At 59.8% G+C, this 99,402-nt stretch carries 78 protein-coding genes and 8 pseudogenes; 46 read left to right on the top strand and 40 right to left on the bottom strand.

Annotated elements, in window-relative coordinates; genetic code table 11:
* Window positions 1-865: ISNCY family transposase (locus B4968_RS16400; protein WP_139792871.1), on the top strand; the 865-nt coding region annotated here is incomplete at its 5' end.
* A 308-nt stretch (window positions 866-1,173) separates the two neighbouring features.
* Here the strand turns inward: B4968_RS16400 and B4968_RS16395 are convergent.
* Window positions 1,174-1,959, bottom strand: a complete 786-nt coding sequence (locus B4968_RS16395; RefSeq protein ID WP_241525800.1) for an IclR family transcriptional regulator — start codon at window positions 1,957-1,959, stop codon at window positions 1,174-1,176.
* Between the two features lie 129 nt (window positions 1,960-2,088).
* Here B4968_RS16395 and B4968_RS25330 point away from each other — a divergent pair, with 129 nt between their 5' ends.
* From B4968_RS25330 to B4968_RS16355, 10 genes and pseudogenes are all read left to right on the top strand, one after another.
* Entirely contained in the window at window positions 2,089-2,457 is a 369-nt protein-coding gene (locus B4968_RS25330; RefSeq protein ID WP_277620958.1) for an ABC transporter substrate-binding protein, read from the top strand.
* The gene (locus B4968_RS16390; RefSeq protein ID WP_277620957.1) at window positions 2,454-3,332 is read left to right on the top strand and encodes an ABC transporter substrate-binding protein; all 879 of its coding nucleotides are present in this window, start codon (window positions 2,454-2,456) and stop codon (window positions 3,330-3,332) included. Before B4968_RS25330 ends, B4968_RS16390 begins: the two co-directional genes overlap by 4 nt.
* Entirely contained in the window at window positions 3,295-3,606 is a 312-nt protein-coding gene (locus B4968_RS24700) for a hypothetical protein (protein ID WP_241525799.1), read from the top strand. Before B4968_RS16390 ends, B4968_RS24700 begins: the two co-directional genes overlap by 38 nt.
* A 103-nt stretch (window positions 3,607-3,709) precedes the next feature.
* Window positions 3,710-4,627: an ABC transporter permease gene (locus tag B4968_RS16385; protein WP_083100513.1), complete on the top strand. Its 918-nt coding sequence runs from the start codon at window positions 3,710-3,712 to the stop codon at window positions 4,625-4,627.
* Window position 4,628: 1 nt separating this feature from the next.
* Window positions 4,629-5,540: an ABC transporter permease gene (locus tag B4968_RS16380; RefSeq protein WP_083100512.1), complete on the top strand. Its 912-nt coding sequence runs from the start codon at window positions 4,629-4,631 to the stop codon at window positions 5,538-5,540.
* A 3-nt stretch (window positions 5,541-5,543) separates the two neighbouring features.
* A pseudogene (locus B4968_RS16375) lies at window positions 5,544-6,585 on the top strand (ABC transporter ATP-binding protein).
* Entirely contained in the window at window positions 6,582-7,574 is a 993-nt protein-coding gene (locus B4968_RS16370) for an ABC transporter ATP-binding protein (RefSeq protein WP_083100511.1), read from the top strand. The pseudogene B4968_RS16375 and the gene B4968_RS16370 overlap by 4 nt, the downstream one beginning before the upstream one ends.
* Window positions 7,571-9,154, top strand: coding sequence for a gamma-glutamyltransferase (locus B4968_RS16365; protein WP_083100510.1), 1,584 nt, complete (start codon window positions 7,571-7,573; stop codon window positions 9,152-9,154). Before B4968_RS16370 ends, B4968_RS16365 begins: the two co-directional genes overlap by 4 nt.
* Window positions 9,151-10,563, top strand: coding sequence for a M20 family metallopeptidase (locus B4968_RS16360; protein ID WP_083100509.1), 1,413 nt, complete (start codon window positions 9,151-9,153; stop codon window positions 10,561-10,563). The genes B4968_RS16365 and B4968_RS16360 overlap by 4 nt, the downstream gene beginning before the upstream one ends.
* A gap of 344 nt (window positions 10,564-10,907) precedes the next feature.
* Entirely contained in the window at window positions 10,908-12,626 is a 1,719-nt protein-coding gene (locus tag B4968_RS16355; RefSeq protein WP_083100508.1) for an alkaline phosphatase family protein, read from the top strand.
* Window positions 12,627-12,676: 50 nt separating this feature from the next.
* Here the strand turns inward: B4968_RS16355 and B4968_RS16350 are convergent, their stop codons facing one another.
* The 12 genes and pseudogenes from B4968_RS16350 to B4968_RS25305 all read right to left on the bottom strand — a co-directional run bounded on the left by B4968_RS16350 (window position 12,677) and on the right by B4968_RS25305 (window position 33,697).
* Window positions 12,677-16,573 (bottom strand): non-ribosomal peptide synthetase, encoded by a 3,897-nt coding sequence (locus B4968_RS16350; protein WP_241525806.1) that lies wholly within the window; start codon window positions 16,571-16,573, stop codon window positions 12,677-12,679.
* The gene (locus B4968_RS16345; RefSeq protein ID WP_083100506.1) at window positions 16,573-16,818 is read right to left on the bottom strand and encodes a hypothetical protein; all 246 of its coding nucleotides are present in this window, start codon (window positions 16,816-16,818) and stop codon (window positions 16,573-16,575) included. The genes B4968_RS16350 and B4968_RS16345 overlap by 1 nt, the downstream gene beginning before the upstream one ends.
* The gene (locus B4968_RS25325; RefSeq protein ID WP_083100505.1) at window positions 16,815-19,574 is read right to left on the bottom strand and encodes an SDR family NAD(P)-dependent oxidoreductase; all 2,760 of its coding nucleotides are present in this window, start codon (window positions 19,572-19,574) and stop codon (window positions 16,815-16,817) included. Before B4968_RS25325 ends, B4968_RS16345 begins: the two co-directional genes overlap by 4 nt.
* Window positions 19,571-21,268 carry a beta-ketoacyl synthase N-terminal-like domain-containing protein gene (locus B4968_RS25320; protein ID WP_083100504.1) on the bottom strand — a complete coding sequence of 566 codons (1,698 nt, stop codon included), beginning with the start codon at window positions 21,266-21,268 and terminating at the stop codon, window positions 19,571-19,573. Before B4968_RS25320 ends, B4968_RS25325 begins: the two co-directional genes overlap by 4 nt.
* Complete coding sequence (locus B4968_RS25315; RefSeq protein WP_083100525.1) at window positions 21,151-21,681, bottom strand: beta-ketoacyl synthase N-terminal-like domain-containing protein; 531 nt, start codon at window positions 21,679-21,681, stop codon at window positions 21,151-21,153. The genes B4968_RS25320 and B4968_RS25315 overlap by 118 nt, the downstream gene beginning before the upstream one ends.
* Before the next feature lie 115 nt (window positions 21,682-21,796).
* Window positions 21,797-25,618: a non-ribosomal peptide synthetase gene (locus tag B4968_RS16325; RefSeq protein ID WP_083100503.1), complete on the bottom strand. Its 3,822-nt coding sequence runs from the start codon at window positions 25,616-25,618 to the stop codon at window positions 21,797-21,799.
* The gene (locus B4968_RS16320) at window positions 25,587-26,060 is read right to left on the bottom strand and encodes a condensation domain-containing protein (protein WP_083100502.1); all 474 of its coding nucleotides are present in this window, start codon (window positions 26,058-26,060) and stop codon (window positions 25,587-25,589) included. The genes B4968_RS16325 and B4968_RS16320 overlap by 32 nt, the downstream gene beginning before the upstream one ends.
* A 17-nt stretch (window positions 26,061-26,077) precedes the next feature.
* Window positions 26,078-26,761 carry a phosphopantetheine-binding protein gene (locus tag B4968_RS24680; protein ID WP_277620959.1) on the bottom strand — a complete coding sequence of 228 codons (684 nt, stop codon included), beginning with the start codon at window positions 26,759-26,761 and terminating at the stop codon, window positions 26,078-26,080.
* Between the two features lie 201 nt (window positions 26,762-26,962).
* Window positions 26,963-29,487 (bottom strand): annotated as a pseudogene (locus B4968_RS16310) (non-ribosomal peptide synthetase); the annotation flags it as partial.
* A gap of 73 nt (window positions 29,488-29,560) precedes the next feature.
* Window positions 29,561-30,232, bottom strand: coding sequence for an acyl carrier protein (locus tag B4968_RS16305; protein ID WP_083100499.1), 672 nt, complete (start codon window positions 30,230-30,232; stop codon window positions 29,561-29,563).
* The gene (locus tag B4968_RS25310; protein WP_083100498.1) at window positions 30,201-33,386 is read right to left on the bottom strand and encodes an AMP-binding protein; all 3,186 of its coding nucleotides are present in this window, start codon (window positions 33,384-33,386) and stop codon (window positions 30,201-30,203) included. Before B4968_RS25310 ends, B4968_RS16305 begins: the two co-directional genes overlap by 32 nt.
* Window positions 33,338-33,697 (bottom strand): AMP-binding protein, encoded by a 360-nt coding sequence (locus B4968_RS25305; RefSeq protein WP_083100497.1) that lies wholly within the window; start codon window positions 33,695-33,697, stop codon window positions 33,338-33,340. Before B4968_RS25305 ends, B4968_RS25310 begins: the two co-directional genes overlap by 49 nt.
* A gap of 1,059 nt (window positions 33,698-34,756) precedes the next feature.
* Here B4968_RS25305 and B4968_RS16290 point away from each other — a divergent pair.
* From B4968_RS16290 to B4968_RS16260, 7 genes are read left to right on the top strand one after another with little or no spacing between them, the layout of a single operon-like run.
* Complete coding sequence (locus B4968_RS16290; protein ID WP_161492601.1) at window positions 34,757-35,833, top strand: pyridoxal-phosphate dependent enzyme; 1,077 nt, start codon at window positions 34,757-34,759, stop codon at window positions 35,831-35,833.
* 3 nt (window positions 35,834-35,836) lie between these two features.
* Window positions 35,837-37,762, top strand: a complete 1,926-nt coding sequence (asnB, locus tag B4968_RS16285; RefSeq protein ID WP_083100495.1) for an asparagine synthase (glutamine-hydrolyzing) — start codon at window positions 35,837-35,839, stop codon at window positions 37,760-37,762.
* The gene (locus tag B4968_RS16280; RefSeq protein WP_083100494.1) at window positions 37,756-38,415 is read left to right on the top strand and encodes a nucleoside/nucleotide kinase family protein; all 660 of its coding nucleotides are present in this window, start codon (window positions 37,756-37,758) and stop codon (window positions 38,413-38,415) included. Before asnB ends, B4968_RS16280 begins: the two co-directional genes overlap by 7 nt.
* Entirely contained in the window at window positions 38,412-39,266 is an 855-nt protein-coding gene (locus B4968_RS16275; RefSeq protein WP_083100493.1) for a 3-hydroxyacyl-CoA dehydrogenase family protein, read from the top strand. Before B4968_RS16280 ends, B4968_RS16275 begins: the two co-directional genes overlap by 4 nt.
* Before the next feature lie 13 nt (window positions 39,267-39,279).
* The gene (locus B4968_RS16270; protein ID WP_083100524.1) at window positions 39,280-39,528 is read left to right on the top strand and encodes an acyl carrier protein; all 249 of its coding nucleotides are present in this window, start codon (window positions 39,280-39,282) and stop codon (window positions 39,526-39,528) included.
* Complete coding sequence (locus B4968_RS16265) at window positions 39,525-40,718, top strand: acyl-CoA dehydrogenase family protein (protein ID WP_083100492.1); 1,194 nt, start codon at window positions 39,525-39,527, stop codon at window positions 40,716-40,718. Before B4968_RS16270 ends, B4968_RS16265 begins: the two co-directional genes overlap by 4 nt.
* A complete protein-coding gene (locus B4968_RS16260; RefSeq protein ID WP_083100491.1) occupies window positions 40,715-41,890 on the top strand; it encodes a class-II aminoacyl-tRNA synthetase family protein in 1,176 nt (391 codons plus the stop codon). Before B4968_RS16265 ends, B4968_RS16260 begins: the two co-directional genes overlap by 4 nt.
* Here B4968_RS16260 and B4968_RS16255 read toward each other — a convergent pair.
* A complete protein-coding gene (locus B4968_RS16255; protein ID WP_139792870.1) occupies window positions 41,862-42,476 on the bottom strand; it encodes a 4'-phosphopantetheinyl transferase family protein in 615 nt (204 codons plus the stop codon). The two genes, B4968_RS16260 and B4968_RS16255, sit on opposite strands and share 29 nt — an antisense overlap.
* Before the next feature lie 244 nt (window positions 42,477-42,720).
* Here B4968_RS16255 and sbnA point away from each other — a divergent pair, with 244 nt between their 5' ends.
* The 6 genes from sbnA (at window position 42,721) to B4968_RS16225 (ending at window position 49,099) form a co-directional block, all read left to right on the top strand.
* Window positions 42,721-43,719 carry a 2,3-diaminopropionate biosynthesis protein SbnA gene (gene sbnA / locus B4968_RS16250; protein ID WP_083100489.1) on the top strand — a complete coding sequence of 333 codons (999 nt, stop codon included), beginning with the start codon at window positions 42,721-42,723 and terminating at the stop codon, window positions 43,717-43,719.
* 48 nt (window positions 43,720-43,767) lie between these two features.
* Window positions 43,768-44,757, top strand: coding sequence for a 2,3-diaminopropionate biosynthesis protein SbnB (gene sbnB, locus B4968_RS16245; protein ID WP_083100488.1), 990 nt, complete (start codon window positions 43,768-43,770; stop codon window positions 44,755-44,757).
* Window positions 44,758-45,052: 295 nt separating this feature from the next.
* Entirely contained in the window at window positions 45,053-46,219 is a 1,167-nt protein-coding gene (locus B4968_RS16240; RefSeq protein WP_083100487.1) for an amidohydrolase, read from the top strand.
* Window positions 46,219-47,412 carry a diaminopropionate ammonia-lyase gene (locus B4968_RS16235; RefSeq protein WP_083100486.1) on the top strand — a complete coding sequence of 398 codons (1,194 nt, stop codon included), beginning with the start codon at window positions 46,219-46,221 and terminating at the stop codon, window positions 47,410-47,412. The genes B4968_RS16240 and B4968_RS16235 overlap by 1 nt, the downstream gene beginning before the upstream one ends.
* Entirely contained in the window at window positions 47,402-48,580 is a 1,179-nt protein-coding gene (locus B4968_RS16230) for a M24 family metallopeptidase (RefSeq protein ID WP_083100485.1), read from the top strand. The genes B4968_RS16235 and B4968_RS16230 overlap by 11 nt, the downstream gene beginning before the upstream one ends.
* 69 nt (window positions 48,581-48,649) lie before the next feature.
* Window positions 48,650-49,099, top strand: a complete 450-nt coding sequence (locus B4968_RS16225) for an Lrp/AsnC family transcriptional regulator (protein ID WP_083100484.1) — start codon at window positions 48,650-48,652, stop codon at window positions 49,097-49,099.
* Window positions 49,100-49,169: 70 nt separating this feature from the next.
* On the opposite strand, the gene B4968_RS25845 is transcribed toward B4968_RS16225, so the two are convergent.
* Together B4968_RS25845 and B4968_RS25840 are read right to left on the bottom strand one after the other, a co-directional pair.
* Window positions 49,170-49,619, bottom strand: a complete 450-nt coding sequence (locus tag B4968_RS25845) for a S1C family serine protease (RefSeq protein WP_338153294.1) — start codon at window positions 49,617-49,619, stop codon at window positions 49,170-49,172.
* Complete coding sequence (locus tag B4968_RS25840) at window positions 49,606-50,313, bottom strand: trypsin-like peptidase domain-containing protein (RefSeq protein WP_338153293.1); 708 nt, start codon at window positions 50,311-50,313, stop codon at window positions 49,606-49,608. Before B4968_RS25840 ends, B4968_RS25845 begins: the two co-directional genes overlap by 14 nt.
* Window positions 50,314-50,464: 151 nt before the next feature.
* On the opposite strand from B4968_RS25840, the gene B4968_RS16215 reads away from it, so the two are divergent.
* The 3 genes from B4968_RS16215 to B4968_RS25835 are packed head-to-tail and all read left to right on the top strand — an operon-like array spanning window position 50,465 to window position 52,501.
* Entirely contained in the window at window positions 50,465-51,136 is a 672-nt protein-coding gene (locus tag B4968_RS16215) for a winged helix-turn-helix domain-containing protein (protein ID WP_083100483.1), read from the top strand.
* A complete protein-coding gene (locus B4968_RS16210; protein WP_338153292.1) occupies window positions 51,126-52,388 on the top strand; it encodes a sensor histidine kinase in 1,263 nt (420 codons plus the stop codon). The genes B4968_RS16215 and B4968_RS16210 overlap by 11 nt, the downstream gene beginning before the upstream one ends.
* Window positions 52,328-52,501 carry an ATP-binding protein gene (locus tag B4968_RS25835; protein ID WP_338153295.1) on the top strand — a complete coding sequence of 58 codons (174 nt, stop codon included), beginning with the start codon at window positions 52,328-52,330 and terminating at the stop codon, window positions 52,499-52,501. The genes B4968_RS16210 and B4968_RS25835 overlap by 61 nt, the downstream gene beginning before the upstream one ends.
* Before the next feature lie 3 nt (window positions 52,502-52,504).
* Here the strand turns inward: B4968_RS25835 and B4968_RS16205 are convergent, their stop codons facing one another.
* Both B4968_RS16205 and B4968_RS24665 read right to left on the bottom strand, forming a co-directional pair.
* Window positions 52,505-54,301 (bottom strand): hybrid sensor histidine kinase/response regulator, encoded by a 1,797-nt coding sequence (locus B4968_RS16205; protein ID WP_241525797.1) that lies wholly within the window; start codon window positions 54,299-54,301, stop codon window positions 52,505-52,507.
* A gap of 1 nt (window position 54,302) precedes the next feature.
* A complete protein-coding gene (locus tag B4968_RS24665) occupies window positions 54,303-54,830 on the bottom strand; it encodes a hypothetical protein (RefSeq protein ID WP_241525796.1) in 528 nt (175 codons plus the stop codon).
* 175 nt (window positions 54,831-55,005) lie between these two features.
* On the opposite strand from B4968_RS24665, the gene hutC reads away from it, so the two are divergent.
* Window positions 55,006-55,695, top strand: a complete 690-nt coding sequence (gene hutC / locus B4968_RS16200) for a histidine utilization transcriptional repressor HutC (protein ID WP_083100482.1) — start codon at window positions 55,006-55,008, stop codon at window positions 55,693-55,695.
* A 96-nt stretch (window positions 55,696-55,791) separates the two neighbouring features.
* Here the strand turns inward: hutC and hutU are convergent, their stop codons facing one another.
* The 4 genes and pseudogenes from hutU to hutI all read right to left on the bottom strand — a co-directional run bounded on the left by hutU (window position 55,792) and on the right by hutI (window position 61,008).
* Entirely contained in the window at window positions 55,792-57,465 is a 1,674-nt protein-coding gene (gene hutU / locus B4968_RS16195; RefSeq protein WP_083100481.1) for a urocanate hydratase, read from the bottom strand.
* Window positions 57,462-58,265: an N-formylglutamate deformylase gene (gene hutG / locus B4968_RS16190; protein ID WP_083100480.1), complete on the bottom strand. Its 804-nt coding sequence runs from the start codon at window positions 58,263-58,265 to the stop codon at window positions 57,462-57,464. Before hutG ends, hutU begins: the two co-directional genes overlap by 4 nt.
* A pseudogene (gene hutH / locus B4968_RS16185) lies at window positions 58,262-59,799 on the bottom strand (histidine ammonia-lyase). The gene hutG and the pseudogene hutH overlap by 4 nt, the downstream one beginning before the upstream one ends.
* Window positions 59,796-61,008, bottom strand: a pseudogene (gene hutI, locus B4968_RS16180) (imidazolonepropionase). Before hutI ends, hutH begins: the two co-directional pseudogenes overlap by 4 nt.
* An 81-nt stretch (window positions 61,009-61,089) precedes the next feature.
* On the opposite strand from hutI, the gene B4968_RS16175 reads away from it, so the two are divergent.
* The 6 genes and pseudogenes from B4968_RS16175 to B4968_RS16150 all read left to right on the top strand — a co-directional run bounded on the left by B4968_RS16175 (window position 61,090) and on the right by B4968_RS16150 (window position 67,046).
* Complete coding sequence (locus B4968_RS16175; RefSeq protein WP_083100523.1) at window positions 61,090-62,457, top strand: formimidoylglutamate deiminase; 1,368 nt, start codon at window positions 61,090-61,092, stop codon at window positions 62,455-62,457.
* A gap of 184 nt (window positions 62,458-62,641) precedes the next feature.
* Window positions 62,642-63,052 carry a sugar 3,4-ketoisomerase gene (locus B4968_RS16170; RefSeq protein ID WP_083100479.1) on the top strand — a complete coding sequence of 137 codons (411 nt, stop codon included), beginning with the start codon at window positions 62,642-62,644 and terminating at the stop codon, window positions 63,050-63,052.
* The gene (locus B4968_RS16165; RefSeq protein WP_083100478.1) at window positions 63,049-64,143 is read left to right on the top strand and encodes a DegT/DnrJ/EryC1/StrS family aminotransferase; all 1,095 of its coding nucleotides are present in this window, start codon (window positions 63,049-63,051) and stop codon (window positions 64,141-64,143) included. The genes B4968_RS16170 and B4968_RS16165 overlap by 4 nt, the downstream gene beginning before the upstream one ends.
* Window positions 64,144-64,176: 33 nt before the next feature.
* Window positions 64,177-64,749, top strand: coding sequence for a hypothetical protein (locus B4968_RS16160; RefSeq protein ID WP_083100477.1), 573 nt, complete (start codon window positions 64,177-64,179; stop codon window positions 64,747-64,749).
* 159 nt (window positions 64,750-64,908) lie between these two features.
* A pseudogene (locus tag B4968_RS16155) lies at window positions 64,909-66,003 on the top strand (LysM peptidoglycan-binding domain-containing protein).
* A 9-nt stretch (window positions 66,004-66,012) separates the two neighbouring features.
* Window positions 66,013-67,046: pseudogene (locus B4968_RS16150) on the top strand (ABC transporter substrate-binding protein).
* Between the two features lie 76 nt (window positions 67,047-67,122).
* Here B4968_RS16150 and modC read toward each other — a convergent pair.
* The 6 genes and pseudogenes from modC to B4968_RS16120 all read right to left on the bottom strand — a co-directional run bounded on the left by modC (window position 67,123) and on the right by B4968_RS16120 (window position 73,968).
* Window positions 67,123-68,226, bottom strand: a complete 1,104-nt coding sequence (modC, locus tag B4968_RS16145; protein WP_083100522.1) for a molybdenum ABC transporter ATP-binding protein — start codon at window positions 68,224-68,226, stop codon at window positions 67,123-67,125.
* The gene (modB, locus tag B4968_RS16140; protein WP_083100476.1) at window positions 68,226-68,918 is read right to left on the bottom strand and encodes a molybdate ABC transporter permease subunit; all 693 of its coding nucleotides are present in this window, start codon (window positions 68,916-68,918) and stop codon (window positions 68,226-68,228) included. The genes modC and modB overlap by 1 nt, the downstream gene beginning before the upstream one ends.
* A 6-nt stretch (window positions 68,919-68,924) precedes the next feature.
* Entirely contained in the window at window positions 68,925-69,716 is a 792-nt protein-coding gene (modA, locus tag B4968_RS16135; protein WP_083100475.1) for a molybdate ABC transporter substrate-binding protein, read from the bottom strand.
* A 200-nt stretch (window positions 69,717-69,916) separates the two neighbouring features.
* Window positions 69,917-70,480 (bottom strand): chemotaxis protein CheD, encoded by a 564-nt coding sequence (locus B4968_RS16130; protein ID WP_083100474.1) that lies wholly within the window; start codon window positions 70,478-70,480, stop codon window positions 69,917-69,919.
* Between the two features lie 23 nt (window positions 70,481-70,503).
* Window positions 70,504-71,445 (bottom strand): CheB methylesterase domain-containing protein, encoded by a 942-nt coding sequence (locus tag B4968_RS16125; protein ID WP_083100521.1) that lies wholly within the window; start codon window positions 71,443-71,445, stop codon window positions 70,504-70,506.
* Window positions 71,446-71,596: 151 nt separating this feature from the next.
* Window positions 71,597-73,968: pseudogene (locus tag B4968_RS16120) on the bottom strand (methyl-accepting chemotaxis protein).
* 447 nt (window positions 73,969-74,415) lie between these two features.
* Here B4968_RS16120 and B4968_RS16115 point away from each other — a divergent pair.
* From B4968_RS16115 to B4968_RS24660, 9 genes are all read left to right on the top strand, one after another.
* Complete coding sequence (locus tag B4968_RS16115; RefSeq protein ID WP_083100473.1) at window positions 74,416-74,703, top strand: STAS domain-containing protein; 288 nt, start codon at window positions 74,416-74,418, stop codon at window positions 74,701-74,703.
* Window positions 74,700-75,107, top strand: a complete 408-nt coding sequence (locus B4968_RS16110) for a response regulator (protein WP_083100472.1) — start codon at window positions 74,700-74,702, stop codon at window positions 75,105-75,107. Before B4968_RS16115 ends, B4968_RS16110 begins: the two co-directional genes overlap by 4 nt.
* On the top strand, window positions 75,076-77,241 hold the full coding sequence (locus B4968_RS16105) for a chemotaxis protein CheA (protein WP_083100471.1): 2,166 nt from the start codon (window positions 75,076-75,078) through the stop codon (window positions 77,239-77,241). The genes B4968_RS16110 and B4968_RS16105 overlap by 32 nt, the downstream gene beginning before the upstream one ends.
* Window positions 77,231-77,710 (top strand): chemotaxis protein CheW, encoded by a 480-nt coding sequence (locus B4968_RS16100; RefSeq protein WP_083100470.1) that lies wholly within the window; start codon window positions 77,231-77,233, stop codon window positions 77,708-77,710. The genes B4968_RS16105 and B4968_RS16100 overlap by 11 nt, the downstream gene beginning before the upstream one ends.
* A complete protein-coding gene (locus tag B4968_RS16095; protein WP_083100468.1) occupies window positions 77,710-78,561 on the top strand; it encodes a CheR family methyltransferase in 852 nt (283 codons plus the stop codon). The genes B4968_RS16100 and B4968_RS16095 overlap by 1 nt, the downstream gene beginning before the upstream one ends.
* 49 nt (window positions 78,562-78,610) lie before the next feature.
* The gene (locus B4968_RS16090) at window positions 78,611-78,997 is read left to right on the top strand and encodes a response regulator (RefSeq protein ID WP_083100466.1); all 387 of its coding nucleotides are present in this window, start codon (window positions 78,611-78,613) and stop codon (window positions 78,995-78,997) included.
* A gap of 2 nt (window positions 78,998-78,999) precedes the next feature.
* Complete coding sequence (locus tag B4968_RS16085) at window positions 79,000-79,326, top strand: DUF8776 family protein (RefSeq protein ID WP_083100464.1); 327 nt, start codon at window positions 79,000-79,002, stop codon at window positions 79,324-79,326.
* 142 nt (window positions 79,327-79,468) lie between these two features.
* Window positions 79,469-80,719, top strand: a complete 1,251-nt coding sequence (locus B4968_RS16080) for a caspase family protein (RefSeq protein ID WP_241525795.1) — start codon at window positions 79,469-79,471, stop codon at window positions 80,717-80,719.
* Between the two features lie 14 nt (window positions 80,720-80,733).
* The gene (locus B4968_RS24660; protein WP_241525794.1) at window positions 80,734-80,967 is read left to right on the top strand and encodes a peptidoglycan-binding domain-containing protein; all 234 of its coding nucleotides are present in this window, start codon (window positions 80,734-80,736) and stop codon (window positions 80,965-80,967) included.
* A gap of 59 nt (window positions 80,968-81,026) precedes the next feature.
* On the opposite strand, the gene B4968_RS16075 is transcribed toward B4968_RS24660, so the two are convergent.
* Window positions 81,027-81,866 carry a M15 family metallopeptidase gene (locus B4968_RS16075; RefSeq protein WP_083100463.1) on the bottom strand — a complete coding sequence of 280 codons (840 nt, stop codon included), beginning with the start codon at window positions 81,864-81,866 and terminating at the stop codon, window positions 81,027-81,029.
* A 417-nt stretch (window positions 81,867-82,283) separates the two neighbouring features.
* On the opposite strand from B4968_RS16075, the gene B4968_RS24655 reads away from it, so the two are divergent.
* From B4968_RS24655 to B4968_RS24650, 3 genes are all read left to right on the top strand, one after another.
* A complete protein-coding gene (locus B4968_RS24655; RefSeq protein ID WP_241525793.1) occupies window positions 82,284-82,628 on the top strand; it encodes an OmpA family protein in 345 nt (114 codons plus the stop codon).
* 171 nt (window positions 82,629-82,799) lie between these two features.
* Entirely contained in the window at window positions 82,800-84,353 is a 1,554-nt protein-coding gene (locus B4968_RS16065; RefSeq protein ID WP_241525792.1) for a serine/threonine-protein kinase, read from the top strand.
* A complete protein-coding gene (locus B4968_RS24650; protein WP_241525791.1) occupies window positions 84,350-84,982 on the top strand; it encodes a DUF4384 domain-containing protein in 633 nt (210 codons plus the stop codon). The genes B4968_RS16065 and B4968_RS24650 overlap by 4 nt, the downstream gene beginning before the upstream one ends.
* Window positions 84,983-85,071: 89 nt before the next feature.
* Here the strand turns inward: B4968_RS24650 and B4968_RS16060 are convergent, their stop codons facing one another.
* From B4968_RS16060 to B4968_RS23185, 11 genes and pseudogenes are all read right to left on the bottom strand, one after another.
* Entirely contained in the window at window positions 85,072-85,794 is a 723-nt protein-coding gene (locus B4968_RS16060) for a PP2C family protein-serine/threonine phosphatase (protein WP_083100462.1), read from the bottom strand.
* Window positions 85,791-86,477, bottom strand: coding sequence for a type VI secretion system-associated protein TagF (gene tagF, locus B4968_RS16055; protein WP_083100461.1), 687 nt, complete (start codon window positions 86,475-86,477; stop codon window positions 85,791-85,793). The genes B4968_RS16060 and tagF overlap by 4 nt, the downstream gene beginning before the upstream one ends.
* Window positions 86,477-90,050, bottom strand: a pseudogene (gene tssM, locus B4968_RS16050) (type VI secretion system membrane subunit TssM). Before tssM ends, tagF begins: the two are co-directional and overlap by 1 nt.
* Window positions 90,047-91,483 (bottom strand): type VI secretion system protein TssL, long form, encoded by a 1,437-nt coding sequence (tssL, locus tag B4968_RS16045; RefSeq protein ID WP_083100460.1) that lies wholly within the window; start codon window positions 91,481-91,483, stop codon window positions 90,047-90,049. Before tssL ends, tssM begins: the two are co-directional and overlap by 4 nt.
* Window positions 91,484-91,549: 66 nt before the next feature.
* Complete coding sequence (gene tssK, locus B4968_RS16040; RefSeq protein WP_083100520.1) at window positions 91,550-92,890, bottom strand: type VI secretion system baseplate subunit TssK; 1,341 nt, start codon at window positions 92,888-92,890, stop codon at window positions 91,550-91,552.
* Between the two features lie 39 nt (window positions 92,891-92,929).
* Window positions 92,930-93,424: a type VI secretion system-associated FHA domain protein TagH gene (gene tagH / locus B4968_RS25830; RefSeq protein ID WP_338153291.1), complete on the bottom strand. Its 495-nt coding sequence runs from the start codon at window positions 93,422-93,424 to the stop codon at window positions 92,930-92,932.
* Window positions 93,397-94,503, bottom strand: a complete 1,107-nt coding sequence (locus B4968_RS16035) for a type VI secretion system-associated FHA domain protein (RefSeq protein ID WP_338153290.1) — start codon at window positions 94,501-94,503, stop codon at window positions 93,397-93,399. The genes tagH and B4968_RS16035 overlap by 28 nt, the downstream gene beginning before the upstream one ends.
* Window positions 94,504-94,510: 7 nt before the next feature.
* A complete protein-coding gene (locus tag B4968_RS16030; RefSeq protein ID WP_083100459.1) occupies window positions 94,511-94,768 on the bottom strand; it encodes a PAAR domain-containing protein in 258 nt (85 codons plus the stop codon).
* 45 nt (window positions 94,769-94,813) lie between these two features.
* Window positions 94,814-95,437 (bottom strand): DUF6931 family protein, encoded by a 624-nt coding sequence (locus B4968_RS16025; RefSeq protein ID WP_083100458.1) that lies wholly within the window; start codon window positions 95,435-95,437, stop codon window positions 94,814-94,816.
* Between the two features lie 9 nt (window positions 95,438-95,446).
* Window positions 95,447-97,558, bottom strand: coding sequence for a type VI secretion system Vgr family protein (locus tag B4968_RS16020; protein ID WP_083100457.1), 2,112 nt, complete (start codon window positions 97,556-97,558; stop codon window positions 95,447-95,449).
* A gap of 75 nt (window positions 97,559-97,633) precedes the next feature.
* Complete coding sequence (locus tag B4968_RS23185) at window positions 97,634-99,391, bottom strand: type VI secretion system contractile sheath domain-containing protein (protein WP_139792869.1); 1,758 nt, start codon at window positions 99,389-99,391, stop codon at window positions 97,634-97,636.
* Window positions 99,392-99,402: the final 11 nt, after the last annotated feature.

Below are 99,402 nucleotides of genomic sequence, written 5' to 3'. Positions count from 1 at the left end.
AAGAGTCGCAGTTCAGATATCGCTCACACATCGCTGGTTTGAAGACCGCGGCCAGCCATGCACCCTGCTCGTCTTTGTCGACGACGCCACGAGCATGTTGATGGAACTGCGGTTTGTGATCTCAGAGAGTACGTTTAGCTACTTTGATGCTTTGGAAAGCTATCTGCTTAAACACGGTCGCCCCGTTGCGTTTTACAGTGACAAACACACAGTTTTCCGCGTCCCAAAGCCCAACAAACACATGACAGGAATGACCCAGTTTGGGCGGGCTCTGGCCGAGCTAAACATCGAGATTCTGTGCGCAAACAGTTCTCAAGCCAAAGGCCGCGTCGAGCGTGCGAACCGGACGCTACAAGATCGGCTTGTCAAAGAACTGCGCCTTGCAGGCGTGTCTTCTATGGAGGATGGGAATGCATTTCTGGAAAGTTTCGTCGACCGCTACAATGCCAGGTTTGCCAAGGCCCCTGCCAAGTCAAACGACCTGCATCGCGAGCTGAACATCGCACCGGATCGACTGCGCGAGGTCTTCTGTTTGCGCGACAAGCGTCACGTCACCAAAGATCTGATGCTCAAGTGCGATCGCAAACGGATCAAGCTGGAGATCAACGATTTGACGCGCAGCCTCGTTGGCAAATACATCGATATCTATGAGTACGGCTGTGGGCGCATTCAGGTCCGCGCCAATGGCGTTGTCTTACCACATACGATCCTGAACCCTGAGTGCCGGATCACACACGCAGCAATCACCGAGAACAAACGTCTCAGCGCAGTCCAGGAGCATATCAAAGCCGAACAGGGCAAGGCTTCGCCAAAGCCGAGGGTAAAGCCAGTCAGCGCTAAAAATGGTTACGTGAAGACGGGGTGACGCCCACCTGGGGGTCCGTCTAAGATGGAACCCTACTACGCCCGCAAACGCGCAGAACGAGAGGCCCGCGCATCCAGCCAGGGCTCCGATATCTGAGGTCTACACCCTGTCAGGCTGCGCTACCCTTAGCGCCGGTGGTGACATTCCTGCTTTGCGCAACCGATGACATTTCTGAATGGCGTTTACATGATGTGCAGGCGCAAATCCATGATCTACTGGGACCGCACCGATCTGAGCCTGGCCTGACACTGGCTTGAAGCTGGTCTGAATCCGGCCTGAGCCTGACCAGGAAAGCAGGTTGCGCTGGATCAGCCCCGTACATGCGGCGCGATACCGTTGGCGGCTTCTGTAATATAGGGCAGGATTTCTTGCTGCACCCTCTCAAGCTTCCAAAGATGTGTCGAAACAGAACACTGGATGGCGGCAAAGGCCTGCCCGTTTGGACCTCTGATGGGCGCCGCAATGCCAGTCTGCTGCAAAATTGACTGGTCATGTGTCATCGAATACCCGGAAATTTGGGCCTCGTCGATGCTTTGTGAAATAAGGCTCCGATCCATCGTGGTCCGCGGTGTCATCTGTTTCAGCGGCCATGTTTCGACAAAAATATCGCGCTGGTCTTTGGGCATAGTTGACAGAATGGCGCGCCCTGCCGCCGTGCTGAGAGCGGGCAGCCGTCGCCCTACAAGCATGGAGGCAAACTGACCTTTGCGCCCGGGGACACGGCTGACATACAGAATGTGGTCGCCGGACAGCTCTGCAAGGTTCACGGTGGCATTAAATTGATGCGACAGTTCGATCAGCTTTGGCATGGCCAGTCTGACCAGGGGGTTTGACCAGAAGTAGGCATAGGCCATTTCCAGCCAGGCGTGCGACGGGCGATACCGTTTGGTGGCGGGATCCTTATCCAACATCCCCTCAAGGTGCAGAGTATTGGCCAGTCTTTGCACAGCGCTTTTTTCCAAACCGGTGAGTTTGACCAAATCGCTCAGAGAGAGCTCGGTAGCTGATTCGTCAAACGCGCGCAGAATTTTGAGCCCCTTTGCCAGTGAGCCAACAAAGAGTGTGTTCTGTTTTTCAGGCACTTGGGATTTCATAGCGCGCTACCTTTGTTGTGTCCGAACAATTTCTCTTGACGGCTCGGAGCAAATAATGAGTAAATTTAGCTAAAAATAATATCAACTATTAAATTATAATACAATCAGCATCCTATCAGGGAGCCACCCATGAAACTCGCCCTTTTAAGAACCACAGCAGCACTGCTCGCACTCAGCGTCTCGACGGCTGCATTTGCAGACAAGGCAAGTGACACGCTGCACCTGGCCTTCACCAAAGAGCTGGAGTCAGTTGACAGCTATATGAACTCTGCCCGCGAAGGCATCGTTATGCAGCGCGCGATCTGGGATGGCCTGCTGTACCGCGATCCAATCACCAGTGAATACAAAGGCAATCTTGCCACCTCCTGGGAATGGATTGACGACCTCACAATCGAATTCAGGCTGCGTGAAGGCGTAACCTTTCACAACGGTGAAGCCTTTAACGCAGACGACGTTGTTTATACCGTGATTTTGTCACCAACCCCGACAGTGGCGTGAAAACAGTGCGCAATGTCAGCTGGATGAAATCCGCCGAAAAGATTGACGATTTCACCGTGCGCCTGAAGCTGAAAGCGCCCTTCCCAGCTGCGATCGAATTCCTGTCGGGGCCAGTGTCGATCTATCCGAATGAATACTACGCAGAGGTCGGCCCAGGCGGCATGGCTTTGAACCCCGTTGGGACTGGCCCCTACAAGGCCGTCAAAATCGAGCCCGGCAAACACTTCGTTCTGGAGAAGAACGAAAACTATTTTGACGGACCAAAGGGACAGGCGCAGGTCGGCCGCATTGATGTGCGCACCATGCCAGACATCAACACCCAAATGGCCGAGATGTTCAACGGAACGCTTGACCTGATCTGGCAGGTTCCTGCGGACCAGGCTGGCAAGCTGGGCGAAATGGCGCAATTCCAGGCCGTCAACGAAAGCACCATGCGCGTGGGCTTTTTGTTGATGGATGCCATGGGCAGAACGGATGAAAACTCACCGTTCAAAGATGTGCGGGTGCGCCGCGCTGTGGCACATGCAATCGACAGACAGGCGATTGTCGATGCATTGGTCAAGGGCAGCAGCAAGGTCGTCAACTCGGCCTGTTTTCCCAGCCAGTTTGGCTGTGACGCGGATGTCGCGACCTATGAGTACGACCCCGAAAAGGCCAAAGCACTGTTGGCTGAGGCGGGCTATACTGATGGGTTCACCACTGATTTCTATGCCTATCGCAACCGGGATTACGCCGAAGCCATCAGCAGCTATATGAATGCGGTTGGCATCAAAACCAACTTTAACATGCTGAAATACGCAGCCCTGCGCGATTTGAACAATACCAAAAGGCGTGCCGGTGAATTTCCAGACCTGGGGATCATACTCGATCAATGACGTGTCCGCAGGCTTTGCTGGCGAGTTCCTCAAGGGCGGCGCTGGCGATTCCGTCAAAGATGCTGACGTGATGGACGCTTTGGAAATCGCAGATACATCCACTGATCCCGCAGTGCGGATCGCGAGCTATTCCAAAGCGTTGAACCGGATCGCTGACCAGGCGTTTGCCGTGCCGCTGTTCTCGTATAACACAAACTACGTGTTTACGCAGGAAGTGGCCTATACGCCGACGCCAGACGAAGTGTTGCGCTTTGCAACGATGCGCTGGAAATAGGCCGTCACCCTCTCTGGCTGGGCGCATCCGCGTGCCCAGCTGTTAACCCCGCCAGTCCTCTCCAAATGACCCGCCCCGGTTTACCCAAAGAAGGTGATATGTTGTGCTTTCATTCATTCTGAAACGGCTGGGGCTTGCGTTCCTTGTGGCCGTGACGGTTTCTCTAATCAGTTTTGTTTTGCTGTATCTGTCCGGCGATCCCGCCATAGCCCTGGCTGGTGAAGGCGCCTCTTCAGAAGATATCGCGGCCATAAACGTACGCTACGGTTTTGATCGCCCAATGGTCGTGCAATACGGCGCGTGGTTGCTGAGCGCGCTGACCGGCGATTTTGGCGAAAGCTATTATTTCAAGATGCCGGTGTCTTCGCTGCTGGCAGAACGCCTGTCGGTCACGATGTTGCTGGGCCTGTGCGGCATCAGTTTTGCTTTGGTGACGGCGGTGCCTCTGGGCGTTTTGGCCGCGATGCGCCCCAATTCGATCATCGACCGCTTTGCCCTGTTGTTATCGGTGGCAGGCCAGGCGATGCCCTCCTTTTGGTTTGGTCTGATCCTGGTGGTTATCTTCTCGATCAAGCTGCGCTGGCTGCCCGCCTCCGGGTCCTCAACCTGGGCGCATTTCATACTGCCAACTGTGGTGTTGGGATATTACGCCATGCCGGCGATCATGCGCCTGACACGCGCCGGTATGCTTGAGGTGTTGTCCTCTGACTATATCCGCACCGCCCGCGCCAAGGGAGCATCTGAGGGCCGTGTTTTGTTCAAACACGCTCTGCGCAACGCGATTATTCCGGTGGTCAGCCTGGCTGCGGTTCAGATGGGCTTTATGCTGGGCGGCTCCATCGTGGTAGAGTCGATCTTTGCGCTGCACGGCGCGGGTTTTCTCGCCTACGAGAGCATTTCGCGCAATGATTTGCCCACGGTGCAGGCGTTGGTTCTCATCTTTTCAATGTTCTACATCATTTTTACCTTCACGGCAGATGTGCTGAATGCCTGGCTTGATCCCCGCATGAGGAGCGCATGATATGACACACTCTTCCTCTGCTCTGCCGCCTGATCCGCTGTTGCAGGAAACCCTTGCGCCTACCCCGGCAGAGCGCCTTCGCCGTCGTGTTGCTGGCCATAAGGGGCTGCTGTTTGGCGGCGTCGTGCTGGGGCTTTTGACCATCGTGGCGCTTTTTGCACCGCTGATTGCGCCGCATGATCCCTATGCCCAGAACCTGATGGGCCGGATGCAGCCGCCTGTGTTTCTGGATGGGACATGGGAGCACATCCTTGGCACTGACCACCTGGGCCGGGACTATCTGTCGCGTCTGATCTATGGCGCCCGCATATCGCTGTTGATTGGCACAGTTGCGGCCCTGATTTCGGGCACTATTGGCACCATCCTTGGCGTCAGCGCCGGGTATTTTGGCGGCCGTGTCGATGCGGTTGTCACCTTTTTGATCAACGTCCGTCTCGCCCTGCCTGTTGTTCTTGTGGCCCTTGCGGTCGTCGCCCTGCTTGGGGGCTCGCTCACCGTGGTGATCTGCGTCCTTGGCTTTTTGCTCTGGGACCGCTTTGCCGTGGTGATGCGCACCTCGACCCTGCAGGTGCGCAACCGGGACTATGTGACGGCGGCGCAGGCCATCGGGGGCTCAACCCCGCGGGTGATCCTGTCCGAGATCATGCCAAACATCCTGAACAACCTGATCGTGGTCATCACTCTGGAAATGGCCCATGCCATTTTGCTTGAGGCGGTTTTGTCCTTCCTTGGCCTGGGTGTTCAACCCCCGACCCCCTCCTGGGGCCTCATGGTCGCTGAAGGCAAAAATATGATGTTGTTTGAGCCCTGGCTCGTGCTGATCCCTGGTGCAGTCCTGTTTGTACTGGTGCTGGCGATCAATCTGCTTGGCGACGGTCTGCGTGACGTCACAGCCCCGGAAGGGCGGAACTAACTTATGACAGATAATACACAAAACCCGATCCTGAGGGTCAAGAACCTGACCATCGACATCCCCACCGCCACGGGGACGCTTCATGCGGTGCGCGGCATTGATTTTGATCTTATGCGCGGCGAAACCCTCTGCATCGTGGGCGAAAGCGGCTCTGGTAAATCGCTGACCTCGCTGGCACTGATGGGGCTTTTGGGCCGGGCGATCAGACCACAGGCCGATGTGATGGATTTTGAGCGCACCGCCCTGCTGGAGGCCAGCCCAAAGACCCTGCGTTCGCTGCGCGGTGCGCGCATGTCGATGATTTTTCAGGAACCGATGACCTCGCTCAACCCGTCCTACACCATTGGCGATCAGCTGATGGAAGCCCTGTTGATCCATGGCGGCACCAGTCGTAAAACCGCGCGGGGCCGTGCCATCGAGCTGTTGCAAAAGGTTGGGATCACCGCAGCGGAAAGCCGTCTGTCGCAGTTTCCCCATCAACTGTCCGGCGGGCTGCGCCAACGTGTGATGATTGCGATGGCGTTGATGTGTGAGCCGGAACTGATCATCGCGGACGAACCCACCACGGCCCTTGATGTGACCATTCAGGCGCAAATTCTGCGGCTGTTGGTCGATCTTCAGGCCGAGATGGGCATGGCTCTGATCCTGATCACCCATGATCTGGGGGTTGTGGCGCGCATCGCGGACAAGGTTGCGGTGATGTATGCGGGAGCGCTGGTCGAGACCGGCCCCACCGCCGATCTGTTTGCCGCCCCCTCACATCCCTATCCCCGCGGGCTGCTCAACTGCATTCCCCTCCCCGGCAAACCCGATCGGTGCGAAACTGGGCACTATTGCGGGCATCGTGCCCTCCCTCGTGGGGGAGGTCTCGGGCTGCACCTTCCGCACCAGATGTGAACATGCGCGCGCCTCTTGCCGCAGCGCAATTCCGCGTCATTTAACGGACGAGGGCAGGCACGCCTTTCGTTGTGTCGACCCGCAGGGATTCGCCCCCTCACAGCCGGATCGGCCGCTGACGGCGCAGTCACAGGGAAACCGGTCATGAACAGCCCAGATACACCCATTCTAGAACTGCGTGACGTCACCAAAACCTACACAGTCAAGCAAGGCCTGTTTGGTAAGTCCAAACCGCTGACGGCCCTGAACGGCATTTCCCTGCAACTCAACCGGAGTGACGTGCTGGGTCTGGTCGGCGAAAGCGGATGTGGTAAATCCACAATGGCCAAAATCCTGCTTGGCCTTGAGGCCCCTACATCGGGTCAGGTTCTGGTGGACGGCAAACCCATAGGCGGCGAAAATCGCCTCGAGTTGGCCCGCCGCATTCAGCCAATTTTTCAGGATCCCTACTCGTCCCTGAATCCGCGCAAAAGCATTGAAGATATCATCGCCCTGCCCCTGCGCGTTCACCACATTGGCGATGAGGCATCGCGGCTGAAAAAGGTGCGTGACATTCTGGATGTCGTGGGGCTGCCGTCCCGGGTGCTGACCAATTACCCCAGCCAGATGTCTGGGGGACAACGCCAACGTGTCGCCATCGCGCGCGCTCTGGTGATGCGCCCTGAAATCGTGATCTGTGACGAGCCGACGTCAGCGCTAGATGTCTCGGTGCAAAGCCAAATTCTGAACCTTCTTGGGGAGTTGCGCCGCGAATTCAACCTGACCTATCTGTTCATCAGCCATGATCTGGCGGTGGTCGAACACCTCGCGACCAGGGTTGCGGTGATGTATCTGGGCCAGGTGGTGGAGGAAAACAGCGTCGAAGGCATGTTTGTGCAAACCCGCCATCCCTATTCCAAAGCACTGCTGGAGTCTGTCCTGACGCCCGAGCCCGGTCTGGGCGTGCCCGACACCCATCTGGGCATGGCATACCCGAACCCGATTGAGCCGCCATCGGGGTGTCATTTCCACCCACGCTGCGCCGCCGTGAGTGAGATTTGCAAGCAACAGGCACCGCGCACTCAGCTGACAACCTATGGTCGTATTAAATGCCATCTGCATGATGAAACCGTTCAAGCGAAACTGGTGCAGGCATGAACCCCAGTCTTTCACATACGCAGTCCACCACAAAAGCGGGCGTTGAGACCAACCATGGGGTTGTTGCGGCGCAACACCGTAGCGCTGCCGAAGCCGGCGCCGCTGTGCTGGCGGCAGGTGGGACTGCGGTCGATGCGGCCATTGCCACATCTTTTGTTCTGGGTGTGGTTGAGCCCTGGATGAGCGGCCCGGCCGGTGGCGGTGGTCTGATGCTGTGGCAAGAGGATGAGGGCAAGGCCTATGCGCTCAACTACGGCATGCGCTCACCGGCTGGTCTGAAGGTGTCTGACTACCCCTTGAGCGGAGGCGGCAAGGCCAATGATCTCTTTCCCTGGGACAGTGTTGTGGAGGATCGCAATATTCAGGGCGCCACAGCCATCGCCGTCCCCGGTCTGGTGGACGGGATGGGCAAACTGCATGCGCGGTTTGGCACCCTGCCCTGGAGCGAGCTTTTGGCCCCCGCTATATCCCATGCCAAAGAGGGCATGTTGGTTGACTGGTATGCCGCCCTGATCATCGCCTCAACCACGCGGGCGCTGGCATCTGATGCGGACGCCGCCAGGCTGTTTTTGGAGGATGGACAATGGCCCATGGTTTCTGGCTGGACGGCCCTGGCCGAAAAACGACTGGATCAATCCGGTATGGCTGCAAGCCTGCAACAGATCGCCGAGGCAGGACACCGGGCTCTGTATGACGGGGATCTGGCGCAGTTGATGGTGCGGGATGTGCAAGACAAAGGCGGCAGCCTTTCCATGCAGGATCTGCGCAGCTACAACGCCTATTTCTCTGATCCCCTGAGCGTGAAATATCGCGAGGCGATGCTCTATATGCTGCCGGGGCTTACGGCGGGTCCCACCCTGCAACAGGCCCTGCAGGTGATGGAGCGCTGTCAGATGCAGGGTGACACCCCCCGTGCCGATGCCTATTGCGCCTACGCAGACGGGTTGAAGGCGGGGTATGAACAACGGCTTTCCTCGATGGGGCATGATGGTGAAAATCCAGCCGCGCAGGGCTGCACCTCGCATTTCTCGGTGGTGGACCAGCACGGCAATATGGTGTCGCAGACGCAAACGCTGCTGGGGATCTTTGGCAGCCGTGTTGTGTCGCCCTCTACAGGGTTTTTGATGAACAACGGCATTATGTGGTTTGATCCGGTGCAGGGCCGTCCCAATTCATTGGCCGCAGGCAAGCCCTGCCTGATGAACATCTGCCCGGTGATCGGGCATAGGGGAGACTTTCGCTTTGGGATTGGGGCATCAGGGGGGCGCAAGATCGTTTCAGCCGTCGCCCAGCTGGCCAGTTTTATGACCGATTTCGACATGGATCTTGGGGCGGCGCTGCACCAGCCCCGCATTGATGTCTCAGGCGCGGACACGGTGGTCGTGGACGAAACCCTGCCGACGGAGGTGATTGAGCCCCTGCGCGCATCACACCCGGTGATCCCTGCGCGCCGCACGGTCTTTCCCTACGCCTTTGCCTGTCCCGCCGGTGTCATGCGGCGCGGTGAGACCAACACTGGCTGCACCGAAATAATGTCGCCCTGGGGTGATGCAATAAACGAAAGTGAGACCCGCGGATGAGCCGTAAAGACGCCATAGAGGCAGCAACCAGCTATTTTGACTCCGGCAGCCTTCAGTCCGAGCTTACCGCGTTGGTTGCCTATCGCAGCGAAAGCCAGAATCCAAAGCAGGCAGCGGTGCTTAGCCAATATCTGGTCGAGGCGATTCAGCCGCGGCTTGTGAAGATGGGATTTGACTGCACGATATATGACAATCCTGTCGCAGATAGCGGTGGTGGTCCCTTTTTGCTGGGCACGCGCATCGAAGACCCGGCCCTGCCAACCGTGCTCACCTATGGTCATGGTGATGTGATCTGGGGCCAGGACAGCGAATGGCAAGAGGGCCTGGCACCGTTTACACTGACGGAAGCGGACGATCATCTCTATGGGCGCGGCACGGCGGACAACAAGGTTCAGCATCTGATCAATATCGCAGCCCTGGAATCTGTGCTGGCCTGCCGTGGCAAGCTGGGCTTCAACGTCAAGATCGTACTTGAGATGAGCGAGGAAGTCGGCTCCCCCGGTCTGGCCGAGATGATGCAGATGCATCGGGACACAATGATGGCGGATGTGTTGATCGCCTCAGATGGGCCACGGCTCAGCGCGGACCGGCCAACCATGTTCATGGGCGCACGTGGCGGCTTGATGTTCGATCTGGTGGTGGATCTGCGCACAGGGGCGCATCATTCCGGAAACTGGGGCGGGCTATTGGCCGACCCGGCAATGATCCTGGCACATGCCTTGGCGAGCATCACAGATAAGCGGGGGCAATTGCAGATCCCCGGGTGGCGCCCGACCAGCCTCACCCCAAAAATCAGCGCGGCCCTGCGTGAGCTGCCCGTGGGCACCAATTCCGAGCCGACTGTGGATATGGATTGGGGCGAAGAAGGCCTGACACCGGCGGAACGCGCCTATGGCTGGAACAGCTTTGCCGTTTTGGCGATGAAATCCGGCATGCCCGAGGCTCCGGTCAATGCGATTGCCCCTACCGCATGGGCGTGTTGCCAGCTGCGCTACGTGGTGGGTCCCGATATTGATAACGCCCTGCCAGCGCTGCGGCACCATCTGGATGCAGGAGGATTTGAAAAGGTCCAGATCCGGACAGCCGAAAAAGGCATTTTTAGCGCAACCCGTCTGGACCCGGATCATCCCTGGGTCACCTATGTACAGGCCTCGCTCACAGAAACGACGGGAAAAACGCCGCATGTTCTGCCCAATCTGGCCGGCTCTCTGCCCAATGAGTGTTTTGCCGATATTCTGGGCCTACCCACCATCTGGATCCCGCACAGCTACCTTGGATGCAATCAACATGCTCCGAATGCACATGTTTTGAAACCTATCTGTCGTGAAGCGATGCAGGTCATGGCCGGGTTGTTCTGGGACATTGGCACCAGCACCCCGGACACGCCACAGGACACAGGCAAGACTTGACACAACTCTTGTTGAAAGTCCTTACTGCTTTAGCGAGATGTTTTTATGCAAAAGCACGCTTGGGTAGTGTTCGGATTCGGCTATGGGGCGAATATACAGGAAATCTGACCCAGCAGAACGCCGCGCGAGAGGGCGCGAATGCCAGGGCTTCGCTCTTAGGGAAACGGGCGGCTGCGCTAAGCGTCTTCGGGCTGTGCCAGGCGTCTGGTCGCTGTGCCAAGATTTTTGCTCTGGAGCAAAGACCACACTTGTCGGTGTTGAGGTGAATGGCCTCTTAAACCTGGGTGGCAGCTATTTTTACGCCGCTCAGAATATTTAGTGTCCTTTTGTTGATTGGAAAAACCATGCGCGTTCTTCTCCTTCTTTTTGGCCTGCTGTTGATGCCATCGCTGCTGTCGGCCCAGGGACGTGATTTCCCGCCCAAATTGATCGTGCAGATCACTGTGGACCAACTCAGGGCGGACTTGCTGGACCGGTTTTCAACCGATTTCACCGAGGGCGGCTTTCAATTGCTGATGTCACAGGGCGTCTGGTACCGGGATGCGGAACATCGCCATTCCAATACGGAAACGGTTGTGGGTCATACGACGCTTTCCACCGGGGCTGATCCAGCGGTGCATGGGCTGGTCGCTAATAATTACCGCGACTCCCAGCTGCCCCAGGCTCCGGTGGTGCAGAACACAAGTGGAAATCAGGAGGTGGTGCTGGATGTGTCCGACGCCCTTCATTTTGCGACGCAGGATCCGGCAGCGCCTGTGTTGTTCCCCGATGGTAGCTTTTCCGCGCCAAAAGATGGCCGATCCCCAAAGGATTTGCTGGTCACCACGATCGGGGATGAGCTCCGGCTGTCGCGCGGCGCGGCCGCCAAAATCTTTGGCGTCTCAATGAAGGACCGGGCCGCAATTGGCGCCACGGGCCATGCGGGCACTGCCTTTTGGTACAGCACCAGCCAATCCACCTTTGTCAGTTCGCTCTTTTATCTCGACGCCTATCCGCAATGGGTACAGGACTGGACCGCACAGCAACTGCCAGCCACCTATTCCGGGGGCGCTTGGACCCGCCTTCGCCCTGAACAAAGCTACAGTTTTGCCGCCTATGATGACCAGCCATGGGAAAAGAACTATACCGGCTGGGGCATTATTTTTGCCGACCACCTCTATCCTGCGACTGCTGACCCCCTTTACCAGGCCTTTCTGCAGACCTCACCGGCGGCGGATGAGCTGACGCTCAGTTTTGCCAAGGCACTGATCGCCGGAGCGAGCCTTGGAACGGATGCGGTGACAGACTATCTGGCGATCAGTCTGAACTCTGTCGACTATGTCGGCCACACCTTTGGGCCATCGTCTCTTGAGGCGGAGGACAATCTCAAACGGCTGGATGCCCAGCTGGCAGAGCTGTTCGACTATCTGGATGCTGTTGTGGGTCTGGACAGAACGCTGGTGGTGCTGTCCGCAGATCATGGCGCCACCGAGGTGCCGGGCTATCTGAATGCGCGGCTGCGCACCAATGTGCAGTTGTTTGATTACAGCAAGGTAGAACAAATGCCTGCGATCCGCCGGTTCAAGCGCAAGCATGGCATAACCGAGGCGATCAGCAGTTACACCTCTCCCTGGATTTATATGCAACAGGAGCCTCTGCGCGCGGCCGGTGCGGATGTGGCGCAGGCGCGCCATCTGATCGCCAAGACACTGCGCGCGATGCCCGGGGTGGCGGTTGTTTTTCACAAGGGCAAGATTGCCAGTGGTGCCGTGCCGGACACGCATTTTGGTCGCGCCGTGACGGCAAATTTCCTCGCCTCCCGCGCCGGTGATTTGTATCCGCTGCTGTCGCCGGGCTGGTTTATGCTGGATCCTGACCCTCTGGCGGGCGCCTCTCAGCACGGATCCCCCTATGCCTATGCCCGGCATGTCCCGCTGTTTTTCATGGGGCCCGGCATTGCGGCCCAGACGGTGTATCGCAAGGTGCAGACCGTGGATGTTGCCCCAACCATCGCCAGCTATGCCCGCACCCGCATGCCCTCTGGCACAACAGGCCAGCTGTTGCCCGAGGTTCTGGGCAGGTAGCGCCGCCAGCCAGGCCAGACCCGCCCGCGCTCAGCGTTGGCCGAGGCGGCTCAGCTTTGGGCGAGGCATCTGTGCAGCGCTTTGGCGAGGCCCTGCACATGCGGGGCGGCCATCATGGTGACATGATCGCCCTCGACCACATGTGCTTCAAACGGGCCGGCCGCAGCCCGGGCCCAAAATTGCCGCGCCACTGTATCCGGATCCTGGGTGTCCGGGTCTTGGGCCTGAAACAGCACCACCGGTGCGCTGTGCTGGCCCGGAGTATAGGCCAGCCGGGCGGCGCGGTGGTGCTGTGAAACCCGCAAAAGTCCCGCAATCAGATGGTGGGCCGCCTCGCGTGAGCCGATACTGTCGGCCATCACCTGCGCGGCCTGATCCAGCTGCTCTGACAGTGACAGTTTGGCAAGGCTCTCTTCGCATAGCGCAAACCCAGCATCGGTAAAGCGGGAAAAAATATCCACGGCAGCTGCCAGATCCCGCGCGGCAATGCGCGCTGCTGTCTGATGCGCCTGCCAGGTGTCATCCGGACGGTTCAGGCTGCTGTCAAACAAGATCAGCTGCGAGACATCCGCGCCCTCGGACTGCAACTGGCAGGCCATTTCCCAGGCCAAAACACCACCAAAAGAATGGCCCCCCAGCCGGTATGGTCCAGAAGGTTGCCGCCGCCGCAGCGCGACAATGAACTCCGTGGCCATGTCAGAGATGCGATTATGCGGCTTTGCGCCGTCAAACAGGCCCCTGGCCTCAAAGCCGTAGATCGGAAATTCAGAGGTCGGCTCATGAACCAGCGCCTGCACCAGTGGCTGATAGTTCCACAGCATGCCGCCGCCCGTATGCACCAGCCAGAGCGGCGGACCGCTGCCGCGTTGCCACAGGGGAACGACGCCTGTCTCGCTGATTTCTGCTCCGTCTTGCGCACCCTGGGCCACCTTTGCCAAATGCGCGACCGTGGCAGATTTGAACAGTTCGGCCAGTGGAACCTTGACCCCCATACGTTGTTCGATCAACAGCACCAAACGCAGGGCCAGCAGCGAATGGCCACCAATGTCAAAGAAGTCATCGGTGACGCCAAATCCCGCCTTTCCCAGGACTTCGGCCCAGATTTGCAGCAATTGCAGTTCAAGAGAGGATGCGGGCGCCTGTGTCTCCGTCAGGTCTGGTTCGGCTTCAATTGGCGGCAGGTGTCGGCGGTCCAGCTTGTGATTGGCCGTGAGTGGCAGGTTTTGCAGCAGCGCAGGCCCATTTGGCACCAGAGCCGCAGGCAGACGGGCGCGCAGAAAACTGCGCAACTCAGCGCGTGTTGGCGCAGGAGATGCGCTGGGGCGCGGCACAAAATAGGCGTCCAGCTCGGTGGTGCCGTGTGTCGTGCGCCGCGCGACCACAGCGCTGGCCGCGACATCTGAATGCTGGTCAAGCAACGCGGCAATTTCGCCGGGCTCCACCCGAATGCCGCTGATTTTGACCTGATCATCCATCCGGCCGGCAATATGCAGCAGCCCGGCGGGATCCAGCCAGCCCAGATCACAGGTCAGATACATAAGGTCATCATTGGTGCGCGCTGCAGGGGCCGGGACGAAGTGCTGCGCTGTCTTTTCCGGATCATTGCGATAGCCCAGCGACCGAAACCCCGTACGGATGGCGATTTCTCCCATCTCGCCGGTTGCGGCAGGTTTCCCGGTTGAGGTCAGGATCAGCGCTTCGCTCTGCGGCAGCGGCTGGCCAACAGGCTGTGGTCCTTCAAAAAGGGCCGCAGGCACCTCATAGGCGAATTTGGCAAGTGTGGTCTCGGTCGGGCCATAGAGGTTGATGAGTCTTGTCGCGTGGCCAATATGTTTTTGCCAGCTCTGCACCAGATCGCGGTCCAGAGGTTCTCCCGCGCTGAAGACAAGCCGCAGCGCAGGCAGCTGTGGTAGATCGGCGCCCGCCAGCAGCCAGCTTTGAAGCACAGAGGGGACGCTGTGCAGCACAGTGATAGCCTGTTTTGCCAGCCACTGCGGCGCGCCAGGCTGGGCCGGTCCGATGTTTGCAGGCGGTATCACCAGGGTTGCCCCCGAGACCAGCGGCGCAAAGATATCGCGTAGGACAACATCAAAGGACAGTCCGGTGAATTGCGCCGCCCGATCATCAGGTTTGATGTCAAAGGTATCGCGCTGCCAGCTGAGGAAATGCGCCAATCCTCCCGCAGTGCCCAAAACCGCCTTTGGCGTTCCGGTTGAGCCTGAGGTGAAGAACACATAGGCCGGATCAGCTGCTCCAGCAGGCGGGCTGAAGCGGTTGGGGTCAAAACAGGCGTCGCCGGGCATGTGAGAGCTGTCGCTGACCGGGATCAGCAGCAGTTTGCGCGCCCGCAGCCAGTCCAAAGTTTCGGGCGTGATGCGGGTGCAATATATCACGCATCTGACCTGCGCCTGCGCAAGCATCACCGCGCGGCGTTCAGGCGGCAGCTCGGGGTCTAGCGTCATGAGGACGCCGCCAAATTCAAGAACAGCCGCCATCGCTTGGACCAATTCTGGCCCCGCAGGGGCGCAGATGGCAATTGTGTCGCCCGCAACTGCGCCGCTTCGGGCCAGATCTGCCGCCAGCGCCTGCATAGAGGCCGCAAGGTGCCGGTAACTGAGCGTCTCTTGCTGCCACTGCAGCGCAATCGCATCCGGAGTGAGTCGGGCCCTGTCAGCAATCTGGCGGGTAAGCGGCACCTGATCGGGCAGCGCACCCGACGTCGCGCCGGTGTTTTCTTTGGCGCAGGCCTCGTGCAGGTCGAGATCAGCCAGATTTTGGTCAATGTTGTCAACCATCTGGCGCAGAACGGCTGCGTATTGATCCAGCAATAAATGCATGCGCTGCTGTGAAAACCGTGCGGTCTGATAGGCCAGACGCAGCTCAAGCCCTCTGTCCCATTGGGTCACATAGAGCGCGGCCGAAAACGCGCAACGCTGGTTGGGAGGGGGGACAAAATCCGCCTGCAGCTGCGCCATCTCAAAGGAGCGCGGAGGGCTGGGGGTGAAGTTGAACATCAAATCAAACAAGGCCTGTGTGCGCGTGCTGCGGCTCGGCATCACCTCTTGCACAACCCGGTCAAAGGGCACCTCGTGGTGTTCCAACCCGTCCAACACCACCCGGTTTACGGCCTGCAATGCGGCCCTGATAGGGGTCGCGGGTTCCAGCTGCAGCCGCAGGGCCAGGGTATTGAGGAAAAGACCTATCAGCGGCTCATTCTCTTCGCGCAGCCGTCCGCTGACGGGGGTGCCCAGGATCAGGTCATCTTGGCCGGTAAGGCGCGCCAGCAGCAGAAAATACCCCGTCAAAAGTGTGGTGAAAAGCGAGCAGCCTTCCGATTGTGCAAGTGCTGTCAGCCTGTCCACCAGAGCGCGTGGCAGGCGTAATTCCACCGTGGCCCCGGACAAATCCCGCGCCTGATCCTGGGGCCGGGCGCTGGCGGACGCGGGCATGGGGCGGTCTGCCGCCAAATCGGTCCGCCAGGGAGCGCCCTTGAGCTGGTCACGCCAATAGGACAGGCTTTTTTCCAGTGCGGGGCCTGACAGCCGCCGTTTCTGCCATGCAACGTAGTCGCTGTAGTGCGCTGTCAATTCCGGCAGGTCCGGTTGCTTGGCGTTTGCAAAGGCGGCATAGGCCCCGGCCAGCTCGCGCAGGAAGATGTCCAGAGACCAGCCGTCGCTGACGATGTGGTGCAGGGCAAATGTCAGCAGGTGATCATTGATCCCCAGCTGCCCAAGATCGACCCGGATCAACTGATCCCGTTGCAGATCAAAGCCGGTCTGCACGCTGGCGCAATAGGCCGTGTGGATGCGCCTGTCGCAGGTACTGTCGGCGGGTTCGGTCAGGTCAGAATGGGGCAGGTGTACCTGCGGATTTTGTCTTTCACTGGCGCGGGCACCGCCTGCCCCGGTCGAAAAATTCAACCGCAGGGGCTGATGGCGGCTATAAATCAGCTGCAGGGCTTGTTGCAGGGCGTCCCTGTCCAGCCTCCCCCGCAGCCGGAGCGCGCCAACAATGGTATGCGCGGGATCAGCTGGCTCCGCTGGTCCTGAAACAGCCAGCGCTCTTGGGCAAAAGACAGCGCGGCGGGATCTGCGGCAGGCGCGGGCTCAGCGGCTCCACGCTGGGCAAGGCGTTTGAGCAAGAGCGCCCGCTGCCCCGTTGTCAGATCTTCCAGTCGCTTGAGATCGCTCATGCAGAGCCCTCCTGCTCAAGCAGCGCGTTCAGCTCTGCGTCGCTTAACCCATCCAGCTCTGCCAACAGCCCGTCCAGAATTTGCGGATCGGCCATATCCAGCGCTGTCAGGTCGATTTTTTCTGCCAGCTCGGCGATGCTGGGGCTGTTGAGCACCGCAGCCAGGGACAGAGCAACATCCAGCCGACTGGCGATGCGGGCGTTGAGCTGGGTGGCCAGCAGGGAATGGCCGCCAAGGGCAAAAAAGTTCTCATCAATGCCGATCGGTTCAAGGGCAAACAGATCTTGCCAGATCTCTACCAGTATCGCTTGCGTCGGGGTTTGGGCCACGGCCAGATTGCGCGGCGCATCTGGACGGTTTTGCCGCAGCATAGCAGGCTGCGCCGCATGGTGCAGCCATTGCGCCATGCGCTGCTCTAGGTCTCCTGTCGAGACGATGACCCGGGGCAAGTCATGCTGCGCTAGTGTTCGCAGCAGCACTGAACAGGCGGCCTCTGGCTCCATAAAGTAGCTGCTGACCGTGGTGCCGAACCCTTTGACCGCCGATTTGATCTCTCCCAACTGCCAGGCATCCCAGTTGATTGCGACCCAACGGGTTTTGCCGACAGCGGACTGGGGCTCGCCCGCAGCAGACTGGCCCCCACAAGACTCGCCCCCACAAGACTGGGCTTCAGCAAAGGCATCCAGATAAAGGTTCGCGGCGGCATAGGCTGAAAAGCCCAAGCCGCCAAGCTGCGCTGCGAGTGAGGACATCAGAACGCAAAAATCTGCCTCGCGCGTTTTCAGCAACCGGGCCAGAACCTGCGTGCCCTGCACCTTGGCGTGAAATTGCCTGTCGGCATTCTGCCGCGTTTCCGAGGCGATTTCGCAAAAGGTATTTGCGTCAATCGCGCCTGCGCAGTGAAACACGCCGTGGATTGGCCCAAAATGTGTTTCGATGCGCGCAAAGGCGGCCTCCATAGCTGTGACATCGGCAACATCGGCTGCCAAGGTCAACACCTGGGCCCCCGCTTGGCGCAGGGCGCGCAGAGCTTCGATGCGGCGGCGGGTGGGATCAGTCGGATCCAGCGCTTTGAGCTGTTGCGTTGTGAGCGTCTGGTCTAACGGGCTGCGGCCAAGCAATGCCAGACGTACCGGAGCCACGGCGGCCAGTGCATGCGCCAGCGCCAGTCCAACGCCGCCCAGCCCGCCGGTGATCACATAGGTGCCATCGGTGCGGATTGCGCCTGCATCTGAAACCGGTGCATCTGAAACTGCCGGGCCTTTGTCTGACGGGCCTGAAAGCGCGGGGGCTGAAACTGCCGGGGCTGACACTGCTGGGACTGGCAGGGCCAGAGGCATCTGGGTCTCGACCAGACGACGTCCTCTGCGGTAGGCAACCAGAGGCGCGTTCTGGGCTGCATTCCAGGGCTGTGCGAGGTTGGTCATCACACGGCGGGCAAATTGCGCGGGGACCTGACTGTCGAGATCCAGCGCCTGGGTTGTCAGCCCCGGCCGTTCCTGCCTGGCCACCTTCAGCGCGCCCAGCACCGGAACCTTGTCTGGCTTTAGGCGGCCATCCTGGCCGGGGTCAGATAGACCGGCTGCGACCAGGGTAAGGCGGGCCTTGTCGATGCGTGACAGGGTGATGGCCTGAAGCAGCGCGACCACAGAATGGTAGCCATGGGATTGTGTCGTCTCGAAATCGGCATAGTCACTCAGCAGATCCAGATGCAGGAAATGGAGTGGCAGATCCGGCTCCACGGGCAGCGATGTAATCAGCGCGGCAAAGGCGTCGCGATCCGCGACTGTGGGGCAGTTTTTGTCGCGATGAACGGCGCATTCGGCATCGGGCCAGAAAGCCGTCGCTTTTGCACCGGCAGTGCGCAGCGCGTCTAGTAGCGCGCTCCCGGTCGCGCTTCCGGCTTCGGAGCCATTCATCAGCACCACATAATGCGCTTGCGCCGGTCGCGCGCTGCCCGGTAACGGAGCCGGTTTCCAGCTTGGCGCCAGGGTCCAGTCTTCCACCGGTTTACGGGCTGCGCCGGATAGACTGGCCGCGCCTGCAGTTTCGGGGCCTGCAGCTGCCGGGCCTGTCTGCGGCGCGTCGACCCAATGGCGCTGGCGGGCAAAGGGATAGGTTGGCAGCGGCACCCGGCGCGCTGTGGGATCAGCCAACAGGCGTGCAGCGTCGACTTCGCCACCACCGGCCCAGCGCGCGGCCATGCCCTGCAGCAGGGTGCGGTATTCCGGCTGTTGGGAATAGGACCACTTCATCAGGGGATTCACCGGGGTTTTGCATCCCATCGCATTGCAGGCGGCGCGCGCATGCGAGCTGAGCGACTGTCCCGGCCCCACCTCTACCAGCGCCAGCCCATCCTGGGACAGTAGCGTCGCCACGGCATCGCGAAACCGGACGGTCTGGCTGAGATGCGCGGCCCAGTAGCCGGGGTCGGTGGCCTCTTGCACCGACAGCCAGTCGCCGGTCACACAGGACACGCAAGGAATAGAAGGCGCGGACAACGGCACTGTGCTGATGATTTTGCTCAAGGCGGGGACGATGTCATCCATCATAGTTGAGTGATAGGCATAGGCGGAGCCAAGCCGCTGACAGCTATGTCCCTGCGCCTGCAAGTGTTCGGCCAGCGCCTTCAGGGCCGTGTCCGGGCCAGAAAGGATGCTCATACGTGGGCCATTGGCGGCGGCCAGCGACAGGCTGCTGTTGTGCTGGTCCAAGGACAGCTGCACCTCTGCCTCGCCCAAAGGCACCGCCATCATGCCGCCTTTGCGGGGGCCTGATCGCGGATCAGCGCGGCGCGCGCCGCCACAATGCGCAGGGCGTCCTTCAGGCTGACAATCCCGGCAATGCAGGCGGCAACAAATTCACCAATGCTATAGCCCGTGAGGGCGGCCGGGCGCAGTCCCCAGCTTAGCAGCAATCGCGCCAGAGCATATTCGGTGACAAAAATTGCCACCTGTCCGTTGACAGGATCCTCCAGCGGGTCTGGCTGTGGCGCGCTGCTGCCGCGTCCCAGCATGGCGCGCATGTCCAGTTTGCCAGCTGTAGCCTCCGCACCGATGCTGCGGGCTGAGGCATGGCGCCAGTCCTTGTCTGGAAACAGCTGATCCCGGATGTCGCCGCGGCGATGCTGTGCCAGCTCTTTGGCGCAGGTATCTATCTGCTCCCGGTAGCTGGGCTCCAGGCAGTAGAGCTCCCAGCCCATGGCGGCATAATGATCTCCCAGCCCCGGAAACATAAAGGCGAGCCTTTGCGGTGTTGCGGATTGCGCCTCGACAGGTTTGCGCAGCTGCGCCACTGCATCTGCAGTGCTGGCCGCAACCAGCGCAAGCCTTTGATCCCTGGCGCTTCTGCCGCAGCGCAGGGTATGGGCAACATCAGCAAGCGGCGGCGCATCTGGCTGCTCCAGGGCGGTGGCAAGCTCCAGTGCCATCTGTTCCAGCGCATCAGTCGTGCGGGCGGACAGCTGTAAAAGGTTACAGGGGCGCCCAGAATGCTCAGAGCGCGAGAGGTCAGAGGCGGCGGCATCTGCCAAGACCGGGGGCTCTTGCAGGACCACATGGCAATTGGTGCCACCGATGCCAAAGGAGCTCACCCCGGCGCGCATCGGGCCGCGTGTTGCATCATGCGCTGTCATCTGCTGTGGGACGTAAAAGCAGCTTTGTTCCAGCTCCAGAGCGGGATTGGGGGTCGCAAAATGCACACTGGGAGGAATGGCGCGGTGCTGCAGCGCCAGGACCGTCTTGATCAGCCCCGCAATGCCGGAGGCTGCGTCCACATGGCCAATGTTGCTCTTGACCGAGCCAATGGCGCAGGGCTGCTGGCTTTTGGCAAAGACCTGTTTCAGGGCGGCCACCTCAACCGGATCGCCAACACTGGTGCCGGCGGCATGGGCCTCGATCATGGCGATGGTTTCAGGCGGGGTTCCACCAATTTCCTGCGCCTCGGCGACCACCCTGGCCTGTGGCGCCACCGAGGGGGCGGTGAAGCCGACCTTCTCATGACCGTCGTTATTGACAGCCGAGCCGCGGATCACCGCGTGGATTGTGTCGCCATCCGCCTGTGCATCGAGCAGCCGTTTCAGGGTGACAACGCCGCAGCCACCGCTTGAAACCGTGCCGGCCGCTGCGGCATCAAACGGACGGCAGGCGCCGTCTGGCGACAGGATCGAGCCCGGCGCATAGCTATAGCCGCTGATCAGGGGCAGATGAATTGACACCCCGCCCGCCAGCGCCATATCGCATTCCAGTGCAAGCAGGCTCTGGCAGGCCTGATGCACCGCGACCAGCCCGGTAGAGCAGGCTGTTCCCAGGCTCATACTGGGGCCTGTCAGGTTCAGCAGGTACGAGGCGCGCGTCGCAAGGAAGGTGGGGTCGTTGCCCACCGCCACGCTAAAGACGCCGGCCGAGTCCAGAACTTGTTTATTCGGCCACAGGTGTGACAGCAGATACATCGACGGGATGAGCCGCCAAAGACGCCAACCTGCGCGCCCTGCGGGGCGCCGCCATAGCCGGCATGTTCCAGCGCGCTATGGGCGCATTCAATAAAGACGCGCTGCTGCGGGTCCATCAGGGCGGCGTCCGAGGGGGCAAGACCAAAAAAGCCGGCATCAAAGCAATCCGCGTCCTGTAGCACGCCCTTGGCTGGCACATAGTCTGCGGCGCGGTATTGGTCGGGCGTGAGGCCGACTGCGGTCAGCTCTGCCGCGCTAAAGCGCGAGATCACGTCCCGGCCCTGTGCCAGAAGGTCCCAAAAGGCTGCAATGTCCGGCGCGCCGGGCAGCCGACACGCCATGCCCACCACGGCAATGGCGGAGTCGTCGAACGCGGTGGCCGATAGCTCTGGGTCAAATCCTGCGGCGCTCATACGAGACTCCGGCGGCGGGCGGCCTGCCGCTTTCGGACTGACTTACGGTCCTGGGCGCGGTTTCGCTCTGCAGGCGCAGTGGTTCGGGCTGTGTTTTCAACCTCATGTGCCGGGCTCAGAAATGGCGGGCTTGTTGCGTGATGGTAGGGTATCGGAACAGATCCGTCATGGCGATCTGTCTGCCCGCCGCAGCGCTGAGCCTGCTTTGCAGATCAAGCAGCAACAGAGAATGGCCGCCCTGCTCAAAGAAACTGCCCTCGCGCCTGACCTCGCGGCCCAGCACGTTGCGCCAGATGGCAGCGACCTGTGCCTCTGGAGTGTCAAAGGGCGCGACTGTAGCGGTCTGTTCGGCTGATCCCGGTTTGGAATTGGGCGCGAAGTTGGCCGCGGGGCTGGCCTCAACGCTGGCCCCGATGCCGGCCCCGGTGCTGGCCTCAGCGCGCAGGGTCAGCAGCGCATGCCGGTCGATTTTGCCTGATGTGTTCAGGGGCAACTGGTCAACCTCGATGATCTCGCCGGGCATCATGTAGTCGGGTAACACCTCGGACAGGCGGCTGCGGAGCGCCTCAAGATCCAGCCCTGCGGATTGCGCCTGCAAAACCTCACCGTCGGCAAAGAACGCGGCATGAAAGGGAGAGGCACAAAAGCCGCGGTCGTGATGCGGCGCCTGAATGGCAAAGTGCTCGGCCTGCCCGGCGGCGATGCTATGTCCCTCAATGTGATAGTCCGTGTGCAGCCCGTCGTCGCTCAACACAGCGCCAAAACGAGATTCGATCCGATCCCCGGGTGCCATGTCGCGGCCCTGTGCGGCCAGGGGTAAAAAGACGGGCAGCCAGCAATGTTCGTGCTGCAGAATGTCCAGCACGGGACCTGCGCCGCAATCCAGCGTCAGCCAGACCAGAAACCCGTCGCAGCGGCCCTCGCGGGTTATGTCAAACCGGGCTTGTGCGTCGAATTCGGTCTGCACCAGAGCGCGGTAGTCGAAATCCTCAAAGCTTTGCGGCGCCGCCAAAAGGTTATCGTAGCCCAAGCCGCGCACCGACAGGCGCAGATCAAAGGGGCGGCCATAGGCGGCAAATATCCGGTCAATATAGCTCTGGGCCAGGGGGCCAAATCCGGGGGTCTCCAGCAGGCTATCCGGCAGCTGCACCGGCGCAAATATGGTGCGAGAGCGTTCGGGGATCACCTGTGCCGCAGGTTTCAGCAAGTGGCGCGTTGCGTTGATGATGGTGGCAGCGCCTTCTGCATTGCCGATGGCTCCGACAATTTCCGACACCGAGACATCTGCCGCCTCGGGCAGCGAAATACGGGTGGCGTCGCCGTGGATTAGGGTGATCTTATCCTGCAATCCCAGCTCTTGCAGACGGGCCCTGGCCTTTTGGTAGGTCGCCTCCAGCAGCTCTATTGCATAGACGTGGCGGGCGCCGGCCGCGGTACAGAACCGCGCCAGCAGGGCCTCGGGGCCTGTGCCGATGTCGACTACCACCTTGCCCGGCACGTGCTGTGCGATGGCGGCGCGGTAGCTGTCATTGCGGCGCTCGTCCAGGGTCATGGCGGAATAGGCCAGATCGTCATAGACCAGAAACTCCGAAATCGAGGGCCACCATTCGGCGGGTGGCGTGCGGGCAACAAAAGCGGTGAGCTGATCGCCTGTACCCTCGCCGTTTGCCCCCCTGTCTGCGGCCAGCACCACAGCCTCTGCAATCTCGGGGGCCTGGCAGAGAGCGGTCTCGATCTCGCCCGGCTCGATACGAAAGCCGCGTAGTTTCAGCTGCTGGTCCCGCCGTCCAAGATAGTCGAGCCGCCCGTCGCTTAGCCTGCGCACAATATCACCGGTGCGGTAGAGCCGTGCCGAGGCCTCTGGCGCAAAGGGATGCGCAACAAAACTGGCCTCGCTCAGATCGGCACGTTGCCAATAGCCCCGCGCCAGTTGTGGCCCACCTAGATACAGCTCCCCCGCCACACCAATCGGACACAGCCGCATGGCGCCATCCAGCACATAGGTCTCAACCGTGCCAAGGGCGCGGCCAATCGTGGGCTTGTGTTCGTGTGGCGCAACCGGGCCCAGGGTGGCACAGACGGTGCATTCGGTCGGCCCATAGGCGTTCAAAAACACCCTTCCGGGTGCCCAAATGCGGGCCAGATCGGGGGGGCAGGCCTCGCCGGCGGTGACCAGCACGCGCAGCGCTGGCAGCGGCCAGTGCGGCAGCCGGGCCAGAACCGTTGGTGGCAGCGTGAGGGTGGTGATTTCCCAGCGCTGCAACAGCTCGAGGAATTCACGGCTGGGCAAAAGTTGCCTGCGCGGCGCCATATAGAGCGTGGCGCCTCCCAAAAGGGCAGAGAAAATCTCTGACACCGAGGCGTCAAAACTGAAGGAGGCGAATTGCAGCACCCGGGCCCCGGGTGAAATCTGAAAGGCCTTGCTTTGGGCGGCAATCATATGGGCCAGCGCGCCATGTTCGATAACCACCCCTTTGCGCTGTCCGGTAGAGCCGGAGGTGTAGATCATATAGGCGGCATCATCGCCTGCAGGAGCCTCTGTTGGTGGCGCATCTGGCATATCGCTGTGATCGCTGCCATCCTCCTGACAAAGATAGAGCAGAGACGCTGCAACCTCTGAAAGGCGTGGTCGGGTTCGGGCGTCCGTCAGCACCAGCCTTGGCTGGGCGTCGCTGATCAGCCCCCCCATCAGCTCCGAGGGCAGTCCCGGGTCCAGCGGCACATAGGTGGCGCCAGATTTGAGGCTCGCCAGAAGTGCGACCAACCGGTGCAGCCCCGGCTCCTGGCAAATCACCACCCGGTCGCCGCGCTGCACACCACGTTCGGCCAGCCGTGCGGCCATCTGGTTGCTGCGCTTGTCCAGCGCGTCGTAGCTGAGGCTTTGGTCTCCCGCAGGGGGCCAGAACACAGCCGCGGTCGCATCGGGTGTCCGCGCGGCCTGCTGGCAAAAGGCACGCGCCACCGAAAGCTCAAGGTCGGCAGGCACGCACCAGCCCGGATCCCGGACCCATGTGTCAGTCAGCTGGCGGCGCTCTTTTGCCGTGAGGGGGTCGATGTCCTGCAGCCGGGTGACCTGCGGGTCGGCCATAGAGCGCAGAGTTTGGCGGAACTGTTGCAGGATCCGGGTCGCCATCGCGGCATCAAAGCAGCCCCGCTCAAAGCCGATCCCGAGGTGTTTGTGCTCTCGCACGCTGAACAAAAGCGTCAGCGGAAAATTGGCCCGCTCGGTGAAATCTGCAGGCCCAAGGCGCAGCGCGCCTGCTTGATTGCGGTGGGTGATGTCGCCAAAATCTTCAAAGACAAGCAGGCTCTGCAGCAGGGTCTGATCTGCGGGCAACCCCGTCAGCCGCTGAATGGTGGAGAGCGAGAGATGCTCGTGGCGACGGCTGTGCACCTGCTGGTCCTGCAGGGCGCGCAGGGCCCCGGTCAGGCTGCTGGTCTCGTTGAGGGCTGTCCGTACCGGCAGGGTGTTGATAAACAGCCCCACCATGGTTTCGACCCCGCTTAGCGCGGCTGGGCGGCCCGAGGTTGCGGTGCCAAACACCACTTCACTCGCCCCGGTATAGCGACCAAGCAGCACAGCCCAGGCCAGTTGCACAAAGCTGTTCAAAGTTACCCCGTGACGCGCGGCTGTCTGGCGCAACTGGTCCAGCTCCCCGGCCTCAAGATCCATAAGCTGAGCCCATAAGCTGGCCTCCCCCGCTGCAAGCGGCTGGGGCCGCCCCAGATCGACTGGCGCGGGCGTCTCGATGCCCTGCAACAGCTGCTGCCAGTAGGTTTCCGCTGCCGCCTTGTCCTGTTGCATCGACCAGGCGATGAAGTCCTTGAAGGGGCGCACCGGTAGCAGATCGGGCGCCAGATCGGTAGTGCCGCCTGTGCTGAGCGCCTCATAGCACTGCAACACCTCATCCAGCACGATGGGGCCCGGACCAGGCATCGAGGATGGCGTGGTGCCAGCTCCAGATCAGATGGTGCTCTGCGGTTGGTGCTGCAGCCACCACCAGGCGCATCATCGGGGCATGGCTGAGATCAAATCCCGCCTGCCGTTCCTCACGCTTTACCTGCTGCAGGCGGGCTCCATAGGTCTCTGGTGGGGCCTCCGAGAGGTCAATCCGGCGCAGCGGAACCTTGAGCCGGGGCACCACCAGTTGCATTGGCGCGGGTAAGCCCTCCCAGGCAAAGGCGGTGCGCAGCGGAGCATGTCGCGCCATCACCTGCGACCAGGCCTGCTCAAAGACCTCCAGATCCAGAGGGCCCTGTAAGGGGCAGGAATATTGCTCGACATAGACGTCGCTATCCTGGGCACAGAGACTTTGGAACAGCATGCCGGCCTGCATTTCTGTGAGCGGATATGCGTCAAGTCCCTGCGGATTTTCCATGGGGTCGTCCCTCCTGGTCAGCTGTCGGATTGGTCATAGGTCACAAGCTGCGCCGCCTTTGCCAGCAGCTCCGGGTCGAACAAACCCTGTGCGTGTTCAAGCGCTGCGGCCTTTGAGATGGCCTTTAGCCGGTCTTTGTCAGCGCGACTGACGCCTGTGTGGTCAAGGTGGCGGGCGATTGCAGCGATGGTGCGGTTGATGAAAACATCAGCCGCCTCCAGCGGCAGGCCAAGGTCCTGCGCCCGGGCCGCCAGTTTGATCGATTTGATGCTGTCGCCGCCGGCCGCAAAAAAGTCTTCCTGCACGGATACGTTTTCTTTTCCCAGCAACCGGGCCCAGATGGCCGCGACTTGTTGTTCGGTCTTGGTTTCGGCGGGCGCAAAGCCTGCGGCCTGCTCATCGGGCCAGATGGGGTCCGGCAGGGCCTTTAGATCCCGTTTGCCATTTGGCGTCAGCGGCAGGTCAGGCAGCCCCACCAGCACGTCCGGAATCATCGAATAGGGCAGTCTCTGGCTCAGATTGGCGCGGATCTGCGCCTGATCAGGTTCTGCAGCTCCTGACGAGACAATATAGGCGACCAGCCGTATTTCTCCTTTGGGATCCTGTCGCGGCTGCACAATAGCGCTTGAGATCAGCGGATCGGCGATCAGTGCCGCTTCGATCTCGGCCGGCTCAATCCTTACGCCATGGCGTTTGACCATAGAATCAAGCCGTCCCAGAAAGTCGATCAGCCCGTCTGGCCGCCGTCGCGCCATATCCCGCGACCGGTATAGCCTTGCACCGGGGCGGCTGGAAAACGGATCGGGCAAAAAGGCGGCTTCTGTTTTGGCCGCATCGCCACGATAGCCGCGCCCAACACCAATGCCGCCGATATACAGCTCTCCGGTCACGCCGACAGGCACCGGCTGCAGCGCCGGGTCGAGCACATAGGCCGCCATGTTGCGGATTGGCCTGCCGACGGTGATGATCGGTGCAATATCGTCCTGCGGCCGCACGGCACTCAGCTGGTAGTGACACTGATCATCCGAGCATTCGGTCGAGCCATAGGTGTTCAGGATCGGGATCTCGGGAAACAGCGCCAGCCAGCGGCGGCAAAGCTCGCAGGGCAAGGCTTCGCCGGTTGGCACCAGCCAGCGCAGATGCCCCAGATCAGGCGGCGTGGCTGCGGCCTCTACGTCTTCGATCAGCGCCCGCATCATCGAGGGCACCACCTGAAGCACCGTCACGCCGGTATCGCGGCAAGCCGCGAACAGCTGTGCGGGATCCTCGATTGCGGCCTCATCAATCACCTGCACCGCGCCGCCACAGGCCAGCGGCGCCAGGTTCTGCCACACCACCACATCAAAGCTGGCAGGCGCGTTCTGGGCCAGCCTGTCCACCGCGGTAAAGCCCAGATCCTCCAGTTTACCCAGCGTGTGGTTCACCATGCCAATGTGTTCGATCATTGCCCCTTTGGGGTGCCGGTAGAGCCGGAGGTGAAAATCATATAGGCCAGATCGTGGTCTTGCGGCAGCGCTGGCAGATCACTGTGGTGCTCTTCGGCCAAAAGGGTCTCAAGGCTCACGACCTGCGGCGCGTCAGCTGCCGTTGCGGCGGCAGGCAAGGCGTCCAGTACGGCGCGTATTTCGGCCTCACCAGTCTGGCTTGTCAGCACCAGGTAGCTTTGGCTGAGGGCGATCACTTGTTTCAGCCGTTCAGGCGGCGTGTCTGGCGCCAGTGGCAAAAAAGCCCCGCCTGCGCGCGCCACGCCAAGCATTGCAACGGCCAGATCGCAGCCGCGCGGCAACACCAGGGCGACCATGGTTTCGCGCGCAATACCCCGCGCTGAAAGCGCGCGGGCCAGTTGCTGCATCCTGTCGCGCAGGCTGGCATAGCTGTGCTGCTGGCTCTTGCAGGCAATCGCCGGGGCCTGCGGCGTTTTTTGCGCCCAATCCTCAAAGAGGGCTGCCAGGGATTTTTGCGGTGGAGCTGCGCGGTGCGGACCTTCGGCCGCCAGGATCACCGCGGCGGATTCGGCACTGTTGAGCAGCGGCACTCTTGCAACCTGCATGTCCGGGCTGCGGATCAGCGCCTGCAGCAACACCCGAAAACAGCTGGCCATGTTTTCGACTGTCGCGGCCGTAAACAAGGCAGTGTCATATTTCCAGGCGGCCTGCAGCCGTCCATGGCTGTCGCGTTTCATTTCCAGGTTGAGGTCGAACTGTCCCGCCTGCTGCGACAGCGCAAGACCGCTGAGTTCCAGATCTGCAAAGGGGACTGGGGCTTCGCCTTTGCCGGGCAGAAAGGCGTTTTGCAGCACCTCATAGCGGTGAAATTTCTGCAGCACAAAGGTGGTTTGAAAGATGGGCGGGCGGCTCAGATCCCGTGCCGGAGCCAGCCGGTCAACAATCTGCGCAAAGGGCACGGCCTGATGCTTCATCGCCTGCAGCAGGCGATCGCGCAGCGCCGCGACATGGGTGGCAAAGGTGGGGGTCTCGTCAAAGTCGGCCCTGAGCGGCAGCATATTGATGAAATCGCCAATGATGCTTTCGGTTCCGGGCAGATGGCGTCCCGAAAAGGGCGTGCCGACCAGCAGCTGCGCCTGGCCGGAAAACCGGTGCAGCAGGGTTTGATAGGCTGCAAGTAGCACCACAAAGACCGTGGTGTCATGCGCGCGGGCAAAGGCCTCGACTTCATCCGCTAAACTGGCCTCTAGCGTGTGAAAGACCGTGGAGCCCTTGAACCTCTGGCGGGCGGGGCGGGGGCTGTCGGTGGGGAGATCCAGGCTGGGCAAATCCAGGCTGGGGAGATCGCTGGGTAATTCCCCGGCCCAGTAGTCCAGTGCGGGCTGATACACGCTGCGCTTTTGCGCCAGATGCATGGCGCGGACATAGTCAGCATAGGTGACAGGAAGCTCGGGCAGCTCGGGCAGCTTGGACAAAGCGGCTGACGGGGCTGTGGAACCCTTGCGCATCGCGCCATAGAGCGCGCGCAGCTCATCCATCAGCACCACCAGCGACCACAGATCGCCAACGATGTGGTGCAAGACAAGGCATAAGACATGCTCATTTTCCCCGCGCATCCATAGCCGGGCCCGCAGGCTGGCGTCCTGGCGCAGATCAAAGGGCTGCCGGGCAAATTTTTCGAGATCCTGTTGCAGAGCCTCCTCGTCCCAGCTCGCGGACTCGCGGTGTTCTATACGGATCTGATGGTCGCTGCGCCCGCGCTGCTGCACCTTGCCGCCTGCTTCGGAAAACTCACTCCGCAGGCAGGCATGTCGCGCCACAAGAGCAGCAAAGGCACGCTCCAGTGCCTCCCGGTCCAGCGCGCCTTTTATGCGCATGGGAAAAGCCATGGAAAAGGCAGAGCTTTCCGGCGCCATCTGCCACAGGAACCACAGCGATTCCTGTCCCGGGCTGAGGGGGTGCCAATCGCCCGTCGCCCCCATCTGGGCACGCACCAGTGCCTTGAGCCGGGCTTTCAGGGCGTCTTTGGAGGCTGTGATCGCGGCGGGTTCTGTGTCATGTGGCCTCCTCAACGGTTTCGGCGAAGTCTTGGGTCAGGGCTTCCATCTCTGCCTCGGACAGCTCATCCGCCCGGGCCAAAAGCGACAGGGGATCGGAGGCTAGCGGACCACCATTGTTCGGATTAGTGGGCAGTGGCTCAGAGGCGCGCGGCTTGCCTGCGGCGGCGGGTTGCGACAGGTTGGTCGCGGGTGGAATGTTCACGCCGGGCAGGTCCGCGACATGGTTTGCCAATGCCGCAATGCTGCGGTGCTCCCAGACGATAGAGGGCGGAAGGTCAGCCCCGGTCCAGGTTTCCAGAGCGCCCGTCAGCAACATCGCAGCCACTGAATCCATACCAAAGGCGGCAAATCGCGCGTCGTCCTCGATGCTGGCGGCGTCGATCTGAAATTCAGAGCCCATCCAGTTTTTGATCCATGCGGCCACGGACAGGGCAGCAGAACTGGCAGGTGCATCGGAGAGCGCACTGGACGGCGCACTGGAGGGCGCAAGAGCTGCGGCAGCGGGCCCCTCTGGCAGTGCCATGTTAGGGGCGGTGATGTCTGCAGCCGGATCAACTCCTCGGTCAACTTTCTGGTCAACACCCTGATCTGCAATCTGTTTTGGCGCGGCGCGGCGTATCAGCCCGTCGAGATCATTATCGACACCCAGCCATTTGCTGTTCGACATCACCAATGGCTGCAGCGCAGCTGTCCCGCAGCGCCTCCATCGCCACGCGATCAAGGCGCGCGGTCAGAGCTGCCGAGGGCGTCAGGGCTTTGGCCCGGCTGTGCTCAAACCGAAGCCGGGCCCAGTCCTGCGCCCGTTTGGCGGCAGCGGCAGGCAGAAAATCGGGGACTGTGGTGAAGTGATGAGTGAGGCAGGCCAGCATCAGACCATGCGCGGCAGCCTCTCCGATGGTCAGATGTGCCTGCGCCTTGGCTGCGGCATGGCCTCCCCACAGGGCGGGTTGTTCCATATGGTGTTGCCAGATTTGCTGTGCCATCTCGCCCATTTCTGTGGCCAGGGCGGGCTGTTCCAGCCGGGTGCCGACGTAGTGTTGCAGATCCTCTGGAAACTGCACCAACCGGGCCCCTATATGGGCGTTCATCGGCTCTGTGGGCCCTTCAAAGATCCGCAGGACACGCGCGTCGCGCAGGATTTGCGGCGCAATATTGGTCTCTATGTAGCCCCGCCCGGCCATTTGCTGGATCAGCCCGTCAGCCGCATACCACGCATATTCCGGCGCCAGAGATTTGCAGGCGCAATAGAGTTCCGGCGGGGGCGGCAGCTCTGCATCCAGTTGTGCCGCCACGGTGCGGATGAGGGCCTCGATGGCGCCGGAGGCCGCCGCCAGTTCCGAGATGCGCAGGTTTGTGGCGGGGTTATCGAGCAGCCTGCCGGGGGCGATAGTGCGCCGACCCCCGTGACGCAGCATCAGCTGCAGGCAGCGCTTGATCACCCCGAGCGACATCGCGGCTATGGCAAAGCGGCCATATTCCATGGGATCGGTTGCAGCTGCCATGCCCTGGCCGATTTCTCCCAGCCTCTGGTCTGCCGTAACCTTAACCCCCTCCAGAATAACCTGATTTTGCCCCATGGCGCGCAGACCTAGCGTCAGCGCCTCGGGTCCCTGGCGCAGACCCGCTGCGCCCGCCTCCAGCACAAAGCCGCTCACGGCCTGGCCGCCCCCTGCCGGGTTTTCCAGGCGCACAAATGTGTTGATAACATCGGCCCAGGCAGCGGTGCCTGACCACAGTTTGGTGCCATGCAGATGCCAGGAGCCTGTGCCATCCGACCGGCCTGTGGCTGAAAGGTTGCGAATGTTCGAGCCTGCTCCTGCCTCTGTCATGGCAAAGGAGGCCAGCTCCCGGCCGGTGGCGAGCCTGGGCATCAGCCTGTCAATCAGCTCGGGCTGCGCGTGGCGCAGGATAGGCCGCAGCCCCAGTGCATTATTGACCACCGTAAAGGAGGCCAGCGTGGTGTCGATTGCTGCGAGGTGCTCGACCACGTTGAGGATTTCGCTGTTACGCAGGCCAAGGCCGCCGTAGTGTTTTGGAGCGACCATGCCCAGCAGGCCCTGATTGCCGAAATCCATCACAACATGGGGAGGGATCGTCCGGCGTTCATCCATCAGACGAGAGTTCAGGCGGGTTTCACCGTATTCACGCAGCCAGCCGATCAGATCGGCAGTTTTCTCAGGCTGGGCGTGTGATGTGTCGTCTGGCAGATCAGCGGGTGAGGTGACAGCTGGCCCTCTGGTGGCCGGTGGTGCTGCTGCAGTGGCCGCAGTGGTGGTGACTGGGCTAGTGCCTGGGGTAATGACAGTGGTCGCCTGAACCGGCCTCTTGTCAGGGCTCAGCACCTGTTCCTGAACCGGGGCATAACGGGGCGATATCCATGTGGCCACACCGGTGAAGGTTCCGGCGGCAAAATCTGTGCGGCAGGCGTGTCGTTTTTTCTTGCCTGTATGGGTTTTGGGCAGTCCTTTGGGCGGCAGCAGAACCAGCGCGCCTAGCTCGAGGTCATGTTGCTCGGCGACGCGGGCCCGGATGGTGTTGACCAAATGCTGCTGCAGGGCCGCCGCCTCAGCCTCAGCCTCAGTCCCCTTGCGCCGCAGTATCCGCAGGGCGCTGCGGGTCACCTCATGCACCACAACCAGTCGCATTGCAGTGCCAATCTCGCTGGCAAAGACAATGGCGCCGCTTTGCTCCAATGCAGGATCGCAGGCCTCAACCGTCAGCTCGGTGTCTTCCGGGCTGTAGTTGATGCCACGCAGCACCATGACGTCATCCAGCCGGCCAATCACAAAAAGATCCGCGCCGGACATCCCGCCCAGATCACCGGTCCGTAGCCAATCACCGGGCGCGCCATTTATCTGCGCGTGAAACTTCTGTTGAGAAAGGGCTTTACGCTGCCAGTATCCGGCAGCCACCGAGGGCCCCTGGGCCCAGATTTCGCCGATTTCACCCGCCGCACTGAGGTCACGCGTGTCCGGGTTTACAATCCTGATTTCGCTGCCAAGGGGGGATCCGTTGCAGGCCACCAGACCGCGGTGGCGCACTGTCGCGTCCGTGGCGGGAACCAATCTGCGCTGTTGCAGCGCGTCGCTGTCAAAACTGTCCCATTTGAGCGGGCAGTCGGGGCCGTTGACGCTGAGCACCAGGGTGTTTTCCGCCATGCCATATGCGGGGCACTGCACATCCGCACCCAGACCATTTTGCGCGAACCGGGTGGCAAACCGCTGAACTGTTTCTGCCCGCACCGGCTCTGCGCCGTTCAGCAGGGCTTTGACGGCAGACAGATCCAGCCCTGCGGTGGCAGCAGGTGGCAGGGCAAGGCAGGCATCATAGGCGAAATTGGGCGCTGCAGAATGGGTGACGCTGTGGTTTTGCATCGCTTGCAGCCAGCGCACGGGGCGTTGCGCAAAATGCGTTGGTGGCATCAGCAGGCTCAGGCTGCCGGCATACACCGGCACGATGCAGCCAAACACCAGGCCCAGATCGTGATAATGCGGCAACCAGCAAAGCAGCCGGCTGTCCGCGCTGATGTGAAAGCTGCTGCAGACATCCGAGGCGTTATGCGCGATATTTTTATGACTGATCGCCACGCCTTTGGGCGCTGAGGTCGACCCCGAGGTATATTGCAGATGCGCAATCTCCGCGCCGTCAAGACCGGGGTCTTGCCAGATCCCTTCCCTGATCTCCTCGGGCGCGGTGGGGAAATCCTCGATGGCGAGAACGGTTTTGCCGGGCAGTGCTTCACAAAGCCAGTCCTGCATCTCATGGGTTGAAATCACCAATTGAGCACCGCTGTCAGCCGCGACATTCTGCGTGTGCTCCATGGGGCGGTTTCGTTGCGGGTTTTGATCGGCACAGCAATGGCGCCGGAGTAGAGACAGCCGAAGTAGCACTGCAGAAACGCCATCCCGGCAGGCAGCGCTATGAGGACCGGCGCTTGCCTGAGCTGCAGATCCAAAGCTTTGGCGCGGGCTTGCAGGGTCAGCGCAACCGCTTGGGATTTGTTGTCCAGCGCCCGGTAGGTCAGGGTTTCAGGGCCCTCGGATTTGTGTGACAAAAAGGAGAATGCAATCTGTTGACCCGTCGCATTTGAGCGGTCTTTAAGAGCCGTGACCACGTTTTCTTTAAAAAGCATCTGTCCAATCCTTCCCCCATTGCCAATCCTTTACCCATTCAAAAGGGCGGCTTTTGCAATTCATTACAGGGGTTTTCAACGACTTACGGACCCCTGATGCTGCCCCCTTTGCCCACCCGTATTTGTTGGCCGGGATTTGGCGCGAGGCATTCTCTCAGCGCTTTGTTTTTGCCAACAGCACTGCGGTTTTCCCGACTGGGTGTCCGGAAGAACCCTTCTGAGCGAGACCATTTGCTCAAAAAATTTTAGCAAAGGAGCGTAGCCGCGAAATCCCTTTCCCCAAAACCCATCCCCAAAACCCATCAAAAGAGCGGCACCGAAAAATTACAATAAATACACACTTTCGGAACGCGCCATATAGTTGGAACCACAAAATATTTATTGTTACAACTATAAACTGCAAAATTGAAACCAAAACAAGATATAGATGTTTTTGAAATTCCGTGATATCCATAAGGTTGCAATGGTTGTTTATGGATAATTTATGATTTCAAAACAGCGTTGTTGAAATCTGATGTGATATTTTGTTGGAGGAGTTCCCCATGGAAAAGGCAGAAGCCAAGGCACAAAAGGGCGCCATGAAATCCAAATTTAAAACGGATTTGAAGGCAAAGCATAAGGCCGAAGGCAAGGCCCAAAAAGACGATCGGAAAGGCTGAGGCCAAGGCCTCAGGAAAAGCGAAAAAGGGTGAAAAAAAAGCTGACAAAGCTGAGGCAAAATCCGCCGGTAAAGCGGTGAAAGCAAAACATAAGGCGGCGGCAATGGCTGGCTAGGTCCAGGCACATTGATTAAGTCGGGCACCCCTGTCTCACCCGCTGGGTGCCCCTCCCTCTCATTGAACAAATATGACGGGTATCGTCACGGGGGATGACTCGGAGCTACCCGACCTTTCTGAGTTTCGCCGTGTCACGGCCTCTTGTCTTGCTTGCGGCAGGCGTCTCAGTGTCACAGCGCCTAGCCTGACCTGCGATTGCGGTGGCAATCTTGACTTGCAGCAACCGGTTTCGGCCTCTCCCCAGGCCCTGCGCAGAGCTTTAGAACACTGCAGCACCCGGTCGATGTGGCAGTTCGAACCGTTTCTGCCGGTGGCAGCCCATTGGGGGTCGCATTTGCAGGTTGGCGGCACACCCTTGCTGAATCTCGGATCCGTCCAGGGCATCAATCTCTGGCTAAAGGACGAAACCCGTAACCCTTCTGGCTCACTGAAGGATCGCGCCAGCGAGCTGGTGCTTGCGGTAGCTGCGGCTGGCGGCATCACCGAGGTGGTCATGGCATCAACCGGCAATGCGGCCGCCTCGCTGGCGGCAGTGGGTGCGGCGCAGCAAACCCGTGTGAGCGTGGTGGTGCCGCGCGATATTCCGGTGGCGAAACTGGCGCAAATCCGCGCATTCGGCGCCGAAGTGCACAGAATTGATGGCTCATATGCGGCGGCCTGCGCGGTCGCAAGCAAGCTGGCAAAGGCGCGGGGTGCCCTGAACCGGACGACGGGGCTAAACCCCTTTACCCGCGAAGGCAAGAAAACCTGCGCGTATGAGATCGCGCTTCAGCTGCAGTGGGACGCCCCCGACTGGGTCATTGTTCCAACCGGTGACGGCAATATCCTCAGCGCCATGGCCAAAGGATTCGCTGATCTGAAGGCGGCAGGGCTGATCCAGCAGCATGTGCGCCTTGTGGCGGTGCAGACTGCGGCCGCCTGCCCCATCGCACAGCCCTTTGATCCTGCCCTTCGGGGCAAGGCATCAGCTACCAGTTCAGCCACCAGTTCAGTCACCTGTGCGGACAGCATTAATGTCGCGGACCCAATGGATCTGCAGGCTGCGGTCTTGGCCTTGCAGAGTACCGCAGGGCAGGCGGTGGTGGTTGATGATGCAGAGATTTCCGCCGCCGTGATGACCATGGCCGCGCGGTTTGGCGTCTTTCTTGAGCCCTCCTCGGCTGCGGGCTACGCGGGTTTCGAACGGCTGCGGCGGCAGGGTGTTTTTGCTGCTGGCGACCGTGTTGTGCTGGTGGGGACAGGAACCGGTCTCAAGGATTTGACGGTGGTGATTGTGGCCGCCGCGGCGCAGTCGGCGCCCGCTGTGCATCCTGACGACTGGCGCTCGCTGATTGCGCAGCCCGCTTTGGCGGGGCCCTGACGTATGTGCGGGATTTGCGGTGCTTTCACCGCCTCCGGGCCTCGGCCTGCCTCAGCGCAAATTGTTGCGGCGATGCAGGCGCAGCTGGTGCACCGGGGTCCTGACGATGGCGGCATGTTTCTGGACGACCACGTCGCGCTTGGGTTTCGCCGCCTGGCAATTGTTGATCTGGAGGGCGGCAATCAGCCGATTGCAAATGAGGATGGCAGCCTGCGGCTGATCTGCAATGGCGAGATTTTCAACGCGCCCGCGCTGCGCAAACGTTTGATCCGCCAGGGCCACAGTTTCGCCACCGGCTCGGATGTCGAGGTGATTCTGCATCTCTATGAGGAAATGGGCGAGGCCCTTCTTGATGCGCTCAACGGGCAATTTGCCTTTGCCCTCTATGACCGTCGCAAGAGCCGTCTGTTTTGTGCCCGCGATCCCTTTGGGGTGACGCCCTTCTTTCATACGCAGGTGGGCGGAACCTTTGTGTTTGCCTCTGAAATCAAAGCCATTCTGGCATATCCTGGCGTCACACGGCAGGTCGATCTGACCGGGCTGGACCAGGTTCTGTCCTTGCCGGGTCTGGTCAGTCCGCGCACCATGTTTGCGGGCATTCACAGCCTGCCGCCGGGTCATAAACTGGTCATAGATGCCTCTGGATTTCGCAGCGGTGCCTATTGGGATCTTGAATACCCGATGCTGGGCGAGACTGGCTGCGGGGGCAGCACGGGCGGCATAGGCAGAAATGGCGGCCGGGACAGCGTGGGCAGCAAAGGCGAGGATTTCAGTGGCGCAGTTTGCGATGCGCTGGCGACCTCGGTTGAGCGGCGGCTGATGGCGGATGTCCCTGTCGGATCTTACTTAAGCGGCGGGCTGGACAGCTCTTTTATCACAGCACTGATGGGCGGGGGGCGTGCCACGCCGCTGCGTAGTTTTTCCGTGGCTTTCAACCAGCCCATGTTTGACGAAAACACCTATCAGGATCTGATGGTCGCGCGGGTCGGCACCATCCACAACACGGTGTTGCATCCGCCAGATCAGATTTCTGCCTCCCTGCGGCACTCGGTCTGGCACGCAGAATGCCCGATCAAAGAAAGCTACAATACGGCCTCTCTGGCGCTTTCCGGATCGACCCAGGCCGCCGGGGTGCCAGTAGTGCTGTCCGGTGAGGGCGCAGACGAGCTTTTTGCCGGATATGTCGGCTATCGCTACGATGCATTTCGCGCTTTGCGGGGGCATAAAGGCCCCTGTAGCGCAGAGGCGCATCTGCGGGCGCAGGCCTTTGGTTCTGGTGATCTGTTTTATGAAAAAGCCCTGCTGAGCCATGAGGTACAGCGCCGCAAACTCTATGCCCGCCCTCTTGCCGATGCTCTGCCAGAGTTTCGCTTTTCCAACACGCCCCTGGTAGATGGCAGCAAGATCCGGGGGCGCCATCCGATCCATCAGCGCTCTTATCTCGATTTCAAACTGCGCCTCGCAGATCACCTATTGGGCGATCATGGCGACCGGATGCTGATGGCCAATTCTGTCGAAGGCCGGTTCCCGTTTTTGGACCTCGATCTTGTCAATCTGGCAACGCAGATCCCACCAGAGCAGCTTTTGCAGGGCTTTGAGGAAAAGCACGTGTTGAAACAGGCGGCCCGGCAGCATGTCCCCGATGCCATCATCGCGCGGGAGAAATTCGCTTTTGCCGCCCCCGGCAGCGCCTTTCTTTTGCAAGAATCCTGCCCCTGGATCGAACATCTGCTGTCGCCTGCAACCATCCGGGCGCAGGGCTATTTCGATGTCGAGGCCGTCGAAGCTCTGAAGCGCGCGGCGCGGCAGGGCCTTGCGCTGCCGTCCGGCGGGGCGCCTGATGACCCGCTTCTTACGGTGCTCAGCTTTGGGATTTTTCTGGAGTGTTTTGATATGCCCTTGCTGGGGCCGGGAGGCGCGGGATGGTGACTATTGTGGCGGTTTCAGGCACCTCAGGCGCCGGCAAAAGCACCTTGATGCGGCATCTGGCGCAGCTGCAGGGCAGCGCCTCTTTGCTGCATTTTGACGACTATATCGAACTGGGCACTGATGCGGGCAGCATTCAAAGCTGGGTTGAGGCTGGCGCGCCTGCGGATGAAATAAAGACGCCACAACTGGCTGAAGACCTGCACAACCTGCGCGCGGGTCGCACGGTGCAGCCGCCCGGGCGCGCCAGCGCAGTTGTCTCGGCAGAGCTGATCTTGCTGGAAGAACCCTTTGGTCGCGCCCGCCGCACAGTTGCGCCGCTGATTGATCTGGCACTGCACCTGGAACTGCCAGCTGATATTGCGCTGGCCCGTCGCTCTCTGCGGCGCGCCCAGGCGGTGTCACAGACGTCAGAGCCCGATCACCACGCAGCAGTTCTGCAGGATCTGGCGGCCCAGTTCGAGGCTTATCTGGGGCCGCAACGACAGGCCTACCGTCTGGCGGAGGCCCAGGCCCGCGCCGTGGCCGATTTGATCTTGGACGGGCTGCGCCCCCTGCCACAGCTGGTTGCCGAGGCGCAGGAGTCCCTCATCGCTCATCGCGCAAATATGTCGAACAGATTTGAAAAACCGCCCAGCAAAAAGGGGGAGCCATGAGTAGAATTGAAACCATTGGGGTTGTCGGGGCCGGAACGATTGGGGCCGGGGTGGCCCAGCTCTTTGCTCAGTCGGGGCATCAGGTGGTGCTGGTCGACACAAACCCAGAGCAGCTGGACATCGCTGAACAAGGGATTGCCAAAAACGCGCGGCTCTACGGCCTGGTGGATAAGACACTGCCTGCCCCCGCCGAGGTGCTGGAAAACCTTCAGTTCACCCTCCATATTGATGCGCTGGCTGGCGCTGGGTTTGTGATCGAAAATGTCACTGAAAACGTAGCCATAAAAACCTCTGTTCACCGCGAGATTGGTCGCATTGTGCGCCCTGACATTCCTGTCGCGGCCAATACTTCTGCCATTCCTATCACACGGATCGCCGGTTTCGCCGCCCACCCCGAGCGTGTCATCGGCATGCATTTCATGAACCCGCCGCCCATCATGCCCATGGTCGAGATCATTCGCGCCACCCATAGCACTGATGCGGCGAGGCAGGCGGCGGCCGATCTTGTGACTGCTGCAGGCAAAAAATCTATCACCGTCAACGACAGCCCCGGCTTTGTCACCAACCGGGTGATGATGCTGATGGTCAACGAGGCGATGTTTCTGGTCTATGAAGGCGTCGCCAGCGTGCAAGAGGTCGACCGCCTGTTCAAGACCTGTTTTGGGCACAAGATGGGGCCGCTGGAAACCGCTGATCTGATTGGCCTGGATACGGTAAAGCTCTCACTCGACATTCTTTACGACGAATTCAACGACCCGAAATACCGCCCCTGCCCCCTGTTGAAACGGCTTGTTTACGCCGGGCAAACCGGTCGCAAGGTGGGGCGCGGTTTCCATATCTATGACCAATAATCAGGAGGTTCCCATGTCAGAGTCTATTTCAGCCATTGCCGCATTTATGACCCGTTCGTTTGACGGTGCAGAGATTGCTCCGGATCAGGATATATTTGAAGCCGGCTACGGCAATTCGATGTTCTCCATGCAGCTGGTTGCCTTTGTGGAATCCCATTTTGGCATCGAAGTTGACGCCGATGATCTGGATATCGACAATTTCCGCTCGATCAATCGCGTCGCATCGCTGGTCGCGCGCAAGCAGTCGCTGGTTTCTGCGTGACCGTCTTTGCCAGCTTGACGGATCAAGCCCCGAACCACTGGCGTATTCTGGCGCAAGAGATGGTCGCCCCTTTTGCGCGCCAGATTGACCGCGAGGCGCGGGTGCCGCCACAGGTCGTGACAGCGCTGCGGCAAGCTGGCGCCTTTGCCAGCGGCTTTAATCGGCGGCTGGCCCTGCCGGTGACGAGATCGCAGGGTACCGGCGGCGATGTCGCGACAGACCAGGTGCCGGATCAGGTGGCTGCGGCATTGGATCACGGCGCTCTGCATCAGGCCCTTGGCGCGGCCAGTGCCTCGGTACAGGGCGTGCTGAACGTGCACCACATGGGCGGCAGCGCACTGGCCAAATGGGGCAGCAAGGCGCAAAAGGCGCAGTGGTTGCCACGGCTTACGTCGGGCGATATGCGCTGTGCCATTGCCATGACCGAACCGCAGGTCGGCAGCGATATCTCGGCGGTGCAAACCCGTGCTAGGCCCGTGGCAAAGGGCTATGCGCTCACCGGACGCAAGGCCTGGATCACCTGCGGTGATTTTGCCGACCTCTTCGTGCTGATTGCCAGTTTGCCGCAAGGCCCCACTGCCTTTTTATTGCCGAGGGATGCGCCCGGCCTGACGATTGCGCCCATTGACGATATGTTGGGCTGCCGGGGCTACATGATGGCGGATCTGATTCTGGACGAAGTTTTCCTGCTCGACGATCACCTGCTTGGCCGACCGGGGTTTGGCGCCTCGCATGTGGCGGTGACGGGGCTTGAATCCGGTCGCATCAATCTGGCCTGGGGCTGCGTCGGGCTGGCCCAGGCTGCTTGTCAGTGCGCGATGCGGCGGGCGAAAACCCGTCAGCAGTTTGGCGGAGCGATTGCTGACTTCCAGCTTGTGCAGCAGATGCTGGCCCGGATGACCACCGACATCCATGCGGCCGGTCTGATGTGCAGATCGGCCTCCGTGGCGCGCGCTCTGCGGCAGATGGATGCCGCGAAACAGGCCACTATGGCAAAATATTTTGCCTCTCAAATGGTGGGACGCGTCACCCGCGATGCGCAACAGATCTTTGGCGCAGAAGGCATTGGGCCAAACACGCCCATGGCGATGTATCACCGGGATTCACGCATCATGGAAGTCATCGAAGGCACCACGCAAGTGTTGGAAAGCATGATTGCGCGGCTGGCGCTTGCTGAGGTGCCAGCATGACCTTGAGCCATGATATTGACCTGGCCGCCCTCTCTTCTGAGAGCCAACTGGCCATCGCGGATGGGCTGCAAGCGATTGGCGTTGCGGTTGAGCTGCTGTCCGAAGGCGTTGCGCGCATTGGCGCGGATGACGCGGCACAGATTACAGAGGCGACGGCTTTTCCCGAAGCCATGCGCAAGACGCACCGGTTGGTGGCGCGGCGGGTGCTGCGGGAAAGTGCCTGCTCGACAGCTGCAGGCTGTTGCGATGCTGAGCTGGCTGACTGTGGTGATTTGCACTTCTTTGCCGATGGGCTGACAGGGATCAGCGGCACCCTGCTCAAGCTGTTTCGCTATTTCGAAGCCACCTTTGCTGCCTATGCCCGGGAGTACGGCGCGCTGGATCAGCATTATCCGGTGATGATGCCCGCCAAATTGCTGCACGATGTGGGCTACCTCAGCAATTTTCCACAGCATGCCACCCTGTGCAGCCATTTTTCGGATCAATTGCCGGTGTTGGAACAGGTGGCGCAGCTGTCGAAAGAGCCCCTGTCGCAGGCACAAGCCGCCGAGCTGGGCCTGAGGCTGGATGATCCGCAACATGTGCTGACACCCGCAGTCTGCCTGCCTTGCTATGCGCAGCACGCCGGGTTGCGAATTGCGCCGGGTGATGTGGTGCGGCTGACCATGCAAAACCACGTTTTCCGCTACGAGGCGAACCGGTTCCAGCCGCTGTCACGGGGCTGGAATTTTTCGGTGCGCGATATTGTCTTTTTTGGCTCAGGCCCCGAATTGACCCGGCTGCGTGCCGAGGTGATGGAAAAAGTCTTTGGCTTTTGTGAGCAACTGGGCATGGATGTCAGCCTGGAGCTGGCAAATGATCCCTTCTTTGTCGACGGCAGCCGGGACAAGGTGGTCTATCAGCGGATGGGCGAGGTGAAATACGAGCTGCTGTTTCATATCCCCGACCGCCCGGCGCCGCTCGCCGCGTCCAGCTTTAATCTGCATCGGGATTTCTACACCGAAGTCTATGATATCGCCTTTGAGGATGAGACGCGGGCAGAAAGCGCCTGTATGGGGTTTGGTCTTGAGCGTTGGCTCTATGCGTTTGTGCGGCAAAAGGGCCTGGATCCAGCGGGATGGCCGCAACCGGTCCGCGCGGCCGTTATGGGCGCAAAAGATCCTGTGGCATAAGCCATTGCCGCTGCAGCGGCAGGTCTGGCCGCCGCGCCGCCACCGCAAACCAGTGCGCCGGCAGTCTTTCGCACCTCAGCTGCCAGTCCGTAGGGGATCCATGTTGCGCTGGCAGTCTGGTCAGGGTCGGCGTTGGATTTTGCCGCTCGATGTTCAGCGGTGGCAGGCCAAAGCCAAGCCCGGTGGCCTTCATCACCGCCTCCTTGGCACACCACAGCTGCGTGAACCGCTCCTCGGGGTTTGGCAGCGCAGCCATTGTGGCCCGTTCCGCAGGCGTCATCACACGGCTGACGATTTCGCTGTATGTCTTGCGCTCTGCGATGATCTCAACATCGACGCCGATGGGGCTTCCTTTGGTCAGGGCCACCAAAATAAGCCCTTCGGTGTGCGAAAGGTTGAAATGAAACTCGGGATGGTCGACCAAAAAGGGTTTGCCTTCGGGTGACAATCCAAATCGGCAGCGACCCAGCCCGGCCTCGCGCAACAGGTGGTGCAAGGCGGCATGTGCCACGACAAACAGGCGTCGGGCCCGACGGCAGATAAAGCTATTTGCCCGGTCTATTTCAACCCCTCTCAACAGGGACATGAGTGCCGGAAGCGGTGTTTCGGATGCCGCGCTGACTGGACAGAAAAGAAGCGAAATACCGTCTGTCACAAGGCGACCCCATTGATTTCAAACCAGGGGCAGGCCAGAGCGGCCAAATCCCTGATATCCACCTGAACCGATGGCAGGCGCTGCGTCAATACAGGTCTCTCTATTGACGGGACAATTTTGCATCAATACACGTTAAGATAGATATTGTGTTGTTCCAGAAAGAATTGGAGTGCCGATGACTAATAAAAATGAATTGCCAAATGCCTTTTTTATGGCGGTGGACGGCCTGATCGACGCCAGCCTTGTTTTAAAGATTGAAGCCATCACGCCCTCTGGGTCGATAAAGCACAAAACCGCGCTTAGCCTGATTGAGGCGGCCGAAAGATCTGGTGAGCTGAAGCCCGGCGGAATGGTGATTGAATCCACGTCAGGTAATCTCGGAATATCCCTTGCGGCCATTTGTGCGAAACGAGGCTATGGGTTCACCTGTGTTGTTGATCCGAATGTGTCAAAGCAGAGCGTGGCCATGATTGAGGCCTTTGGCGGCAAGGTTGAGCGGGTGAGCGCGCGGGACGCTCAGGGGGGCTATTTGGGCACGCGGATCGAATTAATTAAATCAATGCAAAAGAACGACCCTGCGCTTTACTGGACCAATCAGTACGCCAATCCTGCCAACCCCGCAGCCCATGCCCAGTTGACGGCCGTTGAGATTGCCGAGGCCTATCCGGACGCCGACTGGGTTGTTGTTGGTGCGGGCACCACCGGCACATTGATGGGCTTTCTGGACTATTTTGATGGCAAACGGCATCCGGCGCAGGTGCTGGCCGTTGATTCAATGGGCTCGATCACCTTTGGCGGCGCGGCCGGGCCGCGGTTCATCCCCGGGTTGGGCACCAGCCGGATCCCCGAGATTTTTCAGCCAGAGAAACTTTGCAACACAGTTGTTGTGCCGGAACGCGATGCGGTCGGGATGTGTCGCTGGCTGGCCCGCAGCCACGGATACCTGTCCGGAGGCTCTACCGGCTCTATCCTCGCCGGGGTTCAGGCCCAGGCCGATCTGTTCTCACGGGGCAGCACGGTGGTGGCGCTCTCGCCTGATGGCGGCGAAAAATACCTCGATACGATCTACAATGATCGCTGGGTGCAGCAGACCTTTGGCTCGCAGGTTAGCCGGGGAGCCCGGCCTGTGCGTCCCGTGCGGGAATTGGCCACGACCGGACAGGGGGCAAAATAGCACATGGGGACGACTGAGGGGACTAATCTGGCCAAAACAAACCAACCCATGCTGCGTCTTGTCACGGCCGAGGCGGTTGGCGAGGTTCTGAGGCGCCATGCGGGCGAGGTTGAGCAACTGGTCGCGCGCACTTATGACGCGCATCATCGCGGCGAGACGGTCAATCCCGACAGCTATTTTCTGCGCTTTCCGGACAGTGAGCGAAACCGCATCATTGCTCTGCCCGCCGCCATTGCCACGCCGGATCTGCAGGTTTCCGGGATCAAATGGATCGCCAGTTACCCGGCAAATCTGGACAAGGGGCTTGAGCGGGCTTCGGCGGTCATCATTCTGAACGATGCTGAAACCGGCTATCCCTTTGCGCTGATGGAGGGGGCGCAGATCAGCGCCATGCGCACAGCCGCCTCGGCAGTGTTGGGCGCGGACCAGTGTTCACGGCTGGACCGCAAGGCCAAAAGCATAGGCTTTGTTGGCGGCGGGCTTATTTCGCGCACTATCCTGAACCAGTTCTGTGCCCGCGGCTGGCAAATTGACAGGGTCTGCACCCATGATCTGAATCCGGCCTCCGCCTCGGCCCTTGCGGAGCATGCGCAAAAAGAATGGGATCTTTTGGCCCGCACAGGCAGGCTTGAGGACGCGTTGGCGGCAGAAATTGTTGTGTTTGCCACCAGCGCGGTGGCGCCCTATGTGCCTGCGGCATTTGCCTTTGCGCCTGGTCAAACGGTGCTGAATGTGTCGCTGCGGGATCTGGCGCCGCAACAGATCCTTGCGGCGCAGAATATCTTTGACGATGTTGATCATTGCTTAAAAGCAAAGACCTCGCCGCATCTTGCGGAAACCCTGTCTGGTGGCCGGGATTTTGTCAGCGGTTCTATTTCGCAACTGATCAATGGCTCGGTGACGCTGACGCGGGATAAGCCGGTGATCTATTCCCCCTTTGGCATGGGCATTCTGGATGTGGCGCTGGCGCATTTTGTGCATGGCAAAGCGATGCAGCAGGGCGCGTGCCTGGAGATCCCAAATTTCTTTGGTCAATAGTCGGGTCCCACTGGCCAGTCTGATCCCACTGGCCAGTCGGGCCCTGGTGGATAGTCTGGCCCTGCTGCATCGACTCTCTCGTCGATCCCGACCCTCTCCTGACCCTCTGTGCGCGTGCGGCTTAGCCGCGCTGGTTGCGCATTAACGGCGGCATTTTCAGCCGTTTTCCCCGACGGCGCCGAAAAAAGTCAAAAAACACGGCCCACAAGAGCATTTTTCCTCTCTAGGGCATAATAATTGACGCAAAAGATCGTGATCTCATCATAAATTCCCCAGACTGCAGAGGGACGAATTTATGAACGAGCTTCACACCAGACTGATCGCCTTGCGCCGGGAGTTTCACCGCGACCCTGAGCTGGGCTTTCAGGAGGAGCGTACCAAAGCCCGCGTCGCGCAGCATTTGCGCGCGCTGGGGCTGGAGGTGCACGAGGGTGTTGGCGTGGTTGGCATTCTCAAATCCGGCTCCGAAACCGGGCATGGCACCGGTACCCGCACCATGGGTTTGCGGGCCGATATGGATGCGCTGCCGATCCATGAGGCGAGCCAGCACGGATATTCATCGCACAACCCCGGCGTGATGCATGCCTGTGGCCATGACGGTCATATGGCCATGCTGTTGGGTGCGGCTGAAAAACTGGCGCGCAACCCGGATTTTGACGGCACCGTGGTGTTTCTCTTTCAGCCCAACGAAGAACACGGGCTGGGAGCACGCGCCATGCTTGATGAGGGCGTGCTGGAGCATTTTGCGATTGAAGAAGTCTATGCCATCCACAACCTGCCCGGCGCGCCCCTGGGTCAGGTCTCGACCCGGGTCGGCCAGATCTGTGCCAGTGAAAGCCTGTTTGAGATCAACATTCAGGGTCAGGGCGGTCATGCCTCGATGCCCCATATCGGCGTTGACGCCATCACGGTTGGCGCTGAAATGATCATGGCCCTGCAGACGATTGTTTCGCGCAAATTGGCGCCCTCTGCCGGGGCGGTGGTCTCGGTCACTGAATTTCTCAGCGATGGTCAGCGCAATGTACTGCCGGGCAGCGCCTGCCTAAAGGGTGATGTGCGCGCCCGCCTGCCCGAGGATCGCAAGGCGCTGGAACGCTTTATGCGCCAGATCACTGCCGGTATTGCGGCCGCCCATGGCGCGCGCGTTGAGATGAGCTTCAACACGGAATTTATTGAGACCCTGAATGCGCCGCTGCCCACCGAGGCCGTTGTCCGCGCGGCGCGCGCGCTGCAGCTTGAGACGCTGCCGGACAGATCCCCCATGAGCTTTTCCGAGGATTTTGCCCATTTCAGCGCAGCGGTACCGGGGTGTTTTCTGCTGCTGGGCAATGGGGACACCGGCGCCCACGGCCAGCCGCTGCATTCCGCCGAGTATGATTTTAACGACGCCCTTTTGCCGAACGGCTCTGACCTCTGGGCAGAACTGGTCCGCGATCGCCTCCCCAAACCAAAGGTAAACTGATGCAGAACCTCCTTCCCGCCACCAAACTCGGTCATGTCGCCGCCAGACGGCGCCAGGGCGATGCCGCCGAACGGGTGCTGTCGCGCCAGGATTTTGCCACCTCCCGCGCCGAGATCACCCAGTGGGACGGTTATGCCCCGACACCGCTGGTTTCTCTCTCCGTGTTGGCCACAAAGATCGGCGTCGCGGATGTGCTGTACAAGGACGAAGGGCCACGATTTGGTCTTGGCAGTTTCAAAGCGCTTGGCGGCTCTTATGCGGCCTTGCGGGTGCTGCAGCGTCAGATTGCCGCCAAACTGGGTCAGCAGGTCTCGCTGCAAGAGATCCGCACCGGCAAAGTCGCCGCGCTGGCGGCACAGATCACGCTGGTGTCTGCGACGGATGGCAACCACGGCCGCTCGCTCGCCTGGGGCTGTCAGCGTTTCGGGGCTCCCTGTCGCATCTATATCCACGCCGAAGTCAGCGAAGGCCGGGCCGAGGCGATGCGCGATCTCGGCGCTGAGGTGCTCCGGATCAATGGCGATTATGACGCCTCCGTTGTGCTGGCCAAAAAGGAAGCCGAGGAAAATGGCTGGTTCGTCGTCTCCGACACCTCATGGGAGGGCTTCAGCGAGCCGCCGCGCGATGTGATGGCCGGCTATGGGGTGATGACCAGCGAAATTTGCGAGAGCCTGGATCAGCCCCCCACGCATGTGTTCCTGCAGGGCGGCGTTGGCGGTCTTGCGGCGGGTGTTGTTGCTGGCCTGCGCCAGCACTGGGGCACGCAGGGCCCGCGTGTAGTGATTGTTGAGCCAGAGCTGGCCGCCTGTCTGTTTGAAAGCGGCCGCAGCGGCGTGGCGACAACCTTTGCCGTGCAGACAGAAACACTGATGGCCGGCCTGTCCTGCGGCGAGCCTTCTGGCATGGCCTGGGAAATCCTGGCTGAGGAAGCGGCGGATTTTCTCACCATTCCCGACAGCCTCGTGGCCCCCTGTGTGCGCCTCTTGGCGCGTCCCTTTGCGGGGGATACTGCGATTGAGGCCGGCGAGAGCGCCATTGCCGGGCTGGCCGCCCTGATCGCGGCGCGGCAAGATGCCGCGCTGTCGGCCAAACTGGGCCTGGACGCGCAATCGCGTGTGTTGCTGATCGGATCCGAAGGGGTCACAGACCCGGCGATCTTTGCCCAAATCATGGAGGGCCGGGATGCGGCCTGACGCGTCTTTGGCCCCTGCGCGCGGCTTTGTGCTGGCAGAGTTTGAGGCGCGCACCGCCAAGGCTCAGGCGCTGATGGCAGAGCAGGATCTGGCCGGGATGTTGCTGCTGAGTGAACCAGAGGTGCGCTATTTCAGCGGCTTTCAGACCCTGTTCTGGCAAAGCCCGACGCGGCCCTGGTTCCTGTTTGTGCCAGCCAGCGGCAACCCCGTTGCGGTCATTCCTGAAATTGGCGCCGCCCTGATGCGCCAGACCTGGATCGAGGACATTCGCAGCTGGAGTGCCCCCGCCCCCCGTGATGATGGTATTAGCCTGCTGACAGAGCTGCTGACACCGCTGGCGCAAAGGGGTGCACGGCTTGGCATCCTCAAGGGGCATGAGACTGCCCTGCGAATGCCGCTGGGAGATTGGGAACGTCTGGTCGCCGCCTTGCCGGGGTTGCAACTGGCCGATGCCACCGGGCTGGTGCAGGGGCTGCGGATGGTTAAATCCGAGGCCGAGATTGCAAAACTGTCGCATATCTGCGCCATCGGCTCGGCGACGTTTGCCCGCGTGCCTGCGCTCATTTCACAGGGCATGCCACTGGAGGAGGTGTTCCGCAGCTTTCGCCGCGAGGCCTTGCTGCTGGGGGCGGATGATCTGCCCTCTCTGGTGGGAGGCGCCGGACCGGGCGGCTATGCGGATGTGATCTCGCCGCCGTCTCGCCGGCCGCTGCAGTCTGGGGATGTCCTGATGCTGGACACTGGCGCAACCTGGGACGGCTATTTCTGTGACTTTGATCGCAACTTTGCCATCACACAGGTCGGCGATGTCGCGCGGCGGGCCTATGACGTGCTGTGGCGCGCCACCGAAGCCGGGATTGCAGCCGCCAAACCCGGAAACACCTGCCGGGATCTTTTCCACGCCATGCAGAGTGTGATTGCCGAGCTTGATGCGCAGGGCGGCGATGTAGGCAGGCTGGGGCATGGGCTAGGCATGCAGTTGACCGAACAGCCCTCGCATGCGGATTTTGACGAGACCCTGCTGCAAGAGGGCATGGTGCTGACGCTGGAGCCGTCGCTGGGATATGGCGACAAGCGGGTCATGGTGCATGAGGAAAACCTTGTCATTCGCCCTGAGGGCGCTGAGCTTTTGACGGTGCGCGCAGCCCCAGAGCTGCCGGTTATCTAAGCAGCACTAAAGGGCACAAAGGGGGAAAAACCGGTTGTCCTTTGACCCGGATCTGAGCTTTATCAAAGCATGGATGACAAAGATCTCGAAATACTGAAACTGATGCAGGGCAATGCCCGTCTGACCGCGGATGCGCTGAGCCCTGAGGTTGGCCTGTCGTCGGCTGCAGTGCAAAAACGTATCAAGCGTCTGCGCGAGTCCGGCGTCATTGAAAACGAGATCGCCGTGCTTTCTCCCGCCAAACTGGGGCGCGAGATGACGGTGATTGTCGACGTGGTGCTGGAGCGCGAAAGCCGCAGGCATCTGGATGCCTTTAAACAGCGGATGCGCGCCGCGCCGCAGGTGCAGCAGTGTTATTATGCCACTGGTGGTGCTGATTTTATCCTCATCGTCATCACCAAAGACCTCAAGGAATATGAGGCCTTCACGCAAGAGTACTTTTTTGATGAATCCAACGTCAGCCGGTTTACCACATCAATCGTGATGGACCGGGTCAAGGTCTCGCTCGATATTCTGTAGCGCCAAAGGCGGGGAGATGCCCCCCGCCCGTGTTGTTGTCTCAGGGTGTTTGTTGCCCCAGAAGGTTGCTTCAGGCGTCCTGTTTGGCGCGATTGCCAAGGGTCACGTCGATCTCTAGCCTCTGACCGCGACGCAGAACCGTGATCTTGGTTGCCGCCTCTGGATCATTCAGCGCCACAGCACGGGTGAGGTCGCGCAGCTCGTCAACTTCAGCTCCGGCAAACGAGAGCACCACATCGCCCGCTTTCAGCCCGGCTGCCGCAGCGGGGCTATCGGCCACCACGCTCTCTATCATCACGCCCTGGCCGACCTCAAGCCCCAGAACATTGGCGGCATCCTCAGACAGCGGTTTGATCTGCACCCCAAGCCAGCCCCGGTCCACCTCGCCGTCGTCCTGCAGGTCGGCCACGATGTCGCGGACCAGATCCGAAGGCACGGCAAAGCCGATCCCGACCGAGCCGCCCCCGGAGGAATAGATTGCGGTGTTGACCCCGACCACATCGCCCTCACCGTTGAACAAGGGGCCGCCGGAATTGCCCTTTGTTGATGGCAGCATCCGTCTGGATGAAATCATCAAAGGGGCCTGCGTTGATATTGCGCGATGTGGCCGAGACAATCCCCGAGGTGACGGTGCCGGAAAGCCCAAAGGGGCTGCCCATGGCAATGACTTCTTCGCCGACGCGCAGATCAGCGGAGGATCCGAACTCAACCACCGGCAAGGGCTGATCGCTCTGTACCTGCAACAGCGCAATATCCGTGAGCGGGTCTGCGCCCAGGACCTTGGCGTCAAGCTTGCTGCCGTCTGCCAGCGTCACCGAGACATGTTTGGCATTGGCGACCACATGGTTATTGGTCACGATCAGCCCGTCTTGGGAGATCACAAACCCGGAGCCCGCGGCCTTGTGTTGGCGCGGTTTGCCATGCTGTGGCATCCGGTCGCCAAAGTGGCGCCTGAACTCCTCACGCAGGTCATTATTGCCTGCGGGGTGTTTGCCCTCCATCTGGGGATCCTTGCCGGTGACCTCAATATAGACCACCGCCGGAGAGACGGTCTCACCCAGACCGGCATAACCGCCAGCCGGCATCGCCAATGATGGCAATGGGCTGAGGGCGGTGAGAGCCAGAGCTGTGACGCCAAAGGACAATGGGAGCCGTGCAAAGGGGAGCCGGGCAAAGGGACGGCGCGTAGGGTTGGGCGTTGGATGGGTGGACATGGGGTTCTCCTTGCTATCGTCTGATGAACAGGAGATGGGGGTGCGATCTCTCAGAGAGCTGTCGCCCTTTATACAAATCTGTAATGTGCGCTTGCGGGCCAAGACCCCTATATTGGCAGGCAACACTGAGCGGTGATCGACGGGGAAAAGCGTGAAAATCTTGGTGATTGAAGATGACAGGACAACCGGCCCCTGTGTTACCAGCGGGCTGCGTCAGGAAGGCTATACGGTTGATCTGGTGGGCAATGGCCGCGAAGGACTGCTGCAGGCCACCACAACGGACTATGATATTCTGGTTCTGGACCGGATGCTGCCGGGACTGGACGGGTTGACCGTGATCAAGACACTGCGCGGCGCAGGCAACAAAACCCCTGCGATCATGCTCACGGCCCTTAGCGGGGTTGATGACCGGATCGAAGGGCTTGAGGCGGGGGCCGATGATTATCTGGTAAAACCCTTTGCCTTTGGAGAATTGGCCGCCCGGGTGGCGGCCCTGGCACGGCGTCCGGGCTATCAGACACAGGAGACCACACTGCGTGCCGGCGATCTGGAGATGGATCTGGTGCATCACCGGGTCACGCGGGCGGGTGTTGAAATCAACCTGCTGCCGCGCGAATTCACCCTGCTGGAACACCTGTTGCGGCGCAAGGGTCGGGTGCAGACCCGTACCATGCTGCTTGAGGCTGTCTGGGACATCACGTTTGATCCGCAAACCAATGTGGTTGAAACCCATATCTCGCGGCTGCGGGCAAAGGTGGACAAACCCTTTGAGCGCGAGCTGATCGAGACGGTGCGCGGTGCGGGGTATCGCATTGTCGGCTGAGACTGTTCCCCTGTGGCACCTGTTGCGGTCCTCCCCAGTGCGGCAGGCGCTTTGGCTGTCGCTGCTGTTTCTGGTGACCAGCTCCCTTAGCCTTGGCATTACCTATTATGTCGCGCGCGACAGTCAGGAACGCGCCATCGAGGACACTCTGGTGCAGGACATGGTGGGGTTTCGGGCTACGCCCTCGGCGGCGGCGCTGGCAGTTTTGGTCAATGCCCAGACCTCTGAGACAGATCCGCAACGCCGGCTGCTGAGCTACCGGCGGCCCGGTGGCCGGGTGGTGGCCGGCAATGCCTCGATCACCCAGCAAAGCGCCGGGCTGCGGCTGGTGGTTCTGGGGGCAGATCCAATCCCCGTGCAGGGTCCCTTTATGTTATTGAGCGAACAAATCCACGGCGGGCTCCTGACCCTGGCGCAAAGCGCCAAACCGCTGCAGGAGTTGCGGGACACGTTTCTGCGCGTCTTCTTGTTCAGCCTGCTGCCAACGGTTGCGATTGCCCTGTGTGGCGGTGTTCTTTTGGCGCGCCGATCAGCCCGGGCGCTCTCGGATCTGGATGTGGTGCTGTCGCGGCTGACCTCCGGAGATTTGAGTGCCCGGGTGCAAAAACCAACGGGGCCACGCGACGATCTGGGCCGCATCGGGGACAGCGTCAATCGCATGGCGCAGGCGCAAGAGCAGTCTATGGCAGCCCTGAAACAGGTCTCGGCCGATATCGCCCATGATTTGAAAAGCCCCATTCAGCGGGTCGCGGTGCAACTGGAACATTTGCATCAAATCAAAGACCTGCCCCCGCAGGCGCGCAGTATCGCCAAAGAGGCCGTGGACGAGACGGCCAGCATCGTTGAGACTTTTCAGTCCCTGTTGCAGATCGCGCAGCTGGAAGGCGGCTCGCCGCGGGCGCGGTTTCAGCCTGTGGATCTTGGCGCACTGGCCCGGACATTTGTAGAAATCTATCAGCCAAGCGCCGAGGAAGAGGGACGCCAGCTCACCCTGACGAGCCCAGACGATGCTGTTGTGGTTTCGGGGGACAAGGCGCTCTTGGGGCAGTTGCTGGCCAATCTGGTGGAAAACGCCCTGCGCCACACGCCAAAGGGCTCCGATATAAACCTCATCCTGAGCGCTGGACCCCAGCCTGTGCTGACAGTGCAGGACCATGGTCCCGGCATTATTAGGCCGAGCAGAAGAACGTCCTGCGCCGCCTCTATCGCCTGGAGCAAAGCCGCAGCACGCCGGGCAGCGGTCTGGGGTTGAGCCTGGTGCAGGCCATTGCTGATCTGCATGGCGCAGAGATTTCATTGAGCAACGCCAAGCCGGGCCTGCGGGTGCGTGTGCTGTTTTCAAATGTGCCGTGTTTGGCCAAATAGCGCTTAGCTCTGACCGTGGAGCACCGCATGGAGCACCTGCGACAGATAGGCCTTGTCCATTGGCTTTTGCATCAGGATCAGATCCCGCTTATCAAGAGTCTCCTGGGTTTTCTGGTCCGGTACGAAACCGGACATCAAGACCGTCTTGATTTCGGGAAAGAGTGGCGAGAGTCGCTCAACAAATTCCAGACCACTTTCGCCACCGGGCAAGACAACATCGGCAAGGATCAGATCAGGTAGGGAATTCTGCGACATCAGCCGCATCGCAGAGGCGGCGTCACTGGACTGCGTCACCCGGTAATTGAGCGCTTCAAGAATACCAGACAGAGTGCTTTGCACAGCGCTGTCGTCCTCAAGCAGGTGGATGTTTTCGCCATTGCCCAAAACAGGCCCAAGGCGGCGCGGATCCGGCAGCACCCTTGGATCAGTGGCCGAGCGGGGCAGAAAAACAGACACCGAGGTGCCTTCGCCCGGCTTGCTTTTCAAAACGGTGCCACCGCCGGATTGACGCGCGAAACCAAATACCATCGAGAGACCAAGGCCACTGCCCTCCCCGGCTTTCTTTGTGGTGAAAAAGGGCTCAAAGGCTTGCTGCAGCGTCTGAGCAGACATGCCTTCGCCGGTATCATGGATCAATATCTCAACATATGCACCGGGTTGCAGACTGGTCTCTACGCCTGGCAGAACAATAGCCTCTGCGATGTGGCGGTTCGAACAGCTGATCTCCAGCTGGCCGCCCTGGGGCATCGCATCACGGGCATTGATGGCGAGATTCACAAAGGCGTTTTCAACCTGGGTCGCATCGGCATGAATGGACCACAATCCACCGCCAATTCTGGTGGTCAGAGTGATCCCTTCACCCAGGTTGCTCAACAGGGTTGTGCTCATGCGGTTGACCAGCTGCTCCAGGTCCACCGCCTGGGGCCGCAGGGTCTGTTTAGAGGAATAGGCCAGCAGTTGGCGGGTCAGTGCTGCGCCCTTTTCTACGGCGCCCTTGATGGCCGTGGCCAGTTCGTGATTGGCCTCAGCCGCCATGTCGAGCAGTTCTGCATTGCCCAGGATGACCGTCAGGAGGTTGTTGAAATCATGCGCAATCCCACCGGTCAGCTGGCCAATGGCTTCCAGCCTCTGGGTCGAGAAAAGCGAGGCCTCCAGTTTTTTTCTCTCGGTGATATCGGTCAACAGACCAATCGACCGGTTCGCTCTGCCATGGGTGCCCACTGTGGAGCGCCCCTGGGCATGAAACCAGCGATAGCTGCCGGATCCGGTTCTGAATCGCGTTTCATGGGAAAAGGGGACGCCGGGCTCTTTCAGATGGCGCTCCATCGCGGCCCTGTAGGAGTCGACATCCTCTGGATGTATCAGATCAACAATACTGCTGGCAGGGAGCCCGTCCTGGTAGTCGTCCGCAGAATAGCCAAGCGCTTCGATAAAATTGGGCGAAACAAACATTTGATCCCGCTCCAGATCCAAATCCCAGCTGGCGGCACTTTGCGTCGCCAGCAAATAGCGCTCTTCACTGGCCTGCAGCCGTCTTGTGCGTTCCTTTACCTCGCGTTCAAGCTGTGCGTTCTGTGCCTGCATCTGCTGGCGAAAGGCATTTTGCTCGGTGACATCCTCTTCGCTGACAACCGTGACAAAAGCCCCTGTGACGGGGTCGCGGCCGCGGCGGGCCAGGATCCGGTGCACCCCGGCGCCACTTTGTGTCCAGACAACCTGTTCAGAATCCTGGCTCTTGCCGCTTTGGGCAATTTGCAAAAGCTTCCCCGCGATTTCAGGGTCCCTGAAGCGGCAGGCCATTTCATTGTCCCGCACCCCGGCTCTGGGGGGCCCATAGCAGCTCAGGGTCTGCCGGATTTTGCGCCAGCAGGCGTCCCTCCGAGGAAAAGGTGCTGACAATCAGCGCCGATGCGCGGGCCGCCTCCAGAATCCGCAGGGACTCCGCATCGGTCTGGCTTTCGACAAGTTGTTTGACCTCAACCAGAACGGCATTGAGCGCGGTCTCGATGGTGATGGCCGAAAAGGACAGGATGACGTTTTTGGGGGCATCATTTGGGTAGAGCGTCCAGGTATCCTGAATGCGCTCGGAGCCGGAGGCATTGGTCACGATCTGTCGCAACCGGCTGCGCACCATGTCACTGTCTGTTGAGAAATCCCGTTGCAAAAGAGAGCTCAGATCAGGCGCTTCCCAAAACTGCACGCCAGCAGGGTTGGCCCACCACATTTTATGTCTCTCAACATCAAACACCCAAATAGGCGTGGCCAGTTCGCTAAAATGGTCCAGGTTCTCGTGGGTGGCAAAATGCTTGTGCGGGCGACTGGGGTCCATACTGGTTACTTTACGAAAACAACATATACCTCACATTGTTAGCCGGGCGCCTTATACAACCCAAGACTTTTCGCGACAATTGAGACAGACTCGTGCATCGCACCCTCAGGCGGCGACTATACAGTCACACAAGATCGCTTTATGACTAGGCATAATGCAGGGGTGAACAGAACGCATGAAGGCAACATTTCGAGACGTCAAAGCCGATATCATGGCTAAGATCACCTCTGGTGAATGGGCACCCGGTGGCCTGGTTCCGAACGAAATGGAGCTGGCCGAGACCTATGGCTGTGCCCGTGCCACCGTCAACCGCGCCATGCGAGAGCTGGCAGATGAGGGGTTGATCGAGAGGCGGCGCAAGGCGGGAACACGGGTGCGTATGGCCCCATTGCGTCAGGCCCGGTTTTCCATTCCCATTGTGCGCGACGAGATCGAGGCGCAAAATCTCACCTATCGCTATGGTCTGGTCAGTCGCAATATCTGCCCGGCGCCAAACTGGCTGCGGGCGCGATTGAACCTGCCTGAGAGCAGCCAGGTTCTGCACCTGATCTGCATGCACTACGGCGATGGCGCCCCCTATCAGTTTGAGGATCGCTGGATCAACCTCACGGTTTTGCCTCAGGCCGAAACAGCCGCGTTTCAGGACATAGGCCCCAATGAATGGCTGGTTTCCACCGTGCCGTTCTCTGACGCTGAAATCAGCTTTTCCGCAGCTGTTGCTGATGAAAACCTGGCAGAGTATCTGAGTTGCAAACGGGGAGACGCGCTGTTCACAGTCGAGCGCTCCACCTGGCAAGAGGGCGAAGCGATCACCTTTGTGCGCCAATCCTTTCGCCCCGGCCACCGCATGACCACACGCTATTAGGGCAGAACAATAAGGACAGGGTGCGGCCGCCGCCAGAAAGCAGGCGCCCGGCATGGTGCCTGGCCTGATTCCCGGCCTGACGCCTGTCTATTTTGCTCAATTCCCGAGAATACCGGGCAAGCGCAACCCGTTTACGCGGGCGCAGGTCTTGGCGTCCTCATAGCCCGCATCCGCATGGCGCCAGACGCCCGAGGCGGGATCGTTCCACAAAACCCGCTCCAGACGTTTAGCGGCGGCCTCGGTGCCATCGGCGCAGATCACCACGCCCGCATGTTGCGAAAACCCCATGCCAACGCCGCCGCCGTGATGCAGCGACACCCAGGTCGCGCCTGAGGCAGTATTGATCAGCGCATTCAGCAGCGGCCAGTCAGACACCGCGTCAGAGCCGTCCTTCATCGCCTCTGTCTCGCGGTTGGGCGAGGCCACCGAGCCTGCGTCCAGATGATCGCGTCCAATCACAACCGGTGCTTTCAGCTCGCCTGTTCTGACCATCTCGTTAAAGGCAAGGCCCGCCTTGTGGCGATCCCCCAGACCTAGCCAGCAGATCCGTGCCGGCAGGCCCTGAAAGGCAATCCGCTCCTGCGCCATATCAAGCCAGTTGTGCAGCGCCTTGTTTTCGGGAAACAGCTCTTTCATCTTGGCATCCGTTTTCAGGATATCTTCGGGATCACCAGACAGGGCCACCCAGCGGAACGGGCCGATGCCGCGACAAAACAGGGGGCGGATATAGGCGGGCACAAAACCGGGAAAGGCAAAGGCATCCTCCAGCCCCTCTTCCAGCGCCATCTGGCGAATGTTGTTGCCGTAATCCACCGTTGGCACGCCGTCGTTGTGAAAGGCGACCATGGCTGCGACCTGCACCCTCATCGAGGCGCGCGCGGCGGCCTCCACCTCTTGCGGCGCAGTTTCGCGACAGGCTTTCCAATCAGCCATGCTCCAACCCTGCGGCAGGTAGCCATTGACCGGATCATGCGCCGAGGTCTGGTCGGTGACAATATCGGGACGCACGCCACGCCGGTGCAGCTCGGGGAAGACATCTGCAGCATTGCCCAGCAGCGCCACCGATTTTGCCTCACCGGCAGCGGTCCAGCGCGCGATCAGCGCCAGTGCCTCGTCGACGCTGTCGGTTTTTTCGTCCACATAGCGGGTGCGCAGGCGGAAATCGATGCTGTCGGGATTGCACTCTACCGCGAGGCAACAGGCCCCGGCCATCACCGCTGCCAGTGGCTGGGCACCACCCATGCCACCCAGACCCCCGGTCAGGATCCATTTGCCTTTAAGGTCACCGCCATAGTGCTGGCGCCCGGCCTCGGCAAAGGTTTCATAGGTGCCCTGCACGATGCCCTGACTGCCGATATAGATCCAGCTGCCGGCGGTCATCTGACCGTACATCATCAGGCCCTTTTTATCCAACGCGTTGAAATGCTCCCAGGTGGCCCAATGGGGCACCAGATTGGAGTTGGCGATCAACACCCGCGGCGCGTCGCTGTGGGTTTTAACGATGGCCACCGGCTTGCCGGACTGCACAATGAGGGTCTCGTCCTCTTCCAGCTCCCTGAGACTGTCGCAAATGAGGTCAAAATCCTTCCAGGTCCGCGCGGCGCGGCCGATGCCGCCGTAGACCACCAGCTCATGCGGGTTTTCGGCGACATCCGGGTGCAGGTTGTTCATCAGCATCCGCAGCGGCGCTTCGGTCAGCCAGCTTTTGGCGGTGATCTCGGGGCCGGTTGGCGGGAAAATGTCGCGGGTGTTCTTGCGGGGATCGGTCATATGGTACCTCCGGTCTGAGGAGCCCAGTCAGCCAGGGCTGTGAGAATCTGTTGCAAAGGACGGCGCAGCTGGGAGGCCTTGGCATCGTCATAGGTCCAGGGCGCCGCCTCAGTGGCAAGGTAGCTGCGTTGGGCCAGCTCCATCTGAATGGCGTGCAGCCCCGCGTCGGGGCGGCCATAGTGGCGCGTGGTCCAGCCCCCCTTGAAGCGCCCGTTCAGAACCGAGCTGTAGCCCGGCGCGGCAGAGCAGGCCGTGATCACGAGGTCCGCAAGAGCAGCATCGCAGGTGGTGCCCATATTGGTGCCAATGTTGAAATCCGGCAGGGGGCCCTCAAACAGGAACGGAATGTCTCCCCGGATCGAGTGGCAATCATAGAGAATGGCAAATCCGTGCAGCGCTTTCACCCGCTTGAGTTCTGCCGCAAGGGCTGCGTGATAGGGCGCATGAAAGGCCTCGCGGCGGGCCTCAACCTCTGCGGCGTCAGGGTTCTGGTCCCAGATGCCCAGCCCGTCAAAATTGGTTAGCGGCACCAGCCCGGTGGTGTTCTGCCCCGGATACAGCGAGACCCCGGACGGGTCCCGGTTAGCATCAATCACATAGCGGTGAAACGTGGCGCGCACGCTGCTCACATCCGGCAAAAGCCCGTCATAGAGCCTGTGAATGTGCCAGTCGGTGTCTTCCAGTGCCCGGCCCCGCGCATTCAGCTTTGCCTCTATCTGCGGCGGCACATAGGTGCCGGTATGGGGCAGGCCCAGCACCACGGGGCTATTGCCGCGCAAGATCTCAACCGGCGCGATCATGCGGACAGCTCCGGCATCGCTACATCAGTGCGGCGCGCGATCTCGCCCCGGCTGATCAGCGCCGAGGCCGCCTCGATGTCGGGGGCAGTATAGCGATCATCGCCCAGCGGCGGAACCTTGGCGCGCAGCCGGGTCATGACCGCCTGCAGAGCAGGGCTGGTGGTCAAGGGGGCGCGGAATTCGACGCCTTGCGTCGCACAAAGCAGCTCAACCCCGAGGATGCGCTCAAGATTCATCAGCATCTGCCCCAGTCGCCGTGCGCCGTGGGCCGCCATAGAGACATGGTCCTCCTGATTGGCCGAGGTGGGCGTGCTGTCGGTGACACAGGGGTTGGCCAGATGTTTGTTTTCGCTCATCAGGGCCGCGGTGGTGACTTCGGCGATCATATAGCCCGAATTCAGGCCGGGGTTTGGCGTCAGAAACGGCGGCAGATCATGGCTGAGAGTGGGGTCAACGATCAGCGCAATGCGGCGTTGCGCAATGGCGCCGATCTCGGCAATGGCCAGTGCAATCATGTCGGCGGCAAAGCCCACCGGTTCGGCATGAAAATTGCCGCCCGAAACAATCAGGTCAGCCCCAACCAGAACCAGGGGGTTGTCGGTGGCAGCATTGGCCTCGATCTCAAGCGTGCGGGCGGCCTGGCGCAGCACATCCATCGCGGCCCCACGACCTGCGGCTGGCAGCGGATGCAATAGGGGTCCTGCACGCGGCTGTCGCCGTCGCGGTGGCTTTCGCGAATGACCGACCCTGCCAGCAAGGCCCGCAGGGCTGTAGCCGCTTCGATTTGGCCGCGATGGCCGCGCAGGGTGTGAATTTCCGGCTGCAGCGGCGCTGTCGACCCCATGATGGCATCTGTGGTCAGCGCCGATGTAACAAGGGCGCTTTGCGCCGCGGCCCAGGCGCCAAACAGACCCGCAAGGGCAAAGGCGGTGGAAAACTGGGTGCCATTGATCAGTGCCAGCCCCTCTTTTGGGCCCAGCATGACAGATTTGAGACCCGCAGCCGCCAAAGCCTCGGCGCCGGGCATCACGCGACCCTGGTACTCAGCCTCAGCCTCGCCCATCATAACGGCGGCCATATGCGCCAGCGGCGCCAGATCCCCCGAGGCACCAACCGATCCCTGGGCCGGGATCACCGGGGCCACGCCCCTCTCAAGCATCGCCTCCAGCAGGTCAATGATCTCAAGCCGCACACCAGACGCTCCGCGCCCCAGGCTGAGCAGTTTCAGCACCATCATCAACCGGGCATGGGCGCGCCCAATGGCCGGGCCAACGCCGCAGCAATGGCTGAGAATGAGGTTGCGCTGAAGGGTGGCTGTGTCCCCAGAGGCGATCTTTACGCTGGCCAGTTTGCCAAAGCCGGTGTTGACCCCGTAAACGGCCGCATCCCCTGCCGCTGCCGCCGCGATGCGCCCCTGCGCCAGCTCTATCGCCGGACGACAGGCAGCATCCAGCCGCATCGCGCATTCAGCGCGAAAGACGTGCTCTAAATCCGCCAGCGAGACAGTGCCGGGGGTCAGGGTCAGAGTGGTCACAATGTGCCTCCAATAATACGGGCGTAAAGCGGGTTAAAGCCGATGCGATAGGCCAGCTCAGCCGGATGCGCGACGTCCCAAACGGCCAGATCCGCGCGCGTTCCGGGGCTCACCCTGCCGCAATCCGTGAGGCCCCCGTGCCTGTGCCGCATGGGCTGTGACGCCCCGCAGCGCTTCTTCCGGGGTCATGCGAAACAGGGTGCAGCCCATGTTCATGGCCAGCAGCAGCGAGGTCATCGGGGCGGAGCCCGGATTGCAATCTGTCGCCAGTGCCATGGCAACGCCCGCCGCGCGCAACGCCTCAATCGGCGGCGCCTGGGTCTCGCGCAGGGTATAAAAGGCACCGGGCAGGATCACAGCCACCGTGCCAGCTGCCGCCATCGCGTCAACACCCGCAGCGTCAAGATACTCGATATGATCTGCAGAGAGCGCCCCATAGCTGGCAGCCAGCTGCGCGCCGCCTAGGTTCGAGAGCTGTTCGGCATGCAGTTTCACCGGCAGGCCCAGGTCACGCGCCACGTCAAAAAGCGGGCGGATTTGGTCGGGCAAAAAGGCTATGGTTTCGCAAAAGCCGTCCACCGCATCCACCCGCCCCTCTGCATGCGCGGCGCGCAGGGTGGGAATGCAGACCTCGTGGATATAGGCCTCGGGGCGGGTCGTATAGGTGGCAGGCACCGCATGCGCCCCAAGGAAACTGGTCACAACCCGCACAGGCCGGTGCTGCGGCAGCGCACGGGCTGCGCGCCGCATGTTGAGCTCTGTCTCGCGGTCGAGACCATAACCGGATTTTATCTCAAGAGTGCTGACACCCTCGGCCAGCATGGCGTCAATGCGGGGCAAGGCCTGGGCAATGAGGTCGTCAACGCTGGCCGAGCGGGTGGCAGTGACCGTCGAAATGATGCCACCGCCGGCCCGCGCCACCTCTTCATAGGTAGCACCTTTGAGGCGCAGCTCGAACTCTGTCGCGCGATTGCCGCCATGCACCACATGGGTGTGGCAGTCAATCAGGGCGGGCGTCACCAGCCGGTTGCCCAAAGGGGTGCGCGGCCATGTGGCAAAACGGGTGGGCAGGTCCGCCTCAAGGCCAATCCAGACAATCTGGCCATCCGTCACAGCGATCGCCGCCTGTTCAATCAGGCCATAGGGTGAGACCCCTTGCGCCAGCGTTGCGGCGCGAAGCTCAACCAAAACGTGACTCTCTGCCTGCATGCTGCCCCCTGCCATTCTCTATTTCCTCTTTTCTGGTACAAATCAATATGTCATATGTCTAGACATAAAATGGGGGATGTGATGACAGCGATCTTTGCGAAACAGGCACTGCTGGCGACGGGTTGGGCCTATGATACCCGGCTGATGCTTGCGGATGGCAAAATTACCGCCATTTTGCCCAACAGGGCCTGTGAGCCGACAGATCTTCAGGTCGACACGCTGCTGCCGACAGTGGCCAACCTTCACAGCCACAGCTTTCAGCGCGCCATGGCCGGGATGACGGAATATCGTCTGGCGGGGCGCGACAGCTTCTGGACCTGGCGTGATCTGATGTATCGCTTTACCGCGCATCTGACCCCGGAGCAGATCGAGGCCATTGCAGCGCTGGTGTTTTTGGAAATGCAGGAAAGTGGCTATGCAGCCGTTGGAGAATTCCACTATCTGCACCACCAAAAGAACGGCACACCCTATGACACTCTCAGCGAGCATTCCGACCGGATCATGGCCGCGGCTGGCGAGACGGGCATTGGCCTCACCCATTTGCCGGTGCTTTATAGCTATGCCGGGGTTGGCGAAAAGCCTCTTGAGGCTGGCCAGCAGCGTTTTGGCAATACCGTAGATCAGTTCTGCAAGCTGGTGGAGCAGACCAAGAGCACTATAGCCGCCCTGCCCGCCGACTGTCGGGTTGGCATCGCGCCACATTCCCTGCGTGCGACCTCGCCCTCCGATCTGCATCAGGTGCTGCAGGCATATGGGACCGGCCCGGTGCATATCCACATTGCCGAGCAGCCCAAAGAGGTGCGCGAGGTGCAGGCAGGCCTTGGTGCGCGACCTGTTGAGTGGCTGCTGGCCAATGCGCCCGTCGCTCAGAACTGGTGCCTGATCCATGCCACCCATATGACCGAAAGTGAAACCCGCGATATGGCCAGGTCTGGGGCCGTGGCTGGGCTTTGCCCCATCACCGAAGCCAACCTGGGTGATGGGGCCTTCAACGGCGCGCGCTACCTTGAGGCAGGCGGTGCCTTTGGCGTGGGTTCAGATTCCAACGTGCTGATTTCGCTCACGGAAGAGCTGCGCACGCTGGAGTATTCCCAGCGCCTGCGGGACCTGTCCCGCAATGTTCTGGTGCAGGGTGAAGGCTCGGTCGGGCATGCGATTTACACCGCAGCAGCCAGAGGCGGCGCGCAGGCGCTGGGGCGCACAGCAGGTGAAATCACTGAGGGTGCTCTGGCTGATCTCGTGGCCATTGACAGCAGCCACCCGTCGCTATGTGGGCTGGGCTGCGACCAGCTTTTGGATGGGTTGGTGTTTGCGTCCAAAGACCAGGTGGTGACAGATCTTTGGTCCGCCGGGCGCCACTGCGTGCAGCACGGCCGTCACATCGGTCGCGACGCAATCGTGAGGCGCTACCGCAAGGCTATTGCCAGCCTGCTGACTGCCCTGAAGTAGCTGCCAACCCCGAAAGAAATGACGCTGCATAATGCGGCAAAGGGCACCGGCAAGGCCCAAAAATGAAATAATAAACAGAAGCTTGCCTCGTGCAGCGCTGCGGTGCCTCTCCAGATGAAGCCGTTTGTCATTCCCATAAATCCCTTTATACTGCGGCGGGAGAAAACATGCAGGATAGTGTCCAGTGCCTTTGAAAGACTGCTCGATTGTCGATCTGCCAAAAATCACCGATGTGCGTGGCAATCTGACCTTTGTTGAGGGGGGCAATCACATCCCCTTTGATATCAAGCGGGTCTACTATCTGTATGACGTGCCGGGTGGCTCTGATCGCGGCGAGCACGCCCATAAGAACCTGCATCAGCTGGTTATCTGCATGTCCGGAAGCTTTGACATGGTGCTGGATGATGGCTTTGAGAAAAAGCGGTTTCACCTCAACCGGTCCTATTATGGCGTCTATGTCTGCCCGATGATGTGGCGGTATCTTGATAATTTCTCCTCCGGGTCGGTCTGCATGGTGCTGGCCTCTGCCCCCTATGATGAGGACGACTACATCCGGGACCGGGGTGAGTTCCTCAAAGCGGTTGGTGCGGCATGAAAGTTCCATTTCTGAATTTGCAAGCCGCCCATGCCGGGCAACAGGAGCAGATTGAGGCCGCCCTTTTGCGGGTTGCCCGCTCGGGCTCCTTTGTGCTGGGAGAAGAGCTGGAAGCCTTTGAAGCTAATTTTGCCGCCTTTGTTGGCAGCCCCCATTGTGTGGGGGTGGCAAATGGTCTGGATGCATTGCGATTGGGGCTTGCGGCTGCGGGCATCGGTCCCGGCGATGAGGTCATCGTGCCAGCCAATACCTATATCGCAACCTGGCTTGCAGTCAGCCAATGTGGCGCCACCCCTGTCCCGGTAGAGCCGCTGGAGACGACCTATAATATCGACCCGACTGCGGTCGAAGCCGCCGTGAACGGGCGCACCCGCGCCATTTTACCTGTCCACCTCTATGGTCAGCCCGCCGATATGGATGCCTTGAACGCAATTGCCAGAAAGCACGATCTTTTTGTTCTCGAGGACGCAGCCCAAGCGCACGGTGCCCGCTATAAATCGCGCCGGATCGGCAGCACCGGCACCGCCACCTGGAGCTATTACCCCTCAAAAAATCTCGGCGCCCTGGGCGACGGTGGCGCCCTGACGACCGATAACGCCGAGATCGCCGCACAGGTTGATTTGCTGCGCAACTACGGCTCTCGCGTTAAATATGAGAACGAGGTCAAAGGCCTGAACAGCCGTCTGGATCCGATTCAGGCCGCTGTGTTGAGCGTGAAGCTGGAACAGCTGGACGCCGCCACCCTGCGCCGCCAGAAGATTGCCCGCAGCTACAGCGCCGCCTTTGAGGCCGCTGGCCTTGCCGCCCCGATGGTCCCAGAATGGGCGGACCCGGTCTGGCATCTCTATGTGCTGCGTCACACTGACCGCTCCGGGCTGCAAAAACGTCTGGCTGAGGCGGGAATCGGCACGGTTATCCACTACCCTATTCCACCACATCTGCAGCCTGCCTATGCGGATGCAGGCTATCAGTCAGGCAGCTTTCCCCTGAGCGAACGCCTGGCAGATGAAGTTCTCAGCCTGCCCATGTGCCCGGCGCAGACTCTCGAGCAAACCGCCTATGTGATCGAGAAAGTCCTGGCGCTGGCGTGATCTGCGACCTTGGCTTTTGCACGGCCTTCTGCTTTGGACCCGCTGCCCCCGCTGAAACTGATCAAACTCATCGCGGCGGCCGCTGTTTCGGGCATAGTAGCCATCACCCTGACCGTTCTGCAGTTTTCAGGTCCTGAAAAAGAGCTCTCTGGCCCGCGTAGCGCTGCATTGTTGAGCGCTAACCCAGTCATGGCGGCAGCAGGCGCCGGCACCCTGGCCGCAACGGCCACTGCAGGAACATCAGGAGCGACAGGCCAGGACACTGCAGATCTGGTTTCTCATATCACTGCGGGCACCCTGGCTGCGCTGCGCAATGGCACCGCAAAAAACCCAGACAAGTCCACGGAAACCTCCCCCCAACCGCTCGCACAGGAAACCTCACAGGTGACCGGGACGACGACCGGGGCGGCAACCGGGACGGCTGACACCAATGGCCTCTATGCGTTGGTTTTGTCCGCCTTGCAGCAAGGCCAATCGCACCGGTATATTGATCAGCTGGTCAATGAGGCCCACCGCTCGGACAAAGTGGCTGTCCCGAGTGTGTTGCTCACGACCCCGGGCGAGGTCAACACCCTGGCTTTGCTCACGCTTTTTGGCAAACAGTAGCGCAAATCATAGTTTCCACCATTTGACCTGCGGCCTCAGTCAGCCAAACGGCTGCCAGCTGGGTGCCGCAAAACCCTATTCTCAAGACACGACAGGGTCCAAAACTGAGCACGGCCAAACCGTGCCGAGAGGATCACTCAAATCCCAGGGGGACATTCGATGAAGACCAAATTGCTGGCCGCAGCACTGTCGCTTGCAGGCCTGTCGCTTGCAGGCCTGTTCGGGGCGCAAACGCGCGCCGCCGAGACCTGTGGGGGCACCTACAGCGTAAAGTCCGGCGACAGCCTCTCCGTAATTGCGGACCGCCTCTACAAAGATGCCGGAACCTGGAGCACCATCCACACGCAAAACATCGACACCATCGGGCCAAAACCCAATGCCATACGCGTTGGCATGAGGCTGAGGATCCCCTGCCTCAACGGGCTGCCAACAGGCCTGCCGGGTGGCACAGAGATCACAGCCGCCGCTGCTGCCACAACTGCGCCGGTGCGGGTCACCCCCGGCAATGCTTCGGTGCGCCAGAAAATCAATCTTCTGACCGGCGACGACTATGCGCCCTTAACCTCAAAAAGCGCCCACAATGGCGGGCTGATCACCGATGTGATGACTGCGGTCAGGACCCAGGCGGCGCCGCAAGAGGCTTTGCCATCCACTGGGTCAACGATTGGGGCTCGCATTTTGACCCGCTTTTGTCCAATGCCCTGCTGGATGTGGGCTTTCCCTGTCTCGGCCTGATTGCGACAGCATGCCGGACAGCTATCGCTGTGTGAATTTCTTGTTCTCAGAGTCAATGTTCGAAACCCTGATGTTGCTGTTTGTCGACAAAAGCCGTCCCTTCAGCTTTGAGGACGATGCCGACATTGTTGGCGAAACCCTATGTCGGCCCAATGGCTATCTGACCTTTGATCTTGAAGGTTCTGGCCGCAACTGGCTAGCCGAGAACAAGATCACTCTGAAATCACCCCATACGGTCAAAGACTGTTTTGGCATGGTTGCCAAGGGCGAAGCCGATGCGGTGGCGATCAACGAATTCACCGGCCGCAGTGTGATGAAAGAGCACGGGTTGGGCGATCAGTTCAACGTGCTGCCACAGCCGCTTTCGGTGCTTGGCATTCACGCCGTGGTGCATAAAACCCACCCCCGCGCCAATGAGATGATGGGTCTGGTCAGCAAGGGGCTGCAGGATATTCGCGACGATGCACCTACCAGCGCATCATCGAAGACCACCTCTCCCGCATCTGGGCTGACTACTAGGAGGCGACAATGCTGAAGACGCTCTCGATCTCTATCGCCGTGGTTTTGGGAATGCTCAGCCCGGCTGCCGCCTGGGCCATTTGCGACGTGGATTACCGGGTGCAGCCCGGCGATACCCTGTTCTCTATCGCGGAACACCACTACGGCGACCGGGGCCGCTGGACGCTGGACGCTGGACGCTGATCTATTATGGCAATTATAGCCGCCTGACCGGCCCCGTGGCCGAAGCAGGCAAGCTCCTGCATATTCCCTGTGCTAAGGGCGTATCGACACCCGAGGCCACGCCCCTGCGCCAGGATGATGCGGAAATGAAACTGCTGACCGGCGGCGGCTTTGCCCCCTTTACCGATCCTGCCTTGCCGGGTCAGGGCCTGATTACCGAGCTGGTCAATGCTGCACTGGAGCTGACGCCTGCGCCGGTGTCCTACTCCATCACCTGGGAGAATGACTGCTCCAAGCACCTGTTTCCCAAGCTTAACGACAAAGAGTTCGACATGGGATTTCCCTGGTTCAAACCCGACTGCGCCAGCACGCATCGGGATGAACGCTGCGTGAATTTCCACTTTTCCGAGCCGCTGATCACCATTCCAATCATGTTGTTCACCCGCGCCGCTGACAGCTTTAGCTTTGATGCGGACAGCGACATCGAGGGAATGACCCTGTGTCGCCCCAAGGGCTATTTCACCCATGATCTGGATCGTCCCGGCCGTCGCTGGCTCAGCGAGGACAAGATCACGCTGGTGCAGGCCGACAGTCCCGCCGCCTGTTTCCATCTGGTGCAGCAAGGCCGGGTTGATGCGGCCACGGTCAATCTGTTCCTGGGCGCCAACACGCTGATTGCGGAAGGGCTGCGCGACAGCATCCTGCCCGTCGAGCGGCCCCTGTCAGAAGAGGCTCTGCATGTGGTGATCTCAAAACGGCACTGGCGCGGCACTTCGCATTTGTACCGGGTCAATGCCGGTCTCAAGGCGCTCAAGAAAGAAGGGCGTTTTGAAGAAATCGTGGCGCGCCATCTTGAGCAGTTCTGGGGCCAGTTGCAGTAATCGCGCTCTAGCAGGGCGGCCCAAGAACCAAATCAAGCTGCGGCCTTTTGGGCGGCGGCACATTTTTGGATAGGCGTCAGCCTGGAGTGTCGCTGCGGGCCTCTCCGCTGACATCGCTGCGGGCAATCGCGACAGATTTCACAACGGCATAGCAGCTGACGCCGGGCGCCAACTCAAGCGCCTGCGCCGAACGCCGGGTGATCCGGGCCAGAACACGCCCCGCATCAGTTTTGAGCGTCACCATTGCCCCCGGACCGGTCCCACCCCGGATCTGTTCAATCTCGCCGGGCAGAATATTCAGCGCCGACAGGCCTTCGGGTTTTTGTCGCGAAAGAATCACGTCCTGCGCCAGAATACGCACCCGCAACTGGCTGCCCACTTGCTGCATAACCTGCGGCAAAAACAGGGAAATACCGCCTGCCTCCAGCTCGCTCAACCCGTCTGTATGATGCCGTAAAAGCCGCGCCTGCAGCAGTGCTCCGGCGGCGCGCACCCCGGTTGGCATCACGCTGGCATCGCCAAGAACCTCGGCGGCGCTACCCTGACGCTGCACCTTGCCGTCCTTTAGCACCACAACGGTTGTGGCCAGCCGCGCCACCTCGGTGGCGGCGTGGCTCACATAGAGCATGGGGATCTTCACCTCATCCCGCAGCCGCTCAAAATAGGGCAGGATTTCTTCCTTGCGCGGGTCATCCAGCGCCGCCAGAGGTTCATCCGCCAGGATCAGATCCGGGCTGGACAACAGGGCGCGGCCAATGGCGACCCGTTGTTTTTCCCCGCCCGACAGGCTGCCCGGATGCCGCGCCATCAAAGGACCGATCCCAAGCATCGCAACGATCCGCTCCAGATCCTCGCGGGCGGCCCCTTTTGGGGCGAACCAGCGCCCAAACAGCAGGTTTTGGCGCACCGTCAGATGCGGAAACAGCCGCCCCTCCTGAAAGATATAACCAATGCGACGCCGGTGCGGCGCAAGCCAAATACCACGTTCGAGGTCAAACAACACCCGCCCATTCAGGGCCACACGGCCTGTTTCGGGACGCTCGAGGCCGGCCACGGCGTTTACCACCGTGGTTTTACCCGCGCCTGAGCCGCCAAACAGCACGGTCACCCCTGCCGGTGCCTCAAAGGAGATATCCAGCGCAAATCCTGCACGTTGCTGACGCAGCTCAACCGAAAGCATCATGTGCCTCCAAGACGTTTGCTGGCACGGCGCGCCAGCAGTTCCGACAGGATCAGCGCGCTCATGGCGATCCCCACCGAGATCAGCACCAGACGCAGTGCCGCGCTCTCACCGCCCGGCACCTGCAAAAATGCGTAAATCGCCGAGGGCAGGGTTTGTGTCTGGCCGGGGATGTTGGAGACAAAGGTGATGGTGGCGCCGAACTCGCCCATTGCCTTGGCAAAGGCCAGAATGGTTCCGGCAATGACCCCCGGCAGGATCAAAGGCAGGGTCACCGTGGCAAAGGCCCAGAAGCGATTGGCCCCCAGGGTAGCTGCTGCCTGTTCCAGTTTGGGGTCCACCGCCTCGATCGACAGCCGGATGGCGCGCACCATCAGGGGAAACCCCATAATTGCCGCCGCCAGCGCCGCCCCCGTCCAGCGAAAGGCCAGTATGATGCCAAATTGCTGCAAAAACCCTCCCAAAGCGCCCTGGGTGCCAAAGGCCAAAAGCAGCAGATAACCGGTTACCACCGGGGGCAGGATCAGGGGCAGATGCACCAGCCCATTCAGCAGTTGCTTGCCCGCAAACTCCCAGCGCGCCAGAGCATAGGCGACAAATATCCCAAAAGGCAGGCTCAGCAAACTTGCCCAGATCGAAACCTTGAGAGACAGCGCAACCGCCTGCCATTCTTCGGGGCCCAGCCAGTTCATGCGCCGCTACTCCGCAATCACATCAAAGCCGGCAGACAAGAAGATCTCGCGCGCCACCCGGCCCTGCAGATAGGTATGAAACGCCGCAACCGCCGGGCCGTCAGCTGGCAGGATCTGCGCCAGGGGGTAGCGGATTGGATCATGGGAGCCTTCGGGGAATTCGGCCAGCACCACCACCCGCGGATCCGCCCTGGCATCGCTGGCATAGACAATGCCAAGGGGCGCCTCTGCTGCCGCTATCAGGGCAAGGGCTGCGCGCACATTGTCGGTCTGGGCAACCTGCGGTGCCAGCCGCGACCAAAGCCCCAGAGACTGCAGCGCCTCCTGCCCATAGATCCCGGCGGGCACCGCGTCCAACAGACCCATGGCCAACTTTCCCTCACCCAGCTGTTCAAACAGACGGGGGTCGTCAAAGCCGGAAATAGACTGGGCCACAGATTGCGGTGCGATAAGGACCAGCCTGTTGCCAAGAAGATCTTTACGGCTGCCGGGCACCAGACGACCTGCGGCCTCAAGATAGTCCATCCAATCAGCGCTGGCGGGCAGATAGATGTCAGCCGGGGCGCCAAGCGCGATCTGGCGCGCCAGCAAAGACGAGCCGGCCAGCGAAAGGGCCACTGTATAGTCTGTCTCGGCCTCAAATTCTTTGCGGATATCTTCCAGCGCATTCTTTAGGCTGGCAGCCGCAAACACAGTGACATCAGCCGCCAAAGCGGCCGATCCCCCAGCCAGACCAAACGTCAGACCAAGCGCTGCGGTCACCAGAACCCCAGCGAAAAAACGACCGATGCGGGACATACCTGTGAAACCTCCCGGAGCCTGATATCCATGCCACCCTTTTGAGGTAGCTCTGAGATCCCCGCTGGGCAAGTCAATTTTGCGCCCCGGCAAGGCACTACCCGGCCGAGATCTATCACAAACACCCCGCTTTCAAATACAAAAGCTCACCCCAAGCGTTCCTGGAGCGAGCAGTTTGATGTCACTGTAGGGTGGGAACTCTAGAACAGGGTCAGTCCACCGGGATCGGATGGAGCTGGTGCCGGTGCTGGCGCGGCTGCAGGACGCGCCCTTGCCAATTCCTGTTCGCCCAAACGCCGGTCATTTTCGACCCTGGTCTGCTGGGCGCTGCCGGAAACCGCGTGAAAACGGACGCGACGGGCAGAATTACCACCGACGCTCGACGAAATCACCGGAATGCCTTCATCCTTGAGAAAGTGCTGCACAAAGTGAGAGTTTGACGCCCCAATGTCTGACAGATTGACCGACATTTTTGCGCCACCAAAGACTTTTGCCTTCAGGTTGTTGCGCTGCGCGCCTTTTTTCATAATGCCGTTGATCAACAGCTCCATAGCATGAATGCCATAGCGTGCGCTCACATCATTGCCGTTGGCATTGGCCAGCAGGAAATGATTCATTCCACCCACACCATTTTCAGCATCGTAAATACACGCCGAGATACAGGAGCCCAGAACCGTAGAAAACACCACTTTTGGGTCGGTCGAGACCCGGTATTCTCCCTGCAATACCGTGACCGAGGTAGTATTTGCAAAAACTGTTGTCACAGTAAACTCCTTATCAACTAAATTCAGGCCTTAGCAGCCTGCAGAAGGGCCCCTGCCATACGGGCAAGAGAAACTTGTTTTTGAGCGCCGCCATTTTCCCAGGCGACACGCGGCATCCCATACACAACTGAGGATTTTTCATCCTGAGCGAAGGTCGTTGCCCCGGCATTGCGCAATTCCAAAAGCCCCTGGGCGCCGTCCTGGCCCATGCCCGTCAAAATCGCAGCGACGACGTCCTTTCCGTATGGCACAGCAGAGGTAAATAATGCGTCAACAGACGGCATGTGACCGGAAATAGGAGGACCTTCCTTCAGGCGCGTTTTCATTGGTTTTCGCTGTGTCATACCCATATGGCGACGCTGGCCCGCAGCGACATATACATGCCCCACTTCCAAATTCATATTGTCCTCTGCCTGCACAACTTTTGCAGCACACACCCGGTCCAGAAGCGAGACCAAGCCCTGGCCAAAATTCTTGCCGGTATGCTGAACAATCAAGGTTGGCGGGCATTGCGCCGGAAAGCCCACCAGAACACTGCGCAGGGCCTCGACCCCACCAGTGGACGATCCAATCAGGATGATTTTCTTAAAGCTGGTACTTGCCCGCGCGCTGCCCGCCCCTTTGCCAAGAGCCCCAGCCTGATCTCGCCTCGGTGCTTTGACCATCATGTCAAAATACTGGGAGTACTGCCGGGGACTGTCCGCTTTTGTCAGCTCAAAAATGCCCGCCCCGACGTTCAGCAGCGGCGAAGACTGGCGCGCAGGCGTAGCCCCCGCACTGTCCATAACGGCCACCCATCGGGTATCCAGCGCCGAAAACAGGGCCAGCATCATCTCGAATTCCGGCAGCTTTGTGAAACCATCTTCGACAAAGGCAAAGGTCGGTTCTGCGGCCTCTGCCTGATTATAGGCCATCATGAGGTTGTTGGCCAAAAGCACCTTCATGCCCGGGTAGCTTGCCTCCATATGACTTTGGATTGACCGGGCAAAGGCCCGGTCGGTGGTTATGATCAATAAATTCTTAGGACGCAAATGTTTCACCCAGCCAAGTTAATCGGTAAAAACCCGAAGTTTACGAACATCCCAGGGCGATATATCGCCCCGAGAGAGTGATAATTTAGAAATCCTGCCAGAGATCCTTGGCAGCGTTTCCATCAGAGATGACAGGTCCGGACGGAGCGCGGGCCGCGTCATCGACATCCCAGTCGTCGTCAGCGCCATGCGCCGGGGAGCCGATGACCTGGCACTGCCCTGCGCCGCAGCCTCCGAGATTTGGACGACAGGTGCTCCACCCTGAATTTGAAACCCGGAAACCAGCTGCGACAACTCGGTGGAATCTTGACTGAGCAGATGCCCTGCGGCAGTGGCCTGTTCGACCATTGCTGCGTTCTGCTGCGTCACCTGATCCAGCTGTGTCACACCCGTGTTGATCTCATTCAAACCGGTGGCCTGCTCTACCGCGCCTTCGGCAATGCCTGAAACCAGTTTAGAAATATGGCTGACCCGGTCCACAATATTTGTGAGCGCGCCGCCGGCCTTTCCGACCAGATCAACACCGCGTTCAACCTGTTTCGAGCTGTCACCGATCAGAGTTTTGATCTCAAGCGCCGCATCCGAAGAGCGCTGCGCCAGCGCCCGCACTTCCGAGGCCACGACGGCAAAACCTTTGCCGGATTCACCGGCACGCGCCGCTTCAACACCCGCATTCAGGGCGAGAAGGTTTGTCTGGAAGGCGATATCATCAATCACCGAGATGATCTGGCTGATATGGTTCGAACTCTGCTCGATCTCGGTCATCGCGGTTACAGCGCTTTGCACCACTTCGCCCGTGTTTTCAGCCTCTTGTTTGGCCTCATCCATGGTCAGCTCAACGCTCCGGGCCCCCTCAGCGGCTGACTTTACGCTCGCTGTGAGTTCATCCAGAGCAGCCGCTGTCTCTTCCAGCGTCGCCGCCTGGCTTTCGGTGCGATTCGACAGATCATCCGATGCCCGGCTGATTCCTGCCGCACCGTTGCGAATGGAGCCGGACGCATCAATGACCTTCGACACCGTGCCACTGAGCGTCTCAATGGTCTGATTATAGTTCTGACGCAGTTTCTCGTGTTCACCCGAGAAGGCCTGCTCAATTGGCAGTGAAAAATCGCCTTCTGAAAGCCGCACCAGACCAGCACTCAGGTTCTCAACGACAATCTCTTGCTCAAGCTGCAACTCAGCACGCTGTTCTTCAGCGATTCTGGCCTGCTGCAGGTCTTCCTGCATCGAAACCAGGGTTTTGCCGATCTTGCCGATCTCGTCCCCCCGGTCTGCCTCAGGCACATCGGCATCCAGATTTCCGGAGGACACAGCCTCCATACTGCGACAGATCCGATCCAGTGGCCGGGTGATCGTGCCTGCAAAAAGCCAGCCCAGCACGGACATGACTGCGGCACTCACAATCGAAGCAATCAGCAGAAGGTTCCGGTCCTCAACCACGGGAGCCATCAGCTCCTCAAGGTCCTGTTCAATGGCAATAACCCACTTTCCGTTGGTTAGTGGGATATGCTCCGCATAGGAGGCCACGGGCTGGCCACGCAGGCCAATAGCCTCGGTGGTGAACGCACCGCGCTCTTCCAGGGCTTCGGTGAGGTATTCTCTGACCGGCAGCTGGTCCAGAACTGAATGACCATCTTCAAAGCGCGAACTGGTCCGCGCCGTAAGGTCTGCCCCGGCAAGGAAGACTTCAACTGTGTCGCCGACCCCCTTGTCGTCGTTCATGATACTGTTGATCATATTGACCGGAATTTGAACAACCAGGACACCAACAGTCTGGCCCGAGTTAGACAAAACTTTGGTTGCAGCAAAGGCCGCAGGAGCACCGTTGCTCGGGGCGTAGGCGCTAATATCCGAAAAAACCACCCGGCCCGCTTCAACCTCAAGAGCATTGCGGAACAAAACAGCAAGATCGCTGTCCTTATAGGGGCCCTTCATCAGGTTGGTCCCATAGTCGTCTTCTTTGAAAACACTATAGACGACGTCGCCCGGCATGCTGACCAGAAAGGCATCATAATAGCCTTTTGCCGTCAGCAGCGTCCGGAATGAAGGATGGAATTTGGAGTGATGGATGTTGTAGGGAATCGTTTGCTTGCCACGATCCAGATTGTGGCGCTCTCCCAGTGGGAAAGGGTTCTCTGTGATATATGTCGTACGTGCGATATCCGCAGCCTCAGCCCCAAGGTTGCTCCAGGCAGCAGAGAGGCGCTGGATCGCTGTGGCGGTTGAAGGTGTGGCGGCCAGCATCATCAAATCGGCATTGATGCCACGCAAGAACGACTGAAAGGCTGTCTTGCGTCCGGCAACAAGGGATTCGAATTGGCCCTCGGCTTGATTGAAAGCGCTCTTTTGAAAGTTTACCGTACTAATCGTTACAATTACAGCTGTTAGCAGCGCACCAAAACCCACCACAAACAGTGGTAGCTTATAGGCAATCTTTAAAGATCTCAGTGCATTCATGTTGCCCTCCCAAGGCGTCATCGGCGGCGATCAGTATTATTGTGAGCGACAGACTGGCCAAGAGGAGTTAATTTGCCGCTTACGCAAACCCCGGTAATTCCATTTTTACAAATCAATATGAGCTGAGGCGCTTAAACCCTCTCTCTGCCAAGTACTCTGCCAGCGCGTCACGCCGCCCAAAGACCCCGGTTTGGGAGGGTGCATATATATACGGACTGATCTGCAGAACCTCCGCCTCTTTCATTTCACAACAACGGCCACCCCGCAGAATCACATCCGTTGTGAAACCAGAAAACTTTAGGAAAATTCAGAATTATCCCTGGCTCTCGGCTGCATAAAACCGCTTTTCCGGCAATCTGCAGCAATCAATTGTTAAGTCACACAGCCTAACTATGAACCCATCGAATAGACACACGTCACCGACAACGGGGGTGAGAATCGCGGAAGATGACCACAGAAACGCACAAGCACCTTTTGGAATTACCAAATGCATTTGCGGAGTTAAGTTCGCTCATTGCTTTTCTTGTCGGAGCCCGCTCCGCCACAGTAGAAATCGACTGCAGCAATGTTGCAGCCATACCATCGCGCTGCCTTCAACTGCTGCTCAGCGCCGAGCAACAGTGGCGCTCTGAAGAATTGGGTTTTGCGGTAACCCATATCAACGCTTCCTGCCGCAAATCCCTAACGCTCTTGGGTTTGGAGCCCAACCGATTTGAAGACGAGGTAACAGCATGAAAACCAAAGTATTGGCCATTGATGATTCCCGCACCATCCGGAATCTGCTCGCCGCCACCCTGGAAGAGGCTGGTTTTGAGTACGTGAGTGCCGTTGATGGCCGCGAAGGCGTCGACATGTATGAAGATGTCGCCCCTGATGTTGTTATCACGGATATCAACATGCCAAACCTGGACGGGTTTGGAGTGATCGAAGAGTTGCGTGGGACCGGCATCAATTCCAAAGTTCCAATTCTGGTTCTCACCACTGAAAGCGCTCCTGAAATGAAGGCCCGCGCTCGCAATGCAGGGGCCACTGGCTGGATCACCAAACCTTTTGATGACGCCTCCCTGATTTTTGCGCTGAAACGCGTAACCGGGGCAGCTGCCTACGATGTCCGGATCCATTCAGGATACCTTCTTTGAGGAGTGCGAAGAACTCCTTGAAGCAACGGATGAGGGTCTGAGCGCCATCGAAGGAGGCGATCACGATCCAGAGGTAGTCAATGCAGTTTTCCGTGCGGTTCACTCGATTAAGGGTGGCGCGGGCGCATTTGGCTTGAACGAGTTGGTGGCATTTGCCCACAGATTTGAGACAGTATTTGATGAGGTCCGTGCCAATCGCATGGAGCTGACTGATCCACTGGTACAGCTGCTGCTGCGCTCTTGCGATCACCTGTACAACTTGGTCGCGGTCGCCAGGGATGGCGGCGAAACCGATCAAGAGCATCATGATATGCTGATCGAAGCGCTGGATAAATATATTCCAGAAGAAGAAGAAGATCTGACATTCGAGCCTATGGGGCTTGGTGGTCCTATGGATATCGGTGCAATCGATCTGCCCGGTATTGCGACTGAAGAGACCTATCAGATCCACTTCCGGCCTCTGAAGGATATGTACAGCACCGGCAATGAGCCAATCTTCCTGTTCCAGGCCCTCAAGGACATGGGCACGCTGGAAGTCACGCTGGATGATTCTGAGCTGCCAGGCTTTGACGCCATAGATCCTGAAGAAGTTTATCTGAGTTGGAACCTCGTTCTGACCACCTCAGAACCCCGATCCTCTGTAGAAGCCGTATTCGAATTTGTCGAAGGCCTCTGCGAGCTCTCTATCGATGGTGATGGGGATGCTGATGCTGATGCCGCGGCTCTTGCCGCTCTGGAGGCGGCCTTTGGGTCAGCTCCGGCAGAAGCCCCACCAGAAGCGGAGCCTACAGTTATGGTTGAAGAGACCCCCGCAGCCCCTTTTGAACAGCCGGCCCCCGCGCCAGCGCCCGAGGCAGTACCGGAAGTAGCCGGTAAACAGGCTTCGGCTCCAAAAGCCGAGACCGCGAAATCTGAACAGCGCGGGCCAAACCCCACGCTGCGCGTGGATCTTGAGCGGGCGGACCGGCTTATCAACGCTGTTGGGGAGTTGATCATCAACCATTCGATGTTGGCGCAGCAAATCGCCAACCTCGATGTCGCAGATGTCCGTGATGTTGAAACCGAACTGGAGGGCTTTAAGAATCTTGCCCGCGATATCCAGGAAGGTGTGATGTCAATTCGCGCCCAACCCGTGAAGCCGCTGTTCCAGCGGATGGCACGTATTGTCCGCGAAGCCTCAAGCGCGACAGACAAAAGCTGTAAACTTGTCACCGAGGGTGAAAACACCGAGGTCGACAAGACGGTCATCGAACGCCTTGCTGATCCATTGACGCATATCCTGCGCAATGCCGTCGACCATGGTGTTGAAAAACCCGAAGACCGTATTGCCGCTGGCAAAGACAAAGTCGGTGAGATCCGCCTGTCGGCCTCACACCGGTCTGGCTCTGTCTGTATCGAGGTCAGAGATGACGGGGCGGGTGTTAATCGCCCCCGCGTCAAACAGATTGCCATCGAAAAGGGCCTGATCCCGGAAAACGCCGAACTCACAGATAGCGAGATCGACAATCTCCTGTTCCTGCCGGGTTTCTCGACTGCCAAAGAGGTTTCTAAACTCTCTGGTCGTGGGGTTGGCATGGATGTTGTGAAAAACGCCGTGACCGGCCTTGGGGGGCGGATCAATATCTCGTCAAACCCCGGCAAGGGTTCAACCTTTACCATTATTTTGCCACTGACCCTGGCGGTAATGGACGGCATGGTGGTCTCGGTTGCGGATCAGACAATGGTGGTTCCGATCACCTCAATTGTTGAGACGATGCGCGGCAATGACGACATGATCAACAACCTGGGAGCTGATGGCACGCTGCTGTCGATCCGTGGCAGTTTTGTCCCGATCTGCGATGTTGCTGGCGCCCTTGGTCTTCGTAAGGAAGACAGTGATCAACCTCCTGGCGTCTATCTGCTGGTGGAGACGGAAACCGGCCAACGCAGTGCCTTGGCAGTGGATGACATTCACGACCAACGCCAGGTCGTCATCAAAAGTCTGGACGGTGTTTGTGGAGAAATTGCCGGCGTCGCGGCCGCAACAATCCTTGGAGACGGCAAAATCGCCATGATCCTTGACCCCGAAAGCATTCTTGCGGCTTCGCCAGCAGCCGCCTTTGATACCGAGCGGAGAATGAGCAATGCAAGCTGAAACAAAAAACAATGACCAGGAAGTGAAGCACGCTCAGTTTAGCGAGTTCGTGAGTTTCACTGTCGCCGGTCAGGCCTTCTGTCTGAAGATCACTCAGATCCGGGAAATCCGGCGCTGGTCCCCCGTGACCATCCTGCCCCATGCGCCTTCGGACGTGTTGGGCGTGATGAACCTGCGCGGAGCGGTGATCCCGATTTACGATCTGTCAGCCCGGTTTGGCCTGCAAACAACAGAAGCCAGCGAGCGCAATGTTGTCATCGTGGTCTCTTCTGCAGGAAAACCTGTTGGCCTGCTGGCTGAATCCGTCTCTGAGATCATCTCGATCAACCCGGAAGAGATCCAAGAGACTCCGCCGGTCGATAGCCGCAACACCATGGAGTATATCCAGGGTATCATTTCACATGATGATACAATGGTGCGGATCATCAATCTGGATGCCGTGATCTCAGTTCCTGAGCAGGTGCTCTGATGATTGCTGCGGGTCCCATAGAATCCAATCCTGACGGGTTCACCCTGACGGACCAGGATTTTGAAGCGATCGCTGATTTTGCTTACAAGCATTTTGGCCTGTCGATGTCGAGCAGTAAGAAGCCTCTGGTTTCTGCTCGGCTGGCGCGCCAGCTTAGACAGCAAAATGTCGTGAACTTCAAAGAGTATCTGGGGCGATTGAATGGCCCAAACAGGGATCAGGAGCGCAACAATCTGCTGTCGCTTCTGACCACCAATGTCACGCATTTCTTTCGCGAGCCGCATCATTTTGAAACCCTGCGCAACGATGTTCTGCCGCAGCTGATCGAAAAGGCGCGCAACGGTGGCCGGGTCCGGATCTGGTCTGCTGGCTGCTCAAAAGGACCAGAGCCGTTCACAATGGCGATGATCATTCACAAAATGTGCCCAGAAATTGGGCGCTTTGACTTCAAGATCCTGGGAACCGATATCGACCCGCAGGTCATCCAATTTGCCAAAACGGCAAAGTATCCGCAGGAAGACATTGAGCAAATTCCGTCTGAGTACCGCAGCCTGGTGCCCAAGATGGATGCCGACGGGCGCATGCCCGAAAACCTGAGATCTATGATCACTTTTGGGGTGCTGAATTTGATCGAACCCTTCCCCTTCAAGGGAAAGTTCGACGCGATTTTCTGCCGCAACGTGGCCATCTATTTTGACACACCAACCCAACAAAAGGTCTGGCAAGCCTTTCAGCAAAACCTGAACCCCGGTGGATATCTCTTCATCGGTCACTCCGAACGCATGTCCGGGCCGGCCGAAGCAAAACTGAAGACATCCGGGATCACGACTTACATCAACACTCCCGCCTGAGGCGACGCTCCATAAAGGAGCTGGAAAAGAGCAACACGAGGAAAAATTCATGAGCTTAAAAGACTCTCTACGCGTAATGGTCGTCGATGATATGTCCACAAGCCGCGGTATCATTACCCAGTGTCTGGACGAGCTTGGCATCAAGAACTACATGGTCGAGAACAACGGACAGTCTGCTTTTCAAAAGCTGACCACGACTCCAGTGCACCTGGTGTTGTCGGACTATAACATGCCAGGCATGGATGGTCTGGGCCTGCTGCAGGCGGTACGGGGACATCAGGCGACCCAACGTCTTGGCTTTATTCTGGTGACCGGTAAACCAACGCCAGAAATCATCGAGGTGGGCAAAAAGCTCGGGTTGAACAACATCATCCGTAAGCCCTTCACAGTTGCCACCATGAAACAGGCGATCGAACAGGTCGTCGGGCGGCTGTAGAAATGGCAGAGCAGTTCAATACGATTTCCGGCCTTAGCGCTATTTCCGCCCGTGAAATGCGTCAGCTTTACTCGAAGGTCCAAACATTGGAAGACGTGGTCCACGACATCTTTGATCGTGGCACGAAACCAAACCGGCAGGAGAACCAGCAGTTACAGGACTTCGATCTGGTCATGCAGACTCTTGCGGGGATGGCCGACTTCTATGAAAAAATAGAAGGCCAGGTCCTGGACTCGGGTAAAGCTGATGTTCATGCCGCGACCGAGTCGGTGACGCTGCAGAAACTGCGTGAACGGCTGCGTGAAATAGGAAGCTTTGTGACGTCATAAAGCGGTCACGACGCTGATCTGATCCGCACCTTTTAGCCATAGCCGCCTGAGCCCTGTGCCCAGGCGGCTTTTTCGCTTTCTTTGCTGTGCCAGAGCGCTAGATTACCAAGGAGCGTCACGAAATCTTATAATTGGTATTGGTATGGCTGGGTTTTTCAAAGTACTGGCGGCAGGGATCTGTTTATTCCTCCCACAAATCGCCGAGGCGGCGCGGGACCGGATCGCTCTGGTCATCGGCATGGCAGACTATAAGCACCTGCCGCCGCTGCAAAATACCCACAACGATGCCAGTGGCATGGCACAGACCCTCACGGGGATCGGCTTTGACGTCACCTTGTCGCTGGATGCCACTGCTGCGCAAATGACAGAACTGCTGGATGACTTTGCCTTTCGCTCAGAAGTGGCAGATCTGGCGCTGGTGTATTTTGCCGGCCATGGCATCGAGGTGCAGGGTGAGAATTTCCTCATCCCGATTGACGCCAATGTCTCCAGCAACCGCGATGTTCAGCGTCAGTCCGCATCGCTGAAACAGCTGCTGGCGGCGGTGGATCGCGCCCGCAAGATGCGTATCGTCATTCTGGACATTTGCCGCGACAACCCCCTTGGCGATGCGATCGCTTTGGAAACTTCGGCGGCGGCACAAGCCTCTTCAGAAGAGACCCGGGGCGGTGGTGGCGGCATGGCAGCGGCCGATCCCGATCGCGGAACCCTGGTTGCTTTTGCGGCCCGCGACGGCCAGGTCGCGCTGGATGGCACCGGGCAAAACAGCCCCTATGCCCAGGCCCTGATGCAGAAAATGGTACAGCCCAGCCTGGAAATCAGCCTGATGTTCCGTCAGGTGCGCGATCTGGTTTTGGAAAAAACCGGCAACCTGCAAGAGCCTCATACCTACGGCTCTCTCACTGGCGTCCCCTTTTACTTTTCGGGTGCAAAAGACGCAGGCGAGGCTGTGCTGCCGGCAGGCACCTCAGAGGCCTGGTCCGCGCTGCGGCCAGACCAGGAGGCGCAACTGCTGGCACTGGCGGACCTTGGCGACACCCGTTCGATGCTGGGTCTTGCCTATATGCGACTGAACCCCGATGCCGGGCGGTTTGACCCGGTGGCGGCGGTTGCCTTTTTGCAACGTGCTGCCGATGCCGGGGCCCCGGAGGCACAGTTCGAGTTGGCCAAACTCTATGAACGCGGCACCGGCATTGCGGCGGATCCACAAAAGGCGCTGCAGCTCTATCAGGCGGCTGCGCGGCAGAATTTTGCAGATGCCATCAATGATCTCGGGTTTTTGCACCATCAGGGCAGCCTTGGCCTGCCAGCGAACCCGCAAAAGGCTTACGGCTTCTTCCGCGCGCCGCCGAGCTGCGCCATCCGCAGGCGCAATTCAACTTTGCTGCGCTGATAGACGATGGTCTGGTGCCAGGACACGGCCCGGAGGACGCGGCGGGCTTTCTCTATGCCGCGCTCCGCTCGGGCAGCGCCGATGTTTTAAATCTTTTGAGCGAGCGCCCCACGATGTTTACCCTGCAAACCCGCAGAGCGTTGCAAAACAAGCTGCGCGACAACAAGTTTTATCAGGGCTCGATTGATGGCGATTTCGGGCCAGGCACCCAGCGCGGTATTCGCCGGGCCTATGGGCTTGAGGGATAACAGCGACCGGCGGCAGCCCCCCGTTAGACACCTGTTAGAACAGTTAAGCGGCCCTCAGATCAGAGCAGCCCATCAGAGACCCAGGCGTCCAGCTGGCGGCGGCTGATTTCAAAATGCATGCTGTCCTCACGGCGAAACCCGGCGCCCCAGACCCAGCCTTCGGCAAAGAAGAAATCCGCCATAATGGTCAGGCCCAGCTGCGTTTTGCCATCGGTGAAATTGTCCAGCTGACCATCAATATTAAGATCAACAGCCAGACCATAACTATGGGTGGACAGGGAATTAACCGTACCCCTGATCCGGCGCACGCAGAGGGCGCCCGCTGTGTTGATGCGATTGTAAAGATCCGGGTCGGCCGCGCGAATGTTCTCAAACACCACCTTCAGGCTCTCGATTGCCGGGCGCAGCATGCTGACGCGGATGGGCCCGACCTGCTCTGTCACCAGTTTGTCTTTGAGATTGGGATTGGTCATCGATTGACAGGTGTCATTCAGATCTTCACGCGGCCGCCCCAGCCTCTCGGTCAGATACTTGCCGCCTGTTACGCGCAGCCCCCGATTGACATTGACCCGGTCCGCAATCAGCACAACCTGCGCATAGTCAAGATCCGCGCCTTCGGTCTGATCCCAGATCTCGCGCTCCGCCTCTGCAGACGAGGCCTCCGGGGCCATCTGCCCTCCGGAGGCCAGCGGCAAACGCGTCACCTCGGTTTGCAAATCCGACAGGCGTAGCTGCAAATCCTCGATCTGCTGGCGCAGCATCTCGATCTCGATCCAGGCCGTGGAATCAACTGCGGCGCCCTGAAAATCGTCCTCAGACAGCATCCATTTCAGGCCAATCCAGACCGCAGGCGCCAAAAGAAGCCCGAAACACAGTATAATCGCCGGTAAAACCCGCATAACGCCCTCAAATCGATACAGGCCTATTCAAAGCAGAGAAGACGGGCGAGTAAAGCCTTTTGTCCAGTTTTGCTGCCGCAATCGGCACCCTGTTTCCCCAGATCCAGCCCATTGGCAGAACCGTTCATGTGGTATAGAGTTTTCACAGGTCAATTTTCAGTTTAGGGGACAAATAATGGTCCGCGTCAAAATTATCGCCGCCTTTGTGTTTTCTGCAGCTCTTTTTCCTGCCTCTCTGGCTTATGCTCAGGAGAGCACACAGGAATTGACAGTCGAAGAAATCACCAAAGCATTTCAAAAACAAAAAACACGCGGCCTGGTCATCGTACCCAGCGGCGTTGCTGCCGCCGCGCCGCAGGCTTCCGACAGTCAGGAAGTCGCGACGGTCGCTGCCGCTCCACCGAGGAATACACCCCGGTGGAGCGGCAGGCACAGATCAACGTGCAGATCTCGTTTGACTTTGACAGCGCCGCACTGCGCACCGATCAACAGCCAAAGCTGGCGAATATGTGTGCCTCGATGCAGGTGATGCAAGGCACGGTATTTCAGATCATCGGCCATACCGACAGCTCTGGGTCAGCCCCGTATAATGAGCGGCTCTCGCTGTTGCGCGCCCAGGAAGTGCGGCGTCACCTGATCAGCACCTGCGGTGTCGAAGAGGGTATGCTCAAGGCCATCGGAATGGGTGAAACGGCGCCATACAATGCAAATGACCCACGCGCCGATGAAAACCGCCGGGTAGAATTCCAGGCCCTGGGCTGAACCGGTGCCCTTGAACACGGCCGATTCTCGGCCCCCGCGTCAGGGTCGGCACCTTCATGGCTGGGACTGTCAGAGCCGGTCCTGTCGGGATCGCTGCTATAGTGCCGTTCTGACGCCTAAAATGACTTTTGGCCGGGTTTTACAATTACACATAATCAAAGGTCCGGCGCGATGATGGAATCCCGGCCCAGTGATCTGTTTCAGCCGGGCGATCTGCTGAACAATACCTACCGTATTGAGATGCTCTTGGGCCGTGGCGGCACCTCCGACGTCTACAAGGCGCGCTCGGAGATCTCCGGCAATCTGGTTGCCATCAAAGTTCTGAAGCAAGAGCTCTCTGGCAACGAGGACTTTACCGTCCTGATGGCCCGCGAAGAAAATATTCGCGAAATTCGCCATGACGCCGTGGTGCGCTATTCCGAGAACCATCGCACCCCAGACGGCCATATTTATCTGTTGATGGACTACATCGACGGCCCCGGGCTCGACAAAAAGCTAAAGCAGGGGCCGATGTCTGCCGAGGATCTGCTGATCATCTGCCGTCGCGTCTCTGAGGGTCTGAAGGCCGCGCATGCCCGCAATATCGTGCACCGTGATCTTAGCCCTGACAATATCATCCTGCGGGATGGCGATCCTGCCCAGGCCGTGATCATTGATTTTGGCATCGCCAAAGACACCAACCCGGGTGCCGAAACCATTGTGGGCAATGAGTTCGCCGGAAAATACTCCTATGCCGCGCCGGAACAGATGGCAGGACAAACCGATGCCCGCGCCGATGTCTATGCGCTCGGCGCGCTGCTGTTAGCCAATTTTCGCGGCGCCGCTCCCTCGCTCGGGGATAATCCGATGCAGGTGGTTGAAAACAAGCAAAAGCCACTGGATACCTCGGGACTACCGCAGCCGTTCAAAAGAGTGATTGAACGGATGGGTGACCCGGACCAGACACAAGGCTCGCCAGCGCGGCGGATGTGCTGGCCTTTCTGGACAACCCCGACCCCGGCCCAGACACGCCCGACGAGCCCCCCCGCCGCGCCACAGGTGAGCGAAGACGCAACCATCATCGTCCCCAAGGCCGCAACGCCCAAAACAGCCCCCAAAGCTCCCAAAGCTCCCACAGCAAAACCGGCGACAAAGGACGACAGCCCCCCCCGGCGCAAATCCCCGGTCCTTGCAGGTCTCGCGGCCCTGGCGCTTGCCGGTGCGGTGATCGCAGGCTTTGTGACCGGCGCATTTGATACTCTGCTCGCGCCAAACTATCCCGTGGCTGACCCGTTTACTCTGATTGTGGAAAACCCAAAGGACGGCCCGGTCAGGGCCATCGGCAACATGCCCTCAGAAGACAGCAGGGACCAGTTGGCTGATCTGGTGGAGCAAGCCGATCTGACCCTGGCCAGCGGAGCCATATCAGACAGTTGGGGCGAGGATGTGCTGGCAACGATTGCGCCTTTGTCCGTGCTGACCGAATGGCGCCTCGCCGTAAGCAACAACCAGGCCAGGGTGAGCGGCCTCACCGATGATGCTCTGTTGGCCACCAAGATCAACGCGCTGTTTAAAGACGGATTGCCGGGAAATCTGGATGGGATTGCCGAAATTACCTATCGTTTACCCGTGCTACCGATCTCTGAGGTCCGCGGATTGGTTGGCAGCTTTGAGGAATGCGGCCCCCTAAAGGTAAAGCCGGGAAGTGTTGGCGGCGGGTTGGCCCCGATGACCCGATCGAAGTGAGCGGATTGCTTGCCGGAACCGAGACGCGCGTCAGGCTGTATGATGCCCTCAACACGCTAGGCGGCGCACGGGAGATTTCGCTCAAAACCGAGACCCTTAACCCAGCGCTCTGCGTTGTTGAACGGGTTTTGCCCAAGGCCCCCGCCAGCAACATCGCTGTTGAGTTCCGGCTTGGAGGCAAAGACACGCCGAACCCGTCGGGGCGGTTTTTTGTTGGCGAAAACCCGGTGATTGATGTGCTGCTGCCTGCAGAGGTTCAGACTGGATTTCTCACCGTTTCGGTCCTGGATGTCTCTGGTAACGTGTTCCATTTGTTGCCCAATATCTCACGTCAGGACAATGCCGTCGCGGATCTGCGCGCCAACAGGACAGGTCCTGTTCCAGTGCGCGTCGCCTATGATCTGGCCGAATCTGCGCAACATGGCGGGCTTGCCTTCAGGGTTGATGACAGCACGCTTGGCAAAAGCCGCATTCTGGTGCTGCACTCGTCAGAGCCGCTGTTCGCGGGCCTGCGCCCGACCTCTGAAAGCGCCGTCGGCTTTGCCGAGGCCCTGAAGGAAAGTAGCGCCAAGGACATTGGCCTTATCCTGTCGCTGGACAGCAAAATATTGCTTACAGCAGAACCCTGACTGCGGGCCAGGCCACAGGGTCCCATGGCGGCAGGTCTGATCGGAAAATCACCCCCGGATTCGGCCCCAAATTGGGCCAGGCGGCCGGCTTAAAGAACGTCTACAATGATTTGCGAGATATTATCTGCGCCGCCGCCATTCAGGGCTATTTGCAACAAACGGTCCCCAACAGTTTCCAGCGGCGTGGTCGACAGAACCTCCTGCAGCATGGCAAAGGTGGCGTATTTCGTCAGCCCGTCAGAGCAGATCAGAAATCGATCACCAGGCGCCACGTCACCGCGGATTTTGTCGAGCTCAACCTCGTCTCCGACGCCAACGGCCCGGGTGATGGCATTGGATTGAGGGTGTTGCTCCGCTTCGTCCCAGCTCATCTTGCCCGCCAGCACCAATTCAGCCACAGCCGAATGGTCACAGGTCAACAGCTCGATCAGCCCGTCGCGGAGCCGGTAGATACGGCTATCGCCGGCCCAGATGCCAACGAAATGACCATTGGCCAAAATCAGCGCAACCACAGTGGCCCCGATGGTGCCGCCGCCGCGCGCCTCGGCCTCGGCCTGAATGGCACGATGGGCGCCCTGAATGCGGTCCCGCACCCCGTGCATCTTGGCGGCAGGATCAAGCCCAAGCGGCAGGGTCGCCACTGCATCGACGATCAAAGCGCTGGCGTAGTCTCCGGCCTGATGCCCCCCCATGCCATCTGACACCAGCCAGATATCATGGTCCGGCAAGGCAAGGACCGCATCCTCATTCACCTTGCGCTTTAATCCCACATGGGTCTGCGCCACAAATCGGTATGTCATCATTGCTGTCATATGGGCTGCGACTCCCGCCAAATTGCTGCGCCAAGGTCAAACAATCCACAGCCCGGCCGCCCCAGCGGTAAATCGGCACAGACCATCATCCGGGGGCCACTGTCGAGATAGGCGCTCCAGAGGCTGCCGCCCGGGGACTGCTGGGACAAAAGGGCACCGGCCAAATGTGTTTCAACCGCTGAGCCATCGGTACCGCTGCCGGTCAGAACAAAGGTTGTCCCCTCGTGGCGCAGCGGCACTGCCGCCCGTAAATCCGGGACCTCCAAATCCTGCAAATCTGACCACAACCGATCCTTGGACATGCCATTCTCCAGCGTCGAAAGGGCGATATCTTCCAGTTTTTCAAACAATATGCGCTCGCGCAGATGATCCAGCGCGGGCGGCCCGGGCGTGTCCAGCTGCACCATCAGGGTCAAAGGAAAGCGGCGGCCGACCCGATCAACCGACGGCATCAGCACACCCATGATCTTGGCCGGTCCGGCAAGGCCAGCTGCCAGCGTAAACCGCCACAGCGGTGCGGACATGTAGTGTGCGTCAAATTCCGCACCATAAACGGTCTGCGCCTCGAGCATGAGTTGTTGCAGCCAGCTGTCCCAGACGTGCACAAAGCCGCCTGGCGCATTAAGGCGGAAAAAATCGCCAACATCCGGCATCTTGCCAAAGGCACCAAACCCGCTCCCCATTACATCGACTTCGGGCAGCTGAACTTGGCCATTGCCGGCAGGGCAAAGGGGTTCACAACCGATCCTGACTGCAGCTCGAACAGTGCCAAACGCCCGCCAACCCGGAAATTGACCCGGCGTCGGTCGCTGACATTTGTGCGCCGGACCTCCGCGGCATCCAGCAACCGGAACCAGGCCCAGGGCCCATCACGCGACATCACGTTTTCATTGCCCCGTTTCTGCGGCAAAAGCGTGATCCGGGCCAGCCCAACAGAGCCGGGCCAGGTGACAGCAACCGGCGTTGGCTGCCCCATGCGATGGTTATAGCTCACTTTGACCCCGTCAATTTCCAGCAGGACTTCCTTGGCTTTGGGGTCAAGCGCCTTTGGGGTGATCTGAAACTGCACGGCCGGTGTGGCGCCGCCAGCAAAGAAAGCATCGCGAATTTCACCGGCATATTGCATTTGCTGCAGCACTGCCTGACTGATGCCAAGATCCACATCATTCACCCGTTTCCAGGTCCAGGGCCGACTGCGGGTATCCACGTATTTCAGCAGGTTTTCGTCAAAAAAGCTGTCGATCAGACCACCCGGCGAAAAGAGTTTGGCAAAATCCACCATCGCCACATCGGCCCGCGCGCGGCGGTTAAAGGGGTAGCGATTGTCCAGAGCCTTGGTGCAAAAGGGCAGCACAGCCGATTGCCAGCGCGCATTGATCGACGCTCGCGTCCCCTCAGAAGTAATTCCTGATGATCCCGTCGAAATCTGGGTTGCCCAGCGTTGAATAGGCCCATCAATCCGCGAGGCCGTCTGCTGGAACTGCAGCAGGGCCTGGCCGCTTTCTCCAGAGGTAACACCACTAAAGGACATCTTGTTCAGCTCTTGATAGACCAGCTGCAACGAGCCCATCAGATCATCCAGACGCGAGGGCTGCCCCTCAAGCCGCACCACCAGATCGTTCAACCACTCAAAACGCTCCTGCACGTAAGAGCCCGGCGGCTTCGGTGCCTCTCCTGAGGAACTGGCGGCAGAGCTGATCAGCGCCTCCAACAGGATCTGACCCTGGATCGACAGGCCAGGGCGGCTCTCGATGCCGACAATCTGCGACACGCCTTCGTTCAGAGCCTCAGAGTCCAGAGCCGAGCGTTCTTCGGCCAGGCGGGTCTCACGGCTGATTTCAGTCAGGATATTCACAATCGGCGAGGTAGGCCCCGACAGTACATTTGTGACCTCAACCGCATGGCTGAGGGATTCCAAAGGCACAATATCCACGTCCCCCAGGATCTGGTCATAGCGGCTGATGTAGTCGTTATAATAGAGATCCAGCACGTCGCGGCTCAGCGCCAGCAAAGCCGCCTCGCTTTGGCCCTCACCGGCGCGGGCACCCAGCACCCAGGCCTCGTTCTGCACCCGTTCCGAGACACTGACCGCCTCGGGCAGGAACACGTTGTTAAAGCCATCATAGGTAAAGATGCCCTCGACGCCTTCGTTCAAAGGCTTGCCGGAACTGCGCACAAGCACGCGTTTCACAGAGGGGCCGCCGATCTCGGTCAGACGCCATTTGGGCAGGCTGGTGGCCTGATTTGAGTTCACAATGCCATTGTAAACCCCGCTGCGCCAGAGGCATTTCCGACAGGATATTCTGCACCTGCTCGACCAGCGGCCCATTGAGGGCAATCTCTTCCATCGGCTGCGACAACAGGGCCGAAAGATGGTCCATCAGATCGCTGCGTAAATCCGCGCGCGCCGCACCGGGATAGGCCACCAACTCCCAATCGAGCCGCAGCCACTCTTTCACAAGATCCGGGTTCATCGGCCCCTGCAGGCCCAACATCAGATAGATCTTGAGCGCCTCATAGAGCACATCCGGGTTGTTGACATTGCCCGCGATCTGCTCTTCCAGACGCACCAGCAGACGCGGCAACAACCGCTGGTTCAGCGCCGCGCGATAGGTCTGTGCGGTCTGGGTGCCGATCACCTCGCCCTGATACAGCCCATAGGTCAGGCCGCGTTCGGGCGCAGGGTCAGACAGAACCGGGTTGCCCGGCATATCACGCAGAAGGTTCAGCGCTGCGGCAACGGGGACCAGATCAGTGTCCCCAACCGGGCTGGCAGGCAGGGTCGCCGCCGCTGCCTGATACTGCGAGACCTGAGCCTCTGCCTTTTGGATGAGATCAGCGTTTTGCAGATAGGAGCTGACCCAAAGCCCGCCCATGCTGGCGGCAATCAGCAGCGTGGCGGCAATGGCCACGCGCCGGGTCCAGCGATAGCGCCGCTCAACCTTGTCATCCGCCGACACCAGCCCGGCCTCAGGGAACAGCACGCCCTCAAACAACCGGGTGAGGAAAAACGACCGCCCCGTGCCTTGCCCGGTACCGATGGCCTGACGTCCGATGCCAAAGGTCTGCGCCATCCCCAGCATCAAGCGGTCAATCGGCGTGCCTTCCTGGGTGCCTGAGGTGAAATAGACGCCGCGCAGCATCTGACGTTGCTCATAGCGGTTGTCCTGAAAAACCTCCGCGAGGAAGTCCTTGGCAACGCTGCGCAATGAGGCAACCTGCGACGGAAACCCCGCCACAAGGGCACGGCGCTGATGATCGGTCTCGCCCTGCATTTTTTCCAGCAGTTGCGCGTTCATCTGCCCCAACAGACCCGCAAACTCCTCGTCAAAATGCTCAATAGCGGCGGGATCTTTTTTGCTTTTGGGCAACGGCAGCGTAAAGCCCCAGACCTGCTCGCGCTCTTCTTTGCCCAGCGTGTCAAAATACTCCTGGAAGCCGGCGATCAGATCCGCCTTGGTAAACAGCACATAGACCGGAAAGCGCACCCCCAGCCGCTCCCGCAGCTCAGAGAGGCGGCGACGCACCGCCTGGGCATGGGATTTCTGCGTGATCTCATCCTGCAGCGACAGGTCCGACAAGGAGATCGCCACAAGGGCACCATTGATAGGTTGGCGTTTGCGGTACTTTTTCAACAGCCCCAAAAAGCCCAACCAGGCCGCATTGTCGGCTTCGGCGTCGCTCTCTTGCGTGGTATAGCGCCCGGCGGTGTCGATCAGCACCGCATCATTGGTGAACCACCAATCGCAATTGCGGGTGCCGCCAACGCCGCCAATGGCGGCTTTTCCCAGCTTGTCAGCCAGCGGGAATTGCAAACCGGAATTGACAATCGCGGTGGTTTTGCCAGCGCCCGGAGGCCCGATCATCACATACCACGGCAAAACATTCAGATGACGGCGGCCATTTTTGGATTTACGCAGCTCGGCCATGGCCTGCTTGAATTTGCCGCGCAGCTCACCAATTTCTTCCAGCAGCACATCATCTTCATCGACCGTCTCGACGCCTTCCGACATGTCATCTGCCATCTGCCTGTCACGTCGGCGACGGCGCCAGAAAACCAGGCCAATGATCAGCAGCGTCACAACCCAGATCACCGCGATGGTGATCACCCGCGCCTGAATACTGTCAAAGGGACGCCAATCGGCGCCGCCAATAAAGGGCGCAAAAAACCAGGTACAGGCTGACAGGGCCAGGGCCAGCAAAATGAGCACAGAGTAAAGGGATCGAAACAGCGGCATAAGATAGCGGCGGATCATTGGTCGACCTCCTGCACCAGCAAGATTTCAATACGACGGTTGGTGGCCCGCCCTGCTTTGGTGCCATTGTCGGCAATGGGTTCCTTTTCTGCCCGCCCTTCGGCGGACAAACGGTCGGGATCCCCCAGTACATCGGCCATACCGGCCATGACCGATTTTGCCCGCGCCAGCGACAGCGCCATGTTTGACGGGAACCGCGACGAGCGGATCGGAATGTTGTCTGAGTGACCTGCCACGATGACCCGGCCCTTTTCGTCGTTGAGCGCCTCGGCCACCCGGGTGACCGGCGCCTGGAACGCTTTGCTCAGCTGATCCGAGCCCGACCCGAACATCCCTGATCCCGTAAGGCGAATGATCAGCGTGTTGCCCTTTTGAAAGACCTCAACGATGCCTTCCGCGATTTCAGGCTCAAGGAAACCTGCAACCTTTGCCACCTGCTCCTCCAGCGTCTGGATCGGAGGCGGCGGCGGCGGTGGTGGCGCGCGCCGTTCCAGCTCGGCCCGCGGCCCGGCGTCAACGATGCTCAGCTGCCCCACCACATTTTCGGTTTGAGTGGACAGCGCCCAGCTGAGACCCAGAAACTGCATCACCAGCAAAACCCCTGTGACAATCAAAGCGATCCAGAGCAGGCGCCAGGCAGAGAGAACTTTAAAAGGCTTGATCACACCCTGCCAATGGGGCGACAGATCCCGTTCCACCGGGCCGCGTTGATTGCGCAGAATGCGCGCCAGTGCGGCACGAATTTGCAAATGCTTCTCCGCGCCGCCCTGTTCAATACGCAGACGCCCTTCAAAGCCCAGCGACATGCACATGTAGAGAAACTCCAGCATGTCGACATTGGCGCCCGGCTCCTTTTCCAGACGCGCCAGCAGATCATAAAACCGGTCGCCGCCAACGGTTTCGCGATGAAAAGTGCCAACCATCGACTGCAGGCCCCAGCTGGACTGGCCGCCCCAGGGCGTGTTGAGCACCACATCATCCAAAGTTGCACAGAGCGCATAGCGGGCGACTTTCACCGTTTGCGCCGAAATGCCTGCCTGCAAAGCGCGGTTTTCAAAGGCGCGCACCTCGGCCACCACGTTCTTGCGCAGCCCATCCGGGTCCATGTGTTGTGCCCGGTTGCGGATGCGGCTGATCAGGGCAAACAGCGCCGAAGCGCAGGCCGCCAGCGGGTTCATACCCGTGAGCGCCATCTGCGCTGGCTTGCCAGCTGCCGGCCGGCCCGCCTGTGTTGCTGCAGCCTGCGTTGCCGCTTGCGGTACACCAAAGGCGTCTTGCTGCGGTGCAGCCGGGTCAGCGATGACAGGGCTGACAGGGGTTTGCGGCTGGATCGGGGCCTGCGGCGTCGCAGAGCGGCGACCACCGGGATTGGGACGGATCCCCGTTTTGTCGGTATCGCCCGGTTCCGCAAAGGGATCGTCATAATCGCCCATGATCTCATTCCCAATCTCAAAGTGTCACACGCGCCCGCCACAGCGGGAGCGCAAAATCGCGTCGCATCAGCTGTTGCGAATGGCCCATAGTTCCATCTTTAGTCCCGGATACTGCCCGGAGACATGCACCGCGACGCCACCAGAGGTGGTCATCTTGCGCCAATAGGGGCTTTCCGCATCCATCTCAAAATAGACCACACCCGAATGATAAGGGATCTGGCGCGGTGCCACCGGCAAGGGGCGCAGAGTAATCCCCGGCAGGGCCGAATTGACCAGTTGACGGATTTCCTCAACCGGGCCGATTTTGGCCTGTCCGGCAAAATGACGCCGTACGTCTTCGGCCGGCAGATCCGCGCTGACCGCCAGCACAAAGCCCGCAGTGCCCAGCAGTTTACGATCGGCTATCACCCCAACCGAGATGCCGTATTTGCGCTCTTCCAGTTTGATCGCAATCGCCGTCTGTTCCAGCACCGAGCTGAGATATTGCCGCAGCACCCGGATCAGGGGCGCAAAACAGCCCATCAGGTCATCATGGGTATAGGGCGGCAATTCCGGCACCTGTTTGTCAGCCGCCATAAAGCCCGACAGCTCACCGGCGAGACCGGCGCAGAGCATATAGAGACGTTCCGGGTGCAGGTTTTCGATAGTGCGCAGGTGACGGATCATTGGCAAGCTGCGGTTCACCACCGTAAGCAGCATGAAATCCGAGACATCCGCGACACCGCGCGCCGAGCCTGCCTCGGCCAGACGGCCAGACAGCGCATCCATCCTATGGGCCAGAAGACCTTCGAGCTCGCGCAGGAAATCCTGCAGCACCGAGGCCGCACGCGCATCCAGACAGGAGGGTATAAAGGCCTGATCCAGCACGATCTCTTTGTCGGCGCGCACCTCGATGATGCGGGCCACCGGGATCGCCAGAAGATCGGCCATGTCGTCAACGCCAAGGGCAAATTGCAGCCGCATCTTGCCCACATCCAGCGGCACCGGCTTGCGCTCGGTGCTGGTAACGTCCGTCACCTCCTGGCTGGAGGGCCGCAGCCGGCTGGCAGAGCGCTCGGCGCCACTAAGATCCACCTCGATGGCGCCCTGACGCCGCTGTGGCACCGTGAGATAGACAACGCAGTCCTTGATCGTTGTCGGCACCTCCAGTGCGGGAGGGTGCGGGTCCGCCATTGGCACCCGGAAAATGCAGCCATCCTGGGTCAGCCCCTCGCAGGATTTGAGGGCAAACTGGCCGATCTTGAGCGCTTCGTGGTCGATCTCAAGACCATTGACCCCCCAGGCATAAGGGCCAAGACGACGCGCGAGACCTGTCACCAGGCCTTCGGTATAGCGATCTGATTGCTGGAAATGATGCGGCTGTAGAAATAGCCCCTCAGTCCAAAGCACCTTGCTGTCCCAGGACACCTGGTTCTCCCCATATTTGTCCACGTAAAACGGTGTGGATCAATCCTTTAATTTGTCCAACTGGGCCTTGTAGGCCCGCGCAAATTCGCGACTGAACAAGTCATGAAAATCATTTTCGGCCTGATCCGAAATTTCGGAAAACAGCCGCTCATAGACGTCCCAATACCGCGCTTTCTTACCGCGCAGAAGGCCACTCAGGCCACCTTTATCTTCAATCTGCTCTTCCAGCACCTTGGGATCGAGCCGGGCCAAAACCCCCTTTAGCGCCGCCTCCATGCCGGTCACCATGGCAACCTCATGCGCCTTGATATCCTTCAGCGCTTCCTCAACAGCGGTTTCAGGGCTGAGGTAGCCTTTGGTCGCGGGTTTCAGCATGGCCTCAATCGCCTGCTCCGGCGTGATCGAAAACTTCAGCGGGTTATTGCCCCCGGCGGAAATCATCGTCTGCTCAATGCGAAATTCAGATTTGATCGAGGTCCGGGTCATCAGAATTTCCCGCAGCCCCGTCACCAAGGCCTGCAAGACACGTCCCATGCGCCCCATGGATTTTTCGGGATCTTCCGAACCCCCAGAGCATCCTCCTCAACCCCAAGACCGCGCAGAAATGACGCCACCGCGCCAGAGGAAGCCTCGCTCAAAACAGCAGGCGTCACATCCGCCTGCGCGGGCTGCACAGCTGCGGCTGTTGCAACAGCCGGAATTTCCGTAACAGGACTCTCTGGCGCCGGTGCATCAGCCATCGCACTATCAGCAAAAGGCGTGGCGGCAGGGTCAGGGGTCGGCGCTGCGGCCGGGCTGACAACAGGTTCAGGCACTACTGGCTGCGGCATAACGGGCTGTGGTGCCGGATCAGGGATGGCTGCCACAGGGGGGAGAGGCGTTGGGCTCACTGGGGCAGCGGGGGCCGCAGGGACCGGAGCCTCGCCGATGCCGGACAAAAAGTCATCGTCCCAGTCATCGGGGATCACACTGGACTGCGCACTGGGAGCCGAAAAGCTATCCGCCGCCGACGGCGAATGGCTTGGAAGGCTGGCGCCGGTGCCTTCACGGCCATCGCTGGGCCTTTGAAAGAACGGGTCCTCTTCTTCGCCCAGAGGCGGCAAAAGATCATCTATCGGGTCAACCGGGTTGAGCTGCGCCGGCCCTGTCGGGCTGGACGCCCCCAGCAGATCGTCGAGAAAATCACCCGCCGGGCCTGCGTCATCCAACAGGGCCATAGGGTCCGGCGCATTACCCGCCACCCCGTGCGAAACAGGTATATCCGCAAGCGGGTCCGGAATGGCTGCCGCGCTCAGGCTGTCGCGGATCTCCACCAACAGCTCATAGTTGCCAACGCAAAGCACATCGCCATTGTTGAGCGGCGTTGGCGTGCGCCCAAGCGGAATTTTTGAATAGTTCAGAAAGGTCCCGTTAGAGCTGAGATCAACCACCAGCACATTGCCATTGTGATCCTCGATAGCGCAGTGATTGCGCGACAGCAGCTGATCCGGGTCAGGCAGCACCATATCATTGCTATCACCGCGCCCGATGGTCAGGCTTGGGCCATGCATCGCGACAGGTGCCGCATTTCCCGGCATGGCGCCTGAGTTCTGAAACTTTAGTGTCACCGCCATAGATCGCTTACCCTCCGACCAGAACGGTGAATTCACCCTTGACGATCATGCCGCCACAGGCCGCATTATCCATAATCCGCGCCGCAGGCAGTTTATTGATCAGTACCGTTGCAGAGCCCTTGATGATGGGATGCGGCGGGGCCGCCGTGCACATATCGCTCAACCTTGCGGCTGGCAGTTTCCCCACCAGAACCGTGACCGCGCAGGGCGGCAGAATGGGTGTCGGCACCGGCAAGGCCGGCGGCGGCGGGATCGAGGGCAGCATACACAGGCATGCAAATCCGATAGACGCGCCTGGGGCATTCCCATCTCAGACCTCCTTGTCACTATCTGTGTCAGAAACATCCGCTTTCGCAGGGCCCTGACCATTCCCACCCCGCGCAATATCAAGCGCGCGTGCGACCAAAACGCGGCCGTGTTCTTCAAACTTATCAGACAATTGGCTCAATGCTACCATATTCATGGCAAAGGTCGCCGCTTCTGACGCGCCCGCAGGGGCCGGATACTGGTTGAGATCCCCAGGCCCCAAAGTTCCTGGCGCGTAAAGCACCGAAAGGGCGCAGTTTACAGTGTCATCATCCACATAGGCGTGATCGAGGGTCAGGCGCGCCGCATCCCGGTTTTCTTCACTGGGATCGCGCACCCAGGCCTCTGAGCGCACCAGCGAGGCAGGATCCTTGTCCGAGCGCGGCCCGATATAGTCGCGCGCCGCCATGCAGGCCCACCAGACCCGCTCACGCGGGGGCAACAAGACCCCCAAAAGCCGCAACAGATCAACCAGCGCTTCCTTTTCATAGAGTTCTTGCAACACCACACCGGCGGGCGCCGAGGGCGGTGCTGTGAGCTGAGTTTTCAACAACACATTGGCGCGCGACAGCACCTTGGCGATGGGATCAACGGGAAGCTTGACCAGGTTTTCAAAATTTTCGGACATAGTTCCCACCTAGTTGATCATCGTCAGGCCGCCTTTAAGGGTCAGCATAGCCTCCCCTTTGACGGTCGTCATTGGTGCCTTGGCCTCAACCATGGCGCTGCCTTCGACTTTGATCATCGGCCCCTTGATGGTCACGCCGGAATTGTCGATTTTCACCGAGGACGCACCCACCTGTAGCAGGATCTCCTGACCCGCAGTCATCTTTACCTTGCCTGCCGTGACATCCACCGTCAAATTTCCCAGACTGACGGTCTCCTTGTGGTTTCCTTTTGCAATTGTCTCGGTCAGGTTTCCAGTGTCCACATCCAGGGTCATATTGCCGGTTTCAATGGTCTCAGCCTTGTCGCCGGTTTCAACCACCTCGGTGCGATCACCGCTTTTGACGACCTCATCCATATTTTGCTTGATGGTCAGCGCGTAACTTTTCTCGTCAGCGCCGCTCACCTCGGTGTCAGGCGCATCCAGCCCCACAGTGATTGCCGAGCGATCCTTGATCAGCATCTGGTGGTCCTTTTCGGCCTGGACCCGCATCAGCTCTTCGCCCTTTTTGTCGTCAAACATCAGCTCGTTATAGCCGCCACCGCCTTTGGAGGAGTTGGTCTTGATGCCCAGCTGTGTCTGATCATCAGGGTAGGTATAGGGCGGCATTGTATCGGCATTGTAGAGCATTCCGGTGCAAATCGGGCGATCCGGGTTGCCATCCTCAAACTGCACCACAACCTCCTGACCGATGCGCGGCACTGCCACCATGCCCCAGTTTTTGCCGGACCAGGGCGTGACCACCCGGACAAAACAAGAGGATTTCTCATCGGCTTTGCCCTCACGGTCCCAGTGGAACTCGATCTTGATACGGCCATATTTATCCGTGAGGATTTCCTCGCCGCTGGGCCCCACAACTGTGGCGGTTTGCAACCCCGGAACCTCAGGCCATCTGGTCGTCAGAGGCGCGCGGAATTGCTCCAGCTTCTCAATGGCCCCAAAGGTCCAGGCATAGGCGTCGCCCTTGATTTCCTCGGGGAACTCCATGTTGCGAGGTTTGATGTCGTGGCGCATCTCACCGTCTTCAGCGGCCGCAGTGGTGCGGCTTTCGCGTTCATTATAGTCCCCGGCAACCTGCAGATAGTGAATCGCATCCACCACCAGATACTCCGCATTCGCAGGCTTATCCGGGTGGTTTTTGAGCTGAAAGGTATAGCCCGTGCCCAAAGTACGCAAACTGCCGGCACCGCGCCATTTCTTGTGACGCACGGCCTCGGCTTCCATCTGGATCCGGGCGCGTTTGTTGCCGAGGCCAGTGTCCTTGCGGTAGTGGCCCTGATAGTCATAGCGCTCAAAATCCTTGTGGCTGTGACTGCCCTTGGGGATGGCATTCTTGACCTGCAAATCTGCCGCCGGAGACAAAAAGTCAAAATCACTCAGGGTCACCTTGCCACTGGTCAGCACCTCTTCATGTGCCAATTCCGAGATATGATCTTCGCGGCGCCGATCGCGGTCATCGCGCGCATAAAAATTGACCTGAGAAGAGCCGTTCACCGGCGAATGCCCACTCATACCATCACAAAGCACCAGCTTCTCAGCTGCGGTTTTGTCGCTGGAGCTGTCAAAGTAGAAATAGATCCCTTCTTCCTCCATCAGGCGGCAGATGAAATCATAATCGCTTTCGCGATCCTGCAGACAATACTCGCGCGCGTCGTAGCTCTCGCTCAACCGTTTGCGATAGTCACTAAAGCCGTTTTCGCTGAAAATCTGCAGGATGATATCAACCGCCGAGAGTTCCTGAAACACCCGGCTATCCGTGGTGCGCGTCAGCAGCCAAAACCACGGCCGGACCTCTGCCACATAGAGACCATAGCCGTCGCGAAAGCCCATGTTCTCAACCGAGGTGCACAGACCGGAAAATTTCTGATCGGTGCCATCCTGCGTTTGAACATGCAGGTTCATCGTCTGACCAACGATATCCTCCAGTTTGACGGCTTTGTTCTTGGACTGAAATTCCACTGTGGTCTCGGTGAGCTTGCTCAGCCCTTCGCGCACAATAGCCTTTTTCAGCAAGAGATCCCGCACCGAATAGCTGCCGGACATCCAGACCATGTCACTGTCATGTGCTTTGCTCTCAACCATGGATCCCCCTTTCCCCAACCGGGACCGGGTCTAAATATGGGCGAAACCTCGCCTCTGAAAATTCAAATGCCATCATCACAAATCCGCCAATAAGGCCGCCAGATCAGCGTCCATCTCATCGTCGTCGCCAGCCTCTTGTGCGTCATCATCGCCAAATCCGGCCAACAGATCATCCAGATCGCTCAGCCCATCATCCGTGTCCCCCAGCCCCTCAAGGTCAAGATCGTCAAGCCCCAGGTCATCAAGTCCGAGATCATCAAGGCCCAAATCATCAAGATCCGGTTCAGCCGCCGGGTCTGCGACCGCTGTCTGCTCCGACGTGGCAGCAGGGGCTGCAATCCCGGCCTTTTCACGCGGATCCGCAGGCGAGGGTTTTGGCGCAGGCGCCCCTGTCCAGGGACCCAGAACCTCGCAGCCTGCAACCGATGAAAACGAGGTCAGGCGCAGCTCGTCGCGGCCCTTTACCGCGCTCAGGGCCATGACCCCACGGGCGTTGGCCATCGCGATCTTGTCCAGATCAATATTACGCTCGGTACAGGGCAAGGCAACCTGGTCGCCAAACCTGTCGATCACCGTATGAAAGGGCATATCCCCCAGCGACATGATTGATCCCAGCTGCATCGACGCGCCGTTTTCCTTGAACGAGCGCGCCAAAAGGATTGTCACCAGCACCGCAGGATTTCCCCAGAGCATGCCTTTCAGCCCCTCTTTTTGCGAGAACTCCTCAAAATCAAAGGCATCAACGGGGTCACTTTTTGCGCCATAAGGACGGCGCAGCAAAAAGCGGGGGCTGGCCAGCGCCAAATGGGCGGCCTCAGGCATGCCTTGCAGGGTGTCCCAGGCCGAGGCGACCAGCGGAGGCCGGTCCTTTTTGTCAGTCTTGAGGAACTCTGGCGACAGGCTGGTAAAGAAGGGTGCATCCACATGCGCCGCCACCCGGGCGATACGCCCCAGCAGTTCGGCATGTGGCGGCGTTTCTTCAAAAGAATAGAGCCCAACAAGGGCAGAATAGCCACCCCGGCCCATTTCCGGATCCATCGGAGCCTCAGTCAGCAGTCGGGTCAGGCCGGATTTCGCAAGGTCATCCTGAGAGGCCAGATCCGCTGCCAGCTCTTCGGCAGAGACATCATACAGCACCACCTCAAGACTGTCGTCCACCTCGACCGAGCGGGCGATCAGATCCAGGGACCGCCACTGCGCCTCAATGGATGGGAACTCGGGGTGGTGCAGCACCAGGCGCAGGGCATCCGTGAGGGCAGCGTCCACCGCCTCTGGCATAGCCGCCACATCCGGGTTCGGCAGGGCGCGAATATGCGGCCCGACGATACGGGCCAACAGCTCTTCAATTGGTGAGGCCTGACGCAGCGCATTTTCCCGGTCGCCAATCAAGTGCTGAAAGGCGCTGAGCCGCCGGTCTGCGGGCACCGCATTGCCTGCCGAGGACTGCTTTGGCAGACGAACTGACGTGCCGTACTGTGCCGCCCAGGCCGCAAGGCTACGGCTGGCGTGTTCAACGGTGACGCCCGATTGCAACTGCTTGCGCAGGCTCACCAGCTCCGAGAACAGCGATACATTGTCAAACAGCTCATCCGGGTGCAGGTCGTCAAATTCCGAGAGCTTGACCGCGATACCGCCCCCCTCCTTGCCCTCGCTGTCTTTACCAATGGGCAGGATCAGCTCGCTGGCAAATCCCTCGATCACATCTTCTACCGTGTCCGGGTCCAGCAGGATTGCAGGCCGGTCGGCCAAGGCAGCGCCTGTCTCGACCAGACCACGCGCCGCGCGACCAGAGAAATCTCCAAACAGGGCAATGCGAAAGCGGCGGCGTGTCACCGATTTGCGTC

This window comes from Pseudophaeobacter leonis (assembly GCF_002087335.1).
In the GTDB taxonomy this organism is placed as follows: Bacteria; Pseudomonadota; Alphaproteobacteria; order Rhodobacterales; family Rhodobacteraceae; genus Pseudophaeobacter; species Pseudophaeobacter leonis.
Note: the sequence above shows the minus strand (reverse complement) of the source record. Positions and strands in the feature narration are given on the sequence as shown.

Bases quoted from the DNA above. Each gene is read 5' to 3' on its own strand.
- B4968_RS25315 (WP_083100525.1), bottom strand. From the start codon at position 21,681: ATGAGCGCCGCAGGATTTGACCCAGAGCTATCGGCCACCGCGTTCGAC.
- B4968_RS16110 (WP_083100472.1), top strand. From the start codon at position 74,700: ATGAAAACCAAAGTATTGGCCATTGATGATTCCCGCACCATCCGGAAT.
- B4968_RS16225 (WP_083100484.1), top strand. From the start codon at position 48,650: ATGGATGACAAAGATCTCGAAATACTGAAACTGATGCAGGGCAATGCC.
- B4968_RS16260 (WP_083100491.1), top strand. From the start codon at position 40,715: ATGACCTTGAGCCATGATATTGACCTGGCCGCCCTCTCTTCTGAGAGC.
- B4968_RS16345 (WP_083100506.1), bottom strand. From the start codon at position 16,818: ATGAGCGATCTCAAGCGACTGGAAGATCTGACAACGGGGCAGCGGGCG.
- B4968_RS16075 (WP_083100463.1), bottom strand. From the start codon at position 81,866: ATGCGGGTTTTACCGGCGATTATACTGTGTTTCGGGCTTCTTTTGGCG.
- B4968_RS25305 (WP_083100497.1), bottom strand. From the start codon at position 33,697: ATGCTTTTTAAAGAAAACGTGGTCACGGCTCTTAAAGACCGCTCAAAT.
- B4968_RS16065 (WP_241525792.1), top strand. From the start codon at position 82,800: ATGATGGAATCCCGGCCCAGTGATCTGTTTCAGCCGGGCGATCTGCTG.
- B4968_RS16325 (WP_083100503.1), bottom strand. From the start codon at position 25,618: ATGCCTGGTCCGGGCCCCATCGTGCTGGATGAGGTGTTGCAGTGCTAT.
- B4968_RS16355 (WP_083100508.1), top strand. From the start codon at position 10,908: ATGCGCGTTCTTCTCCTTCTTTTTGGCCTGCTGTTGATGCCATCGCTG.
- B4968_RS25325 (WP_083100505.1), bottom strand. From the start codon at position 19,574: ATGATGGCGGTGCCTTTGGGCGAGGCAGAGGTGCAGCTGTCCTTGGAC.
- B4968_RS16020 (WP_083100457.1), bottom strand. From the start codon at position 97,558: ATGGTTGAGAGCAAAGCACATGACAGTGACATGGTCTGGATGTCCGGC.
- B4968_RS16080 (WP_241525795.1), top strand. From the start codon at position 79,469: ATGGCTGGGTTTTTCAAAGTACTGGCGGCAGGGATCTGTTTATTCCTC.
- tagH (WP_338153291.1), bottom strand. From the start codon at position 93,424: ATGGGACGTGTCTTGCAGGCCTTGGTGACGGGGCTGCGGGAAATTCTG.
- tssL (WP_083100460.1), bottom strand. From the start codon at position 91,483: ATGGGCGATTATGACGATCCCTTTGCGGAACCGGGCGATACCGACAAA.
- hutG (WP_083100480.1), bottom strand. From the start codon at position 58,265: ATGATCGCGCCGGTTGAGATCTTGCGCGGCAATAGCCCCGTGGTGCTG.
- B4968_RS16290 (WP_161492601.1), top strand. From the start codon at position 34,757: ATGTGGCAGTTCGAACCGTTTCTGCCGGTGGCAGCCCATTGGGGGTCG.
- B4968_RS16175 (WP_083100523.1), top strand. From the start codon at position 61,090: ATGACAGCGATCTTTGCGAAACAGGCACTGCTGGCGACGGGTTGGGCC.
- hutU (WP_083100481.1), bottom strand. From the start codon at position 57,465: ATGACCGATCCCCGCAAGAACACCCGCGACATTTTCCCGCCAACCGGC.
- B4968_RS25330 (WP_277620958.1), top strand. From the start codon at position 2,089: ATGAAACTCGCCCTTTTAAGAACCACAGCAGCACTGCTCGCACTCAGC.
- B4968_RS16270 (WP_083100524.1), top strand. From the start codon at position 39,280: ATGTCAGAGTCTATTTCAGCCATTGCCGCATTTATGACCCGTTCGTTT.
- B4968_RS16255 (WP_139792870.1), bottom strand. From the start codon at position 42,476: ATGTCCCTGTTGAGAGGGGTTGAAATAGACCGGGCAAATAGCTTTATC.
- B4968_RS16365 (WP_083100510.1), top strand. From the start codon at position 7,571: ATGAACCCCAGTCTTTCACATACGCAGTCCACCACAAAAGCGGGCGTT.
- B4968_RS16165 (WP_083100478.1), top strand. From the start codon at position 63,049: ATGAAAGTTCCATTTCTGAATTTGCAAGCCGCCCATGCCGGGCAACAG.
- B4968_RS16360 (WP_083100509.1), top strand. From the start codon at position 9,151: ATGAGCCGTAAAGACGCCATAGAGGCAGCAACCAGCTATTTTGACTCC.
- B4968_RS16025 (WP_083100458.1), bottom strand. From the start codon at position 95,437: ATGTCCGAAAATTTTGAAAACCTGGTCAAGCTTCCCGTTGATCCCATC.
- B4968_RS25840 (WP_338153293.1), bottom strand. From the start codon at position 50,313: ATGTCCACCCATCCAACGCCCAACCCTACGCGCCGTCCCTTTGCCCGG.
- B4968_RS16205 (WP_241525797.1), bottom strand. From the start codon at position 54,301: ATGGCCTGCCGCTTCAGGGACCCTGAAATCGCGGGGAAGCTTTTGCAA.
- modC (WP_083100522.1), bottom strand. From the start codon at position 68,226: ATGCTTTCGGTTGAGCTGCGTCAGCAACGTGCAGGATTTGCGCTGGAT.
- B4968_RS16230 (WP_083100485.1), top strand. From the start codon at position 47,402: ATGCGGCCTGACGCGTCTTTGGCCCCTGCGCGCGGCTTTGTGCTGGCA.
- B4968_RS16090 (WP_083100466.1), top strand. From the start codon at position 78,611: ATGAGCTTAAAAGACTCTCTACGCGTAATGGTCGTCGATGATATGTCC.
- B4968_RS24680 (WP_277620959.1), bottom strand. From the start codon at position 26,761: ATGGTCAAACGCCATGGCGTAAGGATTGAGCCGGCCGAGATCGAAGCG.
- sbnB (WP_083100488.1), top strand. From the start codon at position 43,768: ATGCTGCGTCTTGTCACGGCCGAGGCGGTTGGCGAGGTTCTGAGGCGC.
- B4968_RS16370 (WP_083100511.1), top strand. From the start codon at position 6,582: ATGAACAGCCCAGATACACCCATTCTAGAACTGCGTGACGTCACCAAA.
- B4968_RS25310 (WP_083100498.1), bottom strand. From the start codon at position 33,386: ATGGAGCACACGCAGAATGTCGCGGCTGACAGCGGTGCTCAATTGGTG.
- B4968_RS16275 (WP_083100493.1), top strand. From the start codon at position 38,412: ATGAGTAGAATTGAAACCATTGGGGTTGTCGGGGCCGGAACGATTGGG.
- asnB (WP_083100495.1), top strand. From the start codon at position 35,837: ATGTGCGGGATTTGCGGTGCTTTCACCGCCTCCGGGCCTCGGCCTGCC.
- B4968_RS16085 (WP_083100464.1), top strand. From the start codon at position 79,000: ATGGCAGAGCAGTTCAATACGATTTCCGGCCTTAGCGCTATTTCCGCC.
- B4968_RS16240 (WP_083100487.1), top strand. From the start codon at position 45,053: ATGAACGAGCTTCACACCAGACTGATCGCCTTGCGCCGGGAGTTTCAC.
- sbnA (WP_083100489.1), top strand. From the start codon at position 42,721: ATGACTAATAAAAATGAATTGCCAAATGCCTTTTTTATGGCGGTGGAC.
- hutC (WP_083100482.1), top strand. From the start codon at position 55,006: ATGAAGGCAACATTTCGAGACGTCAAAGCCGATATCATGGCTAAGATC.
- modB (WP_083100476.1), bottom strand. From the start codon at position 68,918: ATGAACTGGCTGGGCCCCGAAGAATGGCAGGCGGTTGCGCTGTCTCTC.
- B4968_RS25320 (WP_083100504.1), bottom strand. From the start codon at position 21,268: ATGTATCTGCTGTCACACCTGTGGCCGAATAAACAAGTTCTGGACTCG.
- B4968_RS16030 (WP_083100459.1), bottom strand. From the start codon at position 94,768: ATGCTGCCCTCGATCCCGCCGCCGCCGGCCTTGCCGGTGCCGACACCC.
- B4968_RS16060 (WP_083100462.1), bottom strand. From the start codon at position 85,794: ATGACAGCAATGATGACATACCGATTTGTGGCGCAGACCCATGTGGGA.
- B4968_RS16095 (WP_083100468.1), top strand. From the start codon at position 77,710: ATGATTGCTGCGGGTCCCATAGAATCCAATCCTGACGGGTTCACCCTG.
- modA (WP_083100475.1), bottom strand. From the start codon at position 69,716: ATGTCCCGCATCGGTCGTTTTTTCGCTGGGGTTCTGGTGACCGCAGCG.
- B4968_RS16320 (WP_083100502.1), bottom strand. From the start codon at position 26,060: ATGGAAAATCCGCAGGGACTTGACGCATATCCGCTCACAGAAATGCAG.
- B4968_RS16380 (WP_083100512.1), top strand. From the start codon at position 4,629: ATGACACACTCTTCCTCTGCTCTGCCGCCTGATCCGCTGTTGCAGGAA.
- B4968_RS16235 (WP_083100486.1), top strand. From the start codon at position 46,219: ATGCAGAACCTCCTTCCCGCCACCAAACTCGGTCATGTCGCCGCCAGA.
- B4968_RS16125 (WP_083100521.1), bottom strand. From the start codon at position 71,445: ATGGAGGCAAGCTACCCGGGCATGAAGGTGCTTTTGGCCAACAACCTC.
- B4968_RS16280 (WP_083100494.1), top strand. From the start codon at position 37,756: ATGGTGACTATTGTGGCGGTTTCAGGCACCTCAGGCGCCGGCAAAAGC.
- B4968_RS24665 (WP_241525796.1), bottom strand. From the start codon at position 54,830: ATGGACCCCAGTCGCCCGCACAAGCATTTTGCCACCCACGAGAACCTG.
- B4968_RS16105 (WP_083100471.1), top strand. From the start codon at position 75,076: ATGTCCGGATCCATTCAGGATACCTTCTTTGAGGAGTGCGAAGAACTC.
- B4968_RS16305 (WP_083100499.1), bottom strand. From the start codon at position 30,232: ATGTCGAACAGCAAATGGCTGGGTGTCGATAATGATCTCGACGGGCTG.
- B4968_RS16395 (WP_241525800.1), bottom strand. From the start codon at position 1,959: ATGAAATCCCAAGTGCCTGAAAAACAGAACACACTCTTTGTTGGCTCA.
- tagF (WP_083100461.1), bottom strand. From the start codon at position 86,477: ATGGGGAGCGGGTTTGGTGCCTTTGGCAAGATGCCGGATGTTGGCGAT.
- B4968_RS16115 (WP_083100473.1), top strand. From the start codon at position 74,416: ATGACCACAGAAACGCACAAGCACCTTTTGGAATTACCAAATGCATTT.
- B4968_RS16100 (WP_083100470.1), top strand. From the start codon at position 77,231: ATGCAAGCTGAAACAAAAAACAATGACCAGGAAGTGAAGCACGCTCAG.
- B4968_RS16035 (WP_338153290.1), bottom strand. From the start codon at position 94,503: ATGGCGGTGACACTAAAGTTTCAGAACTCAGGCGCCATGCCGGGAAAT.